Origin of the sequence: Streptococcus panodentis, from assembly GCF_017884005.1 — a bacterium.
In the GTDB taxonomy this organism is placed as follows: Bacteria; Bacillota; Bacilli; order Lactobacillales; family Streptococcaceae; genus Streptococcus; species Streptococcus panodentis.
Genome location: NZ_QFAY01000004.1, coordinates 1 through 114650, shown reverse-complemented (window position 1 = coordinate 114650; position 114650 = coordinate 1). Strand labels below are relative to the sequence as shown.

The following is a 114650-nucleotide window of genomic DNA, read 5'->3' as shown; positions in this document are numbered from 1 at the left end:
AGAGACGGCGGCGGTGTCACTTCTGCAGGTGTACCTGATGGCTATAGCCTATCTAAACAGATAGATACTTCGGGTTATATTGCTGCTTCTTATCCTTATGGTCAGTGCACTTGGTTTGTCTTTAATCGAGGCAAAGAGCTAGGGGTGTCCTTTGACCCTTATATGGGGAATGGAGGCGACTGGAAGCATAAGACAGGCTATCGAACGACCAATACACCGACGGAGCGGGCGGCACTGTGCTTCTCACCTGGTCAAGCTGGAGCAGATACTACATATGGCCATATCGCCTTTGTGGAGCAGGTTAAGTCGGATGGATCAATCCTGATTTCAGAAGCCAATGTCAAAGGGCTGGGAGTGATTTCCTATCGCACTTTTGACAAGGAAACGGCCGGTCAGTTTACTTATGTGATTGGTCATTGATGAAAGCAAGTCTAGAAAAGTGGCTTGCTTTTATTTTTTGTAAGGAGGAAAGATGAATACTGAACTGAAATTGCAAAATATCGAAAATTTGCTTGGACTTCTGGTAGAGCTTATTCAGAATCAAGCTAAGAAAGAAGGATATCATATAATCCTTACCCAAAAGGAATTGTTGACTTTGTTGGAAATTTCACCCAACACTTTAAAATCTTGGGAAAATAAGGGGTTGAGAAGGTTGGAACCGCCGATTGAAAATACCAGAACGGTTTTTTATAAATTGGATGAGGTGATTCAATTTCTGACACCTTAATTTTAGATATGTTAAAATAAATTCAACTGTGGAGGCTCCATGAAAAGAAAAATTGTGAATCACAACAATAGAAAAGTAATCAAAATCATAAAGAAAGATAATTCTATTAGCTACACTGTGCGAGGGGTTTATCTTGGCATAGATGTAAAAACTGGAAAAAAAGTTACTACATCTATTACAGCCAAGACTTTGAGGAGCTTGGATAAAAAGATTAATCAGGCTAAGCTTAATTTTGAAAGCAATGGATCTACTCTAAAAGAGAATGTAGTTATTACAACTTTTGAAGAACTTTGTGAATTTTGGTTTGCTAGCTATGTTACATGGGTGACGTCTCAAAATACAATTAATCGGGTCAGAGGATATCTGTATACTTATATTATTCCTAAATTTGGGAGTTATAAGCCTGATCAGATTAAGTCTGCTGATGTGCAATTATGGGTGAATCAGTTGGCAAAGCTGTCTCAAGAATCTATTGATTTGGGTACTTTGCAGGCACAAAAGGGATCTGCTAAAGATTTTGGAGCAGTCGCTCATAAGCTGGAGGATATTTTTGATTTTGGTATTGTAAATTTTGGATTGCAACAAAATCCAGTTACAGGTATAAAAATCCCCCCTAAGCCTAAAGCAAATAAAAATAGGGTGATGGTTTTGCATGATGATGATTTGAGAAAGTGGCTTAACTTTCTTGATACTTTGCAAAGCACTAGAGCTAATAGGCGTTTTATTGTTATTTGTAACACTCTTTTAGCTTCCGCTCTCCGTATTAATGAATTGTTAGCGTTAGAAATTGATGATTTGATTTTTGAAACTAATGAAATTAAAGTTAGTAAGACGCTCATGTGGAAACCAGGAGATAAGAAACTTGGAATTAAAGGTAAGATGATTTGTAAAAATACTCCAAAAACAGATGCTGGAAATCGTAAAGTTTCTGTTCCTTCTGACATTCTTGTAGAACTCCAGAGTTTCCATAATGAAATGAATCAATACTTTGATAAGCATGGACTCCCTCACTCAAACTTGATTTTTCCAACAATTTATGGTAATTATATGTGTGATAGAAATGAGCGGTCAACACTTAAAAGGCGATTGATGTCGCTTGGCTTGCCGGACTATGGATTTCATTTATTTCGCCATACTCATGCTTCTATGATGTTGAATGCAGGCTTGAATTGGAAAGAATTGCAAGCTAGAATGGGACATAAATCAATTTCAACTACCATGGACACTTATGCTGAATTAGCTCCTAAGAAGAAGCATGAAGCGGTCAATATTTATCTTGATAAGTTGAATGAATTACATAAAAAGTGAATGACTACATTTTTGACTACATTTTCTATTAAGAAAAAATTTGAAAGCTGAGTAATGTTACTATAGCAATGTTTCTGGCATGATTGAAATGAGTATATTTTATTATTACGGAAGTAAAATAATTAATATGACAAAAGCCCTTGAAATCACCTGATTTCAAAGGCTTTTTCTTTGCTCTTCAGCGGCATCATCGCATGGGCAGGGGGCAGAAAAGCGAACGGATTCCTCTGATTATAGCCCTTCTTTCCGCCTCAGCTCAAAAAGCTCTTCGACTGTGAGCCCAAATACCTGAGCGATTTTAAGAGCCATTTCCAGCGAGGGATTGTAGCGATTGTTTTCCAGATGCAGAATGGTCTCACGGCGCATGCCGATGCGGTCGGCCAGCTCCTGCTGGGTCATGCCCTTAGACTCGCGGACGGATTTGAGATTGGTGATAATCTTGCTTTCTTTGGCCATGTTCAGCTCTCCTTCTCAAAGACAAAGAAGGCAAATCCAAAGAGCAGGACCAGGACGCCAATGGCGATGAAGAAGAGACCGGCATTGACTGCGATGGATCCCCGAACTGCGCTGATAGCTGCAAACAGCAGCAAGGTCAGCACGCAAAGAACAAACATCAGCGTTGCCGCTTTGCCCAGATTGATGTAAAAGCGTTCATCTGCCTTTTCTTTGACCTTTTTCAAAGCGAAAAAGAGGAAAAAGAGCAGCTGGATAGCGAGGAGAGCCCCCAAGGCAATATCCTTTATCAGGGAGGGCTGGGTGCTCGGCGTCCACAGCCAGACTCCGACAGTATAGATAGAGGTTGCCGCAAGAGTCAGCAGACTATAAAATTTAGCGGTCAGGTTATAGACCTGCTTTTCCTTAACTTCTTTAATCTTTTCTGGCCACGGTTTCATGTGCAGCCAGCCCCAGACAGCTGCCAGCTGGCCCAGCCCAGCCAGACCGACAATCGCCCACTTGGCTGCCCAGCTGAGGTTGCCGGAACCAAAGAATACAGTAAAATCAATAAATAGAGCAGTGGCAATCATTGCAAGCAGACCGCCCGTTTTTTGTTTCTTTTTCATGATTGACTCCTTTCGCTATGTTAGAAATAATTCACTTCTTTATGTTATAAATATATCACCTTTCTCGGAGAAATGCAAGAGATTGCAGGCAGTCTTTTAAAAAAATTACCAAAACAGCCCCACATCCAACGGAAATCAACTTCTCCACCCATAAAGAGGCTGCCAGCCATTCCCTTGCCTGGCCCAGGGCAAAAAGAAAAAGCCTGAAAACAGCTGAGCTGCTCATTCAGGCTTGATACAATCAGAAACTGCATTTCCTTTGACCGCTTCTTCGAGGCCGGGACAAAAGTACCCAGCTTCGTATAGTCCATTCGATTGTTTGATGTTCCAGACGCAGTGGTTAGGAAGTTCTGTTGTTGACTTTAGTCAACCGGCATTTCCCCTGCACACGGGACGGCTGACTGAGTGTCATCAGAAAGAGAGTCGATAGTACTAACGGGCAGCAACGGCATTGTAGACCATCGGCTTGACGATTTTCTGGCAGCCGATACTCATCAGATAGGACAGCAGGAAAATGATAAAGACGCCAAAGCTGTAGACGGTATTGCGAGGCATCAGCAGCCTAAAAAGGAAGATAATAAAAGGATGGATGATATAAATCATGGTGGCGTATTTTTTGGCGATATTATTCAGGATAGGGATATTGATATTGCGGGAATTTCTGATGGCATAGAGGAAAATGGCACTGGACAGAAAAAGTGTGCTGGGATAGAGGTCATACTCCGTCCCGATAAAGCGGTACTCCAGCAAGATCATGCCGGCGATGCCCAGGCCCAGGCCCCATTTCTGCACTGCAGACAGCTGATAAGACAAGATGCGCTCCCGATACCGAGCGAACTGCATTCCTGCGATAAAGAAGGGGAAGCCAAGAAAGAGAAAGTTGCGGTAGTAAAATTCATTGTCCGTGCTGAATTCTATGCAGAAAGCTGCCGCCAGCAAGAGCAAGGATACCCCAAAGGTAGACAGGTGGTGAAAATGCTTATAAAAGAGGAGATAGAGCAGATAAATGTAGGAAATAGCCAGCAGATACCAAGTCGGTGTCCCGGCTGATCCGATTAATTCTTTGGGACTGTTAAAGAGGAAAAAGTCTATAAAATCAGTTGCTTTCAGCTCTGCCAGTTTCTCTGCCAAACCTTCCCTCGCCGTCAGATTGATCACATGAACCGCACCATAAAAGAGAAAACTGCCTGCGGTCAGAAGCAGCATCTGCTTAAGCCGGCTCTTTACTTTCTCCCTTGAGATATGAAAGGAGAAATAGCCCGACAGCATCATAAAGAAGGGAACGGCAAAACGGGCTACAATCTGATAAAAGTCCCCAAATTCCCCGGGCAGCAGAAAATGCAGGGTCACAATACTAAAACATGCCAAGGCCTTGACAGCATGCAGGGTCGTATTTTCAGTTTTCATCGCTGGTTTCCTCTCATTCAGCAGCATTCAAGATAGCAGCTTTGTGCCTAGTACTCATTCTGTTTTAAACTCACAGCTCCTCATCGCCTTGCTTCGGCAGGCTGTTGGAGGAGGCGGGTGGGGAAGGGCGGCGGGACAGACTCCCATGATGGCGGCGCCCTCACCCGCAAAGGGGCGTCTCTTTGATAAGGTACTGCATAGGATCCACTCTCCAGTACAGCTGAGACTTCCTGACGGCTGTTTCTACTCCAGACAGTGCTCTCAAAAGTCAGAGAGAGACCCCTAGATTTTTCTCTGTGAATCTCATAGATTGAGTCTAACTTGCTGAACATTATAGCATTTCTCTTGTTCCATTCTGAATACAGACTATTACGCTCACATTAAAAAATGCTTCATTTTATGACAGGAAAAATGAAGCAGCATTGACTGTCAGGAAATGAACAGCAGCGCCGCTGGCGGCTTCCTTCAAAAAGGGTGTTCTGCATTGCCACACTTCCTTTAATAAGCTTCGAAAAATAGCAGCAGCTCGCATTTTTCTTCTGCCTTTTGCGAATAATGTAAGTAAGAGCACAAAACGGAGAGGAGAAAAAATGAATCCGCAAGAGAAAAAGGCAGTGCGCCACCCCAACCTGTCCCCGACCATGGACATGGTTGCTAAAAAGATTTTTCATCAGGAACGGCTGACCGCAGACTTTGTCAGAAGCGTACTCAAGCTGCCGGTAAAGTCTGTCGAGATCCTGGAGGGAACGCAGATTCAGCTGGAAGAGTACGATCATCTGGGCTTTTACACTGCTGTAGATGTCCGAGCCCAGCTGGACGATGGGACACAGATTATTATCGAAGTTCAAGTGACCAAACAGCGCGCCTTTATCAATCGCCTCATGGCCTATATCGCCAATCAGATTGCCAGCAATCTGAAGCGAAACAAGCAGGATAAAGCGACGCATACACTGTATTCGGAGATGAACCCCGTCTACTGCATTGCCATTCTGGAGCAGGATTATTTTGCAGACGGGCGCGCTTTCCGCACCATTTCACTCAGGGATGATGAGACCGGAGAGCCCCTGCTTTCCGACTTCAAAGACAGCCGGAGCCGTCCGCCGATGGCATTTGCATTCTTGGAACTAAGCAAGTATAATAGAGATAAGGTAGCGGATTACAATCTGCAGAAATGGTTCGAATTCTTCCGCAATCAGCCTTTTGACATCCCGACGGACCCTGTCATCAAAGAGGCCGAGGAACTTTTGGACCAAACGCGCTGGACCAAGGAGGAGAGACAGATGTTTGATGAGAAACGCAGGCAGCAGGACCACTATGAGGCCACTATGGCCCAGATTTATTACGAGCATGAGCTGGCCATTCAGGAGGAGCGTGAGAAAGGACTGAAACTAGGTGTCCAACAGCTCGTCCTAGCCATGCTGAAAAATGGGGCCAGTCCGCAAACTATTGCCCAGCTGACCGATATTCCCGAAGAAAAAGTGAAAGAAATTGCCGAGAGGGCAGACATGTCCCAAGCTGAAATCGGGTAGATTGCTGAACAGAATGTGATTGGATGACAGTCTGCCAATCCAGACGGGCTGATGATGAGAAAGAACACAAGGAGGCCGAGACATTGCAGTGTCTCGGCCTCCTTGTGCTCTAGTATTGTCATGTTCTGTCTTTTTTATCCTAGTATACGGGTAAATCCACGGATTCTCAACCGAGGGGCTTTTCATATTGTCTCAATGACGATATTACTCCATCTCCCGCAGATAGTTCAGAGCCTCATCAAAGGTTTTGACGGGAACAATCTGCATCTTGCTCTTGATGCGGATAGCGGCGCGCAGGGCTTCATGGTAGTTGGAGCGCAGTTTCGGATTGTACTGGGCAATCTCTGGATCAATGCTGTCGTCAGGAACGAAGAAAATCTGAGCTCCTGCCTGATCAGCGGCCCGGACTTTCATTTCCACTCCGCCGATTCGGCCGACGTCACCCTTATGGTCGATAGTCCCAGTTCCGGCGATCACCTTGCCTTTGGTGATATCCTCTGCCACCAGCTGATTGTAAAGCTCCAGACTGAACATCAGTCCGCCTGAAGAACCACCGACGCCATTGCTCTTAAAGGAAGCCAAGGGATTCATCAAAACGCTGGCTACAGAGCCAAACTCAACCCCCAAACCGGGCTTGCCAGTTACTTCATCAACAATCAAGGGAGCGCTGGCCAGACCGATCACACCTCTGCGGCTGTACTCAATGCTGACGACATCGCCGACTTTGCGCTGCTCCATCTGGTCTACAATATCATAGGGGCTGCTGTAGCTTTGATTGTCAACCTTGAGAATCAAGTCGCCCTGCTGCAGCTCCTTAGCCAAAGCCGTGTCTCGGCTGACACCGTTAACATAGATGTTCTTATGAACGACTTCCACCGGCCGATTGGCCGCCCGATAAGCAACCTGCAGGGCATTGAGCTGGGAGGAGGCCATGGTGCTGTTCTCCAGCTCTTCCCGCTCTTTGTCCTTGTCAAAGTAATTTGCCGGTGCATTGATAAAACTCGGCTCCAGACTGTAGTCAGGCAGCAGGGCTAAAAGAAGGCTAAAAACTCGGGCTTCAGAAACACCGACCGCCAGCAGATAAATTTCACCGCTTTTCTGACTGCTGCCTCCTTGAATCTGGACAAAGTCTTTGGCATTCATAGCCGGACTTAAACGTTCCAATTCATAACCGGGCAGCGGGATAAAGCCGATACCGGCTAGCAGCAAAACAGCTAGTAAAATTCTTCCCATCGATTTCATAACTTTTATTCTCTCCTATTATAGTCTTTTCGTTTGCTTTTAGCAGTGAGGCGGTGGGACAGTTTCAGCCTATCGCTTAACATACAGGACGATAGGGCAGCGAGTTGCTCAAAACCTCCCGTGGAGGTTTTGAGGTGGCAGATAAAGCTTCCGTGAGGCAATCTCAAAAGTACGACAAGGCCAGCTGACAAAGTAATAAAAGAGAAACTAAATGACGATGCATACTGCATTTGCTCGATCTCCAGCCTAACTGTTTCTTTTTCGGGTTTCTCAGCTCAGGCTAGTCTGTTGGAGCCTCGCGGGCTGGGTTGCTTTGGGTGTTCAAAGAGATTTACTCTCCGAAATCAGCAACATCCCAGTCCTTCTCCATCAAGCTGTTTGCAAAAATGGTCCGTGCCGACAGGGAAAAGGTATAAAAGCCGCTGGCCAAGATCAGGGCAGGAAGCAGCAATATACCGTAAATGAGGGACTGATAGCCGCCAAAGCTTGCAGTGAGGAAGGGAACCGCTGCCATGAGCAGGAAATGATAGAGGTAGCAGCCCAGCATGGCTGCAAGCATCAGGGAAAAGCTGAGCAGCACATAGCGGCCTCTGTAACCATCCATGAGTGTGACCGACTTTTTCAGACAGCCCATGAAAGACAGGGGTCTGGATAGATTGTCAGCTGAGCTGGTATCCTGAATGATATAGGGCAGCAAAAAGAAATGCGAATCAACCAAGAAGGTAAAGAGCAGATAAAAGACCATGAAGAGAAAAGGAAAGAGAAACTGAAAAATCACAACGGATTCAGGGCTGATGGCCAGCCGATAAAAAGTGAAAAGACTGGCAACTCCGAGGCTGACTCCAATGGTCGTCCAGCCCATGTACAGGAGCAGAACCTGCACAGCACTGACGATAAAAGAATAGAGCAGACGGGTAAAAAAACCGTCCGATATGCTGTACCAGATGCCGGGCCCCAAGTAGAGTTTGACCAGATACGGGCTGCGGACCATGGTCAGGGAGAATTTATTGATATAGGCCAAACCAAAGGCGATGAGAAAGGCCAGGCAGGTCAAAATGAGAATTGACTGATAACTCCAATTGGAAATATGGAAAAAGAGAACAGCTCCCAGCAGCACCAGCGGAATGCCGATCAGCAGCAAACCGCCCAGCCAGACAAAATAGTAATCAGTCATAGAAACCCAAGCCCGCTTGAGAATCCTGAATACTTTAACTTCATTCATAATGTATCATCCTAATACTCAAAGAAAATCAACTGTTGAAAAGGGATAAGAACCAGGTCAATGTCAACGGGCGATAAATCGTCTCATTGACCTGCGAGAGTCCTGAACATCAGTCCGGGAGACTGTTGAAGCTGACGGATAAAGCAAAAGCAGTTTGTATCAGCTTGTCTTCATCAAAGAGATTGAACACAGACCAAAAGCTCCAGCGAAGCCTTTGAGCCGGTGAATGAAACTTCCGTAAAGAGTGACATCTTCGATTTTCAAAGAGTATATAATCTTTTAGTTTGCTTTTAGTCGTGAAATGGCCTGAGAGTGAGGCTGGGACAAAAGTCCTTCAGTCTCGCTTTGTTTTGGAAAAAAACTCTTGACGCGGTAGCTGATTGCTCAAAAGCTCCAGTGGAGGTTTTGAGATTATAGATAGAGCTTCCGAGAGGAAGCAACAAAAGCACTGCTTTGAGGTTGCGGATAGGACTTGCGAAGCAAGTCTCAACTTTGTTCGTCTTTTAGACTCCAAAAAGCTCCTAATCATCCTCGCGGGGCTGGGACAGAACTAAATTTTTTCAAAATTTAGTTCTGTCCCACCGCCTGTCCCACCGCCAAGCCCCTGCCCAAAAATTCAAAAGCAGGGAAGGTTCGGGGAACCTTTTCACTCCCCCGACCTGTTTCAGCCAACAAAGGAATAAAAGTTAAACTAAATGACTATAAAATTTCTAAAAGCCTTTCTATTTTTACCCATACTAATCCCCAAAATCCACAATTTCCTCGTCCTTTGCCATTAAGGCATCTGCAAAAACTGCCCGCGCAATGAGATCAAAAAGCTGAAACACAGCTGTAAAGAGCAGCGGCAGAAATTGCACCGCATTGAGTGCCTCAGCTCCCAAAAGCTTCACAAAAAGCAGCGTCAATAAGACAACAACATAATTTGCCCCAAAAACCAGCAGTTTCAGCAGAAATGACAGCCACATATAACGAACCCTGTAACCCCCAATCAGGGAGACGGACTTTCTCAGACAGCCAAAGAAAGACAGAGGAGCCAAACGATTATCTCTGGAACTGGTATCCTGCAGGATATAAAACAACAAAAAGAAGTGGGATTCAAAGAGGTAGCTGTACAGCAATTGAGACAGGACCCAGATAATCGGCCCTAGATAAGACAAGAATATGAGCAGGCCAACTATCTGTTCAAAATTCCCAAAAATTTCCTGCCAAAACAGTTCATTTGTCAAATTCTGCAAACCAGCATACAAAGCAATGACCAGAGGCAGAAAACAAAGGAAAGTATAAAGAAAGCGGGTCAGCAGGCCGTCGGAGAGACTGTACCAGACAGCCTGCCAAAAGTTCCTGCGGACTGCTTGCGGATTGCGGACCATGGTCAGGGAGAATTTATTGATATAGGGAACTATAATACTAGAGCCCACAGCCCAAATCAAGGGAATGGCAATGGTTACGCTGTCCCAGCCAGCCCGGTAGTTTGAATAAATATTAAATATAAAATCACCCAGTATACTAAGAGACCAACTGTAGCCCAGAGCAAATAAAGGCAGAAACACCACGAGCAGGCCGCCCAACCAAACGAAAAAATACCGGAGCATCAATTCCCAAGCTTTTCTAAAAACTATGTTTATTCCTATCTTTTCCATTATAAATGTCTCCTAATATAAATGTCTCCTAAAATTTGACAACAAGCTTTGCTTGACTTTATCCACAAGCTGAGGCGGGACGACAAAATCGAAGACTCCGTCTGACCGATTTTTGCCCCACTCTCTTATACAGTATCTTCCCAAAGATACATCCCTCTGTGGGTGAGGGCGCAGCCATCATGGGAGTCTGTCCCACCGCCTCCTGCGGAGTCAGAGAAAGTCCTGTGGGATTTCTCGCGACAGGATGAGCAGCTAACTGTTATCCTGTCTGCTCCCGCCTGGTTTGCTGATGATTTTCATCAAGTATAAACAGAGTGTCAGCAGGCGATCGTTGACCCAAAAAAGAGCAGAGATGCTTCTCCACTCCTTAGCCTTTTGTCTTCAAAAAATTCCGAATACGAATCGCAATCTTGCTGTGCCAAGTTTTGTCTGATGCGTATTTGACATTGATAGCAGCCATGCTCTTGCCGTTGTAAAACTGGCCGCCCGGCTTGAGATAGTGCTCACTCAGATAGCGGGCTACCGTGTCAATGCCGTCATCAAATGTTGCGAAATTTCCTGCGCTGGAAAAAGGACTGGAGTCGTAGGCCATGAAGCCAAAGAGATTGTGCTTGGCTTGGGCGATTTGGCTGCGGCCGTAGTCCGATTCGTGAATGGCCAGACCTACCAGAAAAATCGCATTCACGCCGTGGTCTTTTTCTGCTTTCTTGAAAGCTTTGCCCAATCCAGCCATAGGCGTACCCGCCAGACGGCTGTCAATAAACTCAGCTGATACCGAGCTTGCCACGGTCACATCTTCGGAAAAGACGACAGCGCCCGTTTTTTTAGCCTTGAACTGCTCAGAAACCCGAACAGCAGACGAATCCAGATTGGCCCTTTCATTGGCCGACAGTTGACTGGCCGAAAGCAGGCTTCCCGCCAAGATTGCAGCTGTGGTCAGAGCTGCAGCAATAGTTTTTTTCTTCCTAAACATTTTTCTATCCATTTCTAATACTCAAATGATGCACACCAGTCCTACATTCCTCCCCAGAAATACAGGATGACGGCCATGATGCTCATAGCTGGGCCAAAAGGCACTTCTTCTTTTAATTTAAATTTGAACTTCTTAAATATCATCGCAAGGAGAAGAATCGCTCCTGCCACAAAGAATGAGCCGTAACCGAGAATGGCGGTATGCAAAGGGCTGAACCAGCTGCCCAAAGCAGCCAGGTAAAGGATGTCCCCCATGCCAAAGGCTTCTCTCTTGTAGTAGGCCTTGGCCCCAAAATAAATGAGGGAGTAAAGGCCCGCGCCAACCAGCATAGAAAAGAGCATATCCCAGTAGGAATAATCCGTGACAAACCAGATGACCGCCAGACGGGCCAGCCAGAAAACCAGCAGCACCGTATCGGAGATATACTGGGTATCAAAGTCAATATAGCCGATAATGATACAGAGCGATACCAAGAGGCAGGCTGAGACAACCATCCAAGGGCCCTGATCCTGAAAAATCAGGTAGGAAGCCAGCCAGAGCAGACCGGTCAGAAGCTCGACAATGAGGTAACGCGGCGAAATCGGCTGCTTGCAGTTTTTGCACTTGAAGCCCTGGATGATAATCGACACAATCGGAATCAGCTCCGCTGCAGTCAGCTCATGGCCGCAGGAAGGACACATGGACCGCCCCTTGGCAATGCTCTTTTCCAGCGGCACCCGATAAATGACGACATTGAAAAAACTCCCAAAAACGACACCTAAAATAAACACTAAACTTGCAATCATCATAATCTTTTTCCCTTACTTAGATGCCAAAATGACAGTAATCTGCCCCTCCTCCAAACTCAATGAAAAGACCATATCCGTATCTGTATTGTTCTGAACAGTCAGTTCTGTCAAGCCCTCAGCGGGATTCCCGATATTGAAAAACTGTCCTCTGTAAGACACGACATTCATCCGTGAAAATGCGAGCTGCCGAATGGCATCTACAATCTGCTCAGCTCCCATACCATATACTTCTTTATCCTTATCCTTGACTGGCAGATAGCCAGATTCAGCCGTCAGATCTCCCAGCAAGTCCGAAATGGACTTGGTTTCTCCGGCCGCCAGATAGATATTCTGCAGCTTATAAAAGGCTGTCTTCATGTTTGCTTCCTGAGTCTTATTGTCAGGAAAGGCCACCTCTGTGCGTTCCAGATAATGGCTGTATTGGCCCAGCAGCTCGGCCTGGTCTTCTGCTTCTACAGACTGACTCTCAACCGGAACAGCGTCAAACTTGCCGGATTTGGCAATTTCCTCCGCTGCCTGAATGAAGGCAGCAGGCTCAATCTGATAGCCATTGCTCTTGTCAGCCACCTTAACAGCGGACTCCCCATCCATGACCAGATGATTGGTCGCAGGCTGCTGGCGCAGCAGGTTCGGATAGCCTGTCAGCACTTCTTCCAGCGGCTTGAGCCAGAAGATACGGTTAGGGTAGACAGCGATGGGCAGATTTTCACTTGTGTCAAAAAAAGGTGTAAACTTGTCCCAGACTGTCTTGGCCGAGATGTTGTCCAGACGTCTCAGCTCCTCAGCCGTAAAATAGCTGAGCCCCAAAAAACGCATATCCACAGAAAAGCTTTGGCCGGTGGACAGCTGAAAACTGGCTTTGTAGGGCAGCTCTCTGTAAACTTCTATTTCAGCCTGACTCCGGGAATGGACCTGAAGGGGGGAGCGGCCGTTGATACTCATATCGATAGCGGGATGAAAGATGAAAATGACATAAAATAAACTACCCAGCAGAAAGGCAGCGAGTGTCCCTGCTGGAAGTAGTTTTTGATATTTCGATGAAATCTTTCTTTTTCTTCTTGACATGAATTTCATCCCAGCCTTATACGACGCATTCAGCTAAGCGGATAAGGAACTTGCGGTCGATGCGGCGCAGAAAGTCAATGACATCATCGCTCACTGTATCACCGGCATAGAGAATCACACCGCCGTCTGCATTCACCAAATCTTTCTGCAGTTTTTTGCCGACCAAGAGGCGTTTTTGCTGGCTGACAAAGTCATTGGCTTCCTGCTTTTCTGCTGGTTCTTCCTCAGCGACAGGTGCTGTACTGATAGCAGTCTCTACAGCCTCATGAGACGCGGTCAAAACTTCCTCCAGAGCTGCATCCAGACTTGGAGCATCCGCTTCGAGGCTGAGCGCCTCGCCTGCCTCAGATACTTGCTCAGCTGCTTCCTGCAGCAGGTCTTCTGCCTGCGGCAGATCTGCTACGGCTGATTCAGCCACTTGAACGGCAGAAAGATCCAATTCCTCCGCTGCATGCTGCAGCTCAACAGCAGCCAAAGCCTCTGTCAGGTCAGCTGCTGCTTCTTTTTCAGCAGCAATCGGCTCGAAAACAGGCTCCTCAGGAGCTGCTGCTGTCTCTGCCGCTGCAGGCTCAGGCTGAGCCGGCGCTGCTGCCGCAAGCAGATCAGCCGCAGCCAGCCGGCCCAGCTCCGCATCTGCTTCAAAGTGCACTGCTGACTTTTTTTCGTCATTGAGGATGATGTATTCCTTCCCAATCATCAAAATGCGTGATTTCGGAATCTGAATTTCCTCGCCGGCGTCTTCAGGATTGACAACCAGATAGCCGATTTCATTCTTTTCATCGATATGGTAGTCTACCACTGTCCCTACTTTATTGCCGTCAATGGTGATAACAATTTCATCAAAGATACTGCCTTGCTTGTCATTGAGGACTTGAAGGTCTGCCTCGTCAAGGTCCTGAAAGACAGAGCTGTTTTCCACCATGACCGCAAAATCACCGATGCCTTGGATATTCTTGCTGGAAAGCAGGGCAAATGGCTGAGCTGACTGTTTTGACTTGATGACAAAGGTCAGATTGACCCCCTCATCTACAAAAACTTCATGCACTTCCCCAAGGCCCATACCTTTTTCAATCTCAATGACAACGGTCCCTGTAATCGTCTTACAACTTTTCATAATTTCCCCTAAAACCCTTCTAATTGATGTTGATCAATTTGATACGTATACTATAATATTAAATTTTCCCAATCTTGTCCAGTAACTTGAACGCTTCTTGGCGAACTTTTTGGTCCGTGCTGCCGGATAAGATCTCCTGCAGATAAGCTGCCGCTTCCTGACTTGCATCTGAAGCCACTAACTCCTGGCTTTCCAGCAGCAGAAATTGGTAGTAGACCTCCTCATGCTCTGCTTTGGGACTGGCTGCAGGCTGACTAGATTCTTCCGAACCGCCCAGTATGCCAGCGATTTCTTTCAGCAGGTCCTCTTCGCTCTCCTCCGCAGGAGCGGCCGGTGCCGCTGCAGACGGTGCTACAGGCCTTTGCACTGCGGCTTCCTCAGCTTGCAGAAGCTCTGCGATTTCTTTCAGCAAGTCTTCTTCACTCTCTTCTGAAACAGCTGTCGCTGCGGGCTCAAGCGGCTCAGACACGGCTGCGGCTGCTATTTCCGCCTCATCTGCCGGCTGGATGTCAGCTGCAGCAAAGGCCGCTGCTGCAGACTGGCTGAGCTCTGTCTCAGAGACCGCCTCGGTCAGAACAGCACTTTGCAGTCCGGCTGGCTCACTTTCAGCAGCTGCCTCTTTCAGACCTGGCTCAGGCACCATTTCCGCAGCTGAAGCTGGATCCTCAAAGACTGCCGCTTCCTCAGCAGGTCCCAGCAAATCAAGCTGGATCTGGCTGAGAATGTCTTGGTATTCCTGGATTTCAGCAGAATCTCTGCTCCAGTCTGCCTGTGCAGACAAGTCCGCAGCAGGTGAAGGCTGACTGGCTGCGCTCTCAGCAGCTGCACTGTCTGCAAAGAAGAGGGATTCCAGACTGCTCACAGGCTCTGCTGCCGCTGTATCGGCCTGAGACCGCTCTGAAGCTTCTGCAGAAACTTCTGAAGCAGCAAAGAAATCCTCTAAACTGCTGGCAGCTTCCTCTCTCGCAGGCGCTTCAAGAGACTCCTGACTTGCCAGCTCACTGGCTGCCGGCTCGCGGGAAATGACACCTGTCATTTCTGAAACACCGGCCAGCTGCGGTCTGATACCGCCATAGTCAGACTCTGCATAGGATGTCGGTCTGATTTTAGACAAAACAGCCGTTTCAAAGATCGGATCATTAATATCGGTAAAACCTTGGTCATTGAGGGAGCCGTCCACATCCGCAGAGGAAAGGAGCGAGTTGGCCACCTTGACCTTGGTTGAGCCCTTGCGCAGATGCAGCAGAGACTCTAAAAATTCATCGCTGGCGCTTTGCGGGCCGCCCTCTGACGCTGCCGGCTCCTTCCGGCCGCTCGAATCGTACTCCTCAAAGACAGGAGCTTCCGCCAAATTATCCGCAGAGTAGGGATAGTTGGGTTTATCGTGTCGTTTCATATCGCTTCGGATAGGGATTGGCTCATTGGACGAGGCCTTCTCAGCAGCTTTTGTCCGCTTAGCAGGCTTGTCCTCAAACTGCATCCCTTCACTTCTTTCCTTTCTCTTTCTGCCGGTCGGTGCCGCAGCAAAGTTCAGCTCTCTGCTGGATGCCGGTTCCGAATCCTCCATCTCCGCTTTTCTCCGTCTGCCCTTGGCATGTCTTCTGCTTCTGGCGGACAGGGTTGATTTTTTCCTAGCCGGAGACAATTCCTGAGCAAAAAGCAGGACAAAATAGAAAATGACCGCCAGTGCACAGACACCCACAAAAGCTAGGCTCGGAAGATATTGAAAGAGGAAGGGCGCACCAATCACAAAGAGCACCACCCACACTACAAGGAAGAGACGCTTCAGCAAAGAAATCTTCGTCACCAGCAAAATGCTGATCGTATGCAGTGCTATCAGTCCTGCTCCAAAAGGTAGAAAATATGTCATCTGGTCTCTGCCGCACCTCACTTTCTAATATCTTATACTCTCTCCGCTCAAAGCCACACATTCGCGCCTCAGCTGCTGCCTCGTGCGCATGCTCGTAGGCGGAGTATTGTTTTTAAATTCTATATATTTTAGTTTACTATAAATGCAAGACTTATGCTAGTCTAAAAACCAATTTTTTTTCGTTTTCTGATGTTTTTTTGCAAAAAAACGAAAATTCCCTTAAAAAAGGGAAGCGGCTTAGTTGACAACAAGATTGTCAACCGCCAGATTGTCCAGTTTCATCGTTGTTTCTGGGCTGTCGCCGCTTGGGGTTTCAAAGTAATAGCCCATGATGGTCATCGGATAGCTGAAGCCCGGAATGTCTGCCGGATTGAAGCTGACCTCGCGCCAGCCGGTCCAGCTGTTAGGACGGATGACATGCAGGTAGATCTTCTGGCCGCTGGCATTCTTGACAATCAGACCCGTTTCACCCTGCCATTTATTGGACAGATAGAGTGAGTAGCTGATATAGTCAGGCTGGCTGTTGAGGCTGACATAAGGAGCTGCAAATTCCATTTCAAACAGGGTCGAAGACTTGGTTGCCGGAATTTTGACAACATTAGAGCCCGTTCCCTCTAAGAAGTCGGTATTGTCCACAGTGACGTCATATTGGTTGCTGCTGCCGGACTGAACCAGCTTGAGCGGAGACTCAAAGCGGTAAATAGTTGATGAGTTATAGTAGGCGGACAGGCCGTTGTTCTGACTGGACTGGGTGCTCAGCTGCTCCAGATAGGAAGGAGCCAGATTATTGTTGCTGTCTGTCGTGCTGGTAGCCGCACCAAGAGTGCTGTTGCTGCCAGCCGTATCCTTGCCAGTACCATTTCCGGTGACAGACAGGCTGCTCGCCTGCCAAGTCGGAATCGCAAACGGTGACTCCCAGTTGGCAAACTCGATCGGTGTCTTGTCCACATTGCTTTCCAGCGTTACATAGCGCTCCACATCCTTGACCTGATAGAAGCGCAGCTTGATTTTACCGCTGGTCAGCTCGGGATTTCTCTGCTCTTCCGTATCGGATAAGCTTTGCTTGCCGCCCAGTTCCAGCTCGCTGGAGACAATCTTTTGCTGATTGCCGTCAATCAGCTCCAGCAATTTCAGCACCTGTGTATAAGTCCCTTCAAACTCAATATCCGCCGTCATCTGCGTGATATTGGTATTGGTGTAAGGATCGGTGCCGGTAGCTGTGCTGGCCGCCGTTGTCGTCGCCGTATTGGCATCCGAGGAGCTGCTGGAAGCCGTGTCACTGGACGAGGAGGATGTGTCTGATGAGCTAGAGCTGCTGCCGGATGAAGAGGAGGAACTGTCACTGGAGCTGCTGGAGGTTGTGCTGGCTGCCGGCGTCGCAGAAGACTGGCTGCCAGAAGAGGTCGCAGAAGCTTCATCCTGCTTCAAATCCAGCTCTGTGCTCTCGCTGTAGTTGACCGACTTAAACTTGATGCCGCTGTCCTTGACCAGCTTGTCAACAAGGAAGATAAACTCTCCCTGATTGGTCGTGCCATAGTATTTCTTGGCCTGCTCAAGGGTCTCCGAATTGAGAGCAGACAGCTGCTTCGCCAGAGATTTCTTCTGGCTGATTTTGGCATTTTTGCCGTCCAGCTCGGCCGTGATTGTCGCATGCTCTTCAGACAGCTGAGCCATCTTCGTATAAGAGTTTGACACCAGAAAGCCGCCGCCAGCAAGTACTGCCGCTCCTCCGACGACGGTCAGCAGCATTTTGTCGCGCTCATTCAAATTACTCAGGAAGCTTTTCTTTTCATTTTCTTTCTTTTTCATTTAAAATCTACATCCTTCGTCAAAATTTTAATGTTAAACTTGTATACTTCGTCCTCATGAGTAATATTGCTGATAAAAATTTGATTAAACTTATCAGACTTGCGCAGCTCTTCTTCGAACTTAGCGATAGACAGATGCTCCTGAGCCGAACCATTGATTTCGACATTGTCATAGTTAATCTTAATGTCGTCAAAGACCAGATTACGCGTGACATTTTTGTTGAGGAAGTTCATAAAGGCCTGGTTGACCCGGTGTAGCCGGCGGAAGTCGCCTTCCAGACTGCCAAAGAGGGCCTGATCGTTTTTGACTGTAGCAATCTTGCTCTCCGTCTCAGAGATAGACTTGAGCTCCTGAGCCAACTCCGGACTTTTCAGGATCTGCTCTGCCCGGTCAATCTCACTCTGATAGTGCATGCTGCTGAACTGGAAGTAGCCAATCAGCAGAATCATAATAGTAACAATGGCTGTGAAACCGGATATGGCCGCCAGCTTCAAGGGACTGGTCTTGGCCGGTGCCACATGATATTTTGAAAAGTAGTTTAAATCTCTCCTAATCATTAATTTGCTCTCCTAATCAACATGGCTGTGGCTGGAATAAACTCAGCATTAAATTCGGCTGTTCCCTCCCACAATACATTTTCATAATCCACACTGTCAATGGATACAAAATCCCGATTCATATTGGACTTCAGGATTGAAGACAGCTGCCAGCAGATGTCCTGATCACCAAAGACATAGAAACTGTCGATGGTCTGACCGGTTGATCCGCTGAAGAAGTTCTCCGTATTGAGAATATGGCTCTTGGCATCTGCCAGCCACTCATCCAGGGCCTGCTTGAGCAGACCGGTGTCCAGCTCATCTGAGGCCAGAGCTGTCAGCTTTTGCAGCAGGCTGGCATCGTCAGCATAGTGCAGAATATCGCTGTAGCCTCGGTTGAGGTAGTTGCTGGTGACAAACTTGCCCTCAGAATAAAGGTAAACCCCGATAAAGGTCTTGCTCAGATGCACCATCCCGATATTTTGCTGGGTCAGCTTCTTAGCCCGGTTATTGATGGCCTGTACCCGCTCCAGCCACTTTTCAAAGGTATTGGACTGAAGGTCAAAGACATAGGGGGTCAGCTTGAGGCTGCTGGCCAAGTTCAGATACTGCTCGACCACCCCTTTTGGCACAGCATAGACCATGAGAGAGCGGGTCTCCGTATCTCCCGGAAAAGCAAGGTCAGCGCCTGTCTCCTGCTCCTGAAACTGGATGACATAAGCTGTCGGATCGATATCCAGGTATTGCTGCAGCTCATAAGAGACCAGCCCCTCAATATCTTCATCGCTTTGGACGCTGGCTGCCACATCGACCGAACGGGCGATGATATTGGTATTGCCCAGCGCAAAGAAAGCATACTTAGCCGTGATGGAATGCTCTTCCATCAGGTCGCTGATGACATCTTTCAGTGTAATCGGGTCTACGATCTCGCTGTTGAGAACGACCCCTTCCGGCAGGCCGGCAGAAGCCATCTTGATAATCTCCAGCTCCTGGCGCTTCTGTCTGGCTACGACCAGATAGACCGCTTCGTCATTAAAGTCAATGGCCATGAGATTGCCCTTGATGGGCTTGCCAAACATGGTATAAGGCGCGTGCGCACGGACAGCCGGTACAGACACCCCGCTGCCGCTTTTCTTAGAAAAGAGCGAGCGGCGGCCGGATTTAGCCGGTGCCGCATCTCCCTCATCAATATCGGCATTCTTGCTAAAGAGCGGTTTATTGAGCTTGGTCAGAAAACTGCCCTTTGCTGCTGGCTGCACCTCATCGTCAAAGTCATCCTGCCGGTCATCAGCCTTGATCTCCACTCCCTGAATGGACAGGCGGCCCTTGCTGTTCTTTCCCTTGGACGAAAAGAGCGGTTTATTGAGCTTTCCTAAAAAGGAATCTTTTTTCACATCATCCTGCTCGTCTTCAACGTTTCTGTGCCGTTTGGACGAAAACATACTTTTTGCCATAATCTCCTAATCTCCCTTATTTTCCTAAAAACTTTTCCTCTCAGCTTGCTTTGTACTTATCTCTGAAATATTCTGCAAGCTTTTGTATATTGCTGTCGCTCAAACTTTGCGTATAGACAGCAAATTCATTGATATAAGTATTGCCGCCAAAAATGATCTGACCGTTATTGATATTGTGTGTTGTTTGGCCAACCCTTAATGCAAGCGTTTTGTTGTAAGCTGCTTGTCCATTAACAAAGACCTCAATGCCCAAAACACCATTTTTCACCGAAGTCCGCACCTGAATGGAATTATCTTTTGTGTAATCCAGCTTAATATTTTGCACAAACTCCTGACCACCGTTATTGGCTGCGGTTGTATCTACTGCCTTAACAGCAATTCTGCCATCACTTTCCAAGTTCAGGCCCCAAGTCAAGCTGTTGTCCAACTTATAGGTCAGGAGAGGACCTGTCTGCTGGCGGTTGCCAATCAAGATGGAAGTCGTATAACCGTTATTAAAATTATGATTGCTGAACTGCATGGTGTTACCGTCAAGGGCAATCAGCTGACGGGCTTGTTTAATGGTTCCGTCATAGTAATTAAGTACTGGAATAGTTCCGCCATACAGGGTGTTATTAAAGTAATCACGAACCTCTGTATTGGTGTAAGCTTGTTCGCTTGTTGGAATCCTTGTTGTACTGTTGCCGTTTTTGAGCAGGGCTAAGTCAGCATCCGTATGAAGCCGCAGATTGCCAGTCAGGGGCAGCCCCATAACCCAGATGCGCTCAGCTTCTTGATAGTTGCCGACACGACCGTATGAGTTGATTGCCCGAGCCGCAAAGGTCAGGTAACGGCCCCGCATCTCATCCGTAATCTGCCGCCCGCTGTCTTGTTTAGTTATCTGACGAAAATCATCTGGCATTGTCGGAAAAACTGTCTGAGAAACGATTCCGTCACCAAAGCTGCCAATGTTTCCAACTGGAACGATTCCTGGTTTGTCATTCCCGATACTGCGGTCACTAAGAAACCAGCCAGACTCTGTGTAAATTCTGGTCTTGCTGCTCTGTTGGTCATCTTTCAGCCCCACCTTTCCACCCGGAGTTGACTGTCCAACATAATAGTAGCGCTTGGCATTTGGTATTTCAACCTGCAGATCATTAGGAATATCCAGCGGAATCTCTTTGGCATTGGCTGCAAAGAGATGGATATTCTTGACCTTATTATCTTTATAGGACAAGGTTTGGCCTGTGACATTGACGCTTTGGCTGTTATTACCGACACGATAGGTAAAGGTCTCTACCTCTGTACCATGACCGCCGTTTTTCTTGATGTCAGCCAGCTGAGTTTCAAAAGACTCCTGAATATCAAAGTTGGTCGTGTTTTGACCCCGCTGACGGAGAATATTCTCAAAACTGCCTGCAAAGAAAGTCAAAAGGCCAGCTGTAATGACTCCTATGAGCACTAGGGAAATCAAAACCTCTACCAAGGTGAACCCCTTGTGTTTTTTTCTACCTTTCATCGCTCTTCCTTTCTACGGTCCGGATACAAACCAAAGGTCCTGCTGGATTTGCTTCTTGATATCTGAAAAGGTCTGCTGAAGAGCTGCTTCGTTAGTAGCAGATACATATTTGGTTTCCATACTTCCTTCGGCAATTTTATCCGTCAAAGCTTGACCATAAGCTATCTCAGACTGCACGCCAGAAAAACCAATCACATTGACCCGTTTAATACCAGCACCAAAAGTCTTAGATACCGCGCCAGCGTAATTTATAGATTCATTCCGTATTTCTGGGATACGAGAAGTATAGTCATATCCAAGGCGATTATAATTAAAGTTAGCTGGGACATCCGGTGAAAGTTCAAACAAAATATTATTAAAATGCTGAATTCCATTTCTCTGAATATTAAGGCCTCCAGCTTGACCTTGTTGGTTAACCAAATAAGCATTCGGCACCCCATCTGTCAATAGTACCACATACTTAAGCTGGGCACTTTGTTTCTGCAGGCTGACCATCCCATAACGTAAGCCATCACCAGGATTGGTTACCCCACCATCTGAATCCATCTTAGAGATACTCTTTTTTATAGTAGCAGCTTCTTTGTCCAGTTGAGAAAAAGCTGCTTGCCAGTATCCGCCAGTAGTTGAAAAAGTTGTCAAATTCACACTGACATTCCCGATGCTTTGCAATTCATCAATCATGATTGCAGCCTTATTCTTTAGTATGTTCATGCGACTTGGATTTTGAGTAGTAGCATTAGCTGCATTTAGAGCCCCTCTCATAGAGCCAGAAATATCAAAAACAAAAGAAACAGCAATATTCATCTGTCCTTCGATAGGATCGTTCCGATAAGCCAGAGCAATCCCTTTCTTGCCTTTTGCAACCTTAGAAAAGACCTGCTTGGTATTGAGAGCAGAAATAGCGGTATCAATAGAAAGCTTACTGTTGGTGTCAGGATAGCGCCCGGTCAGATTGTAATTGATTAGGCGATTATCTTGATAAGCCGCACCGTCGGTCTTAAACTCCAGATCCAGCTTCATATTATAGAGGGATTTGCTCCCCAGCTCACTGATATCCCAGTCCTGTTTTTGCTTATTCCAGACATAGTTGAGCACTTTCTTGCCATCAGCCGAAAGGCCGATATAACTCCAATCTTTGGTCAGCCCTTCCTTGCCGCCCTTAAACTTACTGTCATCCAGGATAAAGACCGAGGTGGCCTTGGCAACAGTTCGGTCTACATACTGCATGGAGGTCCGCATCTCAGACTGGATGCTGGCTTCCCGCTCGATCAACTCCCGACTGGAAAACATGGTGTTAAATATAATCCCGATAATGACCGCTATCATGCTCATCAGCATGATAGCCATAACCATCTCGGCTAGGGTAAACCCTTTTCGTAATTTCTTCATCTTTTCTACCTATTTTTGCTTCTGAACCGAGACCAGATGCCCCTGTTCTGAGCGGATTCCTCTGGTTGCCCAGTTGAAAATCACGACATGCTCATAGTAGTCCTCACTGCCGGGCAGCTTAGACTTGGACTTGATGGTGATATTATAATTTTCTGAGTCTCGGCTTCCTTGATCAAAAGCTCCATTCATCTCAATATCAGCTGTACCGCCATCCTTAAAGGTATGGGTGGAGGTGACAGGAGTCGTTGTCTGCGATTGGCCCTGTGCCCTTCTGCTAAACTCTGCAAGAAGCGGTGAGGTTCCTTCGTTTTCAAAGTAAGCTCCCAAGGCCAGCTGTGAGCCAGATGTCGCTACATACTTAGCCTTGAGATAGCTGTACATGCGCTGGGTCTGGACCTGACCAGTATCCACGATAGAGGCTAAAATCCCAATCATAGCCACCAGCAGCACGATAGTCACAATGACCATGGGCAGGGTCGATCCCTGTCTTTTTTTTCCTTTCATTGATAATATCTCCTAAATTTCCCTTTTGATATTGCCAAAATAGTTGTCAAAGAGTGACAACTACTTTGGCAATATCCGACTGCCCTAGCAGTCGGATAGAGAAATCATTTTTTAAAATGATTTGATGATTATGGTTAATTGTTACCACCAGCGTTATTATTTGCTGCAGCTGTTGTATTAACTCCATTAGATGACCAGTCATACTTCCATACTTTATCGTTTGTAGCATCTTTGGCACCTGATGGTTTAAAGGTAGAAGTTAATTCCGTCCCTTTGATCTCATGGGCTGCAGCGCCGTCATTCTTAGCCAAAGCATCTGCAATCTTATTTGAATCGCCTTTAGCATTTTTAGAAATGTATGGTGCCAGCTGTTCAAGCGTGATATTCTTAACATTTGATGGATCATCCTGCGCTCCGATATAAGACTGAATCGCTGATACCAGCTCACGGTGTTCAGACTGGATCCGTGAACGACGAGCATTGTCTTGGAAAGAAGTGATAGCCGGAATGGCTACAGCAGCGATAATCGCAATGATGATGATCACGACGATCAGTTCGACCAAGGTAAAACCTTTACCTTTTTTCTTCAAATCCTGACGGAATTTTTGCAATTTGTTTAACATTTGAATAGTTCTCCTATTTTCTTTTTATATTTATGTTTTTGCTGATTATCAGCTCAATTTTTGAACCTGACTAAACTAGTTGGTATTTGCACCGCCTGATGTCCAGTTGTATGACCAATGTTTGTCCTTGGTTTTATCAGTTCCTGCGCCTGAAGGATGGAAGGTTGAAGTCAAAGTCGTCCCATCAATTTTATGAGCTGTCTCATTATCATTTTTTGCGAGAGCATCCACAATTTTAGTTGAATCACCTTTGGCATTTTTAGCAATGTACGGTGCTAACTGTTCAATAGTGATGCTTGTAACGTTTCCTGGATCTTCCTGTGCCCCGATATAAGACTGAATCGCTGATACCAGCTCACGGTGCTCAGACTGAATCCGTGAACGACGAGCATTGTCTTGGAATGAAGTGATCGCCGGAATGGCTACCGCTGCGATAATCGCAATGATGATGATGACGACAATCAGCTCGACCAAAGTAAAACCTTTGCCTTTTTTCTTCAAGTCCTGACGGAATTTTTGCAATTTGTTTAACATTTATTTTCTCCTAACTCTTTTTCATAATAGCTGCTGAGCAGCCTCTTAATATCTCTCAAATGTAGGGTTTTAATACATCATTTCTTAGATGATTTGATGATTATGATTAATTGTTACCACCAGCGTTATTATTTGCTGTAGCTGTTGTATTAACCCCATTAGATGACCAGTCATACTTCCATTTTTTCTCACCTGCATCACCAGTTTTTTTGCCAGAAGGAATAAAGGTAGAAGTTAATTCCGTCCCTTTGATCTCATGGGCTGCAGCGCCGTCATTCTTAGCCAAAGCATCTGCAATCTTGTTTGAATCGCCTTTAGCATTCTTTGAAATGTATGGTGCCAGCTGTTCCAGCGTGATATTCTTAACATTTGATGGATCATCCTGCGCTCCGATATAAGACTGAATCGCTGATACCAGTTCACGGTGTTCAGACTGGATACGTGAACGGCGTGCATTGTCTTGGAATGAAGTGATAGCTGGGATAGCTACCGCTGCGATAATCGCAATGATGATGATCACGACGATCAGTTCGACCAAGGTAAAACCTTTACCTTTTTTCTTCAAGTCCTGACGGAATTTTTGCAATTTGTTTAACATTTGAATAGTTCTCCTATTTCTTTTTCATATTTTTTTAATATGTTCGCCCACAGGGGCGGTTGTTTTGTACCTTGCTGGGAGACCCTACAAACTCCCAGCTGGGGTACAGTTCCTAACATTTTATGAGCAAGGCAGACGGTCAGGTCCGCCCTGCGACCTCCTAAACTTTTCTGAAACCTTCCTACTGGTCAGCTCCAGATCCTGCATCCACAGCATGAGCCAGTTCAAACATTGGCAGCATGACAGAAGCTACGATACCTCCGATGATGACCCCCATGACGATGATCATGGCTGGCTCCAAGAGTGAAAGCAGCTGCTTGATGGCTGTTTCCAGCTCTTCTTCATAAAAGTCCGATGTTTTATTGAGCATGGACTCCAGTGAGCCGGACTCCTCACCGATCTTGACCATGGACAGCATCATCGGCGGGAAGAGGCCGGTAGCGGCGATCATCCCTGTCAGACGCTCCCCTTTCTGCAGGCCTTCATTGGCTGTTTTCAGCTTATCAATGACGACGGCATTATTGGTCGTTGCGGCCGCAGACTCGATAGCCTCGACCAGAGGAATACCGGCGCTGGTCAGAATGGCCAGCGTGCTGGCAAAGCGGGCAGTGATGATCTTCTGCATCGGCCCCTTGATGACCGGCAGCCAGAGCTTGAGCTGGTCCAGCTGGTAGCGGCCCGTCTCCGTGCTGCGGTAGCGCAGAAAGAGAAAGACCAGAAGCCCTACTACGCCGAAGAGGATATACCAGTAAGAGCGGACAAAGTTGCTGGCAGCAAGGACGATCCGCGTCGGCAGCGGCATAGCCATGCCGCTCTGCTCAAAGATCCCTGAGAAGCTGGGGATAACCACATAGAGCAGGGCCAGAACGGCAGCCACAGCCAGAAAGGCCAGGACTGCGGGGTAGATCATAGCTCCGCGGATCTGCCGGCTGGTCTTGAGCTCCTTGGTGTAGTGCTCCGACATCTTTTCCAGCACCTCGTCTAGCTTACCGGTCTTCTCACCGGCCTGGATCATGCGGATCAGGAGATCGGGATAGAGCCCTTCCTGGTCCAGCATGGCCTTGGACAGCTGATTCCCTTCTTTCAGGCTCTTACTGATGATTTTCAGACTGGCCTTGAGATTCTTGGCATCCGACTGCTGCTCCAGGATATCCACCGCATTGTTGAGGGGGATACCGGAGTTGAGCATGACGGACATCTGCTTACAGAAGAGTGAGATGTCCTTGAGCTTGATCTTCTTGCTTTGGAAGAGATTGATCTCCTTGGAGCCCATGACCTTCTCTTCAACGCTGATGGGCTTGCCTTTGAGGCGGATCCTGTTGACAGCGTCTGTCCGAGACGGTGCATCCACCTCCAGAGTGACCACACCTTGCTTATCATCTAAATATTTACAAACATACAGTGTCATGTGCTAGCTCCCTACTATTCCCAGTGCTTTTTCGACCTGAGCCCTGTCTACTGAGTAAGACAGCAGGGTTCTCTGGTCGATGACATTGCGGCGGTAGAGACTCATGAGCGAAGCATCCATGGTAATCATGCCCAGCTGCGACCCGGTTTGAATCGGCGTCAGCAGCTGGTGGGTCTTCCCTTCGCGGATCAGGTTGCGAATGGCCGGCGTCCCCAGCATGATTTCAAAGGCGGCTACCCGGCCCTTGCCGGTCGCAGTCCGCATCAGCTGCTGAGAGACGACGCCTTCCATCACGGCTGAGAGCTGGACGCGGATCTGCTCCTGCTGCTCGGCCGGAAAGACGTCGATGATCCGGTCCATGGTGTTGACAGCACCGACCGTGTGGAGGGTTGACAGGACCAAGTGACCGGTTTCTGCAGCCCGCAGGGCGATTTCGATCGTTTCCTTGTCCCGCATTTCTCCGACCAGGATGACATCCGGGTCCTGACGCAGGGCCCCTCTCAGGGCATTGCCGAAGCTCTGCGTATCTGCTCCCAGCTCACGCTGGTTGACCAAGCATTTATTATGCGTGTGCATGTACTCGATCGGGTCTTCGATGGTAATGATGTGCTCACTGCGCAGGCTGTTCATGTAGTTGATCATGGTCGCCAGCGTCGTTGACTTCCCGCTTCCTGTTGGTCCGGTGACCAATATCAAGCCCCGGCGTTTTTCGGCCAGCTTTCTGATGACCGGCGGCAGTCCCAGCGATTCCATGCTTGGAATGTCCTTGGGAATGACCCGCAGGGCAATCCCGCAGTTGTTTTTCTGCTTAAAGATATTGACCCGCAAACGGTAGCCGTTATCAACCTCGTAGGCACAGTCCACTTCGCCGACTTCCAACAGATGGGCGATCTGCTTCTCTGTCAAGATCTGCTTGGTAAAGCGAACGGTGTCCTCATTGGTCAAAATTGTATTGCTGAGCTGGGTTAACCTCCCGTGCAGGCGCATGGTGGGCTCGGCATCAACCGTAAAGTGGATATCCGACGCACCTGCTTCGATGGCCTGCTTAATTAACTCATCCAAATTCATCCTAAACTTCCCCTTCCAGACTAAAGGCAATCTTCATCGCTTCTTCAATCGTTGTAATCCCCTGTTTTGCAGTATCGATGGCTTCCTCGGCCAGATCCCGCATTCCATTTTTCTTGGCTTCTGTCCGAAGCTGAGCTGTTGTTCCACCGTCATTAATTAGTGATTTTATCTCCCTTGTCACTGCCATAATTTCGTGGATAGCTATCCGTCCATAATATCCCGTGCCGCTGCAGTAGTTGCAGCCACGCCCGCGATACATGGTGTCTCCCTTGTGAATTCCGATTGCTGCATGAGCATCTGTCTCTACAGTATATTCGGTCTTGCACTTAGGACAGATACGCTTGATCAAGCGCTGTGCGATAATGCCGACTGTCGCCGTTGAGACCAGATAAGGCTTGATGCCCATATCGACCAAACGGTTGACCGTACTGGCTGTGTCGTTGGTGTGGATAGTCGAGAGAACGACGTGCCCGGTGATAGCGGCCCGAACCGCGATACTGGCTGTCTCTTCGTCCCGAATCTCCCCCAAGAGAACGATGTCCGGGTCCTGACGCAGGATACTCCTCAGACCACTGGCGAAGGTCAGTCCGGCTTTATTATTGACCTGGACTTGGTTGACACCTTCCAATCGGTACTCAACCGGATCTTCAACCGTGATGATATTTTTTCCTACATCATTGAGCTCTCGGAGCGCTGTGTAAAGAGTGGTCGTCTTTCCGCTTCCTGTCGGACCGGTCAGGAGGATGATCCCTTCCGGTGCCTTGAGGATTTCATCGAAAATCTTTTCATTGGCTGGCGAGAAGCCCAGCTCCTCCTTACTGAGGAGAGTCGCATTCCGGTTCAAAATCCGAATAACGATTTTTTCCCCGAAGACTGTCGGCAATACGGAAACCCGCATGTCCACATCCCTGCCGTCAATGGTCGTTTCAATCCGACCATCCTGAGGAATGCGCCGCTCAGCAATGTCCAGACCGCTCATGATCTTGATCCGTGTCGCGATGGCTGAGTGGGTGTTGGCTTTCAACTGCATGTTTTCCACCAAGGTCCCGTCAACCCGGAAGCGGACACGGACGGTCTTTTCAAAGGGCTCGATATGAATATCGCTGGCCCGGGTCTTGATCGCCTGACTGATAATCGAGTCAATCAGCCGAACCACCGGAGCGTTTTTGATTTCGAGGTCTTCTTCCATGACCTCATCTTCCATACCGAAGCCTTCGATCTCAGTCGCTGCCTGCTGGGCTTCTTCTCCTTTGGAATAATACTGATCGATATACTTCTCAATATCATCCCGGAAAGTTACATAAGCTTCTACCGCCATTTTGGAGACGATTTTCACGTCGTCCAGAGCGATATAGTTGCTTGGGTCTGCCATCGCAACTATCAGTTTTGGTTCTTCTTCCTCTGCTCCATCTGAAAAAGAGATTGGAATCAATCCATGACGTTTAGCAACTTTTTCCGAAACCTTCTCGACAGCTTCCTTTTCTATCACAAACTGCGATAGATTGACATGAGGTACACGGTAGTAGTAACTCATGACTTTGAGCATATCTTCTTCTGTCACATAGCCTTTGCTGATTAGATATCTTTCTAATGGCATATTTGATTGTGGCATATCTTGAAGAATTTCTTCTTTTTGAGCTGCCGTTATCAGATGAAATTGAACCAAGATAGCAATTAAATCCATTGATTATTACTCCCATCTATGATTCTTAAAAATCATTTTGCTTTCTTAAATATGCTTTAAAGATAACAGCTTTAAAAAAATCTTCTTCGCTTAAAAATTCCTTTAAGGTTTTTTTAAGGTTCTTTCGTTAGGCTAAGAGTATAAAATTTTACAAAAAGAACAAAACTATATAGTTTATAGAAGCTTTAAGCGGTATCTGCCTGATAGTCACAAGAAAACGGCTCTTGAAGCAATCCAAGGATTGACGACGGAACGATTTTTTTATTTATCAGCCAAGGCGCAAAAAACCAATGCCAAAACATTTGCTTTCGCGCGTCCGGATACTGCTCAAAGCAGCTTCTTTTGTAAATTTCCTCATGCTTAGTGAGACAGGTTAAACCGTGTGTGTGTGAAGTTGAGTTTTCCCTGTTTCAGCCAAGCGGCCGGCACCGTAAGGTAAGTTTCTTATCTTGCGGTGTTTTTTTCGTCTTTTCAACTAGATGGACTTCTGTCAGGCCCGTCCTCAGACTATTTTGAAATCCCATCCGGCCAGCCGAAGCCAGCGGCGTGTGAAATCAAAGCAGAAAGAGAAACAGCAGCCAGAGACAGCTTCCTTGTCTATTGATCAGACTTCCTTTATCGATATGCATACAATAGTAGGAAATGTTAGGAACAAAACAAAATTTGTCATTTAAACATTTTCCTAATACAGTATATGATAAGATTGACACGATGTCAACACATTTGCCTCAAAAAAAAATGAAATTCCACAAAAAACTTAGAAGAACCAGCAAAAACACTGGGTTTTCACGATTAAAATAATTTTTTTACGGGCCTTCTTTTCCAAGAGGAGCGCAGTCAGACAGACAGGAAACCCTGCCGTCGTCATCTCCAGCTCTCAGTCCAGCAGTGTGACAGAATGCTGCGGCCTGAGCGGCTGACCGACATACCACAGGAAGGCGCTTGAAGACAGGACATCATCAGCCTTGTCCGCATACTTCCTTACTCAATAGTATATGTCAAAAAAAATGCAATGTCAATGCTTTTGCACTGATTTTTAACTAAAAAATCTCTCCAAAACTGCACATTTTTTACAAGCTGTCTATTTTCACCAATAACGCTCCCGAAGTTAGAAAAGGGCGAATTTTCAGACAGGGAGACGGCGGTTTCACTGATAGTAAAAAACATAAAAATAGGACGGAAAAAAGCAGGATTCGCTTCCTTCCGTCCTATTGTGATTGCTTCTGATACAAAAGCAGCAAGTCCGAAACCTCACTCTTTCGTTTGAACATTAGACTTGTTCGCCCCCCATGCTGAGTCCGTTCGCCTTAAGCGGTCGGCCCACAAGCAAAAGATAGAAATAGACGAAATTGGGTACTGTTGCCCCAGTCTCTGCCCTTGACCTCAGCAGCGGCTGACACTTCCCATCCACCGCCTCAAAACCTCTACTGGAGCTTTTGAGCAGCTCACTGCCCCCCAGACAGTTACACTACTAAAAGCAAACTAAAAGACTATCTATACCGAATAGATCTGAATGACTGTCTTTGTCTGCTGATAAAGAAAGATTGTCATCGCACTGGTCATATTCCGGCTTTTTTCAGCACAGGCTTTGATTATCAACCTATTTTAACATTCCACAGACTGTCTCTAAGACCTGCATCCCCTGACTCGGCCTGTGTTTAACAGCATATGGGGTTAGCCAGAGTCCATCACTCTCCGCCTAAGCAGCACTCCTCATGCTTTTCTTGGCTTTCATCGGTCTGGATGGTTGCCTTGGTGATGCCGTAGGCCTGCAGTTCTTGGCGGAGAGTGTTTTGGGTCTCTGCCAGCAGGGCAGGATTTTCCAGACAGATGTGAATCATGGCAAATTTTTCCAGACCGTCTGTCGTCCAGACATTGAGCTGGGTGACTGCTTGAACATTTTCTACCGCCAGCACCTCCCCATAGAGCCGGCTCAGGTCCACATCACTGGGCACATGATCCAGAAAAATCTTGATATTGTCCCAGCACTTCGGCAGGGCCTGACTGAGGATAAAACCAGCAATCAGGAGGGACAGCAGCGGATCCAGGAAATACCAGTCGGTGAAGCGCAGCACGATAGAGACGAGGATAACGGCCACCCATCCTAGGATGTCTTCTAGGAAGTGCAGGCTGAGAATCGACTCATTATGGCTGTGACCGTGGCTGACAACCCTGCTGGCCGCCAGATTGACCACAATCGCGACAATCCCCAGCACCAGCATGCCGTCATAATTGACCTTCTCAGGCGCAAAGACCTTGGGAACATTCTCGATGATGACCATGATGGAGCCGAAAATCAGAATCACCGAGGTCAGCAGAGCTCCCAAGAGACTGTAGCGCTTGTAGCCCAGTGTATAGTTGCCGTCTTCTTTTTTATTGGAAATCTGTTCAAAAAAGGTGGAGAGACCGATGGCCAGCGCATCTCCCGTATCATGAACAGCGTCGGCCAGCACCGCACTGGAGTTGAAGAGCAGGCCAAAGACAAACTCCAGAATGGCAAAGGAAAAATTCAACAGAAAGGCGATGGTCATATTTTTACTGGATTTCATGGCTGGCTCCTTTGTCAAATCAGGCAATGTTATAGTATAATATATTCAAAACAGAACACCTTGTTTGATTCTATTATCCAACATTTCAAGAAAGGAAACAAGAAGCAAAGGAGAGGCTTTGTCCATTACGGAACAATCCTGCTCTTTTGTCCGGAATCGCTATGGACAGACGAGTCAAAAAATCACGCACAGCCATTTACCAAGCCTTTATCAGCCTGCTCAATCAGAAAAGCTATGAAAGCATCACAGTACAGGAAATCATCGACTTGGCGGATGTCGGGCGGTCTACTTTTTACGCCCACTTTGAGACCAAGGAAGCCCTGCTGGAAGAACTCTGTCAGGATCTCTTTCAGCATACCTTTATCGAACGCCCGGAAGGCGGCGATCTCTTTGATGCCACTGCTCATATTTTCCACCATTTCCGCAAAAATCAGGACAGGATTGCAACCCTGCTCCTGTCTAAAAACTCTTACTTCACCAATCGCCTGAAGATTGAGCTGGAGCATTATCTCTTTCCCCGGATTCAGGAGCAGCTGCTGCAGACTAAGGCCCAGCTGCCCGAGAACTTTCTGAAAAACTATGTGACCTCCACCTTTGTAGAGACAGTCAGCTGGTGGCTGCAAGAGCGGCAGCCTGTGCCCGAGACCATCATCACCCGATATTTTTTGGACCTGATGGACTAGCCCTATACCATTTCTGACAGCTCTGTGGTATAATCATTCTTGCCTTATATAAGAAGAAAATCAGCTGGATCGGAGCCAGCTGCTTGGCAGTGAAACCGGCTCCTCTGAAGGCTCTGTTCCGTCATCTACAGAAGGACGCGGCTTTGATCAGATAGTCTATAAGAATCCTGACGATGACAGGATACCGCCAGGCTTCGTTCTGCTCTGGTCAACTTTGATCTTCTTTGTATCTATTTACTTTTTAGGAGATGCTATGAAAAAAAAACATTCCGCTTTTCTGCTGCCGGGCATTATGATGCTGGGCATTGCCCTGCGGACACCTTTTACCGTCCTGCCGATTGTCCTGACCGACATCGCTAAAGGACTGCAGGTCCCCGTCAATTCCTTGGGGCTTTTGACCAGTCTGCCCCTCATCATGTTTGCCCTCTGCTCGGCTTTTGCCCCGCGACTGGCTCAGAAGGTCGGACTGGAAAGGCTCTTTAGTCTGGTGCTTCTGGCACTGACACTGGGCTCGCTCATTCGGATAGTCAGCCTGCCCCTGCTCTATGCCGGCACCATTATTCTGGGCGCTGCGATTGCTATTTTAAATGTCCTGCTGCCCTCCGTCATTCAGGCCAACCAGCCTCATCGGATCGGCTTTCTGACCACTCTCTACATCACTTCCATGGGGCTCTCGATTACGCTGGCTTCAGCTGTGGCAGTCCCTATTGTCAAGGCCAGTTCTTGGCGGGGGCTGATTCTGGTACTGACCCTTGTCTGCCTGCTGGTCCTCTTGGTCTGGCTGCCCAACAGCCGGCACAACCACCGCCTGACCAGCAAGAGCCATGACAGCCAGCTGGGAGCGCTCCTGAGAAATCCCAAGGTCTGGGCGCTGATTGTCTTTGGCGGCCTGCAGTCCCTGCTCTTTTACACCGCCATGACCTGGCTGCCGACCCTGGCGCTGCAGGCCGGCCTGTCAAAGGATGCGACCGGTATGCTGGCTTCGGTCTTCTCCCTCATCAGCCTGCCCTTCTCCATGACCATTCCCAGTCTGACAGCACGCCTGTCAGCTCAAAAGCGCCGCGTCATGATTAGCCTGGTGGCTGCTTCCGGTCTGACAGGGATTGCCATGCTGCTGATCAACACGGATTCATTTGTTTACTGGCTGATTCTCAATCTGCTGATCGGCATTTCGGTCAGCGCTCTCTTCCCTTATCTCATGGTGACTTTCTCGCTCAAGACCAGCACGCCTGAACAGACGGCCCAGCTCTCCGGTCTGGCCCAGACCGGCGGCTACATTCTGGCCGCCCTAGGCCCCAGCCTGTTCGGCTTCAGCTTTGATGTCTTTCAATCCTGGACACCGGCCATCATCGTCCTCTTTGTCCTGACTATTATCATGACACTGACTCTCTTTTATATCGAGAAGTTCGAGAAAATTTTATAAATGACGAGGCTCATCCTAAAAAAACGCTTGGAAATTCCTAAGCGTTTTTCTAGTCCATAAAGAGCAAAGAGCGAAGCAGGAAGCCAGGCGCTGGCCTTTTTTCCAGCCCAATCCGATAGGCTGCGCTGCTTGCTTTCCTGCTCGCTTCAAAATTTCTCTTTTCTTCATTTGCCGGCCTTTTCCCAAGTATCCTCATCTGCCAGCAGGCTTGATTTGGAAATTTTTGACACATGGCGGTTGCCGGCGACATAAAAGCCCAGCGGCTGATCCCGCCACCTGTCTGTACAGGTGACACCGATACGAGGCCGGCTGCTGATCTGGACGGGCCGGCGATCCGCTGCCAGCTGCAGACTGGAGGCCGCTAGATTTTGCCCATCAAAGCGCTTGTCAATGCCGGCAAATCGAGTCAGCTTGCCCGGACCATTGGCCAGCAGCCGGCCGTCTGGCAGCTCCAATGCTCGGATAAGAACGGCCTCTGCCACTCCCTCTCCCTTGGTCACAAGATTAAGCATCTGATGGCCGTAAATCTGATAGACATACCAGTGCCCGGCGGGCAAATACATGGATGCATTCTTAGGGGTGCGGCGGCCGCCGGCAGAATGACAGGCGCTGTCCTCACTGCCCAAGTAAGCCTCCGTTTCGACAATGCGGCCAAGGACGGCTCCGTCTAAGAGAAGGCTCATGCCGAGAAGTGCTTTAGCCGTTGCGGCGGTGTCCTGCTGCATCAGCTGCTGAAATTCATTTGATAGCATAAAAGTATTATAGCAAAAAGAAGCAAAAGAGGACAGACAGAGCAGGATTTTCCTTGTTTGTCGGAGCGATTCAGGAAGATCTATTTTACAAAAATGTTACAGAAAAAAATCTCGCTTTCTCTCTCAAATCCTTGCAAAATATGGACAAATCCGGTTTTTTGTGTATTTTTTATATGTCATTTAGGTTAAAGCGGTATGTTATTTTTGTAACTTTCTGTTTTTTGTTTGATATGCTTGTCATAATCGTTTAATATTATACTTAGAAGGAGGGTAAAATGAAAAAATTATCTAAAATTTCTTTATTTTTATTACCACTAGTTGCACTTTTTGTTTTAGCAGGCTGCGGAAACGCTGCAAATAAAGATACAAAAGAGAGCTCAAGTTCCAGCTCAAGCTCTAGCGTATCTTCTTCATCTAAAGCCAAGACAAGCGCTTCAAGCTCTAGCAGCTCAGCCGAAGAAGGCGGAAGTGCCAGTGTCAATGTTAACGGCGGAGATGTCAGTGTTGAAGCCAATGGCGGCGACGAAAGCGGCAGCGCTTCTGTTGAAGCCAATGAGAACGGTACTGCTAATGTAGAAACTGACAGCGCCGGTGTTAATGTAAACGAAGATGGTGTCCATGTCCAAGGCGGCGGTGTTGATGTTAAGGTCGGCAGCGACGGCTCTGTCAATATCCAAACACCTTAATTGAAAAATGTGTTTCGATGATGATAATGATGAAAACCGAGCTCTACTCGGTTTTTTTGATGCTCATATTTACAAAAACTTAAAAATCATTAAAAAGACTTGCAAAAACTTATTTAAAGTGTTATACTCTTCTTAGCAAGACAAGGAGGGAAAAGCATGTACCAAGAACAGCGCCTTTCCAAGATGCTGGAGCTGCTGCAGGATAAAAAGCAGCTGGCTGCCAAGGATATGATGGACTATTTTCAGGTTTCCAAGGACACCATCCGCCGGGATTTTTCCATTCTGAGCGACCGCCGGCTGGTCCGGCGGACCCATGGCGGCATTATCCCGCTGGAGAAGAGCCAGCAGATTCCGTCCTTTAACGACCGCATCAGCCAGCTGACCCAGGAAAAAAAGGCTATTGCAGCTAAGGCCCGTGACTTTCTCAAGCCCGGCCAAGTCAGCTTTTTTGATGTTTCTACCGTGGTCCTTCATCTGGCCCAGCGCATTGAGCTGCCTATGACCATTTACTCCCACTCGCTGGACAATGCTATCATGCTCAGCTCTCAGGAGCAGGTGGATTTTCATCTCTTAGGCGGAAAATTTTATCCTAAAAACCGCTTTTACTATGCCCTCAATGAAGCGGAGCTTTTGGAGCAGATTTCCTTTGATACTGCCTTTATCGGGGCTGCCAGCATCCGTGACGGTCTGGTCAGCTTTGAGGATCCGGAAGACGCTCATCTGAAAAAGCTGGCACTGAAGCATGCCAAAACCAAGATTCTGCTGGCTGAGCAGGCAAAGCAGCACAAAGATTCTAGCTATATCTTAGGAACTATCAGCGACTTTGACTACTGGATTACCGACCAGCAGCCCAGCCCGGAAGTGGAGGAACTGCTGGCAGGTCAGGTAACCATTATCTATTAGAACCGGCACTTGATGGATAACCATTGCATTCAAGATTATATAGTTTTTTAGTTTGCTTTTAGTAGTGAGGCTGAGACAAAAGTCCTTCAGTTTCGCTTTGTTTTGGTAAAAAACTCTTGACGCGGTAGCTGATTGCTCAAAAGCTCCAGTGGAGGTTTTGAGGTTATAGATAGAGCTTCCGAGAGGAAGCAACAAAAGCACTGCTTTGAGGTTATGGATGAAACATCCGTTAGGATGTGTCAAGACTGTTCGTCTTTTAGACTCCAAAAAGCTCCTAATCATCCTCGCGGGGCTGGGACGACGAACTAAATTTTTAAAAATTTAGTTCTGTCCCGCCGCCAGCTGTACTGGGGTACGACTGATGGCGGCGGGACAGACGAGCTAACGATGTCATAAAAGATAAACTAAATGACTGTATTGTGGCCAACGCTTATCTGCAACTTTAAAGGAGGCAGCACTATGACCAAACGCACCATCCGTCTGATTATCAGCGACATTGACGGGACTATTTTGAACGACCGGCACCAAGTCGACCAGAAGCTGAAGGACATGATTCCGGCACTCAAAGAGCTGGGGATTCCTTTTGTACTGGCTTCTGCCCGGTCGCCTCTGGGCATGGAGCCTATCGCACAGGAGCTGGGGCTGGATGGCAATCCGCTGGCCTGCTACAACGGCGCCTTGGTGATTAAGGGCGACCCCCAGCGGTACAGCACCATTATCGAGCACCCGCTGGATAAGAAGGAGATTCGGACCTTTCTGGAATTAGTCAAGGCCGAATTTCCCAGCGTTTCCATCAACCTCTACTCCGGCAAGGACTGGATTGCCGACCGCTTGGACCAGTGGGTACAGATGGAAGCTGACATCACCGGTGAACAGCCCATTATCCAGAATGCCCTCTTGCCGGTGCTGGATGTCCTGCTGCCCCTTCACAAGCTGCTCTTAATTGATGAGCCGGCGGTCATTCAGCAGCTGCATGCCTACCTGCAGACACTGGACTTTCCTCATACTGCCTTCTACCTGTCCAAGGACAACTACCTGGAAGTCACAGCCAAGCATGTGTCCAAGGAGCAGGCCCTGCAGGAGATTGCCCAGTATTACCAGACTCCGCTGGAAGAGGTCATGACCATCGGTGATAATTTCAACGACATCCCCATGCTGCGGCTGGCAGGACTGGGAGTCGCCATGGGCAATGCGCCGCAAGGCGTCAAGCAGGAAGCCAATGTCCAAACCTACAGCAACAACCAGCATGGGGCAGCCGAGGCTGTGGAGAATTATGTGTTGATATAAACCAAAAAAATCTGCCGTCAAGCAGATTTTTTCTATTGGTGATAATCATAAGCAAGCCGTGGACTGCCGTCTGCCAGATAGATCCTGCCGCATGGGGCAAAGCCATAGCGCAGCACTGCAGCCTGCATGGCCTGATTGTCCGCATGGGTATCGATGCGCAGATAGGGCATCTGCTGCAGGCAAAAGTCAAAGCACTGACGGGCCAGCCCCTTAGCTTGGCCCGAGGAGGCTATTCGGTGGATGGTGCCGTAAGGTTCTGAGAAATGCCAGCTCCCATCCTCAATGACCTGATAGGCCGGGTCCTCTCCGATGATGAAGGCGAAGGTGCCAACGATGCACCCCTCCTGCTCAACAACATAGGAAGTTCCTCTGGCTATATCCTCTTCTACTATGGTCCGACTAGGATAGGAAGCGGGCCACTGGGTCGGGTTTCCCTGTTCCTTCATAAACTGCCGGGCTGCATCATAAATTGCCATAATAGCTGGGACATCTCTGGATTGAGTGGGTCGAATCATCTGCTCATCTCCTTCAAAAACTAAGAATGGCTATCCTAAAGCCGGCTGGGCCAGCTGGAACCGCCGCAGAAAGCGTCAGCAGGACTGGCAGAGAACGGATACAAGCTGGAGCAGCCGCCCTGACCTGAGGAAAATTTCCTTCTCTTCCACCGCTGGCCTTTACTTAAATTCTTCCGGTTTGCCAGTATACTGGGCCCATTCCTTGCTAAAGAATCTCTCATTGATTTGGTAGCTGGGAGCCGGCTGGGGATTGGCTACAAAAGGATCGACAGCCTTGTCAAAGGCCAGCCAGCCATTCCAGCCCATATGGATGGTATCCTGCATAAAATAAGGTTTGTCGCCGTCCTGCGAGAAGTCGGCAATGTTGCTAAAGCCCTGACTTGCCAGCTGATACTTGATTTTCGCGACTGTCCGCTCATACATGTCCGGACGCAGGCCAGTGTAGGCCGCCCACTTGGCATTCACTGGGGGAATGACAAAGATCACGTTGGTCCTGGATTTGGCAAATTGATTCAGAACCAGCTGCAGATCGCCGTATTCCGGTGACTTTTCATAGGAAATGCGCTGTTGAAAATCCTTGTATTTCCTGAGTTTGCGGGCTACGCGCAGCTCATAAAAATTGTCATCAATGCCAAAATCATTGCTCTTGGTATGCTTCTTCGCTTCTTTGATGGCAATTTTTTCCAAATCCTGATAGGAAAAAGCATCCGGCAGCTGATCGACATAGGGCAGGACCTGCCTGTCATAATTGTCATTGTTAGGAGCTGCCAGCATACTGAAAACAGCATCCTGCCGCTGGTTGAACTGGGTCATCATTTTCAGATAATCCTCCTCAAAGCTGGTCAGCTGCCTGCGGTCGCGAATCTTCTGCACGGTCTCTGCCATAGCCACTCCAGGATAGAGCTGCAAAAGGCGCCGGGCTGCATACTGGGCTGCGGCATCTCCCTGCTGCTGGCTGAGGTAGGCCGTCAGCTGATCGCTGTTGAAATACTGCTGAAAGGCAGATGCATCATAGCCAGTCTTGGTAAACCACTGGGGCGATACGACGTAGACTGCGGTCTGTCCCTCCAGCTGTGAGGACATCTGCTGCATGCCAAAGTACTGATTGAGCGAAGCTGCCCCCCGCTGGCCCAGAAAGTAAGGCCGGTAGTTACGGTCGTACTTCTCCGCCAGCACAGCCGGATGCACACTGTCAAAGCGCAGCCATTCGCTGGAGCCGAAGAAAGGCACAAAGCGCAGCTTCCTGTCAGTCAGGGCTGTCATTTTCTTGCTGCGGCTTTTGAAATTCTCCGCCGTCAGGGTCACTGCTGAGCGCTTTTCCGTCTCTGCATCATGCTTTATCTCGACCGGATAGAAAAATACCAGCAGGGCGACCAGAGCCAGTGCACAGAAAACCGGCCCCAAAATCAGCCATAACCGTTTAAGCATCACGGAGCTCCGTCACGCCTTGGACGATTTTATTAGCTGTATTCCAGTCATCGCGGCCAAACTCTGATACAGGAACGCGAATATCAAAACGGCTTTCCAGCTCTACAATCAGCTCCACCGTCCCCATGCTGTCTAAGACCCCCGCATCAAAGAGATCCTCGTCCATCATGTCAGAGACATCTTCCATAAAAAGTTCGTCGATAATTTCAATCACTTCTGCTTTTACATCCATCGTAATTTCCTCCTTCATTTTTTATTTTTTAAACCAAAGCTCATTTAAAAATCCGGAAAAGATTAGAAATGAGAGCATGACAACATTGAAAGTAATCACAATCCCCAGAGCCTGAGTCCACTTGTTATCAGGCAGGGGAGGCAGGCCCTTGGCCTTGCGCTCTTTATTGAGCGTTTTTTTCTTGCGCAGCCAGGCGTCATTGATGACCAGACCGGCACCGTGAAAGAGACCGTAAGCGATATAATACCAGGTCACTCCATGCCAGAACCCCATCAGCAGCATGTTGAGGATATAGGCTATACTGGATGTTGTATTGCGATTTTTAAAGACCTTATTGCGCATGAGCACCATGACCAGCCGCATAAAGACAAAGTCGCGGAACCAAAAGGACAGGCTCATATGCCAGCGGTTCCAGAATTCCTTCAAATCGCGTGACAGGAAAGGCTTGTCAAAATTGACCGGACTCTTGATGCCCATGAGATTGGAAATCGCCAAGGCAAACATCGAGTAGCCGGCAAAGTCAAAGAAAAGGTCCAGCCCAAAGGCATACATAAGGCCCAGAGTCCCCAGATTAAAGAAGCCGCCGGTATAGAGAGCATAGGTCTTCAGGTGGCCCAGCAGCAAATGGCCGAAGATATGAGCCAGGATAAACTTGTAGAGAAAGCCCAGCATGATATAGCGGACCGACTGCTCCAGCATATCCAGCAGCTCCTCGCGCTCCGGAATCGTTCGGTAATCTTCATTAAAGCGCTTGAAACGGTCAATAGGACCGCTCGAAAAGGTCGGCATGAAGAGCAGGAAGCGCAGGAATTCCCAAAGGCTAAAGTCAGTCAGGACCCCATCCCGCAGCTCAATCATCATACCGACTGAGCGAAAGGTCAGATAAGAAATGCCCAAAAAGCCAAAAAGCGACTGGTGACCGCTGATAGCCGGCTCTACCTTTACAAAGACAAGCGGCAGCACCGCCAGCAGCGTATGCAGGTAAAAGATCCACTTGCTGTCACGCGCTTTTCTGTAGACTTTATAAGAATAGAGCCAAAGGGTCTGCCAGACGACATAGCCCAGAAGAGCATAAATCTGCACCAGACTGGGTCCTGTCAGCATAAAGACGATAAAGGCCAGGCTGACCAGCGCTTCATAAAGCGGGAAGCGCTTCTTAAAGAAGAGGCCGACAAAGATGGGCAGCACTGCAAGAATGATATAGACAAAGTAAACTGGATTGCCGTAAGGCTCCAGATGAGGCAGCTGTTTGAGAAAATCGATCATCGCTGGTTGACCTCACTGATGAGCCCCTTGATGTCAATCTTGCCGTTGGGTGTCAAGGGCAGGGATTCGCGATAGAGAAACTTAGAAGGCATCATATAGGGCATCATAATATCCTGCAGGTCTTCCTTGATGGCCTTGGTGATGTCGATTTCCCGCTCAAACTGCGCAGCCACTCCCTCCTTTAAGATCACATAGGCCAGCAGATTCTGAACCTTGTGGTCCTTATTATAGCGGGGCACAGCTACCGCAGCCTCAATATAGTTGGATTTGTTAAGATTTTGCGACACATCTTCCAGCTCAATCCGATAGCCGTTGAACTTAATCTGAAAGTCCATGCGGCCGCCGTAGAGCAGCAGACCATCTGCAGTCATTGATCCGACATCACCGGTATGGTAGGCCGGCAGCCCTTCAAAGTCAAAGAAAGCTTCTGCTGTTTTTTCAGGATTGTTCAGATAGCCCTTGGAAACGGCCGGCCCGCAGACGATAATCTCCCCCTGCTGACCGTGAGGGACTGTTCGGCCTTCTTCGTCAATGACAAAGGTCGGTGAATCTGCCTTGGTATAGCCGATGGGCAGACGTTTACAGCCGGCCAGCATCTCATCGGTCACAGCCACTGCCGACAGAGCTACCGTCGCTTCGGTCGGACCGTAAGCATTGACAATGCGAGCCTGAGGGAAACGATCCCGCAGTTTTTTAGCAGTCTTGACGGTCAGCTCCTCACCGTCAAAGTAGAAATGCGTGAGCCCCGGCATCTTGTCACTATTGAAATCCTCCGACAGCAGAGCCATATCCGCAAAAGACGGCGTAGACGTCCAGATGGCAATGGGCAGGCTTAAAATCGTTTCAAACAGCTGCTTGAAATCTTGCGCGAGAGCACTTGGCAGAGCAAAAAGCGTTCCTCCCAGCGCCAAGGTCGGCGCCCAGTACATGACCGACAGGTCAAAGGAATAGGGGGGCTGGGCCAGCATCTGCGGCCGGGACGGCGTCGCAAACTCTTTGTCCCCAATCATCCAGTTAGTAAAGCTGAGCAGATTGTCATGGGAAATCTGCACGCCCTTGGGCTTGCCGGTCGTACCGGATGTAAAGATGATGTAGTAATTCTCATCGCCCTTGACTGGATGGGTCAGCTCATAAGCTGTCTGTCGGGCGATAGCCGAGCGGACCTGCTCGGCCCTGAGTATCGCTACTGCCGCATCAGCCAGCGGAAAGTCAGCGATGGCAATCACCAGACTGGGCTCAGCCACTTCTACAATAGCCGCGACACGCTCCAGAGCTGAATGACTGTCAATCGGAATATAAGCATGTCCCGACTTGGTCAGGGCCACAAAAGCGGCCAGCATCTCATACTCCTGACCGCCATAGACGACGACCGGAGACTTGGCCGGCAGGCCCAGTCGGTCAATCTCAGCCGCCAAGGCATCCGAATCCGCCTTGAGCTGGCCGTAAGTATGAACTTCTCCTAATATATCATAAACCGGAAAGTCCGGCTGCACCTGAGCAAAAGACTCAATGGTTTCTATCATATCATGTATTGCAGTATGTGACATCGTTCTTCTCTCTTATATTAAAATTCATTGTAAATAAAGCCGCCCTGCCCTTGGCCAAGATAACTGAAAAAATAAAGCAAGGCCAGAAAAATGAAAAAGTAAAGCAGGGTCTGCCCGATAAATTTGTAAAGAGTTTTGTGTTTTTTCATATTCATTTCATCGTTTCTGTCTCATTTAGATAGACTGACACCATTTTACCATTTTATAGAAGAGGATTTCAATTTATAACCTATGAATTCACGAAAGTTCTTGTAAAAATGAAGAAGCGTATTTGGAAAAAAGCAGGCGACGCTGACGTGGTTTGAAGAAATGTTTGAAGAGTATAAACAGCGGCTAATCATAGAAGTCTGACATTCTTTTGACACTGCTCTGTCTGCAGTCTTCCAGCCTCACTTTCGTGTTTCTGGGACTGGATAGTTTTGATGCAAACTGCATTTGCCTTATCTACAGCCTCCAACAATCCAGTGGATTGTTGGAGCGAACGGTCCCAGTATTTGAGAAATGGCCAGAAATCTAAAACAGCATCAATATTTGAAGAAAATATCCGCTCTTTTAAACCGAAAGTTCTGCTTTTTAAAAAATATATAAAAAATTTATATATTTACTTGACATTTGTTTTAAAAGAAGGTACACTACGTATATAAAGATTATATATAGAATTTTTACACAAGGAGGTGTGCATATGTATTTTCCCACATCATCTGCTCTGATTGAGTTTCTTATCTTAGCAATCCTTGAAAAAGACGACTCCTATGGCTATGAGATCAGCCAAACCATTAAGCTGATTGCCAACATCAAGGAATCAACTTTATATCCTATTTTAAAGAAGTTGGAGCAAAATGGTTTTCTGGCTACTTATTCACAGGAGTATCAAGGACGCAAAAGAAAGTATTACTCATTAACGGCTTATGGCCAAGAGCAACTGAACACTCTGAAAGATGAGTGGCAGACCTACACGACAACCATCAGCGGCATCATAGAAGGGAGCATCCGCCATGACAAGAACCGAGTATCTAGCTGAGCTAGAAAAATATCTGAAAAAACTACCGCGCAAAGACTACCAAGAGACTATGGACTACTTCGTCGAGTACTTTGACGAGGTAGGACCAGAAGGGGAAGCAGCGGCTATGGCCGACCTAGGCAGCCCCAAGGAAGCAGCCCATGAGATTATGCTGAATCTTTTGGATAAAAAGGTAGAAGAAGACAATCAAGACAGCAATACCCCAAAAAGCACGAAAAGCATCGTCCAGATTGCCATCCTGTCCATTTTGGCGGCACCTTTGGCTATTCCGCTTTTTATAGTGGCCGCAATTTTGACCTTTGTATTCTTCCTCTTAGTCTTTATCTTTGCTCTCGTCATGGCTATAGGTGCCTTTGCCTTCTTTATCTTTGGCATCAGCCTGATCTGGGACGCTCTGACACTGGGACTGACGACATCTATCCCGGCCTTCCTGTTCACTCTGGGGCTCAGTGTTCTAGCTCTGGGACTGTCTGGCATCTTCTACGCAGGCATTTCTCCGATTTCTCAGTTTGGCAGGAATGGATTTGTCAAACTAGCCCAACTGTTTGCAAAGAAAGGAGTTCGTCATGGCTAATATCAACTGGAAAAAATCTCTCTTATCTGCAGCTGTTCTAGCCTGTCTCTTTGGCGGAGCCTTGACAGCCATCGGCTCCGTTACAGGCGGTGTCAACGACTTGATTCATTCTGCCAATAGCGAGCTAAAGCTAACCAAGGAAGAAAAAAGCTTCTCTGACATTTCTTCCCTCAATATTGACCTGGCAGCCAGAAATCTCGTCATCAGTCAATCTCCTGATGACAAGGCCCATCTGACCTATTATCAAAGCGACAGCAATTATGAGATTGACGGCAAAGCGCTGGGAAAAATCACGGCAACTGATGAAAACGGCTCCTTAAACATCAAGGAAGATGGTGCAGACTCCTTCCACATAAGCACTGACATCCGCTCCTTCCACATAAGCACTGGCATCCGCTCCTTGCTCAGCTTATTTGACCAAGAATCTCAGGAGAAGCGTACCATTCAGCTGTCCCTGCCTAAGGGCACCAATCTGGAGACATTCACCGGCAATGCATTTCTGGGCGATGTGACCCTCTCCAATCTGTCGGTCAAAGACGCTGACTTCTCCCTGTCCAATGGCAGCCTGACTGTTAATGACAGCCAATTCACCTCTGGCAAAATCAGTAATTCACTAGGAGATATCACCCTTAATAACAGTCAGATTGGCTCTGGCAATCTCAGCTTGTCTTCAGGCAGCATCAGCCTGAACAACAGTCAGTTCTCCTCTGGCGAGATTAGCACCGATTTGGGCGACATCCGTGCAAACACCAGCAAAATCTCCGACAGCAGCCTGTCAGTCTCAAGCGGGTCACTGAACTCCGAACAGCTGGAGCTGGCTGGAAAAATCACTATCACCGACCAACTGGGAGATGTCAATCTGAACCTAGTGTCCGGCAGCCTGTCTCAGCTATCCTTTGATCTGAAAACAGAGCTGGGCGACATCAGCCTCCCTGATGATATACAGGTGAATTACGGTAAGAATGATGATGCGATCGGCGGCTCAGCCACCCGTAAGATTGATAACGCCGCCATTGACCTAACCGTCAACAATCAATCCGGCAGCATCAAACTCAGCGAATAACCTTTCCTACTCCTTCTATTTCGAACCCACGAAGCAGTTGAATACGGCGGGTAAGGCAAGCAAAGTTTGTGTCACGCACTCCAGTACTGTCTGCGGCCAGCTTCCTAGTTTGCTCTTTGATTTTCTTTGAGTATACGATGGATCCCCTGCAGGACTACCAGACTGAGGGCTGGATCAAGGACCTGGGCCAGGCGCGTGCGACCGCTATTGGAGGAAATCTGCCCACCTTCTCCCTCCTGCAGGGTTACGCCCTACGCCCCCCAGCCTGACAGCTATGTCCTCTTTGTCGAGGAGGAGGAGGACTATCTTGAATTTGACCGCAATTTGGCAGCCCTCCTGCAAGCCTATCCTACTCCGCAGGCCTTGCTCATCGGTCGCTTCCCCAAAGAATGCCAGATGACAGAAGACCTGCTCCTCTACATCTTGGATAAGCACCCCGTCCTCAAGACCATTCCGGTTATGTACGATCTGGACTTTGTTGCCCACACCCAGCCGCTTTTTACCATCACCATCGGAGCGCAGGTGACGGTGGATACGGACAGGATGCTGATTCAGTTGGATGAATAGCAAAACAGCCCCTCATCTCCTTCTGGAACGAGGGGCTGTTTTATATAGATACTCAAATCAAACGAGGCAACGAGCCGCTGCTTTGACATCCAGCTTTGCTTGACTTTATTCACACTTCGTCGTCCCAGCCTCGAGCTGTGCGGAGGTGGGAATCGAAGACTCCGCCTCGCCGATTTTTATACGGTTATCTTCCAAAAGATGCATCCCTCTGTGGATGAGAGCACAGCCATCATGGGATGCTGTCTCACTCTCGCCGCTCAAAATGCTCCAGCAGAGGTTTTGCGATTGCAGATAGCGCTTCTGATTGGAAGGATCTGCTTCGCTCGTCAAAGGGTATAACGGCACTTGGACTTGATTTTCGAAGAGTCTGACTGGATTACCATCCGCCGGGCCCGCCGCCCTGACCGCCGGGAGCACCACCGCCGAAACCGCCGCCGCCAGGTCCATCAGCTGTGATTTCGGTACGGGTTTCACCGTTTACAGTAATGGTGCCGCCAGTATAGGTGGCTGTTCCGTCAAAGTCAAAGGCAGAAACGGTGGAAGTGATAGCCAAATTGCCGCCCGACATGATGATATCACCGTTGGAGTCAAGGGCATCGGTATCTCCCTGACCAACTTCTACCTTGATCTCCCCGCCGGTAATCTTGATAAAGATGTCCGCTCCGCTCACGTCGCTAGCAGCATTGATACCGTCATCCGTCGCGTAGAAGTCCAGTTCTCCTCCATTAATGGTGACATTGGTTCCTTCCAAAGCCTCTGTACTATTGGAGACCTTAATAGTGCCACCGTCAATCACAGCTGTATTGCTGGCGTGGAGCCCGTCATCTCCGGCATCAATCGTGACGGTACCGGACTGGATATAGAGATTGCCCAGTGAGGTATCATTGTCATTATCAGCATGGATGGCATCCTCTGTCGCCTTGACATCAATCGTTGCATCCTTGATATTAAGGGCATTGTCTGCGGAGAGGCCGTGCTTGGCTGCATTGATAGTATAGGTGCCGCCGGTCACTCGCAGGGTGCTTTCCGACTTGATGGCCGTTTCATATTTGCCATCGACCGTCAGGCTGCCGGAGCCATTGAGAGTCAGATCCGAACTGCTGAAAACAGCCGCATCCGCGTCAGTATTGCTGTGGTTAGACGAATCAGAGATAGAGTTCTTGCTGCCATCTGCCAGAGTCAGGGTCGTTTTTCCTGCCTGTTCGACCAAAATAGCCGCATCCGTTCCGGTCATTGTGACACCATTGAGAACGATCTGCACCTGATCGCTGTCACCGGCCTTAACGACGATTTGCACATTTTCACTGCTGCCGGAGATGACATAGGTCCCAGCAGCGGAAATCGTCACAGTTGAGCCGGATACACTGACTCCGTCTCCAGTGCTTTGAGCGCTTGACCCGCTCAAGCTGATGGTTGTTGCCTTGGACGCATCATAAGAAGCATCTGAGTCTTCTGCGGCAAAGTAGTCAGCAGTGTTTGTCTTAGTCTGACTGGTACTGGCTGCGCTGGTGTTCTGACTGCTGCTGGTGCTGGCTGTTGTGCTGCTGCTTGAATTGGTGCTGCAGGCAGCCAGAGCCAGAGTGGCCAAGGCTAAAGGCACTAAGAGTTTGATTTTTTGAAATTTCGATTTTGCTTTTTTCATGTTTCTGTTCCTATCTAGTTTACTTGCTTGGGATATAATCTGCGGCCTTTTGATAGGCCACACCGTATTTGGAGAAGGAGGCTGGAGTCAGCTGATAGCGCTCCAGTATGTCACTCAGCCAGGCAGGGCAGGCCCCTGGCAGTTTGACCTCCATGATGACATGATCAGCCGGCAGGAGGGGGTCTCCGTGACGGCCGTCCAAGAGGCTCAAATCGTACGGACGGTAAGTCAGATCATGGTCAAAGGTAATCCGAACAGCCGCGTCCTCAAGACCTTTCATAGAGTAGCGGTTGTAGCAGATCAGCATCATGGGTCCAATCTCGCCGAAATGCTGGGCAAGCCAGTCGATTTCCTCACGAATCTGGCTGTCTTCCAGCTGGCTGCGGTCGCCGTCCAGATAGGCTTCTGCCGTCAGGAGATTGCTGACAATCCGGCGCTTGTAGACGATGCCGCGCATTTTTTTCTTTATTTCCAGAAAAACCTGACTGCCTTCTGTCGGATATTCTTCATAAGTGCGGAGACGCAGCTTCTCATCAAAATAAGGATTTTCCAAAGTCTCTCGGATAATCTGATAGGTCGGCGTATCATAGTAGAGATTATTGATGGTTGAGTAGGCATGCTCGTCTTCGACTAAATAGCCTTCAAATTCCTGCAATAAATCCAGCAATGTTTCCTTCCGAATAATATATTTGCTTTCAAAGCGCTGAAAATTTTTCTTGATTGTTTTTTTAGCCATGGGATTCTCCCCCTCTGTCTTTCTTAAATCTACAGTCATTTTACGGATGAAAACTTAAAAGAAAGCTAAAGAAAACTTAAAGAAAACAAAACAGGAAATTTTCCTGAACAATTAAAAAGACTTGTAAAAACAGTCTCTGCCAGGCTCTTAGTCTGTATTTTCTGTCTATCGCACCCCCGTAGTTTGCTTTTATTAGGGAGATGGTCTGGAGGTAAAAGGAAAACGAACTGACGGACTGTCCGATAAAAAAACAGAAAACCTGCACACCGTCAACACCTGCCCTTTCTATTTTAAACAAACCCGAACTGTCGGAACGCGCGAAAGATAAGCCCATATGGATTGAAAATAGAAAGAACAGGACCAGCTGGCAAACTGCTTTTCCAAGACCCGATACAGCTGAAACCATCAGCCAAAACGGGGCAAGTCTGAAAAAATCTTCTCTGCTGAGGGCCGCTGTTAAATTTTCTGCCTTTTTAAGAGTTTCTTCTGGTACGATTTTCCTAAAAATTTGATATAATAGAAGCAGGAGACAATCATTCTAACAGCAGCGAGTCAGGCAGACGCCTCATTTGCCGCAATGGGAGAGAATGTAGTAAAAAGGAGAAGGATTATGTTTGAAAGTAATAAGCGCCAGAAGACCAAGGCCATTATCGAAAATGCCATGGTCCAGCTGCTGAAGCAGGAGTCTTTTGACCACATCACCACTGTGCAGCTGGCACAGGCTGCCGGTATCAGCCGCAGCAGTTTTTATACGCACTACAAGGATAAGTACGACATGATTGAGCGCTACCAGCAGGGGCTTTTTCATCAGTTGGAGTACATTTTCAGCCACCATCAGGAAAATATCAAGACAGCTATTATTGAAGTCTTTAAATTTTTGCAGCTGGAACCGCTTCTGGCAGCTCTTTTGACGGAAAACGGCACCAAGGAAATCCAGAATTTTCTGCGCCACAAGCTTCAGGTCATGCTGGCTGAGGACCTGCAGGACCGCTTCAGCAGCCGGATTTACAGCCAGTTTGAAAAAGAATACAGCACGGTCTACCTGACCAACGCTTTTTTCGGCGTCTGTCAGATATGGATTGCCAGAGGAAAAAAAGAAAGTCCCGAACAAATAGCCGACTTTCTTTTGAAAATGATTTAAACAAATAGAGTGGGACGCCCCCCATGATGGCTGAGCCCTCACCCGCAGAGGGATGTATCTTTGGGAAGATACCGTATAAAATCAATCAGACCGAGTCTTTGATGTCGTCAGCAAGTCTTTTAGTTTGTTTTTAGGACTAGGCAACGAGCCGCAGGCTGTACTGGGGTACGGCAAGGCGACGCTGACGTGGTTTGAAGAGATTTTCAAAGAGTATAAAAGTGCCTGATGAGCTGAGCAGGGAAGATGCTGGTTGACCAAAGTCAACAGAAGCTTTCCCAGCCACTGCGTCTGGCAGTCAAACGATAGAAAAATACGAAGCTGGGTGCTGTTGTCCCAGCTTCTTTTTTTCTTGCCTGTCCTTTTTAGAGCGGCCAGCGGATACTTTTGCATCTTATACCGATTCATATCTTTATTCTCGTGTGATGGCGGACTTTAGCTTCAACAGAGCCCCGGACTGTGGGAAGTTGTGAGTAAAGGAAACGCAGTTCCCAATTTTCGTTAAGTCCAGAAGAGTGAGGCTGGGACAGGCTCCCACCGCTTTCAAGTATCAGGTCCTCCAGACTGTCAGAGCAAGCCAAGCTAACAATCGAATAAAAACAAACTAAATGACGATAAAAGACACCGGTAGGCAGCCTCAGCTTGTACTGGAATTACGGACGATACTGCCTTCGCTTAGTCCGTCCTTCCAGAGATTACAGCTTCATGGCCAGCATATTGACCGTCATACCGGCTGCCGTTCCCATAAGAGCGATGGTATCTCCTTCCTTGACCAAGCCGCGCTCCAAAGCATAGCAGAGAGCAAAAGGCACAGCGACGGAAACCATATTGCCATAGTCCTTTACCAAGTCAAGATACTGATGATCAGGAATCCCCAGACTGTGCATAATCATGGGCAGCGCCCGGCTGGCCTGATGAGGGATGATGTAGTCAAACTCTGCTGCACTGAGACCGCTCTTGGCCTTAAATTCCTCAAACATTTCCGGAATCTTCCTTGCAGACAGCAGCAGAATTTTTCTGCCGTTCATATCAAACATATAGTGGCTCTTGGTGCTGTCTGAATATTCCTTGGGGTGAAAAGAAGTCAGACCGCCGCGAATCTCTGTATCGTGCGCACCCTCAGACCAAGTCCGCTGCAGGCTGGCAATGACGCCTCTTTCTTCCTGCGTTGCTTCAAAAATCAAGGCTGCCGCACCGTCGCTGAATAATTCAAAACTCTCTTTCTGCTGAGGATTAAGACCGAGACTGCCTACCTCGCTGGAAACGATGAGGATACGCCTGTACTCACCGGCTTCCAGCAAATGCGACATCAGGCTCAGAGCAGAAATAAAGCTGGTACAGGTCGTATTGATGTCCATAGCCGGAATAGACAGCCCCTTCGCCACCAGCTCATGAATCAGAGCTGCCGTACAAGGAATGGGCTGAACCCCGACTGCACTGGCCGATACAAGACAGTCAATGTCTGCAATAGTCAGTCCGGCATGTTTCAAAGCCTTTTCAATAGCCTTCGCCGCCAAGTCCAGCTGGGTTTCTTCGCCTTCGGTCACTCGGTAACGGGTCTGATCCTTAAAAGTCACTGTGTTGCGCGGCAGCTGCGTGCCGTAGCCAACAATCTTAATATGATTTTTTACTGCTGTCATCTTCTTTCCTTTCTGTCAGGCGAGGGGCCTGACCCAAACAAGCTCCGTTTCAAATCCGGCAGATTCTTTTTAATTTGCGGCTGCGGTCCCGCTGGTAGTCCTTAAAAATCAGCTGAGGAGCAAGAAAATCCTTATCTGCCGCTAATTGCTGGAATTGCCGAGTCAGAGCAGCCTCCCTCTCCCGGCTGCGGTGTTCAATCGCAATCACCAGCTGCCGGCTGCTGAGCTGAGCGGCCTGATATTCTCCGATGCCATCCACAAAGAGCAGGCAGCGCCGGATAAAGTCCGGAAAAACCTCTACAGGCTCTCCAGCAGCATTTTCAAAGACAAAGATATCATCCGACCGGCCCTCAATCCTGTCAATCCGAGTGAAAACTGAACCGCAGGGACAGGGGTCAGGATTTTCCACTAAAATATCATTCAGCTCATAACGATAGATAGGCTGCGAGCGGCGTTTAAAATCGGTAATCAGAGGATAAAAACGGCCTTCATCCAGATAGTTCTTCTCTACAAAGACAATGTCCTCATTGAGATGAAGCTGACCGCAGGCACAGCTGCAAGCCAGAAAACCTTCTGTCGCCTGATAGATCTGATCAATCCTGTCCAGCTCAAAAGAAGCCTCCATGGCCTGCCGATCTGCCTCCTCCAAAATCTCAGCTACTGATATGACCTTCTGCGGAGCGATGTTTAACCTGCCGGACTGCCGCAGCTTGGCCAGCTCCAGCAGCATGGAAGCCGGCGCCACCAATATGCTTGGCTGATAGGTATTGAGAAGCTCCAGATGCTGCTCAGCAGCCTGAAAGGTATCAAAATACTGCAGACGGATAAGGGCCGAATGGACCGTCTGATAAAGAGCGTTATCGGCCCGCAGAAAAAAAGCAATCCTATGGCCTAAGAGTTTTCCCGGCGGCAGCATTTTAGCTAAAACAGCAGCAGCCCACATACTGCGCTCCTGCTCACTGGTGATAAAGAGGCCCCGGTGCCCCGAAGTCCCAGAGGATAAGCCGACAGCGATTTCCCCTTTCATTGGACTGAAATCACGCGTTCGTTCGCTCTCCAGAGCCAGCTCCAAAGCCTCATCCCGGTCCATTCCCACCGTATTTAGCTGATTGAAATGCCGCATCATCAGCGCCTTATCCATGCGGAAATCTGCCGGAATCCCCTGCCTGAAATAAGGAGATTTTTCCTGCAGAAAGGCCCTATAAGCTGCCAGCTGCCTGGTCTGATAAGCCTCCAGAGCCTGCCGGCTGTCAAAGCGGCGCAGCCAGCGCATCTCAATAAAAGTTTTCAGAAAAGTTCCTGCTTGCATGTAAGACTTCCTTTACCCTCTCTGTCGGATCGTGGCTGACCAGAACCTGGTGATTGTCTGCCAAAAGCCTTCGGAGCAAAGCAACACCGGCCAGATAGTCCTGCTTGCTGTCCTGCACCAAAGACGGCAAAAGACGCATCTGCTCTGTATAGGGCAGCAAGTCCACGCCCCAACACAGATCCGCAGCAATAAAAAGGTTGTACTCCGGCAGAAAGAGGCAGCCCTGACCAGCTGCGTGTCCATCTACCGAAGCCAGATAAATACTGCCATCGCCAAATAAGTCAACGGTCTTGCGGTAGAGAAAAGCGGCCTCCACCTGCTGGGGCTCCACTACCTCCAAGCGGCTGTCAAAATCTGCCGGCAGAAATTCCCTGAAAATCAAATCTTTGAGGCGCCTCTTCTGATAACGGTCAAAAACCGCCTGGGTGAGGATAAAGCGAGCTTTGGGAAAGAAGGCAGCCCCTCCGAGGTGGTCAGGATGCAGGTGTGACAGGATGATATAGGAAATATCATCAGGCACCAGTCCATTTTCCTGCAGCAGGAGATCAATCCGATCCCCGCTTTTCATAGTGACAGGCGTCGCCAAGCCATAGCACCAATATTTCAAAGAAGGCTTCTGAATAGCTGGGGAATAGCCAGTATCGTATAAAATATAGCCTTTGCTGCGGTGTTTAAGCAGAAAAACACCGGCCGGGAAGCTGATTTTTTTCTTAGGGACTCCCTTGAACATCCTCTGTAAATGGCTGCTGCAGCTGCCAGCAGCAAAATAATCAATTGTTTCGATAATTTTGGACATATTTCGCAATTCCTTCGCTGATTGTCAAGCGCGGCCGATAGCCTAAATCCCTTACAGCTGCTGAGATGTCCAGCGTTTGGCTGTAGCGCATCAAATAGTAGGTGTAAAGGGTCAGTGGAGGCTCTTTTTTAATCCGGAAAAAACGGTAGATGCTTTCAAAACTCTGTGCTAAGAAGGCCAGCAAGCCAGCCGGCAGCTTTACATAGCGTTTACGCACCTGTAAACCTTCCAAGGCTTGGTCCAGCAAATCCTTAAAGCTATGGGGCTCACCGTTGGTAATGTTGTAAACCTGCCCATGTGCTTGAGGCATTTCCAAGGCCAGACGCACCGCCAAGGCTGCATTTTCTACACAGGTCATATCCATCAGCTGCTGCCCGTTCTTGATGAGGGGGATCGCAAATTGTTGGCTCAGTCGCAGCACCCGCGGAAAAATACTGGTGTCCCCAATACCAAAGAGGCCGCGGGGACGCAGAATAACCGACGGCACCTGAGGGTATTGAGAAATGACACGCTCAGCCTGCAGTTTGCTCTTGATGTAAAAATTCAGTTCATTTTCCTTGGGCGCATCCGTTTCCTTGATATCCAGCTGATCCCGCGCCGCCGCATAAATACTGGGAGAAGAGATGTAAACCAGACGCTTGATGCCAAAATGCCTGCAGGCTTCTAAAACCCGCTTAGTTCCCAGCACATTGGCACGGTAAAACTGCTCCCAAGGACCCCAAATAGTGGAAAGAGCCCCTGCATGAACAACAGCATCAACACCCTCACAGGCGGCAAAAATATCTTCTTCCTGACTAAAGTCACCAGCAAAGAATTCCACTGAGGGTCCCTGCAGAGCCTGGCCTGCCTTCTGATTGCGGCCAAAGGCCCTTACTTCATAGCCCTGCTCGACCAGTTCTTCAATAACATATTTCCCCAAAAAGCCTGTCGCACCAGTAACAAGAACCTTCATGTCTGCTCCTTTCCTTTTATTGGCACAAATAGGCGATGGGACAGGCCCCATGATGGCTGCGCCATCGCCCGCAGAGGGAGGTGTCTTTTGTCTTTTATAAGACACCGTATAGTCTTTTAGTAGTGAAACTGCCCTCTGGGACTGTTTCAGCTAACAAAGTAATAAAAGATTAACGAAATGACGCTATCAGACTCCCTTTGACTCTTGACCCCATTATACACCATTTAGACGAAAGTGCCTGAAAAAATCTGTAAAAAAACTTTACACACTGTAACAGCCGATATAGTCTTTAGTTTGCTTTTAATAGCGTAACAGTCCGGAGGACAGTTTCAGCCTATCGCTTAAAATATAGGACGATAGGGCAGCGAGCTAACAAAGTAATAAAAAACAAACGAAATGACGATACCATCCTGTCAGAGGAGACTGCTCCCACCCTTTTGATCAATAATACGCAGCTGCCTTGCCGTGTACTCCAGACACTCCTTGACTCTCTTATCATAGTCCGCTCCGTCCTTGTCAATAAAATCCAAAGCAGACACATGGTATTGAAAGGCCAGAGGGGAGACTTCTGGCACATCCGTCATAAAAACAATAATAGCATGCGGATTGTACCTGCGAATCAGCTGAGCTACCTCAAATCCCTTATTGCGCTCTCCCTGAATATCCAAGTCCAAAAAATAGAGATGATGAGAGGTATCCCTGCCTAAAGAAGCCTCGAATTCCATGATTTTTCCTGTTGCCAGGATACGGGCAGCCACTCCTAACTCAGCCATACCCTTCCGGATAGCCGTTTCCAGACGCACCCGGTGAACCGCACTATCCTCTAAAATTGTAATTTTCATTCTTCTTCTCCTTATACTGCACATCCTGTCGCTCCAGCAGCCCTGCTGTTTCTATCAGCCTGGGACTGGCCTTCACCTGAAAAAGCAAGTGATTCTATGCGCTCTGCCCATATTTTGAAACATCATCCCCCTTGAAAAGCTCAGATAACTAGGGTAAGCTGTTTTGGCAAACTTTGGATGATGAAGCTGTAACAGCAATTTTTCATGCTCCATTTATTTCAAACCTACATGATGTTCACTCGCTTTGCTCAAAGTCTTCCATACTGATACGGTTGCTGCAAGCTTGGCTTGCCTTACCCGCCGATGCAAAAAAGGGCCGGCTGGGCTGCAATAGCAATACCGTCATCCTCTTTCTGCTGCAGATTACTGAGATGACTTGCTATAATAAATCTATTTTAGCATAATTTTTTAACATTTTGTAGTTTGAGGATGAGCATAAGGAAAGAATCAGTTCCCCTGCTCTTCAAAAACCTCTTCAAATCAGGCCGCTCCAACAGCCCGAGACTGCAAATTCAAAAGCGAGGCAAGGAGGCTGGGGCAGACTCTCATGATAACTGCACCCTCACCCACAAACAAGTCTAGTATAAGAATCAATCTTGACCTCTTTATTCTAGTATATCCTGCTGGAAAAATCTTCACTTGCCCCCAACTGTCATTTTTTCACCCTCAAATGACACTTTTAAAAATGAGGAACAGTGACAGTCCTGTTCAATGAAAATCAAAGATGACAAGAGAAAGCAATGCAGCTTCATAGAGGCTGGGCAAAAACTCTCAGTTTCAACTTTGATTTTCAAAAAAATAAGCTTTTCAAGACAAAGAAAAAAGCCCACTGTTGCAGGCTTCTTACAATATAAAGTCTTATCTTACAGCATTTTGTTGTAGAATTCAACGACAAGTGCTTCATTGATTTCTGGGTTGATTTCGTCGCGTTCTGGCAGGCGAGTCAATGAACCTTCCAGCTTTTCAGCATCGAATGATACGAAAGCTGGACGTCCCAGAGTTGCTTCAACCGCTTCAAGGATGGCAGGTACTTTCAGTGATTTTTCACGAACAGAAATCACTTGACCTGGCGTCACGCGGTAAGATGGGATATCTACGCGCTTGCCATCAACAAGGATGTGACCGTGGTTTACGAACTGACGCGCCTGACGACGGGTAGTCGCAAGACCCAGACGGTACACAACGTTATCCAAGCGGCGTTCCAAGAGAAGCATGAAGTTGAAACCAAGGATGCCTTCTTTGATCTTAGTAGCTTGCACGAACAAGTTACGGAATTGCTTTTCACCTACACCGTAAGTGAAACGAAGTTTTTGCTTTTCAGCCAACTGCAAACCGTATTCTGACAATTTGCTGCGGTTGTTTGGTCCATGCTGACCAGGTACATAGTTGCGGCGAGCCAATTCTTTACCTGTACCGGTAAGAGAAAGACCCAAACGACGGGCTTGTTTCCAAGATGGTCCTGTATAACGAGACATAAAAATGTCCTCCTCTAAATAAATGATATTTGAGGAAATAACTCTTATTCAAACCTGATTCGTGCAGGAGGTCTTCGCCCAAACAGCAAAGGTTACTCTTATAGCTGACCTTCTGTTGACGAGCTTCATTTTGAACTGCTGTTATTTCACACAAAAGCTATTGTACCACGAAAAAGGCAGAATGTAAAGAGGCAGAAAAGAAAAGTATGCGTCTCAGTTTTTGCAAAAAACCAAGCTGCCAAGCTTGATTTGATGGGTTATTCCGACCAAAAAGCCAGTTCATGGCCAGCCGGGTCTTTGAAATGAAAACGACGGCCGCCAGGAAAGTCAAACAAGGGCTGACTAATCTCTCCGCCAGCTTCCAAGACCCTTGTCATCGCCTGCTCGATATGGTCTGTATAGAGGACGATTAAAGGAGTCTGCAGCCGTGCAGAATCGACAGCCAGACCGCTGGAAACGCCGCTGTCAGCCGTATCCAGATATTCCGGCCCCCATTCCTGATACTGCCAGCCAAAAACCTGCCGATAGAAATCTCTGCCTTGACGGAACAACTCCTTGTCAGGATAAGGAAATTCTATATAATCAATCTGATTAGGAACTTTGTCCATTTGCTTCTCCTTCCAACTTTGAAAATTGTTGACACCGCCATTTTAGTATAAAAATTTTTAAAAATCAACATTCCTATCGATTCATTCTAAGAATCTATAGGCATAAAGATCAGTTGGACAGATTGAGGAGTATGCTAGTGCCAATCCAGACAGTATTTCACAGGAAAAGCAGATGTATTTTTAGATTCTGTAAGGCCGAGTGGCGCTAACAGAGATGTTAATACAGTGAGATGATTTATTCAGGCAGGTTCTAAGATTTAACCCCCAAAATCCTCAAAATTTCCTGCTTATAGGCCAGTTTCTTCAGCTCCTTGTCTTTCTGGCCAGACCAGTCCAGCTGCAGCTCCGCCACCAGCTGGCCGGGCCGGTTTTTCAGAATATAGATGCGGTCGCTGAGAGCCAGCGCCTCCTCGATACTGTGGGTGATGAGGAGGGTGGTCAGGCCCAGCCTGCGGTGAATATCCAGATACCAAGCATGCAGTTCCATCTTGGTCAGCTCATCCAGCGCGCTGAAGGCCTCATCCAGCAGGAAAAGCTTGTGGCCAAACAGATAGGTCCGCAGCAGGGCCACGCGCTGGCGCATGCCCCCGCTCAGCTCATGCGGATACTGATTCGCCACTTCATAAAGGCCAAATTCCCGCAGAATAGCCTCCGCCCGCTCAACCGCTTCTTTCTTGGCTGCCTTTTTAATCAGGAGGGGCAGCATGACATTGCCCAGAACAGTCTTATGCTCCAAAAGCAGGTCTTTTTGCAGCATATAGCTGACCCGGCCCTTGGGATTGTCCTCGCCGTCTAACATGATTCTGCCAGACTGCAGAGGCAAAATCCCGGCAATCAGATTGAAAAGTGTCGTCTTTCCCACACCGCTGGGGCCTAAAATAGCCACCACCTGACCAGTTTGGACCTCCAGACTGATATCCTTTAAAATCTGCTGCTCCTCGTAAGCATAGCTTACCTTTTCAAGTTTAATTTCTGTCATTCTTTTATAAAATCGTTGCTAAATCCTTTGTTGCTCAGGTCATTTTCGACTATTCCCTGGTCCTTGGCCCAGCTGTAAAAGGCATTCCAGCGCCCGGCCTCAAACTGCCCCCACTTGTCCTTATCAGATGCATACTGCTGGGACAGGTATTGCTGCGATTCGATGACAAAGTCCCGCTTGCTTTGCAGCTCCGGTGCATTCTTTATCAGCATATCAGCCGCTTCTTCCGGATGCTCCATGGCATACTGGTAGCCCTTTTTGATAGCCTGCAGCACCTTTTTAGCTTCCTCAGGATTCTTCTTCAGGTAATCATTGTTCGCGATAATGACTGGTGAATAGTAGTCAAATTCCTTGACATAGTCCTTCATGTAGAAAAAATTGGTCTCCATGCCCTGAGACTGAGCCATAATGCCGTCCCATCCATGGTAAATCCAGGCCGCATCAAAGAGGCCATTCTCAATCGGTGTAATGGAGTTGGAGTCATTATTAGGCACCTTTTCCACCTTTTCAAAGTCCGCACCCTGACTCTCCACCAAGGTCTTGAGCATCCCCAACTCCACGGGATCGTTCCAGGTTCCGTATTTCCTGCCGACCAAGTCCTTAGGCTCGGTAATGCCGGCAGATTTTTTAGAAATAATCCCCGAAGTATTGTGCTCGACAATAGCCGCTACAGCTGTAATCTCTGCTCCTTTGTCCAATTTCTTGGCCATAGAGTCCTGAAAATAAATACCAAAAGGCGCCTTGCCGTTGATAATCAGGTCAGACGTGCTGTCCTCAGGCGGCAGCTTAATATCCACATCAACCCCTGCATCCTTGAAATAGCCTTTTTCCTTGGCCACATACAGGCCCGTATGGTTGGTATTGGGCGACCAGTCTAAGATAAAATCAATCTTTTTATCCTTGCCGGCAGACTCTGACCCTGACTGACTCTGACTGCAAGCAGCTAAGCCTAGGATAGCTAAGGCAGCTAAGCCTGCCAGTAAGCATTGATACATTTTTTTCATTATGAACCTCTTTTCTTTTTTGTAAAATAGCTGAGCAGAGCTCCTACTTCCATTTCATCACATATTTTTCACTGACATCCACCAGCTTCATACCCAGAAGGCTGATTGCCGAGACCAAGATAATAATGGCAAACATGGTGTCGTACTGAAAGAGCTTTTTTGACTGAATCATATAGACTCCCAGTCCCTCAAAACCGCCCAGCCATTCGGAAACGACCGTTGTAACAAAGGCATAGGAGACACTGACCCGCAGGCCGGCATAAAAGTAAGACAGGGAAGCCGGGATTTTAAAATGCCAAAGCAGCTGCCAGCGATTGGCCTGCATCAGCTCAAAAAGGGTCAAAATATCCCGGTCGCAATGCCTGAAACCATCCAGAATGCTGACGATAATCGGAAACGTCACCGTCAGGATAATGAGAACAATTTTAGGCAGAATCCCATAGCCCAGCCAAAGGACCAAAATGGGCGCCAAGGCAATGGTCGGAATGGTCTGTACCACCACCATCATGGGATAAATCAAATCATTGAGCCAGAGCAGGCTGTCCATGAGCAGCGCCAGCAGACAGGCAAGAACGACCCCTAAAACCAAACCCAGCAGCGCCACTTTTAAGGTCGCCCAGCTGTGAAAGGCAAGGAGCCCCGCATCGCGGACAAAGGCCTGCAGGATTTCCAGCGGCGTCGGCAAAATAAACTTAGGCAGCAGATGCAGCAAACCCGCCAGCTGCCAAAGGACCAAAATGCCCAGCATGCCCAATAAACTAATCTGCTGCCGCAGTATATTTTTCAAGTTTTTCATCAATGGACAAAATCTCTCCGTAATTAATTTTTACATTGGCAAAGACAGTATCTGCCTGAGCCCCAGCAATCTCCACCGCCTGCTGCAAAAGGGGGAACAACTCTTCCCACTCTCCCTCCAGAACCGTCTCAAAAGGCGTTACAAGCTGTTTAACTGGCTGCTTTTGCAGAAAATCAATCACTTCCTCAATAACCGCCAAACGGTTTTCCTGAGCTCCTAAAGGCAGTATCTGTAAAGCAATACTAGCACGCATTTCCTTACCTCCTTGTACTTATTGACATTTAGTTTCGTTTTTACATTTGAAAACCTAAGATGACACTTCCTTACAGAAATTTTATCCGCCGCCTTCAAGAGCCTCTCAGACTGTTGAAGCAAGTCGAAACGGACGGCGATTGGTTTTGATTTCCGAAGAGGATGAAAGCTGATTTTCATTGAGTATCAGATGCACGGCAGCATGTCGTACTAAAAACACCCTTTCCAATCGGGAAAGGGTGCACAAAAAAGCTGACATCTTGCTGAATTCCTACGCTGGCATTACCCAGATCAGGTGCGGTCGAAGCTTACACTTCCTCTCAGACTGTACACAGACTCCCCTATTGAATTGTCTTTATGATAGCGCAATCATGGCAAAAAGTCAAGGTCAGAACTTTTATCTGAGCTTTGGAATTCTCCTTGGACGGCCAGCAGCGCTTCCAAAGACCAAATATTCTCCGCCTCGCTCTTGGCTAGGATAGTTGCAAAGCCCAAATCCGCCGCTGTCTCCAGATTGGCCTCAATATCATCAATAAAGACACATTCCTCAGCCTGGAGATGATATTTTTCTAAAAGCTCCAGATAGATCTCCCTGTCAGGCTTGACAGCCCCCACCTCAGAAGACAGGATATAACCCGACAGGAGGGGATAGATGGGCAGGAGTCCCGCTTTTTCAATGTGGTAAAAAATCTCGCAGGTAGTAGAGAGGATGTAAATTCGATAGCCCTGCTGAGACCAAGCCTCAATCTTCTTCTGCAGATCCTGATAAACAGCTACCACCTCATACCAGTGATAAAAGATATTTTGGACGGCAGAGGCTAGCTCCGGCGGAAGCAAAGCAGAGGCTGTCCGGCTGGCCTCCTCCAGACTCAGCTCCCCGCTGTCGGTCCTGGCCCAAAGCCCCGAATCAAAGACTGCTTCCCTGACTCTTTCACGGTCCTCCTCATCTGCCGCAAAATAAGTCAAAATTTTGGCAGGATTCCACTCAATCAGCACATTTCCTAAATCAAACACCAAATTTTTAATCATGGCTGCCTCCCGTCTTTTTCCTCAATCTTCTTAGTCTGTACCTGTCTTCATTAGTCATGTTCGGATTTCAAAGCGATAGGCTGAAACTGTCACCCAGACAGTTTCGCTACTAAAAGCAAACCAAAAGACTATAAGAGACGATTTTGTCCTCTGTTTCTCACTATTCAAGGAAAGCAAAAGTAAGAGTAAGCATTCGTTTCCGATTAAGTCTATTATAGCATTTTCAGAGCAAACCTGTTCGGAAATGAATGGCACTTCTCTCTTGCTTTCCTTGAGCAGTGATACTCGTTCTACTATAACCCCATATGTCCTTAATTCTCCCGGACTGTCAGTGCAAGAAGACGCTGCTATGGTTTAAAGGGAGGTTCGAAGAGTCTGACATGCCGGCCGCTTAAGGCAAACTGATTCAAGGCAACGTTTCTGAACAAATCTACTGCAAAAAAAGAGAGGGGCGATTCATTTCCGAACGCTGGTAAGAAAAAATCCCAGAAAAAGAAATTCTGGAATTTTTTTAGTCTTCGTCAAAATAACGGATTAAATTTTTCTCCGTTAAAATGTCAGAATAAGTGTAGGACTCCACATAGGAGTTGCTGATTTCACCCGGCTGGCCGCCGTCATTGGAATACTCAACGATAAACAAAGACGGATAAACCTCAATCAGCCGGCCTTGCTTGCTTTTCTGCCGTTTACGGCCGTTTTCTAAGGTCATCTCAACAACCTGCCCCTCATGGGCTTTGATGTCCTCTTTGATTTTTTTCATCTTTGCTACATCTGTAAATGCATCACTCATCTTTATCCTTCCTCTCTTTTAGAAATACTTGAAAACTTATTGTACTCTTTCTGGAAAATCAGCTCCACCGTACCACGCGCACCGCTCCGGTTCTTCTCAATAATCACTTCCACCTTATTATTGGGAATGCCTTCTTCCTCCTCACCGGCCCGGTCATAGTAATCATCTCGGTAGAGAAAGGCGACAATATCCGCATCCTGCTCAATGGATCCCGACTCCCGAATATCTGACAGCACCGGCCGCTTGTCCTGCCGCTGCTCCACACCCCGCGACAGCTGACTGAGGGCAATCACTGGGACTTTCAGCTCCTTGGCCAAAATTTTCAGCTGACGGGAAATTTCCGAAACCTCCTGCTGGCGGTTTTCCCGGCCGGTACCAGTGATGAGCTGCAGATAGTCAATCAAAACCAGCCCCAGATTTCCGGTCTCCTGAGCCAGCTTGCGGGCCCGCGAACGAATCTCCGTAATCCGAATCCCCGGCGTATCATCAATGTAAATGCTGGCATTGGCCAGATTGGCCGTTGCAATCGTGTATTTCTGCCATTCTTCATCCGTCAGCTGACCCGTACGGATAGAGTGAGAGTTAATCACCCCTTCCGAAGCCAGCATCCGGTCTACCAAGCTCTCCGCTCCCATTTCCAGAGAGAAGATGGCAACGGTTTTATCCAGTTTGGTCCCGATATTTTGGGCGATATTGAGGGCAAAAGCTGTCTTTCCGACAGCCGGACGGGCCGCCAAAATAATCAGCTCTTCCTCATGAAGCCCCGTCGTCATCTTATCTAGTTCCCGGTAGCCGGTCGCAATTCCCGTAATATCCGATGTCTGCTGGGAACGCGCCTCCAGATTGCCAAAGTTCAGATTTAAAATATCCCGGATATTCTTAAACCCGCTGCGGTTAGCTGTTTCACTGACATCAATCAGAGCCTTCTCCGCACCTGCAATGATCTCTTCAGACAGCCGGTCACCATCATAAGCCTGGTTGATTGACTCAGTCAGACGTGAAATCAGACGGCGCAGAATAGCCTTCTCCGCAACGATTTTGGCATAGTATTCCGCATTGGCAGAGGTCGGTACAGAATTCACAACCTCAACCAAGTAGCTGAGGCCGCCGATATTCTGCAAATCGCTCTGGCTGTCCAAAATATTGCGGACCGTTGTCGCATCGATGGCATCCCCTCGATCAGCCAAATCAATCATGGCCTTAAAAATCAGACGGTTGGCATACTTAAAAAAGTCCGCCGGTTCGATATACTCACGAACAAAGACTAGCTTGCTTTCATCAATGAAAATAGCCCCCAAAACAGACTGTTCTGCCAAAATATCCTGAGGCTGGGCTCGCAGTTCATCAATCTCTGCCATAGATCGTTCCTTCCTTCACAGTCAGCCTCAGCCTTCCTTGACCCGCAAGTTAATAACACCGCTCACATCCTGATAAATCTTTACAGGGACATCAATTAAACCAAGCGAGCGAATCGGTGAATCCAGCTTGATATTGCGTTTGTCAATCTTAATCCCAAATTGCTTTTGCAGCTCTTCAGAAATCTTCTTGCTGGTGATAGAACCGAAGGTCCGGCCGTCTGGTCCGACTTTTTCTGTAAATTCGACCAGCGTTGCTTCTGCTTCCAGCTTAGCCTGAATGATTTTAGCTTCGGCCACCAGTTCAGCATGCGCCTTTTCTTCGGATTTCTGCTTGCCTCGCAGCTCACCGACCGCCTGCGCTGTAGCTTCCTTGGCCAGTTTCTTCTTAATCAGGAAATTCTGGGCATAGCCAGTCGGTACTTCCTTGATTTCTCCTTTTTTGCCCTTGCCTTTAACATCTGCTAAAAAAATGACTTTCATGTTTTTTTCTCCTCATCTATCATTACTTCATCTTTGATGACTTGGTCCATAATTTCCTGATTCAGCGTCTGAACAACCTCAGCAACCGAATGCCCTTCAATCTGAGCCGCTGCTAAGTTAAAGTGACCGCCTCCGCCTAGTTTTTCCATAATCCGCTGCACATTAATCTTGCTGCGGCTGCGCGCTGAAATGGACACATAGCCCTTGGTGTTTCGGCTGACCACAAATGTTGCTTCAATCCCCGACATGGACAGCATGGTATCTGCTGCCTTGCTGATAACAACCGTGTCGTAGGTATTTTCCTCAGGCCCCGCTGCCACAATGACATTAGGCAGAATCTTCCTGCCGTTTAAAATCAGCTCATTGACGGCTCGGTATTCTTCAAAATTGGTCGCTGAAATATCCTGAATCACCACGCTGTCGCTGCCGCGGGTCCGCAGATAGCTGGCTACATCAAAGGTCCGGCTGGTCACGCGGGCCGAGAAGCCCTTGGTGTCCAGCATAATTCCCGCCATAAGAATGCTGGCCTGCATTTTGCTGAGGCGGTTTTTCTTAGAATTCTGGAACTGAATCAGCTCCGTTACCAATTCGCTGGCACTGCTGGCGCCGCTTTCGATATAGGCAATAACCGCATTTCCCGGAAAATCCTCATCCCGGCGATGGTGGTCAACAACTATGGTCTGACTGAACTGATCAAAGAATTCTTTGGATAGGGTCAGAGCCGTCTTAGAATGATCCACCATGATCAGAAGCGAGCGGCTGGTCACCATACTGGCTGCTGTCTGCAGGGGCAGTAAGTAATCAGCACCTTCCGACTCCAGCTTATGAACGGCCCGCTCAATATCCGCCGCCATCTGTGCAGGATCATAGACGACATAAGCCTGATCAATTATATTGCTGGCAAAGAGTTGCATGCCCAGCGAAGCTCCCAATGCATCCATATCCAGATTTCTATGGCCGACCACAAAGACCTGATCAACACTTTTAATCTTATCAGAAATAGCCGTCATCATAGCCCGGGTTCGGGTGCGCGTGCGTTTGACCGATGCAGCTGTTCCCCCGCCAAAATAGACTGGATTCTTTGCTTCATCGTTTTCTCTGACAACGGCTTGGTCGCCGCCGCGTACTTCAGCTAGGTTGAGATTGAGAAGGGCCGTTTTCCCGATTTCGTCATGATTGCCGTCACCATAGGAAAAGCCCATGCTGAGCGTCAGGGGCAGCTCACGGTTTTGTGCCTCTTTCCGGAATTGATCGATAATCGAAAACTTATTTTCCATGAGCTGGTCCAAAACCGTATAGTCCGTAAAGAGATAGAAGCGATCCATGCCGACCCGGCGGTAAAACATCCGAAACTGCTCTGCAAATTCAGCCACAAAATTAGCCACAAAACTGTTGATATGGCTGATGTCCGTATCTGATACCACATCTTCCAGATCATCGTAGTTATCCACCGAGATGATGCCGATGACCGGCCGCGTAGTCACCAGACCGACCGTTGCCTCGTATTCATTGGACGCATCAAAAAAGTAAAAGACACCCGAAGCCTGATCCAAATAAACAGAGTATTTCTTGTCACCGACAGTCGCATAATGGCCAGTATCTGAATAAGCTGTCTGCATGATATTCTGCAGTAAGTCAGCATCAAAATCTCCATCTTCCGTTGTGAAAATAAGCTCTGCATAAGGATTAAACCATTCTACATCTCCGTTTTCCTCGCTGATCTTGATCACACCGACCGGCATCTTATCCAGCAGAGAAGCCAGACTCCCTTCTGCCTGATGATTGACATAATGGATCTGCTCAATCTCATCCAGCTCAGACACTCTCTGCTGCTGGATAAAAAACAGAACCAGAAGGGCGAGCACAACAAAGAGAGCTGCCAGCATGGCAAAACTATCACCGAACAGGCGCAGACAGATAACCAATATTATAAAAGAAATGACGCCCGCCATCAGTAAATGAATAGGGGCAAAACGAAATTTTTTCATCATAGACCTCTTATTCCGCCATTTTACCATAAATCCCAGAAAAAAGCGAATTCCTCCTACTCTGAAAACGACCTCGCAAACCCTGTCACTTCTATGGCTGCATCCGCTGCTGATTTTTAAAAAAAGCCAGCCTGAATCCCCTACTTCCACTACCGCAAATACTTTACAGTTTTGTAAAAAGAAAGCAAACATATAAATATAAATAAAAGCCAAATTCGCTTAACAATAGGATTCAGTACCTTGTTAAAACTTATAATAACTTTACAAACCTGTAAACAAAGAAAAAGGTCAGGAATGTCCCTTCCTGTACCTTCTCACTTTGCAATGCTCATTGCTTTTTGGAAATGCTCCTCGTCCTGCCTTCTAAGTAAACCATAAGAATAGAAATATCAGCCGGATTGACACCAGAGATTCGGCTTGCCTGGCCAATGGTTTCTGGATTGATTTTCTTAAACTTCTGACGGGCTTCTGTCGCAATGGAATCAATGTCATCCCAGTCAATATTGGCGGGAATCCGTTTTTCTTCCATTCGCTTCATCTTATCCACCTGATCCAGAGCCTTAGAGATGTACCCTTCATACTTGATTTCCGTCTCTATCAGCTCAATGACTTTCTCATCCAAATCCTCTGCTGCTGGACCGACAAAAGCAACTACATCCTGATAGGAAACTTCCGGCCGGCGCAGGAATTCCTTGGCCGTCACCGCATCTGTCAGAGGCTTAAAGCCAAGTGCTTCCACTTTAGCATTGGTTTCCTTGATTGGTTTCAGCTTGATTGTATCCAATCGTTTCATCTCATTGTCAAATTGATTTTTCTTCACTTCAAAACGGTTCCAGCGCTCGTCATCTACCAAGCCAATGGCCCGTCCCATCTCTGTCAGACGCATATCTGCATTATCATGACGGAGAATCAGGCGGTACTCAGCCCGACTGGTCAAGAGACGGTAAGGCTCAACTGTTCCCTTGGTCACCAAATCATCAATCATAACGCCGATATAGCCGTCGCTGCGCTTGAGAATGAGCTCTGGCTTGCCTTGAATTTTCAAAGCCGCGTTAATTCCTGCGATAATTCCCTGACCAGCTGCTTCTTCATATCCTGAAGTACCATTGGTCTGCCCAGCTGTGAAAAGGCCGGAAATCTTCTTGGTTTCCAAAGTTGCCCGCAGCTGATGAGGCAGAACCATGTCATACTCAATGGCATAGCCGGTTCGCATCATCTCCGCCTTTTCCAACCCCTTAATCGAATGAACCAAGTCCTTCTGCACATCTTCCGGCAGGCTGGTTGACAGCCCCTGTACATAGACTTCCTCTGTATTGCGGCCTTCTGGCTCCAAGAAAAGCTGATGGCGCTCCTTATCGGCAAAGCGGACAATCTTATCCTCAATAGACGGGCAGTAGCGCGGCCCCACACCCTTGACAACACCTGTAAACATAGGAGCCCGATGAAGATTATTCTGGATAATCTCATGGCTTTCCGCATTGGTGTAAGTCAGCCAGCAAGGAACCTGATCTTTAAGGTAATCTTCATCCCGAGAAGTATAGGAAAAATGATTGGCTTTTTCATCGCCTGGCTGAATTTCTGTCACATCATAATTGATTGACGATGCCTTTACACGAGGCGGTGTCCCGGTCTTGAAACGCCCGATTTCAAGGCCTAAATCACGTAAATTATCTGCCAAGGCAATCGAAGCCAGACTGTGGTTGGGACCAGAAGAATATTTGAGGTCTCCGATGATAATTTCACCCCGCAGAGCCGTACCCGTTGTGACAATGACAGCCTGAGCAGCATATTTCTGATGTGTTGCGGTCTTAACCCCAACCACCTGACCGTCCTCTACCAAAATTTCATCAATCATGGTTTGGCGCAGGGTCAGATTTTCCTGATTTTCAACTGTCTTGCGCATTTCTTTGGAGTAAAGTTCCTTGTCAGCCTGAGCCCGCAGAGCGCGAACCGCCGGTCCCTTGCCTGTATTGAGCATCTTCATCTGAATATAAGTCTTGTCAATATTCTTAGCCATTTCGCCGCCCAGAGCATCCACCTCCCGAACAACAATTCCCTTGGCAGAACCGCCGATAGATGGATTGCAGGGCATAAAGGCCAGCATCTCAATATTAATGGTCGCAAGCAGCACCTTGCAGCCCATGCGGCTGGCAGCCAAGGATGCTTCCACTCCCGCATGACCGGCACCAATGACGATAATATCATAATGTTCAGTAAACTTGTGTGTCATATTCTTTCCTTATAGTATTCCATTTTCTTCACCAAAAAAGGCCAAGTCACGAGAAGTGCAGGACAAAAAGCCTGCAGCATCCATGAGCTTTGACCATCATAGGTATTGCTAAATCTATTCTAGCAGATTGAGAGAAATTGTCAATCTAAATGTACTGTAACAGCTTCTCATCTTTATAGGCCCTGTCAATCAATCCGCCACCCAAGCATTCTTGACCATCATAGAAGACGACTGCCTGTCCAGGCGTCACAGCCCGCTGCGGCTGCTCAAAGTTTACAGTAGCCTTGTCACCCTTGACAATTACTGTCACCTTAGAATCCGGCTGACGGTAGCGAAATTTAGCCGTGCATTCCATTGTAAACTCTTCTGGCATTTCTCTTGTAAAATGCACCTGACTGGCGTCAAGGCTGGTTGACATCAGGTTGTCATGGTAAAAACCTTGGCCGACATAGAGAATATTCTGACTTAAATCTTTACCAACCACAAACCAAGGCTCGTTGTCACCGCCATGCTGGCCCCCGATACCAAGACCGCCCCGCTGCCCTATCGTATAATACATCAGTCCAGCGTGCTGGCCCATATCTCGGCCATCTAAGGTCATCATCCTTCCAGTTTGTGCTGGCAAATACTGGCCGAGGAATTCCTTGAAATTTTTCTCTCCAATAAAGCAGATGCCTGTCGAATCTTTCTTTTTAGCTGTTGCCAGACCGGCTTTCTCAGCAATAGCCCGCACTTCCGGCTTCTCCAAATGTCCCAATGGAAACATCGTTTTTTGCAGCTGCTCCTGTGACAGCTGACTGAGAAAGTAAGTCTGGTCTTTATTCTCGTCACGGCCCCGCAGCATGTGAACAGTCCCGTCCTCATCCCGCTTGACCTGAGCATAGTGGCCTGTAGCCACATAGTCAGCACCCAAAGTCATGGCATAGTCAAGGAATGCTTTAAACTTTATCTCCTTATTGCACATCACGTCTGGATTAGGGGTGCGTCCAGCCCGGTATTCTGCCAAAAAGTATTCAAAAACGCGATTCCAATACTCTTTTTCAAAGTTGACAGAGTAGTAAGGAATGCCAATCTGATCTGCAACAGCTGCTACATCTTTGTAGTCTTCGGTCGCCGTGCAGACACCAAATTCGTCTGTGTCGTCCCAGTTTTTCATGAAGATGCCAATCACATCATACCCCTGCTCCTTTAAGAGCAGAGCGGTTACTGATGAATCCACACCGCCACTCATGCCGACAACGACACGGGTTTTAGAGTTATCACTCATTGTGTTCTCCCATCTTTTCGTTATGTCACGATTGAAGGTCGTGCTGTGCTTTCAACGATTGAAGGTCGCTTGAGCAAGGTCTATTATAGCACGAAAAAATATGAAGAACAAACAAAGACAATCCAGCCCCTGTCCTACTCAATGAAAATTGAAATCAAAGCAGGCAGTCAGACGCAAGAAACTGCCCCGCTATCAAATCGAAGCTGACAATGTATGGATTTAAAAGATAAAAACTGCAGCAGTCTTTCTTTGGCAGAGGTCGCTGCCCTCAATCAACTGTCAATATAATTTACAGGACTGTCAAACAAAAAGAGGCTGAGACAAAAGTCTTTCAGTCTCGCTTTGTTTTGGTAAAAAACTTTTGGCGCGGTAGCTGATTGGACTTTTTGTTCGTCTTTTAGACTCCAAAAAGCTCCTAATCATCCTCGCGGGGCTGGGACGACGAACTAAATTTTTAAAAATTTAGTTCTGTCCCACCGCCTCCTTTTCTTTAATACCAGCCGTTTGCCAGCCAGAAATCCTTGGCAGCAGTCCATGATCCATAACGATTGACCACATATTCATTTGCTGCCTTTTCTTGATTTGCTTCAGATAAATCACCGTTCAAATAAGTAATCGTCAGCTGATAACGCCCATAGTATTGACCATTCTGTGCTGTATAGCTTCCGCCGGATTCCTTTTGGGCAATCCATTCTTTGGCTTCGGCATCTTGGGCATTCAAACCAGAACTCGCATCTGCTGCACTGCTTCCCATCTCAGAGGCCGCTGTTGCTGTCGGAGTTTCTGCTGCAGGGGCTGCTGCTGTTTCAGCCGAGTCAAGCTCCAAGACCTGCCCAACTGCAATCAAATTGATATCGCTGAGTTTATTCTTAGCAGCAATAGCATCAACAGTCGTATGGTGACTGCTGGCAATAGCCGAAAGAGTATCACCGGACTTTACAGTGTAGCTGTCTGCACTGACAGCATTCGGCAGCAGAAAGGCCGCGCCAGCTGCCAAACTAAACAGCCCGCCCTTTATCAGTTTCTTCTTTTTTAAATGTGCATTCATGATTGAATTCTCCTTTTCTGTGATGTTTCTATCTTAAGCTTTCATCATTACAGATTTTTATTGCTTGGGTTAAATACATTACAGCAGTGTGTAGGAGAGAATAAGAAGGACATGTATTTACTTGTTTTAAGCCTGCTTTAAGTAAATGAGGCAAAGAACAGCTTGATTGTCTAAAACATGTGATGTTCTCTTGAAAGCGATGATACAGAAGCAGCAGCAGCTGTGGTCAAGCTAAATTTAGCTTTTCTAAACTTAGGAGGCAAAGGAAAGACCCTCGGTCTTTTCCTTTAGCAATGATAGGGCGGACTTAGTTGCTTATAGGCCGGCCGCTTAAGGCCAACTGACTCAACATACGGTTTCCGAATAAGTCTAATCAAAAAAGCTTTAACCCTTGTGCTTCCCATATCATACTTTTTCTAACTTAAAAATCAGCAGAAAGCCCTTAACTTTGTTATAATAAACTAAGAAGATAAGATGAAGGAGTTGCTATGAGTTCATTAAGATTTCAATCCGTTTTTGACATTATCGGACCAGTGATGATTGGACCGTCAAGCAGTCACACAGCCGGTGCTGTTCGTATTGGGAAAATTGTTTCCTCCATTTTTAATGATGAGCCGACTGAAGTTGAATTTCAGCTGTTTAATTCTTTCGCCAAGACTTACCGGGGACATGGGACTGACTTAGCACTGGTGGCCGGCATTCTGGGTATGGATACAGACGACCCTGATATCCCCAATAGTCTGGAAATTGCCCACAAGCGCGGTATCAAGATTGTCTGGACCATTCAAAAAGACAGCAATGCCCCACATCCGAATACAACCAAGATTACCGTCAAAAATGACCGCAAAACCATCAGTGTAACTGGAGTTTCTATCGGCGGAGGCAATATCCAAGTAACCGAGCTTAACGGCTTTTCTGTTTCTCTCAGCATGAATACGCCCACTATTATCATTGTCCATCAGGATGTACCGGGAATGATTGCCCATGTGACCGAGGCCCTTTCCCGCTACGATATTAACATCGCTCAGATGAATGTCACTCGGGAACAAGCAGGGGAAAAAGCTATTATGATTATTGAGGTTGACAGCCGCAACTGCGAAGAGGCTATCAAAGAAATTCAAAACATTCCACACCTGCATAATGTCAATTTCTTTAAATAAGAGGAGCGCATATGTTTTATTCCATCAAAGAATTAGTAGAACAGGCCGATTTAGATTTTCAGGGCAATGTTGCCGAGCTGATGATTGCTACTGAATATGAGCTGACCGGCAGAGAAAGAGACGAAGTTCTGAGACTGATGACGCGAAATCTGGAAGTCATGAAAGCCTCCGTCCTACTCGGCCTGGATGAAAGTAAATCGCGCAGCGGACTGACCGGTGGCGACGCTGCTAAATTGCATCGCTATATCCAATCAGGAAAATCGCTGTCAGACTATACCATTCTGACTGCTGCTAAAAACGCCATTGCCGTCAATGAGCATAATGCTAAAATGGGGCTGGTCTGTGCCACCCCTACCGCAGGAAGTGCCGGCTGTCTGCCAGCTGTCCTCACCTCAGCCATTGAAAAGTTAGATCTGGATGAGAGTCAACAGCTCGATTTCTTACTATCCGCCGGAGCCTTTGGACTCGTCATCGCCAACAACGCTTCCATTTCGGGAGCAGAAGGCGGCTGTCAGGCTGAAGTCGGTTCAGCTTCTGCCATGAGCGCAGCAGCCTTAGTGCTGGCCGCCGGAGGCAGTCCTTACCAAGCCAGCCAGGCCATCTGTTTTGTTATTAAAAACATGCTGGGGCTGATTTGCGACCCAGTTGCCGGTTTGGTCGAAGTTCCCTGTGTCAAGCGCAATGCTATGGGGGCCAGTTATGCTTTTGTGGCTGCAGATATGGCATTGGCAGGAATCGAATCAAAAATTCCCGTTGACGAAGTCGTTGACGCTATGTACCAAGTCGGGTCAAGTCTGCCAACCGCCTTTCGTGAAACAGCTGAAGGAGGACTGGCAACTACGCCGACAGGACGGCGTTTGTCAAAAGAAATTTTCGGCGAATAAGGTTGACAGATTTGTCAAGAAGATTTACAGCATAGTAAACAAGGAGAAAGCATGGTGCATTTCAAATACATTTTTTTTGATCTTGATGGTACACTGGTTGACAGTTCACAGGGAATCAAGGAATCTTTTCATTACGCCTTTAAAAAGCTTAATCAGGAAACACCAGATGACAAGATTTTGAGAAGTTTTATGGGTCCTCCTTTGGAAGTCAGCTTTGCTTCTGTTCTTAAAGCTGACCAAGTAGCCGCAGCCATTCATCATTACCGCAGCTTTTACAAAGAAAAAGGAATCTATGGCGTCCGCCTTTATGAGGGAATTCCAGAATTGCTGAGCCGCTTAAACGAAGCTGGCTGCCAAATTTTTGTAACAACCAGTAAAAATGAACCAACTGCTCATGACTTGCTCTCCAATCTCGGTATCGACCGGCAGTTTGAGCAGATATTTGGCGCTCTGCCTGATTCATTCCACAAAGCAGATGTTCTGCGCCGAGCACTGAAAACAATCAAAGCTGCGCCTGAAGAGGCGGTCATTGTCGGTGACACAAAATTTGACATCATCGGCGGCAAGGAAGTTGATCTCTCAACGGTGGGGGTCCTATGGGGCTTTGGCAGTCAGACAGAACTCATTGAGTATGGTGCGGACAAGCTGGTTGACAGTCCTCAAGAGCTTCTATCAATTCTGGTCCAAACATGACAGTATGTCAGACTCCCGTACACATAAAAGGAACTGCTCTGCGGCAGTTCCTCTTTTTTATCTTAGTAGCCCCAAGCTGAAAGTCCTTGAGCATTGTAGGCACTGTAAGCTGACTGAATTTGATCGTCAACTGTGGCAGTTGATCCCCAGCCTGGCATCGTTTGGAAAAGGCCGCTGGCACCTGAAGCGTTGTAAGCATCAACCTGTCCATTGGATTCACGAGCAATAATGGCTTCCCAAGTTGAGGCTGGCACACCGGTCAATTCTGCCATACGTGATGCTGCGTAGGAACCGGTCGCTCCTGCAGTATTTCCGTTGCTGAGTACGACTCCTGAAGAAGCTGCGGCTGAAGGATCTGCGGCCGGTGCTGCATAATTTGTACTTGGAGTTGCAGCAGTGGTGGCAGATTCTACGGCTGTTTGAGTCGCCTGTGCACCATTTCCGAGTTCTAAGATTTGTCCAACACGAATAATATTTGGATCAGCAATCTTGTTGATTTCTACTAATTTTTCAAGAGTCGTATCTTTTTCATTAGCGATAGCTGATAAAGTATCACCTTCCTTAACAGTGTAGGTCTCTGCATTGACAACCGCGCCTGTGGCAAATAAAGCTGTTGCAGCAACTGCCCCTGTTAAAGTCCATTTTGTTGTTTTTTTGTTCATTAAAAAATCTTTCTCCTTTCGGTGATAATACTATCTTACAGATAATTTATTACCAAATCATTACAATGCAAAGACAAAGATTACAATAAGATTGAATTTAAACACAAAAAACGTATTTTAGGGGCATTTTCTACTAAATATATTTTTTAACACATAAAAGGAGGGAATCTTAACTTATACTATTCTTTAAAAACATCTTTTTCCTAATTATTTTTTAGGAAATAAAGCAAAATTCCTAAAATAAGCAAAGTTAAAAGAGCAAGATTATCTATCATTTTCCAAGACAGCTGCCGATAGCGGCTTCTGCCCTCCCCACCATTATAACCGCGCGCCTCCATAGCGATAGCCAAGGCATCTGCGCGTTTAAAACTGGAAGCAAAAAGAGGAATGAGGATAGGAATAATAGATTTCACCTTCTGCAGAATACTTCCTTCCCCAAAATCAACACCGCGCGCCCGCTGAGCGTTCATAATCCTAGTCGTATCATCCATCAAAGTCGGAACAAACCGCAGACTCATCGACAGCATCAGGCCGATTTCATGCACCGGAACCTTGAAGACTGTCAAAGGCTTTAATAAGGACTCAACAGCATCAGACAGACTCAAAGGCGTTGTTGTCAGGGTCAAGAGAGTTGAGAAACAGATAATCAGAACAAAGCGGCTGAAGATAATACCAGCCTGAGCCAGGCCGGCTTCTGTAATGCTGATCCACCCCCACTGGAAGAGGGTTTTTCCGCCTGAAGTCAGAAAGAGCTGAAACAAGGTCGTAAAGGCAATGATAAAAATCATGGACTGAATACCCTTGAGGAAAAAACTCAAGGGAACCTTAGACAGAAACAGCAAACTGAAGACAAAAACAAAAAGAAGCAGATTGGTCAGCAGATTATTGGCCCAGAAAATGAGCAGAATAAAGAAAAACAAGGCCACCAGCTTGCTTCGGGGATCCAACCGATGAATCAGCGAATTTCCCGGAATATAACGGCCTAAAATCAGTTTATCCATACAGCATCTCCTTGAATTCTTCAATGGTAATGGGGTAATGAGGGAAACTCATCCCTTTATTGGCCAATTCTTGGGCGAATTTGGTAATCTTAGGAACTCCCAGCTGAATCTCCTCCATAAAATCCACATCCTGAAAAACCTGAGCAGGAGAGCCGCTTTTGACAAGCCGTCCCTTATCCAGAACATAGACCGTATCTGCAAAATTGGCCACATCATCCATCAGATGAGTCACCAACACAATGGTCATGCCTGACCGGTGCAGTTCTCTAAAAATGGCCATCAGTTCTTTGCGTCCAGCAGGATCCAGCCCCGCCGTCGGCTCGTCCAGCACCAATATATTCGGCTCCATAGCCAATATCCCTGCAATGGCAACCCGCCGCATCTGACCGCCGGACAGCTCAAAAGGGCTGCGCTCAAATAAATCTTCAGAAATACCGACCAATTTCAGCTTCTCACGCGCCAAAGCTTCCGCATCTTCCCTAGAAACACCAAAATTCTGCGGACCAAAGGCCACATCTTTTAAAACAGTCTCATCAAAAACCTGGCTTTCAGCAAACTGGAAAACCAGGCCAACTTTTTTGCGGACCTGTTTGATATCCTTGTTGACAGATTTAGCGGTAATCGTGACATCATCTATCTGCACACTGCCCTGACTGGGCACCAGCAGGCCATTTAAAAGCTGGAGAATGGTTGATTTGCCGCTGCCTGTATGGCCGATAAGAGCCGTGTAAGAGCCGTCTTTGATGTCTAAATCAACTTCAAAAAGTGCTGGACTTTCAAAAGGAGTTCCAGCCTGATAAGTATAACTGACCTGATTTAAAGCAATGCCCATAGCTGTTCCTGCAATTCTTTTTCTGTTAAATAGCCGTCCGGCAGCGCAAAGCCGGACTGACTTAAAGCGGACTTAACCTGATTGACAAAAGGCTGATCCAAGCCCAAATCTTCTAAATCAGGCCGTGAGAAAAGCTCTCTGGGAGCAGCACTGGACTCCACCCGGCCTTTTTTCAGGACCAGCACGCGGTCACTCAGAGCGATTTCATCCAAATCATGGGTAATCGAAATCACAGTCAGGCGATTGCTGTCCTTGATTGTTTTCACCGTTTGAATCAGCTCCAGACGGCCTTCCGGATCCAGCATGCTGGTCGCTTCATCCAAAATGATAATGTCCGGTCTCAGAGCCACAACCCCGGCAATAGCAACCCGCTGTTTCTGTCCGCCAGACAGCCGGGCCGGCTCTCTGTTCTTAAAATCCTGCATGCCGACAAGCTCCAGAGCTTCCTGAACCCGTTCAGCCATGACAGCGTAGTCTAATCCTTGATTCTCCAAACCAAAGGCTACATCATCTTCCACAGTTGCACCGACAAACTGATTGTCAGGATTTTGAAAAACCATGCCGATATGACGTCGTTTCTCCCAGACATTCTCAGCAGTCAGCTGTTCTCCGGCAATTTTAATCTCGCCGCTTTCAGCTTCTAACAGTCCGTCAAGCAGGCGGACAGTGGTTGATTTGCCGCTGCCGTTATGCCCAACGATAGACAGCCATTCCCCTTGTTTGACCTGAAAGGTGAGATCGTCTAAGATGTAATCCTCAGAATCACGGTCATACTTATATTTGAGTTTGTTTACTTCAATAATATTTTCCATGTTATTTAAAGGTATCTTTAAAGAGATAGGCGCTTCCTTTGAAATAGTCATAGCCAGAATAAATGGTAAAGATTAAGGCTGTGTATAAAAGAATCTGACCCAAAAGCGTCCAATGCAGCAGGAGAAAAATAATGGCAAACATCTGAGTGAAAGTCTTGATCTTGCCCGGCATGGCAGCAGCCAGAACGGTACCGCCGGTCTCTACCAGCAAAAGGCGCAGTCCGGTCACAGCCAATTCCCGGCAGATGATAACTGCCACTATCCAGGCAGGAGCCATTTTCAGCTCAATCAGCATGATAAAAGCCGACATAACCAGCAGTTTATCAGCCATTGGATCAGCAAATTTGCCAAAATTTGTCACTACCTGCCACTTGCGGGCCAGATACCCATCCAGATAGTCAGTGACACTGGCAAAAGCAAAAATAAGAGCAGCTATGAGGTGGGCAGTCAGAGAATGCCCCAAAGTCAGGACGAGAATAAAAACCGGAATTAAGGCAATCCGTACAAGGGTTAGGGCATTGGGAATATTTTCTTTTTTCATCATTTTTCCTTTATAAATCACTGCTGAACAGTGAGAGTAATCGTAGCACTGTCACTGCTTACAGCTGATGTATCCAATTTTTGATCGCCTACAGTAATAGAGACCCCGTCCACTGAACCCAAAGTGATGGTTGTCTTGCTGCCGGCTGACAGAGTGACGGACTGACTTGGATTTTCAGGTGACAGAGTCGTTCCTTGGGCCAAGTCTGAGTCAGAGACGCTGATCCAGCTGCTGGTGTCAGCGACAGAGAAAGTCACTTTGACAGTCTGTCCGCCGCCGCTGTAGCTGGCAGTCAGAGCATCCCCGCCGCCGCTGACTTCTAGCTTGCCAGCCGAAGAAACTGCTGCATCAGAACTGGATGAGACAGAAAAACTCTGGCTGCCGGAAGCAGCAGCACTTGATTCAGAAACCACACTGTAACTGTCTGCTGTCTGGAAATTCAAATCGTTCGTCTGGACATATTTCCATATATAATAAGACACAAAAATAATAATGGATAAAGCAAGCAGGAGGAAATAAAAGAGGGGCACAAAGGAACTTTTGCGCTTGTTTTTTCGGCTTCTGAAAGCTTGGTCATCCGTCAATTCCACTTCGTCATAAACAATCATTTCACCAGCTTCATAAGCTTCCAGAATAATGGACTCGTCCAAATCCACAGCCCAGGCGTACTTGCGCAGAAAAGAGCGGGCATAGAAAGGACTGGGCAGCAAATCGTAGTTATTGTGCTCAATGGCCTCCAGCAACTCTGCCTGTATATCCGTCTTTTTTGACAAATCTTCCAAGGTCAGACCCTGATTGGTCCGGGCTAATTTTAAAACTTCTCCTATTGACTTTTTTCTCATACTTACAATCCTTCTCTCTATTCTTCACTATTTTAACAAAATTTTAAAAGAATACTGGAATTATTTTGGAAAAATAGTAAAATCTGTCATATCACACTGGTCAATAAAACGATGGCCCAGCTTAATAACATCATTCAAACTGATGTCCTGTAAAATCTTAGGCAAATCAAACAGATTTTCTCCTGTCAGCTGCGGCTCATACTGAGTAGCAATATAGTCAAGTGAATTCAAACCATGCAGAAAATCACCGAACATCTCACTTTTAATGGTATCCAGATGCTCTTCCGTAACGTCCGGATCAGCGGCGAAATTCTTAATGGCCAAGCGAAACTGATGCGAGAGGCCGACCGGTTCCTGCGTATCCATGGTCAGCATGACAAAATGGAAATCCCTCTCCACTTCTACTTCCAAGGTCAGAGAATTATCCATCTTTCCGGTTTCATACAGAGCCTGAAAACGCTTGGAAGTCCAGCCGAACATCATGGCAAAGAGCAGTTTTAAAGTGATTTTATAACGATAAAGTTCCCTCTCATCAACAACATCCCGGCCCCGAATGCCGATTGCTAATTTTGGACTGGCCACCTCCATGCGGTCGGTATCGGTAGACACCACCGGATGCAGTTCCACAGGCGCTTTTTCAACCAGACTGCCTGCTGCAGGATTCAGCTGTTTCTGCTCTGCCAAGATTTGGGAGAAAGTTTCCTCCAGATCAAAATTCCCGATGACAAAGAGACTTCTGTTTGACGGCTGGTAGAAAGCCGAAAAATTTTCCTGCAGCTGCTCAGCACTAATCTCTTTGATAGACTCTCTGGTCCCGGCAATATCCTCTGCCAAAGGAGTCTGAGGATAGAGATTTCTTAAAGCTCCAAAAAAGAGACGGTAATCTGGGTCATCCTGATACATCTCAATTTCCTGCTCAATGATTCCCTGCTCCCGCAATACAGATGCTGGCCTGAAATAAGCCTGACTGACCAGTTTCTGCAGCAAGCTTAAATTCTCAGCAACATGGTCCGTCGTAGAAAAAAGATAGCTGGTCCGGGTAAAGCTGGTAAAAGCATTGCTTTCTGCCCCAAACTTGGTAAATTCCTGCAGTAAATCCTCTCCGTTTTCACCTTCAAACAGCTTGTGTTCTAAAAAATGAGCAATTCCTGGCGGATAAGAGACCAGCTGATTTGTTTCACGTGAAACAAAACGGGTGTCTACCGATCCGAAATGGGCTGTCATAATACCATAGGTTTCATTAAAATCTCTTTTTGGCAGCAAAAATACCTGTAAACCATTAGGCAGCACTGCCTGATAGATACTTTCTCCAACTGCCGAATAATTGATTTTTTTCAGACCTGAATCTTGCATTATTTTCCTTCCATAAAATAAATCGCCTGTAATTTTAATTGATTGGCTGCCCGGACAATATCCTCTTTTTCAACAGCTGCTACCCCCTCCAGCCAAGCTTCCAGCGAAAGGTATTGCCTGCCTAAAACCGAGGACAGATAGGTCCTTTCCAGCAGTGTATTCTGTCGATCCTGAGCCAGAAGCATAGAGTTTTTCAGCATTTTCTTGGTTTGGATAATCTCATCTTCTGTAAAATAGCCCCGCTTCAAATCACTAATCTGCCGATGAATCAAAGAGATTGCCTTCGTCCGGCTGCTGCGGTCAATTCCAGCATAGATACGCAGCAAACCGGAGAAAATATCAAAGTTGCTGGCAATCGTATAGGCTAGGCTTTCTTTTTCACGGACATTGACAAAAAGCTTAGAATGAGCAAAACCGCCCAAGAGGCCGTTTAGGACAAGCAAGGGGAGGTGATCGCTGTCACCGTACTGTGCAGAAAAATGATAGCCCAGTTCAATGATGGACTGATGGACATCCTTCTGCTCCAATCCCTCCCTTAACACATTTGAATATTCCTGCTGGTAGGCCAGCTGCAAATCCTGTCTGCGCGCTCCAAACTGAAATTCCTGAATTTTTTCACGGACAGCTACTTCATTGAAGTCACCGATAAAGAAAAAATCAATCTGATCCTGCCGCAGCATCTTCTGGAAAGCAGCAAAGCTGCTCTCAGCTGTTTCTCGCTTTACCAACTCAACAGTTGCTGCACGGGGAAGCCGCATTGCCGGTGCATCATAAAAAAGATTGCTCAGTTCCCGATGGGCATGGTAGAAATGATTTTCAATTTCTGCTTCTAAATCCGTCAAAACATTTTTCTTTTCAATCTCAAAAGCAGCTTCCTCAAAAGCTTCTTGGGTGGCCAAAGGTGAAAATAAAGTAGCCTTTAAAAAATCCAGCATCTGTTCTGTCAGAACATTCTTGCGGCTCAAAAACTTATCGCGGACAAAGGAAAGATGAATATCCAGATAATGAATCAAACCGCGTTTTGAAAGGCTGGTTGAATAATTAGCACCATAAAGATTGGCCAGCCGCTCCCGAAAAGCCTGTGAAGTCGGATACAGGGCATTGGAAGTCTCCAGCATACTGGCCGTTAAAACCCGGCCGGCTACCGTCTCCTCAGACAGAGGAGCTGAAAATCGAACTTTTATTTTATTGGTTTTGAATTTTTCTGATTGAATAAAATGAAGCTGAACGCCTTTTGTGATTTCCATTGAACTCCTCATTTTGAATAATATAGACTTCTATTATACCACGAAATGATTTTAAATGGTTTGTCACAGCAGGTTTTTTAAGATTAAAACGTTTTCGGATTTCTGTCTGTTCCTAGGTGCAGTTGAAGACCGCACTCATTGAAAATCCAGTTGAGCAACACAAAGAAACAGGCACTCTGACAGCTGATACTCAAAGAAAATCAAAGATGACAAGGGATAAGGGTAGGGCCAATGAGCGATAATACTCTTCGAAAATCTCTTCAAAACCACCTCAGCCTCGCCAGAGGCTGGGACTGACTCCCATGATGGCTGCTTCATCACTCACAAAGGGATGTGTTTCTTGGAAGATAGCGTATAAAAGACAATATGTAAAGACCCCCAGTTGAGAATTCGTGGATTTACCTGTACACTAGAATAAAAAAACAATCAACTTCTAACAGGAATTATCACACTCAATTGGAGGCCTATATGTTTCATTTTACCACACTTTTTATCGGAATGGATGTCCACAAAGAAAGTTTTTCACTCTGCTGTTACGATAGGATGGCCAATCAATTCAAACATGAAGCCAAAATAAAGTCCCACCGCCTCTTTTTGCCGCCAAATATGATATAATGACAGGGATTGAGGTGAAATATGGAATATACATTATTTGATGATTACATTACATTGCAGGCCTTGCTGAAAGAGCTAGGCATCATCCAAAGCGGCGGCGCTGCCAAAGTCTTTCTGTCAGACAATAAGGTCTTTTTTAATGGCCAATTAGAGAGCAGACGCGGGAAAAAAATCCGGATTGCTGACACGGTTGCTATCCCAGATCAAGGAATTGAAATTGCTGTAGTCGCTCCAAACCAAACAGAAAGGCTGGAGCACGAGAAAGAACTGGCCGAGAAAAAACGAGTAGCCGAGCTTGTCAAATCAATGAACAAAGAAGTCAAAAAAACAAAAACTGCAGCTGCAAATCAAAGCAGAAAAAACAAACGGGCGGATAAAAAATCTCCTGTTCGTTTTCCTGGGACATAAAGATGCGGCTGCAATCACTTAAAATCAAGCAATTCCGCAACTATCAGACTGCAGAAATTGACTGCAATCCTGGCTTGAATGTCTTTTTAGGCCAAAATGCTCAGGGAAAAACCAACGTCTTAGAAGCTATTTATTTTCTGGCTTTGACACGCAGCCATCGCACCCGGTCTGATAAAGATCTGATTCATTTCAATCAAGACGGACTGCATGTATCTGGCATATTGGAAAAAAGAACTAGTAAAGTTCCGCTTGACATCGAGTTGACAACAAAAGGGCGCATTACTAAAATCAACCATCTGAAACAAGCTAAGCTATCTGATTATATAGGGACCATGAACGTTGTCCTCTTTGCACCAGAAGATTTACAGCTGATTAAAGGTTCACCTGCTCTGCGCCGTAAGTTCATTGATATTGAACTAGGACAGATCAAACCGATTTATCTGGCGGATCTTTCAAACTATAACCATGTTCTCAAACAGCGCAATGCCTACCTTAAAGCCAATGAAAAAGTGGATGAAACCTTCCTTTCTGTCTTGGATGAACAGCTGATTGACTATGGCTGCAGAGTCATGCAGCACCGCCATGAATTTTTGGAAAAACTGGAAAAATTTGCCCAAGAGCAGCATTGGGAGATTTCCCAGCATCTCGAAAAACTGACCATCAACTATCTGTCATCCATTCCTTTACAGGAAGTTGACAGCCTAGAAACTGCATTTCGCTTATCATTGGAAAAAAGCCGTAAACGAGATCTTTTCAAAAAGAACACAGGGGTCGGACCTCATCGGGACGACATTGCTTTCTTCATCAATGAAATGGATGCGAACTTCGGCAGTCAGGGCCAGCACCGCAGTGTTGTCCTTTCTCTTAAGCTGGCTGAAATCAAATTAATCGAAAGCATAACACAGGAAACGCCGATTCTGCTGCTTGACGATGTTATGAGTGAGCTTGACAACAATCGTCAACTAAAGCTGCTGGAAACTATTTCACAGAATATTCAGACCTTTATTACTACAACGAGTCTGGAGCACCTTAAGAATCTGCCAGAAGATATTAAAATCTTTAAGATTAAGCAAGGAGTTATTCACTCATCGCAGCCAGAAAAAGATGACTGAATGCCGCTCAGTCTGCATGGCAGTTTTTCAAGGCGAGGCGATGGGACAGACTCCCATGATGGCTGCGCCCTCACCCACAGAGGGATGGATCTTTTAGAAGATACTGTATAAGACTCCTTAGTTTTCCATTTGTTTCTTAAATGATAGAGGCCCCTTTTTCCTTCATGCGAATACAATGGTTAGAGTCTGTATGTGCTTTTATAGTCATCTAGTTTATCTTTTTCCATCTTAGCACGGTTTGCTCTAACAGTCCTTCTGGACAGTTAGAGCTGCGCGGAGCTGGGGTGAAAAGGTTTGGGGAAGTTTCTCAGCCTGAGCCTAAAAGCAAACTAAAAGGCTGGATTAGCTATTCAAAACAGGAACAAACTGTAAATTTAACGTAAATATTGTTTACAACATTCTGTAAAAGAGATACCGAAAAACCTTATTATTCAGGCTTTTATAATGTAAACCACTGTCAATTATAATGTAAAAAAAAGTCGGAAGCCTGTTTTAAACAGGCTTCCGACTTTTTCTTATTGGACAGAATAGTTAGGCGCTTCATTGGTAATCTGCACATCATGCGGATGGCTCTCTTTGAGTCCTGCACCGCTCATTTCAATAAACTGAGCATTTTCATGCAGTTCCTGAAGATTGCCGGCTCCGACATAGCCCATACCTGAACGAATGCCGCCCAGCATTTGAAAAACAATGTCTGCTGCAGCGCCTTTATAAGCCACCCGGCCTTCAATCCCTTCAGGGACAAGCTTATTGGCTTCATTAACAGCTCCTTGGAAATAGCGGTCGCTGGACCCTTTTTTCATAGCTGCGATAGAGCCCATTCCGCGGTAAGTTTTAAATTTGCGGCCTTGGAAAATTTCAGTTTCACCAGGAGCTTCATCTGTTCCAGCAAACATAGAACCTAACATGACAGCATGGCCGCCGGCAGCCAGTGCCTTGACGATATCGCCGGAATATTGAATACCACCGTCAGCAATAATCGTTTTGCCGTATTCACGCGCAACACTGGCGGCGTCATAAATCGCTGTGATCTGCGGCACTCCAACACCGGCAATCACACGAGTTGTACAGATAGAGCCTGGACCAATTCCCACTTTAACAACATCAACACCGGCTTCATAAAGCGCACGCGCTCCTTCAGCAGTAGCGATATTGCCGGCAATCAGAGTACGATTTGGGAAATGCGCCCGAATTTCAGCAATCTTACGAAGAACCCCAGCAGAATGGCCATGGGCTGTGTCAATCACAATGGCATCTGCTCCAGCTTCAAAAAGAGCTTCTGCCCGCTCAAAGGTGTCCGATGTCACACCGACAGCTCCTGCTACCAAGAGACGGCCAAATTCATCCTTAGCCGCATTTGGAAATTCAATCACTTTTTCAATATCTTTAATCGTGATTAAACCAGATAAGCGGCCATCTTCATCAACCAAAGGAAGCTTTTCAATCCGGTGTTCCTGCAGAATGCGCTCAGCAGTTTCCAAGTCCGTTCCAACCGGTGCCGTCACCAGATTTTTGCTGGTCATATGATTCGAAATTGGTTGGTTAAAATCAGAGATAAAGCGCATGTCGCGGTTGGTAAGAATCCCTACCAACTTGCGGTTTTCCAATGTTTCAACAACTGGTACGCCGCTGATACGATAGCGGCCCATCAGTTCGTCAGCTTCTGCAATACTGTGCTCAGGAGTCAGGAAGAATGGATCGATAATCACACCGTTCTCAGAGCGTTTTACCTTGCGGACTTCATCTGCCTGCTGCTCAATAGACATATTTTTGTGGATGACCCCAAGACCGCCGGCCCGGGCAATAGCAATAGCCATTTGGCTTTCCGTCACGGTATCCATGGCGGCAGTGATAATTGGGATATTTAAAATCAGATTCTCAGCCAGTTTGGTGCTTAAGTCAGCATCATTGGGCAGCACATGGCTTTCAGCCGGAATCAGCAATACATCATCAAAGGTAAAACCTTTTTTTAAAAACTTAGTGTCCCAGTTAGACATCCACGGTTCCTCATTTCTTTTCTTATTGAGCAGGGCTCGTTTTTTAGTTGTTAATATCATACCATTCTATAGGAAATTGTCAATCATTATTGCATAAAAAATAAAAACCACCATTTTTATCATTAAAAAACGATGGTTTCTCCAACTTTTTAATCTGAACATTCGTTATTTGAAATACTGAATTCCCATAGCAGACTTAACTTCATCAAGGGTCTGTCCGGCTGCTTGCCGAGCTTTTTGACAGCCTTGCTGCAACATCCTGTAAACCTCCCCCATATCCTTGGAAAATTCAATCCGGCGTTCACGAATCGGCCCCAATTCTCTCTCTAAAATTTCCAGCAGATAGCGTTTGGTTTTGACATCTCCCAAACCGCCGCGCTGATAATGTTCTTTCATGGATGAAATTTCAGCAGCATCTTCCGGCCGCCCAAAGACATCCAAATAGTGAAAGACCATATTGCCTTCAATCTTTCCAGGATCCTCTACTCTGATATGGTCCGGATCCGTATACATGCTCATCACCTTCTTTTGAAGAGTATCCATATCATCAGCCAGATAAATCCCATTATTCAGGGATTTGGACATTTTGGCATTGCCGTCAAGACCGGGCAGCCGTCCTGCAGCTTCATTCTCCGGATAAATGCCTTCCGGTTCTACCAAAACATCAGTATGATAAGTGTTATTAAAAGAACGTACAATTTCACGGGTTTGCTCAATCATAGGTTTTTGATCGTAGCCGACTGGTACATAGTTTGCTTTAAATGCTGTAATATCAGCTGCCTGAGAAATAGGATAAACCAAAAATCCGGTCGGCAGACTTTCACCAAACCCTTTCTGAGCAATTTCTGTCTTGACAGTCGGATTGCGCTCCAAACGTGCCAAGGATACCAGATTCATATAATACATTGACAGCTCAGCCAATTCAGGAATCTGACTCTGAATAAAAATAGTTACTTTCTCTGGGTCTAATCCGGCTGCCAAATAATCCAAAGCGACATTTCCAATAGACTCAACAATCGTCTGCGGATCCTTGGCATGATCTGTCAAAGCCTGTTGGTCAGCCAAAAAGACAAACATATCATACTTGCCTTGGTCCTGCAAAAGCACGCGGTTGCGCAAACTTCCTACATAGTGGCCGATGTGCAGCTTCCCTGTCGGACGGTCTCCTGTTAAAATAATCGGTTTAGTCATCGATCTCTCCTCAATTCGTACTGAACTCATTATATCATTTTCGGCGAAAATGAGAAAGAAGAGAATAAGAAAAAGCCATCAGGAACCAGAAAAGTAAACTTGCTTGCTTTATTCTTTACAGTTTTACGATAAATTGTAAAGAATATTTACAGTAAATATCTGTAAACTTCTTGTAAATTCATAATTTACACAGTATTTTTCTAAAACCTTGATTGCAAAAAATATAGGCTATTATCTCAGAATTATTTGAAAAAAGTTGTAATTTCTAGTAAAATGTAGAAGATTACATATATAGGAGAAAAACATTGCTTACAGTATCAGATGTGTCACTGCGATTCAGTGATCGAAAATTATTTGATGATGTTAACATCAAGTTTACAGAAGGGAATACCTACGGATTAATTGGTGCCAATGGTGCTGGGAAATCCACCTTTTTAAAAATCCTGGCTGGTGATATTGAGCCGACAACCGGTCATATTGCACTAGGACCTGATGAGCGCCTGTCTGTTCTTCGCCAAAATCATTTTGACTACGAGGAAGAACGGGCCATCGATGTAGTCATCATGGGAAATGAGCATCTTTACAATATAATGAAAGAAAAAGATGCAATCTATATGAAACCTGATTTCTCTGACGCTGATGGAGTCCGTGCTGCAGAACTTGAGGGAGAATTTGCTGAGCTGGGCGGATGGGAAGCAGAAAGCGAAGCTTCTCAGCTGCTGCAAAACCTTAATATTCCAGAAGACCTCCACTATCAAAATATGAGCGAGCTGTCCAATGGGGACAAGGTGAAAGTGCTGCTTGCCAAAGCTCTCTTTGGCAAGCCCGATGTCTTGCTGCTGGACGAGCCGACCAATGGACTGGATATCCAGTCTATCACTTGGCTGGAAGATTTTCTTATTGACTTTGACAATACGGTCATCGTCGTATCCCATGACCGCCACTTTTTGAATAAGGTCTGCACCCATATGGCAGACCTAGACTTCGGAAAAATTAAGCTCTATGTCGGTAATTATGATTTTTGGAAAGAATCCAGTGAATTAGCTGCCAAGCTTTTGGCCGACCGCAATGCCAAAGCTGAAGAAAAAATCAAACAGCTGCAAGAATTTGTCGCCCGCTTCTCTGCCAATGCTTCCAAGTCCAAGCAGGCAACATCGCGTAAAAAGATGCTTGACAAGATTGAACTGGAAGAAATTGTTCCCTCCAGCCGGAAATATCCTTTCATCAGCTTTAAAGCTGAGCGGGAAATGGGAAATGATCTCTTGACAGTTGAAAATCTCTCTGTCAAGATTGATGGCGAAACCATTCTTGACAATATCAATTTCATTTTGCGTCCTGGTGACAAGACAGCCTTGATTGGGCAAAATGACATTCAGACAACAGCCCTCATTCGAGCTTTGATGGGAGAAATTGACTATCAAGGTACTGTCAAGTGGGGTGTAACGACCAGTCAATCTTATCTACCTAAAGACAACTCGCGTGATTTTGCCAGCGGGGAATCCATCCTTGACTGGCTCCGTCAATTTGCCAGCAAGGAAGAAGATGACAATACCTTCCTTCGCGGCTTTTTGGGACGGATGCTGTTTTCTGGTGATGAGGTTAACAAGTCTGTCAATGTTTTGTCAGGAGGAGAAAAAGTTCGGGTTATGCTGTCCAAGCTGATGCTGCTGAAATCCAATGTTTTAGTATTGGATGATCCAACCAATCACTTGGATTTGGAATCAATCTCCAGCTTAAATGACGGTCTGAAAAATTTTAAAGAATCGATTATTTTTGCCAGCCATGACCATGAGTTTATCCAAACTCTGGCCAATCATATTATTGTCCTTTCCAAAAATGGGGTTATTGACCGGATTGATGAAACATATGATGAATTCTTGGAAAATCAAGAGGTTCAGGAAAAAGTTAAAGAACTTTGGAAAGATTGACTATCTTGTCAATGAAGTTTACAAATCTTTACAGAGGCATGAAACAAAGTTTCTGCCTCTTTGTGCATAGGAAATATGAATAAAATCGAACACTATTTGAAGAAAAACTGGGCCTATCTTTCTTCCTTTATCCTTCCGTTTCTGCTGATGTTTTTAATTTATCTGTTTTACGGAATCTATTGGAACAGTGATACCTCGCCCTTGCTCGGAGATGGATTTCATCAGTATGTCATTTTTGACACAGCACTGAGAAATATTCTTCATGGAACGGACAGCCTTTTTTATACCTTTAACAGCGGCTTAGGTCAAAATTTTTATGCCTTATCCAGTTATTATTTAGGCAGTTTTCTGTCACCGCTGACTTATTTTTTCGATTTAAAATCAATGCCGGATGCTGTCTATTTATTTACATTGGTAAAATTCGGTTTAATCGGATTGTCAACTTTTATCAGCATTAAGGGAATGTTCAAAAAAATTCCTGATTGTCTCATTCTTATCCTGTCAACATCCTTTGCTTTGATGAGTTTCTCAGTCAGTCAGCTTGAGATAAAAACCTGGCTGGATGTCTTTATTTTGGCACCGCTGATTCTGCTTGGTTTAGACCGTTTGATAAAGAAAAAAGGACGCATATTATACTTTACAACATTGTCAATTCTCTTTATTCAGAATTATTATTTTGGATATATGATGGCTCTGTTTTTGATTTTTTGGTATCTGGTTCAAATCACTTGGGACTTTAAAATGAGAATTCGGACTCTGCTTGACTTTGCTGTCGTTTCTCTCCTAGCGGGTCTGACCAGTTTGATTATGATTCTGCCAACTTACTTAGACCTGAGCACTCATGGAGAAACCTTAACGGCTATCAATTCCATATTTACAGAAGACAGCTGGTATCTGGATGTTTTTGCAAAAAATCTTATTGGCTCCTTTGATACAACCAAGTATGGTTCCATCCCTATGATTTATACAGGGCTATTGCCGCTGCTCTTTGCCATCCTGTTTTTCACTCTCAGATCCATTCAGTTTCACGTGAAACTTTCTTATTTCATTTTGCTGGCTCTTCTAGTAGCCAGTTTCCGTCTTCAGTATCTGGATTTGCTCTGGCAGGGCATGCACGCGCCGAATATGTTTCTTCACCGCTATTCCTGGCTCTTTTCTTTAGTCCTTATTTTCATGGCTGCAGAGAGCTTAAACCGGCTGAAAGAGCTGAATTGGAAGCACCTGCTCCTTAGCTTTGCACTCTTAATAACTGGTTTTGCTGCTGTTTTTTTCACCCGCAGCCACTACGAGTTTTTAAAAGCCGAAAACTATATTTTGACAATCGAATTTCTTTTGGCCTATATGCTAATTGTATTTCCTTTTGTCAAATCCTATATCAGCAAAAAAATTTTCATGCTGTCCCTGCTGTTCTTTGCTGCTTTTGAACTAGCCCTCAATTCTTACTATCAAGTCGGCGGTATCGCTAAGGAATGGGCCTTTGCTGCTCGTTCTTCCTATGCACAAAATCTTGAAGAAATTGACAAGCTTGTAACATATACAAAAACAGAAAACAATCATTTTTTCCGTTCTGAAAAGCTGGAACCCCAGACTGGAAATGACAGTATGAAATATAATTACAATGGAATCTCGCAATTCTCATCTGTCAGAAATACCCAGGCCAGTTCTGCACTGGACAAATTAGGATTTAAATCGGCAGGCACCAATCTTAATCTGCGATATGAAAACAACAGCATCTTGATGGACAGTATTTTTGGTATAAAGTACAATATCTCCCAGACAGATCCTGATAAATTTGGCTTTACTCCTGTCAAAACAGAAAAAGAGATGACTCTCTATAAAAATGATGCTGCATTGGGATTGGCTTTCCTGACAAATGATATTTACAGAGATATCAAGTTTACAAACCTGACACTTGACAACCAAACTGAATTTCTTAATCAGCTAACAGGCTTTCATTATAACTATTATAAACGGCTTACTGCTGCTGCAGAAAATGGCGGCAGCAGAACAATCGGAAAAAGAGTAACAGCCGAAGTTGACACAAAAAATAACAGCAGCTTTGCAAGCATGACTTATCTGCTGACTGTTCCGGCAAACAGTCAAGTTTATGTCAATGTACCTGGGATTGACTTTTCAAATGACAACCAGACAGACATTGACATTACTGTCAATGATCTGACAAGCCGCTATCCAACCAATAATGTTTTTCCTTTTTTCAATGTTGGTTATTTCAGTCAGGAACAAACTATTGCTGTCCGTCTGACCTTCCCAGATAATGCTACTGTATCTTTTGATGAACCTGAATTTTTTGCAGTAGATACAAAACAGTATTTGGATGTCATTAGCAAACTGAAGGAGCAGCCCGTTGCCGTTCAAACGCAGGCCAATACTGTCACAGCTGACTATGATGCCGACAGGGACAGTTCGCTTTTCTTCACCATTCCTTACGATAAGGGCTGGTCTGCCAGCTTGAACGGCAAAGCAGTTGCCCTCAAACGGGCTCAAAACGGCTTTATGAAAATCGATGTAAAGGCAGGAAAAGGCAAAGTAAAACTGATTTTCATTCCAAACGGACTGAAAGAGGGAGCAGCGGCCAGCATAGCAGGCATTTTGCTGTTCTTTGCGTATGACTGGATCAGAAATAAACAATTTCAGAAAAACAAAAGTTCATCCTAAAATTTTTAGGTAATACTTTTTAATTTGATGCTTAAAGAAAATCAAAAACAGACTAGGAGTGGGACAGTCTCCCATGATGACTGTGTCCTCACCCACTCTTTTGGAAAATATCGTCATTTAGTTTTTCTTTTATTCCGTCGTTAACTCGCCTTAAAAGTCCTTCAGCCTCGCTTTGTTTTGGTAAAAAAACTCTTGACGCGGTAGCTGATTGCTCAAAGCAGTGCTTTGAGCAGCTGACACTTCCTAGCGGAAGCTTTATCCGCTACCTCAAAACCTCCACTGGAGGTTTTTGACACTTCCTAACGGAAGCTTTATCTGCCACCTCAAAACCTCCACTGGAGGTTTTTGACACTTCCTAACGGAAGCTTTATCTGCCACCTTAAAACCTCCACTGGAGGTTTTGAGCAGCTCGCTGCCCTATCGTCCTCTATTTTAAGCGATAGGCTGAAACTGTCCCCCGAACAGTTTCACTACTACAAGCAAGCTAAAAAACTATACCATATAAAATTGCTATGACGACGTCTTCAATTTTGTCGCCCCGTCTGAGTTTGTGAATAAGATCAAGCAACAGCAACGCTTGATGTCAAAACAGCGGCTTGTAAGAGCTGACGGTTCAACGAATGAGAAACGGCTCAGCAGTGCTTTATTGGCACTAAAGCGCCTAATGAACTGTGCAAGGGGAAATTCTGGCTGACCAAAGTCAACTCAACAGAATCTCTCCCAACCACTGCATCTTGTACATCAAACATAAAATAGACAAAGCTAGATACTGTTGTCCCCATCTCGTCATCTTCGGTTTTCTTTGGGAAGTACATCAACGGTTTATTTTGATTTTTCAAGAATAAATAAAAAAAAAAAACACCCAGAAGTGCTGCTATCATAGCCTTTCTAGGTGTTTTTGTTAACTGAAAAAAGACTGAAGAGAAAGCCTGATACAGAACTCTCTTCAGTCTTGTCTTGCTAGCTCCGCCAGTAGGACTCGAACCTACGACATCATGATTAACAGTCATGCGCTACTACCAACTGAGCTATGGCGGATTAGATAGTCCGTACGGGATTCGAACCCGTGTTACCGCCGTGAAAAGGCGGTGTCTTAACCCCTTGACCAACGGACCTCATATGTCCTTTTTTGAACATATTCCATTATATCAGCTTTTCTTCCTTTGTCAACTCTTTTTATCCTTCTTTTTTAAAATCTCCTTCAAGTATTTCACTTTCATCCGCGTAATCGGGCAGCGATGATTTTCATAAAAGATGATTTCTCTGTTTTTCTTGTCATAATCAACAATATTTCCAATATTTACTAAGTAGGACTTATGAGGTGAAAAGAATCGCTGCGACTCCCGGTCTTTCTCCTGAATATCTGTAATCGTTCCATAAAATTCCTTAATGAAATTCTTTCCAACGATTCTTAGCTTGTGAGAACTTCCAGAAGTCTCAATATAAAAAATATCATTGTAGGGCATACGTACATCATTACCGCGATAGCTGTAATCAAAATAATCTACCATATTGGTATTTTCAATCAAGGTGCTCTTTGTATACAGAATCGTTTCTTTAATTCTGGTTTTAAAAGCTTCGTCATTAATATCCTTATCAATAAAATCCAATGCCGAAACCTTGTATTTAAAAGTCATGGTAGCAAACTCAGACTTTGATGTGACAAAAACAATGATAGCATAGGGATTATGATGGCGGATAAACTGAGCTACTTCGAGACCTTTGGTTTCCTCGCCTTTGATATCAATATCCAGAAAATAAAGCTGATTGATGTCATCCTGCTCAATATATTCTTTAAATTCTTTAATTTTGCCGGTTATCTTGGCCTGAATATCGATTCCCAGCTCCTGGGCAATTTCTGCCAAAGTCGTTTCAATTCGCACCTGATGGGCTATAGTATCCTCTAAAACCAATATTCTCATAGCTGCTCCTTTCTCCTGATTGTTAAAATCTGCGTAAAATCATGAGTATCAATCTCAGTATCCAGTGTGATAAATTCATAGCTATCAAGAATATTTTTCATATTGCTCAAGCCCAGTCCTCTCTTTTCACCTTTGGTTGAAAAACCTGGCTGATAGATTTCCTCCAAATCCAATTCTCCTGTCTTACGGGAATTTTTGACAACAAAAATAATCTTGCTGTCCAGTTGAACGAGGGAAACATGAACAAATTTATCATAACTTTCAATAGCACTTTCGATAGCATTATTTAAGAGAATACTGGCAATTCTGACAATATCCAGCAGTCTGATAGGCAGCCGGTCAACAGCATCTTTCACTTCAAAAGTCAAATCAATGCTGTGCTCACGTGCTTTAAAGAAGGTCTCAGCCATCACACTCTTCAGTGCAGAATCTCCGACATTATTCAAATCAAAAATAGTATATTTATCCGAACGCAAATTCAAATTAGCATCAAGCAGCACTTCCTGATAGATACGGTCAATTTCCTCTATATCGCCGGTTTGAATAGCCATCCGCATACTGGTCAGCATACCGGCGTAATCATGACGAAATCCTTTGATTTCATTATAAAGAGCGACAATTTCATCTGTGTACTTTTGCAGCTGCAGCTGTTCCAGCTCTCTCTGTCTGATCTGTTCTTCTTTTTCATATTTTTCACGGCTTTCCTTAAAAATAAGCATAGTGGATAAAAAAGTTAAGAAACAGATTGTAGCTACCATACCGCTGAAACTGTTGAAGTATTTTATATGGCTCAGCCAATGGGAAATATTGAGCACCAGATAGTTGCCTGCATAAACACTGCTGGTAAGAAGAACCTGAGATTTAAAATTACTGTCTTTTAAATAGATTATTCGAAAATCAAACAGGCTTATCAGCTTGACCATAAAGATTAGGGCTGTCACATGAACAATCGTTAGGAATAAACCAAAATGATGGGCAACAAAATCATCCTGCAAAACGGAGGACACAATAACTGCAAAAAATGTATTGGAAGCATTGACAGCCAAATATAAAAAGAAAGCCAAAAAAATGGATAAGTATTTTTTGACATTCTCTACCTTAGAGAAATACCAGTAAAGGAAGAGAGGATGGAACAGCACTACAATATAAGTGGGGATTTGGCTGGAAAAAGAAAATACCGAACCTGCAAAAGCAATAATGAAGGGGATAACAATTTCAAATCCTAAGCATACCGCAGCCAAGATGAAAGGATACTTCACTTTGCAAATCTCTTTTGCAGTGAACAAAAAAGCTGCTACATTAATGAAAGGATAGACAATCATCCAAAAAATACTGAGTGACATAAAACCTCCTCTGCCTTTTATTTCCTAATTTCTTCCAAAAAACCACTCCCAAGGATTTGAAGGGAACCTTAAAGAATACAGGAAAATATTCTTGCGGATTTCAGTTTCAGCTGAAAAGAGGCTTATTTGCATGGTCATTACAAACTCCTTAATATTTTTTTCTGTAAGCTGCCTTACAATATCTTATTATAGAATTTTCTAGCAAAAGCCGTAGTTTTTTCTCTGAAATGTCTGTTTTTACCCCTGAAATGACATTATATCAAAAAAATAAACAGAAAAAAACACGAACTACTTAAAAATACTTCGTGCTTTTATGGCATGATCCCAGCAGGATTCGAACCTGCGGCCGTTCGCTTAGAAGGCGAATGCTCTATCCAGCTGAGCTATGGGACCGGTATATCTCATTCTAACAGAAAAAAGACCGACCGTCAAGATTCACTTGTGATAGGGGCTGCCCTGCTGAATCATAAATGAACGGTAGATTTGCTCAATCAAAACTAGCCGCATCAACTGATGCGGAAGGGTCAGTTTCCCAAAACTCATCAACAGATTGGCTCGCTGTTTGACTGCAGGCGCCAGCCCCAGACTTCCGCCAATAATAAAGGAAATGTCAGAAAAACCACGAACAGTAATATCCTTCATGATGCTGCTGAATTCTTCTGAGGAAAACTGCCGACCTTCAATCGCCAAAACAATAACAAAATCACGCTCGGCAATCTTGGACAGGATCCTGCTGCCTTCTCTGTTCATCACCTGCTGTTTTTCCGACTCGCTGGCTCTGTCAGGGGTTTTCTCATCAGGCAGCTCCAGCACTTCCGTCTTACAGAAACGGCTCAGCCGTTTCAGATATTCAGACATTCCGTCTTTTAAGTATTTTTCTTTCAGCTTTCCAACAGTTACCAGTTTTATTTTCATTCTTCTATTCTATCATATTCACACAGACTTCACATCTTATTAACAAGTAAAATTTTATAAATCCTTCTGCCAATCTGTCTATTTTCTAATCAATATCAACATTTTTTCTAAGTTTTCCACAAGATGTGGAAAACTTGTGAAATTTAAGTTATAATTAAGTTTAGCTATCTATAATTTCATCAATTGTAATCCAATGTAATCAAAGGAGGAAAATATGAAAGACTCTTCAAATATCTCCAAAAAAGTTCTCTTATTTTTGGCAGTGCTTATTGTTGGTTTTATCGGAGGAAGTTTAGGAAATTATGTCACTTCGCTCATCAATACTCAGCTGTCTTCTGCTGCTGGCGGTTCTCATTCCAGTACGACAGTAAAAACTTCTTATAAAAATTCGACAGACACTTCCGAAGCTGTCAAGAAAATTCAAAATGCAGTTGTCTCTGTGATTACCTATGCAGATTCATCCAGCGGTATCCTTAACAGTGAGGATGATTCAAATGAGTCTCAGATTGCCAGTGAGGGATCTGGTGTCATTTATAAAAAAGAAGGCAAAAATGCTTATCTGGTAACCAATACCCACGTACTCAGCGGCTCCACCAATGTGGATATTCTGTTGGCTGATGGCAGCAAGGTTCCCGGAGAAGTAGTGGGTTCAGATGTTTATTCTGATATTTCCGTTGTAAAAATCAGTTCTGACAAAGTTACGGATGTTGCTGAATTTGGCGATTCTAGCTCGCTGACTGTCGGTGAAGCAGCTATTGCAATCGGAAGCCCACTGGGAACAGAGTATGCCAACTCTGTTACTCAGGGCATTATTTCCAGCTTGGGAAGAAATGTGACACTTCAGTCTGAAAACGGCGAAAATATTTCAACAACTGCTCTGCAGACTGATGCCGCTATCAATCCAGGGAATTCCGGCGGACCGCTGATTAATATCCAGGGACAGGTAATCGGTATTACTTCAAGCAAGATTTCCACAAATGGTCAGACTTCTGTCGAAGGAATGGGCTTTGCAATTCCTTCCAACGATGTGGTCAATATCATCAATCAACTGGAAAAAGACGGCCGAGTTACCCGTCCTGCTCTGGGGATTCAAATGATGGATCTGGCCAATCTGACTACAGCAGACTTATCCAAACTTAACCTGCCTGATAAAGTAAAGGCTGGTATTCTGGTACGCTCTGTTCAGCAAGGGATGCCGGCTGATGGCAAGCTGCAAAAGAATGATGTCATTACCAAAGTGGATGATACCGATGTAGAATCCACCAGTGATTTACAGTCTGCTTTATACAAACATACTATCGGAGATGAGATCAAAGTCAGCTACTACCGAAACGGCAAAGAAGAAACTACAACCATTAAGCTGACAAAATCAACTCAGGAACTGAGTTCTAACTAAGAGTCTGGCTTCATAGGCAGCTTCGCTGAGATTGACGGCAACAGGGAGCAGGATCTGGCAAAGCCGGCTTTGTGCACTTATCTTTTACAGAATTGTCAACACATCTTTACACGATCGTAAAGGTGTGTTATTCTATATACAAATGGAAAATTTTCAATATATCCCACTAACAGACATCCGGACGAATCCCTATCAGCCGCGAAAAGAATTCTCACAGGAAAAAATCAAGGAACTGGCGGATTCAATCAAAGAAAACGGCATCATCCAGCCTATTATTTTGCGTAAATCTTCCTTATTTGGTTATGAAATTCTGGCCGGTGAACGGCGTTTTCGGGCGGCCAAACTGCTGGATTGGCCCACTATACCAGCTATTATCAAGGAATTATCAGACGATGAGATGCTGCGGCAGGCTATCATTGAAAATCTGCAGCGGGAAGATTTGAATCCAGTGGAAGAAGCAGAATCTTATCAAAGCTTAGTGGACAGAGGCATGACCCATGATGAAATTGCTAAGATTATGGGAAAATCCCGTCCCTATATCAGCAATATTGTGCGCTTGCTGCATGTATCAAAACCTGTTCTTGAAGCTGTCAAGGAAGAAAGAATCTCTCAAGGACATGCCCGCCTGCTCATTCCCTTGAAAGAAGAAGAACAGCTGCTCTGGCTGAAACGTATCTGTCAGGAGGAGTTATCTGTTCGAGCAGTTGAGCTGCTGCTGCAAAAGAAAAAGAAAGCCAAGCAAAAAAAAACTAAGGAAATTTTTACGGAAGCTGAAGAAGAGAAGCTGAAAAAAATCTTCGGACTGGACATCCGCATTCAGCTAAAAAACGCCAGCCAAGGAAAGATTATTATCCCTTTTGAAAACGAAGAAGAATACCAAAGAATTATGAACAGCTTTAAATAGAGCTGTTATTTTCTTTTTTGGGAATAACAGATTTTTCCACCGACAAACAGGGAGAGAATCCTTTTAAAATAAGGAAGCTCCGCTTAATTCACAGTTTGTGGAAAACTAAAGTCAACAGTGTTAATTATTTTCCACAACTTGTGGAAAACTGGAGTCAATTATGTTAAAATAAATCTTATATGAATCAGACAATTAAAAGCAAAGGGGGAAAATTATGACCAAAGAGCAAGATTTCTGGAATCGTATTTTGGAATTGGCGGCAGCGCAGCTGAAACAGACAACTTATGATTTTTTTGTAGCCGAAGCTCAGCTGATTAAAGTGGAAAACAAGCAAGCTGTTATCTTTCTTGACAGTCCTGTTAAACAGCTCTTTTGGGAACAGAATTTGGTCGGCGTAATCCTCACAGCCGGTTTTGAAATTTTCAATGATCAAATTGCCTGTAAGTACATTTTTGAAGACGAAAGACAAGAAGAACTGCCTGCCAAAGCTGCTGCAGCTTCCGAAAACAGCACTGTTAAGCCCAGTCTGCCGGCTATTGAAACGGGCTTAAAATCCAAATATACCTTTGATAATTTTGTCCAGGGAGACGGCAATATCTGGGCCAAAGCTGCTGCCTTGGCAGTTTCTGAAAATTTGGCCACGACCTACAATCCTCTTTTCATCTACGGAGGGCCTGGTCTCGGCAAGACGCACCTGCTCAATGCTATCGGCAATCAGATTCTGGAAAATATTCCTGATGCGCGTGTCAAGTATATCCCGGCTGAGACCTTTATCAATGATTTTCTGGAACACCTCCGTCTGGGCGATATGGATAACTTCAAAAAGCTTTACCGCAGCCTGGATTTGCTCTTGATTGATGATATTCAGTCTTTGGGCGGAAAAAAAGTATCAACTCAAGAAGAATTTTTCCATACTTTTAATGCTTTACATGGAGAAAACAAGCAAATTGTCTTAACAAGCGACCGAAGCCCTGATTACTTAGACAATCTTGAAGAAAGATTGGTCACGCGCTTCAAATGGGGCCTGACTCAAAACATCACACCGCCGGATTTTGAAACTCGGATTGCCATTTTGCGCAATAAGGTAGAGGATTTAGAGTATATCTTCCCTAATGATACGCTGGAATATCTGGCAGGCCAGTTTGACTCCAATGTCCGCGATTTGGAAGGCGCCCTCAATGATATCAGTCTTATTGCCAGAGTCCGCAGCCTGAAAGAAATCACGATTGATATCGCAGCCGAAGCCATCCGAGCCCGCAAACAGGATTCCAGTCAGGTGACAGTCATTCCTATCGATAAGATTCAGACTGAAGTTGGCAATTTCTACGGTGTCAGTGTCAAAGAAATGAAGGGCAGCCGCCGAGTGCAGAATATTGTTTTGGCCAGACAGGTCGCTATGTACCTGACCCGCGAGCTGACAGACAACAGCCTGCCTAAAATCGGCCGTGAATTTGGCGGAAAAGACCATACCACAGTCATCCATGCACACGGAAAAATCAAAACTATGCTGGAAACTGACGATAATCTGCGTCTGGAAATCGAGAGCATCAAAAACAAGATAAAATAAGCTTGTGGAAAAAAAGAGAAAAGTTTTATGACTTATCCACACTTTGTGAACAAGTCCAATGACCTGTCCATGATAAGAGCAGAAGCTTTTTCCACAGAATCCACACAACCTACTATTACTATTAATCTTATAATCTTAAATAAATAAAGGAGTCCTGATGATTCATTTTTCTATTAATACAAATTTATTCTTACAAGCTTTGAATACAACCAAGCGAGCTATCAGTCACAAAAATGCAATCCCTATTCTGTCAACAGTCAAAATTGATGTTACCAAAGAAGGCATTACCCTTATTGGTTCAAATGGGCAGATTTCCATTGAAAATTTTATTTCTACTCAAAACGAAGATGCCGGTCTCTTAATCAATTCCTCAGGCTCTATTCTTTTGGAAGCTGCTTTCTTTATCAATGTTGTTTCCAGTCTGCCGGATGTTGTTCTTGATGTGAAAGAGATTGAGCAGAAACAAATTGTTTTGACCAGCGGCAAATCAGAAATTACCCTCAAGGGGAAAGATGCAGATCAGTATCCGCGCATTCAGGAAATTGCAGCCAATAATCCCTTGGTGCTGGAAACAAAGGTTCTCAAGCAGTTGATTAATGAAACAGCATTTGCAGCCAGCACACAGGAGAGCCGTCCCATTTTGACAGGTGTACATTTTGTTTTGACGGATCATCAGTCTCTGAAAACAGTGGCGACAGATTCTCATCGAATGAGCCAGAAGAAGATTGTTCTGGAAAAAACTGGGGATAACTTCGACGTGGTCATTCCCAGCCGCTCTCTGCGCGAATTTGCAGCTGTTTTTACCGATGATATTGAAACAGTAGAGGTTTTCTTTGCCAATCATCAAATTCTTTTCAGAAGCGATCATATCAGCTTTTATACCCGTCTTTTGGAAGGGAACTATCCGGATACCGACCGCTTGATACCGACTGACTTTTCAAGCGTGGTGACCTTTGATACAGACATCCTCCGCTATGCTATGGAGCGGGCTCGTCTTTTATCCAATGCTACTCAGAATGGAACAGTGAAGCTGGAAATCATGGAGGGAGTGGTCAGAGCCCATGTCAATTCACCAGAAGTCGGCCGGGTCAATGAAGAAATTGATACAGAGAGCGTCTCCGGAACAGATTTAACTATCAGCTTTAACCCAACTTATCTGATAGAGGCTTTAAAAGCTATTGACAGTGAGAAAGTGACCATTAGCTTTATTTCTTCTGTCCGACCTTTCACTCTGGTGCCGGATGATGAAGCAGACAGTTTTATTCAGCTGATTACTCCAGTCAGAACCAATTAAAAAATAGAAGAAAAGGCTGTTTTTCAGTCTTTTTCTACTTTCTGAATAAGAATAGCCGGAACAGGCAGGTTCGAAAGTGAGACGGAATCCCAGATTGCTGTGCTGTCATCCATGGAGTGATGGATCTTTTGCAAAAAGTCTAAGAAGGTATTGCTTGGGTTTTAGAAGACTATACTTTTGGAAATATGATATAATACAGGCATGATCTACTTACTCGTCAATCCTCATTCGGGAGATAAAAGCGGGCTGACAAAAGCCAGGCGTCTGCAGGAGACTTATGCAGACTTGGAGATAAACATTTATGTAACTCAGCAAAAGGACGATGAATGGAAGCAGTTGGAAAGAATTTTACAAAACTATCAAGCTTCTAAGGATCGGCTGCTGGTCATCGGGGGAGATGGAACTCTGTCAAAGGTTCTCAGTTACTGGCCGAAAGAGGAGCCTTTAGCCTATCTGCCGGCCGGGTCAGCAAATGATTTCATCAAAGGATTTGGCGGCTTGCCAGCAGAGAAGGTTTTAGAGGCTATGAATACCAACAGAACCAGAACAATCCATGTCTTTAAATCTAAGAATTATTTGATTTTAAACAGTCTGGGAATCGGATTTGACGCACGCGTTATCAACTACTCTGAGCATTCTGCCTTGAAATCGTTCTTCAACCGTCTTCATCTCGGGAAATTCATCTATTTAGTTTTTGGAATCCGCTCAGTTTTCAGCAAAAAAAGCGCCTCAATTAGCTTGACGGATGCAGAGGGACGGCAGGTGAAGTTCAAAAATCCCTTTCTTTTTGTATTAGCCAATACAGCCTATTTTGGCGGCGGAGTGATGATCTGGCCGCAGGCTTCAGTGGAGACAGAGCATTTGGACTTGGTGTATCTGCAGAAAAGAAATCTCTATTATCACATCAGCGGCCTGCTGGCCTTGCTGTTTCGACAGCATGATTCCAGTAAAAAACTGCAGCATAAGGTTTACACTGCTGTAAAGCTGAAATGTTCTGAGCCCACCTTGGCTCAGATAGATGGAGAAAGTGTGCTGCTGCAAGAGGAGACTTTTATCTGTCAAGTACGCAAAATCTATGCTTAAGGTTCTTTCTTTTTTATAAACTATCGTTAGTAACTCGCCTAACTTCAACAGTCTGAGACGATAGACTCGAAAGCGAAGAAAGATTCAGGCGGCAGGACAGACTTATCAGCCGTAATCTCCAGTATTGCTGACACGTCCCTGTCTGGTTTGCATTCTCATAGTTTGAGCATAAGGAGGAAAAAATGTATCAAATTGGAACTTTTGTTGAAATGAAAAAGCCCCATGCCTGTACGATTAAGTCAACTGGCAAAAAGGCCAACCGATGGGAAATTACCCGTCTGGGTGCTGATATTAAGATTCGCTGCAGCAATTGCCAGCATGTTGTTATGATGAGCCGCTATGATTTTGAAAGAAAAATGAAAAAGGTTATTGACTAAGGTGCTGCTTGGAGCAAATAGATGAAATGGCCAAGTCCTGCCTAATCCGTAATTCCGGTCATGCTGTTCTTTCTTTACAGAAGCTTCCGCTTTCAGTTTAGAATCTCTGCCAAATATGTTATACTATTCCTTGGAAAGATGGACTGACAGAAAGGAGCAGACAGCGATGACAGATTTTTCAGCAGAAAATATTAATCAGGCTTTGTTGGAGCTTGAAAATAAGCTGGATGGAGAAGCAAGGACTCATTTTTCTTCCCTGCCGCCCAGCCACAAAAAAGAATGGCTTCGTTATATCAGTGAGGCCAAAAAAGACGAAACCAAACTTCGTCGATTGGAGAAAATGAAGGCAGACTTGCTGCGACGATAATAGCAGATAGGAACCTGCTCCTCAGGACACGAGAAATCTTGAGGGACTTTTTCGGACTTCTTCCGATAGAGAGCAGCAAAAAAAGATTTGGAAAAAAATCCAAATCTTTTTTAGGTTATTCCAAATTTTCAAATTTGCCGTCTTTAACTTCGCTGTAACCTGTATTTTTTAACAATTTTTGGGTTTCTTTGTAGCTGATATAGTCAGCCTCTTGATTACCGGAAGTCTCAATCAAATTTTTGCTTTGCAGTTCTTTGATATTAGCCTTGCTGAAATCAATAGACAATTTTTCCTGAGCATAATCATTTTTATATTCAACTTTGTAAGAAACTCCCTTAATGCCTTTTAACAAGTTTGCATAAGAGTCTGTTTGCTCTTTGACATCTTCTTTGGTCATGCCGGAAGACTCATAGTAAACAATATTAGTGGTTTCGTTGGTTGTTACCTTGTCTCCCTGATAGGTGACGGTAATTCTGCTGTCACGCATGCTTGTCTTGTCAATGTATTGGAAATAGCCTTTTTTAGTGCTGCTGCCGCAGGCTGCCAAGAGGAAGAGGGAAAAAACTGCAACAAAAGAAAGAAAAAGTGTTTTTATAGCATTCTTTTTCATGATGTGCTCCTTTAATAAAATCTTAATTTTATTATACCATATTGACTATTGAAGTTATTTTACATTTCTGTAAAGAAAGGAGGAATTTTTAGAGAAAATCCGCTGTTTCCTAAAGGCTTTTATGGTATAATGGTTTGGATTGAAAAGATGAAAGGAAGAGCTACATGGCTTTAACAGCAGGAATTGTCGGTTTACCCAATGTCGGGAAATCAACCTTATTTAATGCAATTACGAAAGCAGGAGCAGAAGCTGCCAATTATCCCTTTGCGACGATTGATCCCAATGTCGGACGGGTAGAAGTACCGGATGCGCGTCTGGATACATTAACAGAATTGATTAAACCACAGAAAAAAGTCCCAACTACCTTTGAATTTACGGATATTGCCGGGATTGTCAAAGGGGCTTCCAAAGGCGAAGGATTGGGAAATAAATTTTTGGCAAATATTCGTGAAGTAGACGCCATTGTCCATGTAGTCCGGGCTTTTGATGATGAAAATGTCATGCGTGAGCAAGGCCGTGAGTCGGCCTTTGTAGATCCCATGGCCGATATCGAAACCATCAATCTGGAACTCATCTTAGCTGATTTGGAAAGTATCAATAAACGCTATGCACGGGTAGAGAAAATGGCCCGTACCCAGAAAGATAAAGATTCAGTCGCTGAATTTAATGTACTGCAGAAAATCAAGCCGGTTTTAGAGGATGGTCTGTCAGCGCGGACTGTTGACTTTACAGAGGAAGAAGAAAAAGTTGTCAAAGGACTCTTTTTACTGACAACCAAGCCTGTTCTTTATGTAGCGAATGTTAGTGAAGAAGAAGTAGCAGATCCTGACAGTATCGGATATGTCCAGCAGATTCGTGATTTTGCAGCTACAGAAAAGGCTGAGGTGGTCGTCATTTCAGCGCGTGCAGAAGAGGAAATTTCTGAGCTTGATGAGGAAGATAAGCAGGAATTTCTTGAAGCAATCGGCTTGACAGAATCAGGCGTAGACAAGCTGACACGAGCGGCTTATCATCTCTTGGGGCTTGGCACCTACTTTACAGCTGGTGAAAAAGAGGTTCGAGCTTGGACTTTTAAGCGCGGCATGAAAGCGCCGCAGGCAGCCGGCATTATCCATTCAGATTTTGAAAAAGGCTTTATTCGGGCTGTTACCATGTCTTATGACGATTTGGTGCATTATGGCAGTGAAAAAGCGGTCAAAGAAGCTGGCCGTTTGCGTGAAGAAGGGAAAGAATATATCGTACAGGACGGCGATATTATGGAATTTAGATTTAATGTGTAAAGAAGTGTAAACTCAATAATAGCAAGGTTGGAATTTTTTCCAGCCCTTTTGGCTTTTGTAAAGGAGAAATATGACGAAGTTAATTGTTGGTCTAGGCAATCCGGGAGAGAAATATGCTGAAACAAAACATAATGTTGGTTTCATGCTGATTGACAAGATTTGTAAAGAACTTGACTTGAAATTTACAAGGGACAGCATTTTCCAAGCAGATATAGCCTCAGCATTCTTGAAGGGCGAAAAGATTTATTTTGTCAAACCCATCACTTTTATGAATGAAAGCGGCAAGGCGGTTCAGGCCTTGTTAGCTTATTATGGTCTGGAAATAGGTGATTTAGTGGTCATTTACGATGATTTAGATATGGAAGTCGGCAAAATCCGTCTGCGCTCCAAAGGTTCGGCTGGCGGTCATAATGGGATAAAATCAATTATCAGGCATTTGGGGAGCCAAGAGTTTAAACGCATTAAAATCGGAATTGGCCGACCCAAGGCAGGAATGACAGTCATCCATCATGTTTTAGGGAAATTTGAAAAGGATGATTATATCACGATTCTCAACACAATAGATAAGGTTGACAACGCTGTAAATCATTATTTACAGACTGGTAATTTTGAACAGACAATGCAGCAGTATAATGGGTAAGACAATGGACTTGATTGATTTTTTTAGTCAAAACAAACAAATTTCAGATTGGAAGAGAAATCTGCATAAAATCAGCAGGCAGCTGGTACTGGGTTTGTCCTCTACTACCAAGGCAGTCACGATAGCTTCTAGCTTAGAGGAGCAGGATAAACTATTGGTTCTGACTTCCAATCAGAATGAGGGAGAGCGTCTGGCAAGCGACCTCATGTCCTTATTAGGAGAAGACTTGGTTTATACCTTTTTGGCAGACGACACCCCTATAGCGGAATTTGTTTTTGCATCTCAAGAAAAGACCTTTGCACGTTTGGAAGCTTTACATTTTTTGCTGGACAGTGAAAAAAAGGGAATCCTCATCAGCAATGTCTCAGCCAGCCGTCTTTTCTTACCCAATCCAAAAGTTTTCAAAGAAGCCAGTTTAAAACTAAGTCTTGGGCAGGAATACGAACTTGACAAGCTTGTCAAGTCACTGTCAAATTCAGGTTATAAAAAAGTTTCCCAGGTTCTTAGTCAGGGGGAGTACAGTCTGAGGGGAGATATTTTAGATATTTTTGAACCTTCCAGTCAAGCTCCTTACCGCTTGGAATTCTTCGGCGATGAAATTGATAGTATTCGGGTCTTCAATCCGGAAAATCAAACTTCTTTGAAGAATATGCAAAGTGTTGTGATTGAGCCGGTCAGTGACATCCTTCTCTTCAAGGACGATTATCTCCGAGGACAGCAAAATCTGGAGAAAACACTAGAAAAGGCTGTTGATCCAGCTTTGAAATCCTACTTTGAAGAAATCTTAGTCAGTGCCAAAGAGCAGGTTCATCATGCTGATATCCGAAAATTTCTGTCTTATTTTTATGAGAAAGAATGGACCATTCTGGACTACCTGCCTGTAAACACGCCCATTTTCTTTGATGATTTTCAAAAAATCATGGACCAGCATGCTCAGTTTGAATTAGAATCAGCAAAAATATTGACAGAAGATTTACAAAACAGTAAAGCAATGTCCAATCAGCTTTATTTTGCAGGCAACTACCAGGAGTATCGAACCTACAAACCGGCGACCTTCTTCTCCAATTTTCATAAAGGTTTGGGAAATCTGAAATTTGATGCTCTGTATCAGTTCAATCAGTATCCTATGCAGGAGTTTTTCAGTCAGTTTCCTTTATTAAAGGAAGAAATCAATCGTTATAAAAAATCAAACTATACTGTTATTTTGCAGGCTAATTCTGCTGCGGGTTTACAGAATTTACAAAAAAATTTACAGGAATATGGTATTCAGCTGGATTATCTGAAAGAAGATGAGATACATAGACAAGCTGTTCAGCTGATAGAAGGCAGCCTGAGTCAGGGATTTAATTTTGTTGATGAAAAAATTATCTTCATTACTGAACATGAGATTATCCATAAGAAAGTGAAGCGAAAGATTCGGCGGCAGCATATTTCCAATGCAGAACGGCTGAAAGATTATAATGAACTGGAAAAAGGGGATTATGTCGTTCACAATGTCCACGGAATTGGCCGCTATCTGGGAATTGAGACCATTGAAGTTTCTGGTGTCCACCGCGACTATGTCACGATTCAATATCAAAATGCTGACAGAGTGTCCATTCCGGTTGATCAAATCAATCTGCTGTCCAAATATGTGGCCAGCGACGGCAAAACTCCTAAAGTCAATAAATTAAATGATGGGCATTTCCAGAAAACCAAGCAAAAAGTGCAGCATCAGGTGGAAGATATTGCGGATGATTTAATCAAGCTCTATGCAGAGCGAAGTCAGCTGCAGGGATTCTCCTTTTCTCCTGATGACCAGCATCAAGAGGAGTTCGACAATGATTTTCCTTATGTGGAGACAGAAGACCAGCTGAGGAGTATTGAAGAAGTCAAAAAAGATATGGAAAGCAGCCGGCCTATGGATCGTCTTTTGGTCGGTGATGTTGGATTTGGCAAGACGGAGGTGGCGATGCGGGCTGCTTTCAAGGCTGTCAATGATCACAAGCAGGTAGCGATACTGGTTCCGACTACTGTTTTGGCCCAGCAGCATTACACTAACTTCAGAGAACGTTTCAATGATTTTGCCGTCCATGTAGATGTTCTCAGCCGTTTCAGGAGCAAGGCAGAACAGAAAGAGACGTTGGAAAAGCTTCAAAAGGGTCAGGTAGATATTATCATTGGAACCCATCGTTTGCTCTCCAAAGATGTTGAATTTGCTGATTTGGGCCTGATTGTCATTGATGAGGAACAGCGTTTTGGGGTTAAGCACAAGGAAAAACTGAAGGAGCTAAAAAAGAAAGTTGATGTTCTGACCTTGACAGCAACACCGATTCCGCGAACCCTCCACATGTCTATGCTGGGGATTCGAGACTTATCTGTTATCGAGACACCGCCAACCAATCGCTATCCTGTTCAAACCTATGTTTTGGAAACCAATCCAACGGTTATCCGAGAGGCTGTGCTGCGGGAAATAGATCGGGGCGGACAGGTTTACTACCTTTACAATAAGATTGACACGATTGAGCAGAAAGTGTCAGAACTGAGGGAATTGATTCCGGAAGCTTCTATAGGCTATGTTCATGGTCAGATGAGTGAGATTCGTCTGGAAAACACCCTGTTCGACTTTGTCAATGGTCAGTATGATCTACTAGTCACGACCACTATTATTGAAACGGGAGTCGATATTCCCAATGCCAATACCCTTTTTATTGAAAATGCCGACCATATGGGGCTGTCCACCTTGTATCAGCTTCGGGGACGGGTTGGCCGCAGCAACCGCATTGCTTACGCTTATCTCATGTATCGGCCCGATAAGATTTTAACAGAGGTTTCTGAAAAGCGTTTGGAAGCTATCAAAGGTTTTACAGAATTGGGGTCTGGTTTTAAAATTGCCATGCGGGATCTATCCATCCGCGGAGCTGGGAACATCTTGGGAAGTATGCAGTCTGGCTTTATTGATTCTGTTGGTTTTGAAATGTACTCCCAGCTCTTGCAGGAAGCTATTGCCAAAAAACAAGGAAAGGAAAAGAAGCGTCAGAAGAGCAATGCTGAAATCAATCTGCAGATTGATGCCTATCTTCCTAGTGATTATATTGCAGATGAACGTCAGAAAATTGAAATTTACAAACGGATCCGTGAGATTGACAGCCGTGTAAACTACGAAACATTGCAGGACGAACTGATGGACCGCTTTGGAGAATACCCAGATGTAGTGGCTTATTTGCTGGAGATCGGTCTGACAAAGTCCTATCTGGACCGTTCTTTTGTTCAGCTGGTTGAACGCAGACAGCAGTCTTTGATTGTCCGCTTTGAAAAAATCTCTCAGCAGCTTTACCTGACTCAGGATTATTTTGAAGCCTTATCAGCCACTCAGCTCAAAGCAAGAATTGGCGAGCAGCAGGGCCTGATTGAAGTGATTTTTGATGTAAACCGCAAAAAAGACTATGAGATCCTGGAAGGGCTCCTTCGTTTCGGTGAAAAATTGCTGGAAATTAAGCAGCGAAAAGCAGAATAAAGGTTACAATTCGGTAAAGTTTGGCTTTTTCCGCTGTATTTTTCTCAAAACGTGATAGAATATTAAGAGAAATTGAGGTAGATGATGAGATTAGATAAATATTTGAAAGTGTCGCGCCTTATCAAACGGCGGCCGGTAGCCAAAGAAGTGGCTGACAAGGGACGGATTAAAGTCAATGGAGTCTTGGCTAAAAGCTCGACTGATTTAAAAATCAATGATTTGGTTGAAATTCGTTTTGGTACGAAGCTTCTGACAGTCAAGGTGCTAGAAATGAAGGACAGCACTAAAAAAGAAGATGCCCTTAAAATGTATGAAATCATCAGTGAAACAAGGATAGAAGAAGATGCCTAAAAATATTGTTCAGCTGAATAATCGTTTTATTCAGGATGAGAATCAGCGCCGCAGATATATTGATGAAGAACGCCGCAAACGCAATCGTTTTATGGGATGGGTATTGATTTTGGTCATTCTTCTCTTTATTTTGCCAACCTATAATTTATACCAGAGTTATCAAACCTTGCTGGAACGTCGTGTGCAGTATACAAAATTGCAAAAGAAGTACCAGGAGCTGAGTGAGGAAAAAATCTATCAGTCTGACATTGCCAGCAAGCTCAAGGATGACAGCTATGCAGCTAAATATGCCCGTGCCAAATACTCTTTTTCTAAAGATGGTGAGTATATTTACACGATTCCCGATTTGCTGCCGCAGTAAGAAGCGTTATGGAAGATTTAATCAAAAAAATTGAGCAGTTTTTATCTTTTTCGGATGAAAAATTAGAAGAACTGTCTGAAAAGAATCAAGCTTTAAAACTAGAAGAAAATCCAAAGGAAAGGGGCGGTCATGCGTAAGTTGCTTTTGCTGATATTCTTACTGCCAGCTTTATTTAGCAGTATCAGAGTTATCAGTACTGAGAATGATTTTATCTTAAATGAAGAAGAAAAATACCATTTTACCAGCACTGCTTACGGACGGTATTATGACAGTATCCCGGCCAACCCTAATGTTTATAAAGAAACACCGACTTTTACAGATGCTTCTTTAAGCAAGACTGCCGGGAAATTGCTTCCCGACCAACCTTTTCAGCTGACAGAATTTCATGTCAATGAAGAAGGCACTCCGGTTTTTAAATTAAAAAACGGCCAGTTTGTCCCTGCTGATAAGAATGCTATTTATGAAGACACTGTTCAGTCGCAGCAGGAAGTCAGTCAGGAAATGTGGCTGGAACCGAATGCCGCTGTTTATGATAAAATTCCTGTCAACGGTGCCAAAAAAATTGCCAGCAAACTGCCAGCTTATAGCAAGGTTAAAGTTCTTCAGCGGGCGCAGACAGCCAAAGGAGAATTCGCTCAGTTAGAAGACCAGAGCTGGATTTCTGTGGATTTTCTATCAGAAACGGATAACCGTATGGATAAGGTTCAGGAAATCCTGAGCAGTAAATACAACAAAGCAGATTACTCTATTTATGTTAAACAGCTGGAAACAGGCAAAGAAGCTGGGATAAATCCTGACTTGCAGATGTATTCGGCCAGTGTTACGAAGCTTCCCTATCTTTATTATGTTCAGGAAGAGCTGAAGAGCGAAAAACTTTCTATGGACCAAAAGCTGAAATATATTGCCGCTGTGAATGATTTTGCCGGTGCCTATGAGCCTGAAGGAAGCGGCAGCATTGCGAAGTCGGCTGATGACAAGGAGTATTCTGTTCAGGACTTAATCAGCCGGGTTGCTAGGGAATCGGATAACGTAGCGCATAATATTTTAGCTTATTATGCAACGAATCAGTCTGATAAGGAATTTCAGCAGACTGTTGAGAGTATCGCCGGCAAAAAGTGGGATGTGGAAAATAGGCAGGCTTCTGCACGAATGGCCGGCCGCGTCATGGAAGCTGTTTATGAGCAGAATGGCATGATTATCGAAGCGCTGTCACAGACCAATTATGACAATCAGAGAATTTCTAAGAATATTGATGCCAAAGTTGCCCACAAAATCGGTGATGCCTACGATTTCAAGCATGATGTGGCTGTTGTTTATACAGATTCACCTTTTGTGATTGCTGTTTTGACGAATCATTCAGACTATGACACAATCTCCCGCATTGCTGATGATGTTTATGGAGTTCTTAAATGATGCAAAAAGAATTTCTGAAAGAATTTCAGAAAAAAGAATACTTCAAGAATCATCAAAGGGTTCTTTTGGCAGTTTCCGGCGGTCTTGATTCTATGACACTGCTTCATCTCCTGTATCAGTATCAGCGGGAACTGGATATTGAGCTGGTCATTGCCCATGTCAATCACCGGCAGCGGCCGGAGTCAGATGATGAAGAAAAAGAGCTGTCAGAAATTGCCCAAAAGCTTGGTGTAAAGATTTTTACATCAAGTTTTTCAGGTATGTTTTCAGAAGCCAGAGGCCGGCAGTTTCGCTATCAATTTTTTGCTGAGGTCATGAAAGCTCAAGGCTGTACTGCTTTGGTTACAGCCCACCATGCAGATGATCAGGCAGAGACGATCTTTATGAGGTTGCTGCGCGGTTCCCGTCTCCGTCATCTGACAGGTATTCAGGAAGTGCAGGATTTTGCAGGCGGTCAGCTGATTCGGCCTCTGCTGCATGTTCACAAGAAGGATTTCCCCCCTGTCCATCATTTTCAGGACAGCAGCAATCTCCAAAATGATTATTTGAGAAATCGTATCCGCAATCTCTATTTGCCGGCTTTGGAAAAGGAAAATCCCCAATTTCTGCAAGCTTTGCTGGATATGGGGCAGGAAGTAGGACATCTGCAGGCTGCTCTGGCTTATTTCACGAAAGAGATGGATATAACCGATATGGCGGTGTTTCATCAGCAGATTTTTCCAGTGCAGGTTTTTCTGCTGCAGGATTATCTTGCGCAGTTTCCGGATTTAACATTAAGCAAGCAGCAGTTTGAAGAAGTGCTGCAGATATTAAGGACGAAAGCCAATTATCTTCATCCTTTAAAGACAGGGTATGAATTAGTAAAAGACTACAGCCATTTTCAAATCCGAAAAATCAGTCGGAAGCCCGATTTAAAAAAGGATTCAATTCTGTTAGAATGTGATAATCTTATTCAATTTGGAGACTATCGGTTTTCATTCGGTCTTCCTTTGCAGGGAGCAGATACGGAGCAGGTTTCTGTAGCAGCCCATGCCCCTGTCACTCTGCGATACAGGCAGTCGGGAGATGTACTGCTTTTGAACGGCTGTCATAAAAAAGTCCGCCGTCTCTTTATAGAGCGAAAACTGTCCTTGGAGGAGCGGGAATCGGCTGTTATTGTAGAGCAGAACCAGCAGATTCTGGCCATTCCAAATATTGCTGTCAGTGATTTGAGTAAGGGCTTAAAAAATGATATAATGGGTACTGTACTTTACATTCAGAAATTAGATAGGTAAAATGATGCTAGAACAAGATATAAAAAAAGTATTGGTTTCTCATGAAGAAATTACTGCTGCTGCTGAAAAACTTGGTCAGCAGTTAACGAAGGACTATCAAGAAAAAAATCCGATTTTTGTTGGAATTTTAAAAGGCTCTGTTCCTTTTATGGCAGAGCTGATTAAGCATATTGATACCCATATTGAGCTGGATTTCATGCTGGTGTCCAGCTATCATGGCGGAACAGCCAGCAGCGGTGTCATTAACATTATTAAAGATATCAACCAAGATATTGCAGGGCGTGATGTTCTGTTTATTGAGGATATTATTGATACCGGCCAGACTTTAAAAAATCTTCGTGATTTGTTTAAGGAAAGAAAAGCAGCCTCTGTCAAAATCGCAACTCTTTTGGATAAGCCAGAAGGCCGTGTTGTAGAGATTGATGCAGATTATACCTGTTTTACTATCCCAAATGAATTTGTCGTAGGCTATGGACTGGATTACGATGAAAAATATCGCAATCTTCCATATGTCGGTATTCTAAAAGAAGAAGTTTATACAAAATAAAGGTTTACTATTATAGATGAAAAATAAGCAAAACAATGGATTGATAAAAAATCCCTTTCTATATATTCTGATTATTGTGGTTTTGGTCACAGGATTTCAGTATTTCTTTTCAGGGAATTCTGCAGGGCGCAGCCAGCAAATTAATTATACAGAATTGGTGAATGAAATTACCAATAACAATGTAAAGGAGATGAGCTACCAGCCAAACGGCAGCGTCATTGAAATTGCAGGTACTTATAAGACTGCCAAAGAATCAAAAGACACCTCAGGCATTCAGTTCTTCACACCGGCAGCTTCTATGGTAGAGCGGTTTACCAGTGTTATTCTGCCGTCAGATATTACAGTTTCCGATTTGCAAAAGCTGGCTTCTGAGCATAAGACAGAAATCACCATCAGGCGTGAAAGTTCAAGTGGTATGTGGATTACCATTTTGACTTCCGTTGTTCCTTTTGTGGTTGTTATCTTCTTTTTTATGTCCATGATGAATCAAGGCGGCAGCGGTGGCGCCCGCGGTGCTATGAACTTCGGCCGCAACAAGGCGCGTGCAGCTAATAAAGAAGATATCAAGGTTCGTTTCTCTGATGTAGCAGGAGCGGAAGAAGAAAAGCAGGAACTGGTAGAAGTGGTTGAGTTCTTGAAAGATCCCAAGCGTTATACTAAACTTGGTGCTCGGATTCCGGCTGGTGTTCTCCTTGAAGGCCCTCCGGGAACCGGTAAAACCCTTCTGGCTAAGGCAGTGGCTGGCGAAGCCGGTGTTCCCTTCTTCAGTATTTCGGGCTCTGATTTCGTTGAAATGTTTGTCGGTGTCGGTGCCAGCCGGGTGCGTTCTCTCTTTGAAGATGCTAAAAAAGCAGCTCCGGCTATCATTTTCATTGATGAAATTGATGCGGTCGGCCGTCAGCGCGGTGTTGGTCTTGGCGGTGGAAATGATGAGCGTGAACAGACCCTCAACCAGCTCTTGATTGAGATGGATGGTTTTGAAGGCAATGAAGGCATCATTGTGATAGCAGCTACCAACCGCTCTGATGTATTAGACCCTGCTTTGCTGCGTCCAGGCCGTTTCGATAGAAAAGTTTTGGTTGGCCGTCCGGATGTCAAAGGGCGTGAGGCTATTCTCCGCGTCCATGCTAAAAATAAACCGCTGGCTAAAAATGTTGATTTGAAATTGGTTGCACAGCAGACACCAGGCTTTGTCGGTGCTGATTTGGAAAATGTCCTTAATGAAGCTGCCTTAGTTGCGGCCCGCCGCAATAAAAAGGTGATTGATGCAGATGATATTGATGAAGCAGAAGACCGCGTTATTGCAGGACCGTCCAAGAAAGATCGGGCTATTTCAGAGCATGAGCGCCAAATGGTCGCTTATCACGAGGCTGGGCATACTATCGTTGGCTTGGTGTTATCCAATGCGCGCGTGGTTCATAAGGTGACGATTGTTCCCCGTGGCCGTGCCGGCGGGTACATGATTGCCCTGCCGAAAGAAGATCAAATGCTTTTGTCCAAAGAGGATATGAAAGAGCAATTGGCTGGTCTTATGGGCGGCCGTGTAGCAGAGGAAATTATTTTCAATGTGCAGACTACTGGAGCTTCCAATGACTTTGAACAGGCTACTCAGATGGCTCGCAGCATGGTGACTGAATACGGGATGAGCGAGAAGCTGGGTCCTGTGCAGTACGAAGGAAATCATGCTATGTTTGGAGCAGCCAGTCCGCAAAAATCAATTTCAGAGCAGACTGCTTATGAAATTGATGAAGAAGTCAGGGAATTGCTGAATGAAGCTCGCAACAAGGCGGCAGATATTATCCAGTCCAACCGCGAAACCCATAAGCTGATTGCAGAAGCTCTTCTTAAATACGAGACGCTGGACAGCCATCAAATTAAATCTCTCTATGAAACAGGAAAAATGCCTGAAGAAGCAGAGGAAGATTTGAAGAAAGAAGCACATGCTCTTTCTTATGATGAAATCAAGTCTAAAATGGATGAAAAAGAATCAGAATAAAAAAGTTGGAGAATTTTCCAACTTTTTTATCATTTTCATAAAATAATGATTGACAAAGGAAGAAAAGCTGATATAATGGAATATGTTCAAAAAAGGACATATGAGGTCCGTTGGTCAAGGGGTTAAGACACCGCCTTTTCACGGCGGTAACACGGGTTCGAATCCCGTACGGACTATCTAATCCGCCATAGCTCAGTTGGTAGTAGCGCATGACTGTTAATCATGATGTCGTAGGTTCGAGTCCTACTGGCGGAGCTAGCAAGACAAGACTGAAGAGAGTTCTGTATCAGGCCTTCTCTTCAGTCTTTTTTCAGTTAACAAAAACACCTAGAAAGGCTATGATAGCAACCTTTCCAGGTGTTTTCTTATTTACCGTCATTTAGTTTATCTGTTATTACTTTTTTAGCTCGTACTGCGTCTTGCAATCAAACGATAGAAATAGATGAAATTAGGTACAGTTGTCCCAGCTCCGGATTGCAGATAAGGCAAGCAAAGCTTGCATCAGCCGCAAAGCCAGTACAGCTGACATTACCTTGCGGAAGCTCCATTCGCTGCCCTATTTATACAGAGGCTGTGACAAAAGTCCTTCAGTTTCGCTTTGTTTTAGTAAAAAATTCTTGACGCGGTAGCTGATTGCTCAAAGCAGTCTGCTAGATTGTTTGAGCTAGCAGATAAAGAAAACGAAGCTTTCGTCAGCTCTCTGAGAGGCGCACAAAAAGACTTTTTTTAGCAATGAGGCGGCGAAGTCGATGGCTGTGGACCGAACACATTAAATGAATTGTTAAAAATAGAGTAGTTTTTCGGACAATCCTGATATTTTCTCCCTCAAATGACTGAAAAATTGCCTGAACTGACCTAAAATGGCAGATGAGGGGCAGAAGAGGATTGAAAACAGTCTTTTGAGAGACAGACCTCCATTCAGACAGATCTTTTCGTTATACTGTTCTTAACAATTAATTGAGGAGGCCCTATGGACTTTAAAGAAACCTATGATAAAGTTAAGTGGATTGTCTGGAAATGCCAAAAAAACTATTATGTGCATCTATGGGAGAAGAGCGACTGGGAGCAGGAAGGCATGTTGGTACTATATGAATTGCTGCAGCAGGAAGCTGGGATTGAAGAAGATGAGAGCAAACTCTACCGTTACTTTAAAACCAAATTCCGAAACCATATCCATGATATCATCCGCAAACAGGAAAGCCAGAAACGCAGACTGGACCGGCAGCCCTATGAGGAAGTGAGCGACATCAGTCATCGGCTCCAGTCTAAAGAGCTTTTTCTGGATGAATTAGTAGCATTCCGAGAAGCTATCGGTCATTATAAAGAAACACTGGATGCTCAAGGGCAGGAAAACTATCAGCGGCTGCTGGGGAATGAGCGTTTTAAAGGCCGCAGAGCCATGCTTCGAGATTTAGAAGAGCACCTGCAGGACTTTCGGAACAGCACAATCCTATAAGAGCTGAGGCTGAGAAAAAAGTCCTTCAGTCTCGCTTTGTTTTGGTAAAAAACTCTTGACGCGGCAGCCGATTGCTCAAAAGCTCCAATGGAGGTTTTGAGGTTATAGATAGAGCTTCTGGGAGGAAGCAACAAAAGCACTGCTTTGAGGTTGCGGATAGGACTTGCGAAGCAAGTCTCAACTTTGTTCGTCTTTTAG

Annotated in this window: 105 protein-coding genes, 5 tRNA genes and 1 pseudogene (1 of these 111 running past the window's edge); 41 read left to right on the top strand and 70 right to left on the bottom strand. The window is 45.6% G+C overall.

The window, feature by feature from the left end:
- The 3 genes in view from DHL47_RS02970 to DHL47_RS02960 are tightly spaced (at most 52 nt apart) and all read left to right on the top strand, a layout consistent with a single transcriptional unit that may run on beyond the window.
- On the top strand, positions 1-420 hold the final stretch of the coding sequence (locus tag DHL47_RS02970; protein ID WP_209550839.1) for a CHAP domain-containing protein. Its footprint begins 687 nt before the window's first position; the window shows 420 of its 1107 coding nt (coding positions 688-1107); its start codon lies off the left edge, out of view; the stop codon is at positions 418-420.
- A gap of 52 nt (positions 421-472) precedes the next feature.
- A complete protein-coding gene (locus DHL47_RS02965) occupies positions 473-727 on the top strand; it encodes a MerR family transcriptional regulator (protein ID WP_209550838.1) in 255 nt (84 codons plus the stop codon).
- Between the two features lie 39 nt (positions 728-766).
- A complete protein-coding gene (locus tag DHL47_RS02960; protein ID WP_209550837.1) occupies positions 767-2035 on the top strand; it encodes a tyrosine-type recombinase/integrase in 1269 nt (422 codons plus the stop codon).
- Positions 2036-2266: 231 nt separating this feature from the next.
- Here DHL47_RS02960 and DHL47_RS02955 read toward each other — a convergent pair whose 3' ends face one another.
- The 3 genes from DHL47_RS02955 to DHL47_RS02945 all read right to left on the bottom strand — a co-directional run bounded on the left by DHL47_RS02955 (position 2267) and on the right by DHL47_RS02945 (position 4503).
- The gene (locus DHL47_RS02955) at positions 2267-2491 is read right to left on the bottom strand and encodes a helix-turn-helix transcriptional regulator (protein ID WP_209550836.1); all 225 of its coding nucleotides are present in this window, start codon (positions 2489-2491) and stop codon (positions 2267-2269) included.
- 2 nt (positions 2492-2493) lie between these two features.
- The gene (locus tag DHL47_RS02950) at positions 2494-3096 is read right to left on the bottom strand and encodes a DUF3796 domain-containing protein (RefSeq protein WP_209550835.1); all 603 of its coding nucleotides are present in this window, start codon (positions 3094-3096) and stop codon (positions 2494-2496) included.
- 432 nt (positions 3097-3528) lie between these two features.
- A complete protein-coding gene (locus tag DHL47_RS02945) occupies positions 3529-4503 on the bottom strand; it encodes an acyltransferase family protein (RefSeq protein ID WP_128835101.1) in 975 nt (324 codons plus the stop codon).
- Positions 4504-5093: 590 nt separating this feature from the next.
- On the opposite strand from DHL47_RS02945, the gene DHL47_RS02940 reads away from it, so the two are divergent.
- Positions 5094-6032 carry an Rpn family recombination-promoting nuclease/putative transposase gene (locus tag DHL47_RS02940; protein WP_209550834.1) on the top strand — a complete coding sequence of 313 codons (939 nt, stop codon included), beginning with the start codon at positions 5094-5096 and terminating at the stop codon, positions 6030-6032.
- Between the two features lie 204 nt (positions 6033-6236).
- On the opposite strand, the gene DHL47_RS02935 is transcribed toward DHL47_RS02940, so the two are convergent.
- From DHL47_RS02935 to DHL47_RS02835, 21 genes are all read right to left on the bottom strand, one after another.
- Positions 6237-7274, bottom strand: coding sequence for a SepM family pheromone-processing serine protease (locus tag DHL47_RS02935; protein ID WP_128835103.1), 1038 nt, complete (start codon positions 7272-7274; stop codon positions 6237-6239).
- Positions 7275-7605: 331 nt separating this feature from the next.
- Entirely contained in the window at positions 7606-8496 is an 891-nt protein-coding gene (locus tag DHL47_RS02930) for a hypothetical protein (protein WP_209550833.1), read from the bottom strand.
- A gap of 737 nt (positions 8497-9233) precedes the next feature.
- Positions 9234-10136: a hypothetical protein gene (locus tag DHL47_RS02925; RefSeq protein WP_209550832.1), complete on the bottom strand. Its 903-nt coding sequence runs from the start codon at positions 10134-10136 to the stop codon at positions 9234-9236.
- Positions 10137-10503: 367 nt separating this feature from the next.
- Positions 10504-11109 carry a glucosaminidase domain-containing protein gene (locus DHL47_RS02920; RefSeq protein WP_209550831.1) on the bottom strand — a complete coding sequence of 202 codons (606 nt, stop codon included), beginning with the start codon at positions 11107-11109 and terminating at the stop codon, positions 10504-10506.
- 41 nt (positions 11110-11150) lie between these two features.
- Positions 11151-11897, bottom strand: a complete 747-nt coding sequence (locus tag DHL47_RS02915) for a prepilin peptidase (protein WP_338060078.1) — start codon at positions 11895-11897, stop codon at positions 11151-11153.
- A gap of 12 nt (positions 11898-11909) precedes the next feature.
- Positions 11910-12971: a VanW family protein gene (locus DHL47_RS02910; protein ID WP_128835109.1), complete on the bottom strand. Its 1062-nt coding sequence runs from the start codon at positions 12969-12971 to the stop codon at positions 11910-11912.
- Between the two features lie 7 nt (positions 12972-12978).
- Positions 12979-14076: a PRC-barrel domain-containing protein gene (locus DHL47_RS02905; RefSeq protein ID WP_209550830.1), complete on the bottom strand. Its 1098-nt coding sequence runs from the start codon at positions 14074-14076 to the stop codon at positions 12979-12981.
- A 58-nt stretch (positions 14077-14134) separates the two neighbouring features.
- On the bottom strand, positions 14135-15946 hold the full coding sequence (locus tag DHL47_RS02900; protein ID WP_209550829.1) for an SSA_2305 family type IV pilus system protein: 1812 nt from the start codon (positions 15944-15946) through the stop codon (positions 14135-14137).
- A 237-nt stretch (positions 15947-16183) separates the two neighbouring features.
- Positions 16184-17755, bottom strand: coding sequence for a hypothetical protein (locus DHL47_RS02895; RefSeq protein ID WP_209550828.1), 1572 nt, complete (start codon positions 17753-17755; stop codon positions 16184-16186).
- Entirely contained in the window at positions 17752-18309 is a 558-nt protein-coding gene (locus DHL47_RS02890; protein WP_209550861.1) for a PilN domain-containing protein, read from the bottom strand. Before DHL47_RS02890 ends, DHL47_RS02895 begins: the two co-directional genes overlap by 4 nt.
- A 2-nt stretch (positions 18310-18311) precedes the next feature.
- Positions 18312-19745, bottom strand: coding sequence for a type IV pilus biogenesis protein PilM (gene pilM, locus DHL47_RS02885; protein ID WP_209550827.1), 1434 nt, complete (start codon positions 19743-19745; stop codon positions 18312-18314).
- A 40-nt stretch (positions 19746-19785) separates the two neighbouring features.
- A complete protein-coding gene (locus DHL47_RS02880; RefSeq protein WP_209550826.1) occupies positions 19786-21243 on the bottom strand; it encodes a type II secretion system protein in 1458 nt (485 codons plus the stop codon).
- A 12-nt stretch (positions 21244-21255) separates the two neighbouring features.
- Complete coding sequence (locus DHL47_RS02875; protein WP_209550825.1) at positions 21256-22632, bottom strand: VWA domain-containing protein; 1377 nt, start codon at positions 22630-22632, stop codon at positions 21256-21258.
- A gap of 9 nt (positions 22633-22641) precedes the next feature.
- The gene (locus tag DHL47_RS02870) at positions 22642-23136 is read right to left on the bottom strand and encodes a hypothetical protein (protein ID WP_209550824.1); all 495 of its coding nucleotides are present in this window, start codon (positions 23134-23136) and stop codon (positions 22642-22644) included.
- A 134-nt stretch (positions 23137-23270) separates the two neighbouring features.
- Positions 23271-23759 carry a prepilin-type N-terminal cleavage/methylation domain-containing protein gene (locus tag DHL47_RS02865; RefSeq protein ID WP_209550823.1) on the bottom strand — a complete coding sequence of 163 codons (489 nt, stop codon included), beginning with the start codon at positions 23757-23759 and terminating at the stop codon, positions 23271-23273.
- A gap of 75 nt (positions 23760-23834) precedes the next feature.
- Positions 23835-24293, bottom strand: a complete 459-nt coding sequence (locus DHL47_RS02860; RefSeq protein ID WP_209550822.1) for a prepilin-type N-terminal cleavage/methylation domain-containing protein — start codon at positions 24291-24293, stop codon at positions 23835-23837.
- Positions 24294-24399: 106 nt separating this feature from the next.
- Positions 24400-24891 carry a prepilin-type N-terminal cleavage/methylation domain-containing protein gene (locus DHL47_RS02855; protein ID WP_209550821.1) on the bottom strand — a complete coding sequence of 164 codons (492 nt, stop codon included), beginning with the start codon at positions 24889-24891 and terminating at the stop codon, positions 24400-24402.
- Positions 24892-25072: 181 nt separating this feature from the next.
- A complete protein-coding gene (locus tag DHL47_RS02850) occupies positions 25073-26299 on the bottom strand; it encodes a type II secretion system F family protein (protein WP_209550820.1) in 1227 nt (408 codons plus the stop codon).
- 3 nt (positions 26300-26302) lie between these two features.
- On the bottom strand, positions 26303-27367 hold the full coding sequence (locus DHL47_RS02845) for a type IV pilus twitching motility protein PilT (RefSeq protein WP_128835129.1): 1065 nt from the start codon (positions 27365-27367) through the stop codon (positions 26303-26305).
- A 1-nt stretch (position 27368) separates the two neighbouring features.
- Complete coding sequence (locus DHL47_RS02840) at positions 27369-29051, bottom strand: GspE/PulE family protein (protein WP_128835131.1); 1683 nt, start codon at positions 29049-29051, stop codon at positions 27369-27371.
- A gap of 1688 nt (positions 29052-30739) precedes the next feature.
- The gene (locus DHL47_RS02835) at positions 30740-31600 is read right to left on the bottom strand and encodes a cation diffusion facilitator family transporter (protein ID WP_209550819.1); all 861 of its coding nucleotides are present in this window, start codon (positions 31598-31600) and stop codon (positions 30740-30742) included.
- Positions 31601-31761: 161 nt separating this feature from the next.
- Here DHL47_RS02835 and DHL47_RS02830 point away from each other — a divergent pair, with 161 nt between their 5' ends.
- Together DHL47_RS02830 and DHL47_RS02825 are read left to right on the top strand one after the other, a co-directional pair.
- Positions 31762-32283, top strand: a complete 522-nt coding sequence (locus DHL47_RS02830; RefSeq protein ID WP_209550818.1) for a TetR/AcrR family transcriptional regulator — start codon at positions 31762-31764, stop codon at positions 32281-32283.
- Positions 32284-32536: 253 nt separating this feature from the next.
- Positions 32537-33706, top strand: coding sequence for a CynX/NimT family MFS transporter (locus tag DHL47_RS02825; RefSeq protein WP_209550817.1), 1170 nt, complete (start codon positions 32537-32539; stop codon positions 33704-33706).
- Positions 33707-33870: 164 nt separating this feature from the next.
- Here DHL47_RS02825 and DHL47_RS02820 read toward each other — a convergent pair whose 3' ends face one another.
- Entirely contained in the window at positions 33871-34458 is a 588-nt protein-coding gene (locus DHL47_RS02820; RefSeq protein ID WP_209550816.1) for a DNA-3-methyladenine glycosylase, read from the bottom strand.
- Between the two features lie 275 nt (positions 34459-34733).
- Between DHL47_RS02820 and DHL47_RS02815 the strand changes: the two genes are divergently transcribed.
- From DHL47_RS02815 to DHL47_RS02805, 3 genes are all read left to right on the top strand, one after another.
- Entirely contained in the window at positions 34734-35144 is a 411-nt protein-coding gene (locus DHL47_RS02815) for a hypothetical protein (protein WP_128835145.1), read from the top strand.
- A gap of 156 nt (positions 35145-35300) precedes the next feature.
- Complete coding sequence (locus DHL47_RS02810; protein WP_209550815.1) at positions 35301-36047, top strand: DeoR/GlpR family DNA-binding transcription regulator; 747 nt, start codon at positions 35301-35303, stop codon at positions 36045-36047.
- A gap of 459 nt (positions 36048-36506) precedes the next feature.
- Positions 36507-37334, top strand: coding sequence for a Cof-type HAD-IIB family hydrolase (locus DHL47_RS02805; protein WP_128835149.1), 828 nt, complete (start codon positions 36507-36509; stop codon positions 37332-37334).
- 32 nt (positions 37335-37366) lie between these two features.
- Here DHL47_RS02805 and DHL47_RS02800 read toward each other — a convergent pair whose 3' ends face one another.
- The 6 genes from DHL47_RS02800 to DHL47_RS02775 all read right to left on the bottom strand — a co-directional run bounded on the left by DHL47_RS02800 (position 37367) and on the right by DHL47_RS02775 (position 42471).
- The gene (locus DHL47_RS02800) at positions 37367-37849 is read right to left on the bottom strand and encodes a GNAT family N-acetyltransferase (RefSeq protein WP_128835151.1); all 483 of its coding nucleotides are present in this window, start codon (positions 37847-37849) and stop codon (positions 37367-37369) included.
- Positions 37850-38008: 159 nt separating this feature from the next.
- Positions 38009-39277, bottom strand: a complete 1269-nt coding sequence (gene dltD / locus DHL47_RS02795; protein ID WP_209550814.1) for a D-alanyl-lipoteichoic acid biosynthesis protein DltD — start codon at positions 39275-39277, stop codon at positions 38009-38011.
- Entirely contained in the window at positions 39270-39509 is a 240-nt protein-coding gene (dltC, locus tag DHL47_RS02790; protein ID WP_128835155.1) for a D-alanine--poly(phosphoribitol) ligase subunit DltC, read from the bottom strand. The genes dltD and dltC overlap by 8 nt, the downstream gene beginning before the upstream one ends.
- Before the next feature lie 21 nt (positions 39510-39530).
- Complete coding sequence (gene dltB / locus DHL47_RS02785; protein ID WP_128835156.1) at positions 39531-40775, bottom strand: D-alanyl-lipoteichoic acid biosynthesis protein DltB; 1245 nt, start codon at positions 40773-40775, stop codon at positions 39531-39533.
- Positions 40772-42322 (bottom strand): D-alanine--poly(phosphoribitol) ligase subunit DltA, encoded by a 1551-nt coding sequence (gene dltA / locus DHL47_RS02780; protein ID WP_209550813.1) that lies wholly within the window; start codon positions 42320-42322, stop codon positions 40772-40774. The genes dltB and dltA overlap by 4 nt, the downstream gene beginning before the upstream one ends.
- Before the next feature lie 17 nt (positions 42323-42339).
- Positions 42340-42471: a teichoic acid D-Ala incorporation-associated protein DltX gene (locus tag DHL47_RS02775; protein WP_128835160.1), complete on the bottom strand. Its 132-nt coding sequence runs from the start codon at positions 42469-42471 to the stop codon at positions 42340-42342.
- A gap of 533 nt (positions 42472-43004) precedes the next feature.
- Here DHL47_RS02775 and DHL47_RS02770 point away from each other — a divergent pair.
- The 4 genes and pseudogenes from DHL47_RS02770 to DHL47_RS02755 all read left to right on the top strand — a co-directional run.
- Complete coding sequence (locus DHL47_RS02770; protein WP_128835162.1) at positions 43005-43343, top strand: PadR family transcriptional regulator; 339 nt, start codon at positions 43005-43007, stop codon at positions 43341-43343.
- Complete coding sequence (locus DHL47_RS02765; RefSeq protein ID WP_209550812.1) at positions 43318-43917, top strand: DUF1700 domain-containing protein; 600 nt, start codon at positions 43318-43320, stop codon at positions 43915-43917. Before DHL47_RS02770 ends, DHL47_RS02765 begins: the two co-directional genes overlap by 26 nt.
- Positions 43910-44980, top strand: coding sequence for a DUF4097 family beta strand repeat-containing protein (locus DHL47_RS02760; RefSeq protein WP_209550811.1), 1071 nt, complete (start codon positions 43910-43912; stop codon positions 44978-44980). The genes DHL47_RS02765 and DHL47_RS02760 overlap by 8 nt, the downstream gene beginning before the upstream one ends.
- A gap of 185 nt (positions 44981-45165) precedes the next feature.
- A pseudogene (locus DHL47_RS02755) lies at positions 45166-45547 on the top strand (S66 peptidase family protein); the annotation flags it as partial.
- A 376-nt stretch (positions 45548-45923) separates the two neighbouring features.
- Here the strand turns inward: DHL47_RS02755 and DHL47_RS02750 are convergent.
- On the bottom strand, positions 45924-47189 hold the full coding sequence (locus DHL47_RS02750) for a carbohydrate-binding domain-containing protein (protein WP_209550809.1): 1266 nt from the start codon (positions 47187-47189) through the stop codon (positions 45924-45926).
- Positions 47190-47208: 19 nt separating this feature from the next.
- The gene (locus tag DHL47_RS02745; protein WP_128835174.1) at positions 47209-47925 is read right to left on the bottom strand and encodes a polyphosphate polymerase domain-containing protein; all 717 of its coding nucleotides are present in this window, start codon (positions 47923-47925) and stop codon (positions 47209-47211) included.
- A 610-nt stretch (positions 47926-48535) separates the two neighbouring features.
- Here DHL47_RS02745 and DHL47_RS02740 point away from each other — a divergent pair.
- Positions 48536-49066 carry a TetR/AcrR family transcriptional regulator gene (locus DHL47_RS02740; protein ID WP_128835176.1) on the top strand — a complete coding sequence of 177 codons (531 nt, stop codon included), beginning with the start codon at positions 48536-48538 and terminating at the stop codon, positions 49064-49066.
- 692 nt (positions 49067-49758) lie between these two features.
- Here DHL47_RS02740 and DHL47_RS02735 read toward each other — a convergent pair.
- The 19 genes from DHL47_RS02735 to apf form a co-directional block, all read right to left on the bottom strand.
- Entirely contained in the window at positions 49759-50703 is a 945-nt protein-coding gene (locus tag DHL47_RS02735) for a 3-oxoacyl-[acyl-carrier-protein] synthase III C-terminal domain-containing protein (RefSeq protein WP_209550808.1), read from the bottom strand.
- A 49-nt stretch (positions 50704-50752) separates the two neighbouring features.
- A complete protein-coding gene (locus DHL47_RS02730; protein ID WP_209550807.1) occupies positions 50753-52012 on the bottom strand; it encodes a F390 synthetase-related protein in 1260 nt (419 codons plus the stop codon).
- On the bottom strand, positions 51978-52808 hold the full coding sequence (locus tag DHL47_RS02725; RefSeq protein WP_128835184.1) for an MBL fold metallo-hydrolase: 831 nt from the start codon (positions 52806-52808) through the stop codon (positions 51978-51980). Before DHL47_RS02725 ends, DHL47_RS02730 begins: the two co-directional genes overlap by 35 nt.
- Positions 52783-53811: an NAD-dependent epimerase/dehydratase family protein gene (locus tag DHL47_RS02720; protein ID WP_420853826.1), complete on the bottom strand. Its 1029-nt coding sequence runs from the start codon at positions 53809-53811 to the stop codon at positions 52783-52785. The genes DHL47_RS02725 and DHL47_RS02720 overlap by 26 nt, the downstream gene beginning before the upstream one ends.
- A gap of 362 nt (positions 53812-54173) precedes the next feature.
- The gene (locus tag DHL47_RS02715; protein WP_164828347.1) at positions 54174-54602 is read right to left on the bottom strand and encodes a response regulator; all 429 of its coding nucleotides are present in this window, start codon (positions 54600-54602) and stop codon (positions 54174-54176) included.
- A gap of 863 nt (positions 54603-55465) precedes the next feature.
- A complete protein-coding gene (rpsD, locus tag DHL47_RS02710) occupies positions 55466-56077 on the bottom strand; it encodes a 30S ribosomal protein S4 (protein ID WP_008810013.1) in 612 nt (203 codons plus the stop codon).
- A 257-nt stretch (positions 56078-56334) separates the two neighbouring features.
- Positions 56335-56685 carry a VOC family protein gene (locus tag DHL47_RS02705; RefSeq protein WP_128835190.1) on the bottom strand — a complete coding sequence of 117 codons (351 nt, stop codon included), beginning with the start codon at positions 56683-56685 and terminating at the stop codon, positions 56335-56337.
- A gap of 250 nt (positions 56686-56935) precedes the next feature.
- Positions 56936-57664, bottom strand: coding sequence for an ABC transporter ATP-binding protein (locus DHL47_RS02700; RefSeq protein ID WP_209550805.1), 729 nt, complete (start codon positions 57662-57664; stop codon positions 56936-56938).
- Positions 57661-58668 carry an ABC transporter substrate-binding protein gene (locus DHL47_RS02695; protein WP_164828348.1) on the bottom strand — a complete coding sequence of 336 codons (1008 nt, stop codon included), beginning with the start codon at positions 58666-58668 and terminating at the stop codon, positions 57661-57663. The genes DHL47_RS02700 and DHL47_RS02695 overlap by 4 nt, the downstream gene beginning before the upstream one ends.
- A 43-nt stretch (positions 58669-58711) precedes the next feature.
- Positions 58712-59464: an ABC transporter permease gene (locus tag DHL47_RS02690; protein WP_128835196.1), complete on the bottom strand. Its 753-nt coding sequence runs from the start codon at positions 59462-59464 to the stop codon at positions 58712-58714.
- Positions 59427-59717, bottom strand: a complete 291-nt coding sequence (locus tag DHL47_RS02685) for a thiamine-binding protein (RefSeq protein WP_128835198.1) — start codon at positions 59715-59717, stop codon at positions 59427-59429. The genes DHL47_RS02690 and DHL47_RS02685 overlap by 38 nt, the downstream gene beginning before the upstream one ends.
- Positions 59718-60085: 368 nt before the next feature.
- A complete protein-coding gene (locus DHL47_RS02680) occupies positions 60086-60745 on the bottom strand; it encodes an HAD family hydrolase (protein ID WP_209550804.1) in 660 nt (219 codons plus the stop codon).
- A 511-nt stretch (positions 60746-61256) separates the two neighbouring features.
- On the bottom strand, positions 61257-61535 hold the full coding sequence (locus tag DHL47_RS02675; protein WP_128835202.1) for a Veg family protein: 279 nt from the start codon (positions 61533-61535) through the stop codon (positions 61257-61259).
- A 2-nt stretch (positions 61536-61537) separates the two neighbouring features.
- Positions 61538-62893, bottom strand: coding sequence for a replicative DNA helicase (gene dnaB, locus DHL47_RS02670; protein WP_128835204.1), 1356 nt, complete (start codon positions 62891-62893; stop codon positions 61538-61540).
- A 27-nt stretch (positions 62894-62920) separates the two neighbouring features.
- Complete coding sequence (rplI, locus tag DHL47_RS02665; protein ID WP_128835206.1) at positions 62921-63373, bottom strand: 50S ribosomal protein L9; 453 nt, start codon at positions 63371-63373, stop codon at positions 62921-62923.
- Positions 63370-65361, bottom strand: a complete 1992-nt coding sequence (locus DHL47_RS02660) for a GGDEF domain-containing protein (RefSeq protein WP_476756100.1) — start codon at positions 65359-65361, stop codon at positions 63370-63372. The genes rplI and DHL47_RS02660 overlap by 4 nt, the downstream gene beginning before the upstream one ends.
- 328 nt (positions 65362-65689) lie before the next feature.
- On the bottom strand, positions 65690-67591 hold the full coding sequence (gene mnmG, locus DHL47_RS02655; RefSeq protein ID WP_209550802.1) for a tRNA uridine-5-carboxymethylaminomethyl(34) synthesis enzyme MnmG: 1902 nt from the start codon (positions 67589-67591) through the stop codon (positions 65690-65692).
- A 145-nt stretch (positions 67592-67736) separates the two neighbouring features.
- Entirely contained in the window at positions 67737-68882 is a 1146-nt protein-coding gene (gene mnmA / locus DHL47_RS02650; RefSeq protein ID WP_277592697.1) for a tRNA 2-thiouridine(34) synthase MnmA, read from the bottom strand.
- 466 nt (positions 68883-69348) lie between these two features.
- Complete coding sequence (gene apf, locus DHL47_RS02645) at positions 69349-69906, bottom strand: aggregation-promoting factor (RefSeq protein WP_128835214.1); 558 nt, start codon at positions 69904-69906, stop codon at positions 69349-69351.
- A 488-nt stretch (positions 69907-70394) separates the two neighbouring features.
- On the opposite strand from apf, the gene sdaAB reads away from it, so the two are divergent.
- The 3 genes from sdaAB to DHL47_RS02630 are packed head-to-tail and all read left to right on the top strand — an operon-like array spanning position 70395 to position 72643.
- Positions 70395-71066, top strand: coding sequence for an L-serine ammonia-lyase, iron-sulfur-dependent subunit beta (sdaAB, locus tag DHL47_RS02640; protein ID WP_128835216.1), 672 nt, complete (start codon positions 70395-70397; stop codon positions 71064-71066).
- Positions 71067-71077: 11 nt separating this feature from the next.
- A complete protein-coding gene (sdaAA, locus tag DHL47_RS02635; protein ID WP_209550801.1) occupies positions 71078-71950 on the top strand; it encodes an L-serine ammonia-lyase, iron-sulfur-dependent, subunit alpha in 873 nt (290 codons plus the stop codon).
- A gap of 51 nt (positions 71951-72001) precedes the next feature.
- Entirely contained in the window at positions 72002-72643 is a 642-nt protein-coding gene (locus tag DHL47_RS02630) for an HAD hydrolase-like protein (RefSeq protein ID WP_209550800.1), read from the top strand.
- Positions 72644-72705: 62 nt separating this feature from the next.
- Here DHL47_RS02630 and DHL47_RS02625 read toward each other — a convergent pair whose 3' ends face one another.
- The 8 genes from DHL47_RS02625 to yfmF form a co-directional block, all read right to left on the bottom strand.
- Entirely contained in the window at positions 72706-73305 is a 600-nt protein-coding gene (locus tag DHL47_RS02625; RefSeq protein ID WP_128835220.1) for a LysM peptidoglycan-binding domain-containing protein, read from the bottom strand.
- Between the two features lie 203 nt (positions 73306-73508).
- Positions 73509-74306: an energy-coupling factor transporter transmembrane component T family protein gene (locus DHL47_RS02620; RefSeq protein WP_128835222.1), complete on the bottom strand. Its 798-nt coding sequence runs from the start codon at positions 74304-74306 to the stop codon at positions 73509-73511.
- Positions 74299-75138 carry an energy-coupling factor ABC transporter ATP-binding protein gene (locus DHL47_RS02615; protein WP_128835224.1) on the bottom strand — a complete coding sequence of 280 codons (840 nt, stop codon included), beginning with the start codon at positions 75136-75138 and terminating at the stop codon, positions 74299-74301. The genes DHL47_RS02620 and DHL47_RS02615 overlap by 8 nt, the downstream gene beginning before the upstream one ends.
- Positions 75123-75950, bottom strand: coding sequence for an energy-coupling factor ABC transporter ATP-binding protein (locus tag DHL47_RS02610; protein WP_164828349.1), 828 nt, complete (start codon positions 75948-75950; stop codon positions 75123-75125). Before DHL47_RS02610 ends, DHL47_RS02615 begins: the two co-directional genes overlap by 16 nt.
- Position 75951: 1 nt before the next feature.
- Entirely contained in the window at positions 75952-76491 is a 540-nt protein-coding gene (gene pgsA / locus DHL47_RS02605) for a CDP-diacylglycerol--glycerol-3-phosphate 3-phosphatidyltransferase (protein WP_128835378.1), read from the bottom strand.
- A gap of 17 nt (positions 76492-76508) precedes the next feature.
- Positions 76509-77333 (bottom strand): cytoskeleton protein RodZ, encoded by an 825-nt coding sequence (gene rodZ / locus DHL47_RS02600; protein WP_209550799.1) that lies wholly within the window; start codon positions 77331-77333, stop codon positions 76509-76511.
- 60 nt (positions 77334-77393) lie between these two features.
- Positions 77394-78686, bottom strand: coding sequence for an EF-P 5-aminopentanol modification-associated protein YfmH (gene yfmH, locus DHL47_RS02595; protein ID WP_209550798.1), 1293 nt, complete (start codon positions 78684-78686; stop codon positions 77394-77396).
- The gene (gene yfmF, locus DHL47_RS02590; protein WP_338060077.1) at positions 78686-79933 is read right to left on the bottom strand and encodes an EF-P 5-aminopentanol modification-associated protein YfmF; all 1248 of its coding nucleotides are present in this window, start codon (positions 79931-79933) and stop codon (positions 78686-78688) included. Before yfmF ends, yfmH begins: the two co-directional genes overlap by 1 nt.
- Before the next feature lie 636 nt (positions 79934-80569).
- Here yfmF and yaaA point away from each other — a divergent pair.
- Entirely contained in the window at positions 80570-80956 is a 387-nt protein-coding gene (yaaA, locus tag DHL47_RS02585) for a S4 domain-containing protein YaaA (RefSeq protein ID WP_209550796.1), read from the top strand.
- 2 nt (positions 80957-80958) lie between these two features.
- Complete coding sequence (gene recF / locus DHL47_RS02580; protein WP_128835237.1) at positions 80959-82068, top strand: DNA replication/repair protein RecF; 1110 nt, start codon at positions 80959-80961, stop codon at positions 82066-82068.
- Between the two features lie 515 nt (positions 82069-82583).
- Here recF and guaB read toward each other — a convergent pair.
- Together guaB and trpS are read right to left on the bottom strand one after the other, a co-directional pair.
- Complete coding sequence (guaB, locus tag DHL47_RS02575; RefSeq protein ID WP_209550795.1) at positions 82584-84065, bottom strand: IMP dehydrogenase; 1482 nt, start codon at positions 84063-84065, stop codon at positions 82584-82586.
- 165 nt (positions 84066-84230) lie between these two features.
- Positions 84231-85256, bottom strand: a complete 1026-nt coding sequence (gene trpS, locus DHL47_RS02570; RefSeq protein ID WP_209550794.1) for a tryptophan--tRNA ligase — start codon at positions 85254-85256, stop codon at positions 84231-84233.
- Between the two features lie 305 nt (positions 85257-85561).
- Between trpS and DHL47_RS02565 the strand changes: the two genes are divergently transcribed.
- Together DHL47_RS02565 and DHL47_RS02560 are read left to right on the top strand one after the other, a co-directional pair.
- Entirely contained in the window at positions 85562-87184 is a 1623-nt protein-coding gene (locus DHL47_RS02565) for an ATP-binding cassette domain-containing protein (protein ID WP_209550793.1), read from the top strand.
- Positions 87185-87259: 75 nt separating this feature from the next.
- The gene (locus tag DHL47_RS02560) at positions 87260-89860 is read left to right on the top strand and encodes a YfhO family protein (protein ID WP_209550792.1); all 2601 of its coding nucleotides are present in this window, start codon (positions 87260-87262) and stop codon (positions 89858-89860) included.
- A 632-nt stretch (positions 89861-90492) separates the two neighbouring features.
- On the opposite strand, the gene DHL47_RS02555 is transcribed toward DHL47_RS02560, so the two are convergent.
- From DHL47_RS02555 to rlmH, 7 genes are all read right to left on the bottom strand, one after another.
- Complete coding sequence (locus DHL47_RS02555; RefSeq protein WP_209550791.1) at positions 90493-90741, bottom strand: hypothetical protein; 249 nt, start codon at positions 90739-90741, stop codon at positions 90493-90495.
- A gap of 83 nt (positions 90742-90824) precedes the next feature.
- Positions 90825-90898: transfer RNA gene (locus DHL47_RS02550), tRNA-Asn, on the bottom strand.
- 5 nt (positions 90899-90903) lie between these two features.
- Positions 90904-90975: transfer RNA gene (locus tag DHL47_RS02545), tRNA-Glu, on the bottom strand.
- A 51-nt stretch (positions 90976-91026) separates the two neighbouring features.
- Positions 91027-91782 carry a competence system response regulator transcription factor ComE gene (gene comE / locus DHL47_RS02540; protein ID WP_209550790.1) on the bottom strand — a complete coding sequence of 252 codons (756 nt, stop codon included), beginning with the start codon at positions 91780-91782 and terminating at the stop codon, positions 91027-91029.
- Positions 91779-93125, bottom strand: a complete 1347-nt coding sequence (gene comD, locus DHL47_RS02535) for a competence system sensor histidine kinase ComD (protein ID WP_128835245.1) — start codon at positions 93123-93125, stop codon at positions 91779-91781. The genes comE and comD overlap by 4 nt, the downstream gene beginning before the upstream one ends.
- Positions 93126-93444: 319 nt before the next feature.
- Positions 93445-93518 (bottom strand) — tRNA-Arg (locus tag DHL47_RS02530).
- Positions 93519-93560: 42 nt separating this feature from the next.
- Positions 93561-94040, bottom strand: coding sequence for a 23S rRNA (pseudouridine(1915)-N(3))-methyltransferase RlmH (gene rlmH, locus DHL47_RS02525; protein ID WP_128835247.1), 480 nt, complete (start codon positions 94038-94040; stop codon positions 93561-93563).
- A 214-nt stretch (positions 94041-94254) separates the two neighbouring features.
- Here rlmH and htrA point away from each other — a divergent pair, with 214 nt between their 5' ends.
- The 7 genes from htrA (at position 94255) to DHL47_RS02490 (ending at position 101028) form a co-directional block, all read left to right on the top strand.
- Positions 94255-95436, top strand: a complete 1182-nt coding sequence (htrA, locus tag DHL47_RS02520) for a serine protease HtrA (protein ID WP_128835249.1) — start codon at positions 94255-94257, stop codon at positions 95434-95436.
- Between the two features lie 142 nt (positions 95437-95578).
- Complete coding sequence (locus DHL47_RS02515) at positions 95579-96340, top strand: ParB/RepB/Spo0J family partition protein (RefSeq protein ID WP_164828352.1); 762 nt, start codon at positions 95579-95581, stop codon at positions 96338-96340.
- Between the two features lie 214 nt (positions 96341-96554).
- Positions 96555-97907 carry a chromosomal replication initiator protein DnaA gene (dnaA, locus tag DHL47_RS02510; protein WP_128835254.1) on the top strand — a complete coding sequence of 451 codons (1353 nt, stop codon included), beginning with the start codon at positions 96555-96557 and terminating at the stop codon, positions 97905-97907.
- A 157-nt stretch (positions 97908-98064) separates the two neighbouring features.
- The gene (dnaN, locus tag DHL47_RS02505; protein ID WP_128835256.1) at positions 98065-99201 is read left to right on the top strand and encodes a DNA polymerase III subunit beta; all 1137 of its coding nucleotides are present in this window, start codon (positions 98065-98067) and stop codon (positions 99199-99201) included.
- A gap of 201 nt (positions 99202-99402) precedes the next feature.
- Positions 99403-100284 (top strand): diacylglycerol/lipid kinase family protein, encoded by an 882-nt coding sequence (locus tag DHL47_RS02500; protein WP_209550789.1) that lies wholly within the window; start codon positions 99403-99405, stop codon positions 100282-100284.
- 182 nt (positions 100285-100466) lie between these two features.
- Complete coding sequence (locus DHL47_RS02495) at positions 100467-100661, top strand: DUF951 domain-containing protein (RefSeq protein ID WP_209550788.1); 195 nt, start codon at positions 100467-100469, stop codon at positions 100659-100661.
- A 166-nt stretch (positions 100662-100827) separates the two neighbouring features.
- Complete coding sequence (locus DHL47_RS02490) at positions 100828-101028, top strand: YdeI/OmpD-associated family protein (protein WP_209550787.1); 201 nt, start codon at positions 100828-100830, stop codon at positions 101026-101028.
- A gap of 115 nt (positions 101029-101143) precedes the next feature.
- Here DHL47_RS02490 and DHL47_RS02485 read toward each other — a convergent pair whose 3' ends face one another.
- Complete coding sequence (locus tag DHL47_RS02485; protein ID WP_128835264.1) at positions 101144-101638, bottom strand: DUF1307 domain-containing protein; 495 nt, start codon at positions 101636-101638, stop codon at positions 101144-101146.
- Between the two features lie 164 nt (positions 101639-101802).
- Between DHL47_RS02485 and ychF the strand changes: the two genes are divergently transcribed.
- The 13 genes from ychF (at position 101803) to DHL47_RS02425 (ending at position 114452) form a co-directional block, all read left to right on the top strand.
- Entirely contained in the window at positions 101803-102918 is a 1116-nt protein-coding gene (ychF, locus tag DHL47_RS02480; RefSeq protein WP_128835266.1) for a redox-regulated ATPase YchF, read from the top strand.
- Between the two features lie 70 nt (positions 102919-102988).
- On the top strand, positions 102989-103558 hold the full coding sequence (gene pth / locus DHL47_RS02475; protein WP_128835268.1) for an aminoacyl-tRNA hydrolase: 570 nt from the start codon (positions 102989-102991) through the stop codon (positions 103556-103558).
- The gene (mfd, locus tag DHL47_RS02470) at positions 103551-107054 is read left to right on the top strand and encodes a transcription-repair coupling factor (protein WP_209550786.1); all 3504 of its coding nucleotides are present in this window, start codon (positions 103551-103553) and stop codon (positions 107052-107054) included. Before pth ends, mfd begins: the two co-directional genes overlap by 8 nt.
- Before the next feature lie 84 nt (positions 107055-107138).
- A complete protein-coding gene (locus DHL47_RS02465; protein WP_128835380.1) occupies positions 107139-107405 on the top strand; it encodes an RNA-binding S4 domain-containing protein in 267 nt (88 codons plus the stop codon).
- Complete coding sequence (locus DHL47_RS02460) at positions 107398-107766, top strand: septum formation initiator family protein (RefSeq protein WP_128835272.1); 369 nt, start codon at positions 107398-107400, stop codon at positions 107764-107766. Before DHL47_RS02465 ends, DHL47_RS02460 begins: the two co-directional genes overlap by 8 nt.
- Before the next feature lie 8 nt (positions 107767-107774).
- Complete coding sequence (locus DHL47_RS13510) at positions 107775-107903, top strand: SP_0009 family protein (protein ID WP_275945955.1); 129 nt, start codon at positions 107775-107777, stop codon at positions 107901-107903.
- Positions 107896-109179: a serine hydrolase gene (locus tag DHL47_RS02455; RefSeq protein ID WP_209550785.1), complete on the top strand. Its 1284-nt coding sequence runs from the start codon at positions 107896-107898 to the stop codon at positions 109177-109179. The genes DHL47_RS13510 and DHL47_RS02455 overlap by 8 nt, the downstream gene beginning before the upstream one ends.
- A complete protein-coding gene (gene tilS / locus DHL47_RS02450) occupies positions 109176-110453 on the top strand; it encodes a tRNA lysidine(34) synthetase TilS (RefSeq protein ID WP_209550784.1) in 1278 nt (425 codons plus the stop codon). The genes DHL47_RS02455 and tilS overlap by 4 nt, the downstream gene beginning before the upstream one ends.
- A gap of 4 nt (positions 110454-110457) precedes the next feature.
- Positions 110458-111000, top strand: a complete 543-nt coding sequence (gene hpt, locus DHL47_RS02445; protein WP_128835382.1) for a hypoxanthine phosphoribosyltransferase — start codon at positions 110458-110460, stop codon at positions 110998-111000.
- Positions 111001-111016: 16 nt separating this feature from the next.
- Positions 111017-112996, top strand: a complete 1980-nt coding sequence (ftsH, locus tag DHL47_RS02440) for an ATP-dependent zinc metalloprotease FtsH (RefSeq protein WP_209550783.1) — start codon at positions 111017-111019, stop codon at positions 112994-112996.
- 104 nt (positions 112997-113100) lie between these two features.
- Positions 113101-113172, top strand: a tRNA-Glu gene (locus DHL47_RS02435).
- 5 nt (positions 113173-113177) lie between these two features.
- A tRNA-Asn gene (locus tag DHL47_RS02430) sits at positions 113178-113251 on the top strand.
- Between the two features lie 715 nt (positions 113252-113966).
- Positions 113967-114452, top strand: a complete 486-nt coding sequence (locus tag DHL47_RS02425) for a sigma-70 RNA polymerase sigma factor region 4 domain-containing protein (protein ID WP_128835281.1) — start codon at positions 113967-113969, stop codon at positions 114450-114452.
- Positions 114453-114650: the final 198 nt, after the last annotated feature.

What these genes read in the sequence shown, in the direction of transcription:
- DHL47_RS02965 (WP_209550838.1), top strand. Translation starts at nt 473, where the DNA reads ATGAATACTGAACTGAAATTGCAAAATATCGAAAATTTGCTTGGACTT.
- DHL47_RS02960 (WP_209550837.1), top strand. Translation starts at nt 767, where the DNA reads ATGAAAAGAAAAATTGTGAATCACAACAATAGAAAAGTAATCAAAATC.
- DHL47_RS02955 (WP_209550836.1), bottom strand. Translation starts at nt 2,491, where the DNA reads ATGGCCAAAGAAAGCAAGATTATCACCAATCTCAAATCCGTCCGCGAG.
- DHL47_RS02950 (WP_209550835.1), bottom strand. Translation starts at nt 3,096, where the DNA reads ATGAAAAAGAAACAAAAAACGGGCGGTCTGCTTGCAATGATTGCCACT.
- DHL47_RS02945 (WP_128835101.1), bottom strand. Translation starts at nt 4,503, where the DNA reads ATGAAAACTGAAAATACGACCCTGCATGCTGTCAAGGCCTTGGCATGT.
- DHL47_RS02940 (WP_209550834.1), top strand. Translation starts at nt 5,094, where the DNA reads ATGAATCCGCAAGAGAAAAAGGCAGTGCGCCACCCCAACCTGTCCCCG.
- DHL47_RS02935 (WP_128835103.1), bottom strand. Translation starts at nt 7,274, where the DNA reads ATGAAATCGATGGGAAGAATTTTACTAGCTGTTTTGCTGCTAGCCGGT.
- DHL47_RS02930 (WP_209550833.1), bottom strand. Translation starts at nt 8,496, where the DNA reads ATGAATGAAGTTAAAGTATTCAGGATTCTCAAGCGGGCTTGGGTTTCT.
- DHL47_RS02925 (WP_209550832.1), bottom strand. Translation starts at nt 10,136, where the DNA reads ATGGAAAAGATAGGAATAAACATAGTTTTTAGAAAAGCTTGGGAATTG.
- DHL47_RS02920 (WP_209550831.1), bottom strand. Translation starts at nt 11,109, where the DNA reads ATGTTTAGGAAGAAAAAAACTATTGCTGCAGCTCTGACCACAGCTGCA.
- DHL47_RS02915 (WP_338060078.1), bottom strand. Translation starts at nt 11,897, where the DNA reads ATGATGATTGCAAGTTTAGTGTTTATTTTAGGTGTCGTTTTTGGGAGT.
- DHL47_RS02910 (WP_128835109.1), bottom strand. Translation starts at nt 12,971, where the DNA reads ATGAAATTCATGTCAAGAAGAAAAAGAAAGATTTCATCGAAATATCAA.
- DHL47_RS02905 (WP_209550830.1), bottom strand. Translation starts at nt 14,076, where the DNA reads ATGAAAAGTTGTAAGACGATTACAGGGACCGTTGTCATTGAGATTGAA.
- DHL47_RS02900 (WP_209550829.1), bottom strand. Translation starts at nt 15,946, where the DNA reads ATGACATATTTTCTACCTTTTGGAGCAGGACTGATAGCACTGCATACG.
- DHL47_RS02895 (WP_209550828.1), bottom strand. Translation starts at nt 17,755, where the DNA reads ATGAAAAAGAAAGAAAATGAAAAGAAAAGCTTCCTGAGTAATTTGAAT.
- pilM (WP_209550827.1), bottom strand. Translation starts at nt 19,745, where the DNA reads ATGGCAAAAAGTATGTTTTCGTCCAAACGGCACAGAAACGTTGAAGAC.
- DHL47_RS02880 (WP_209550826.1), bottom strand. Translation starts at nt 21,243, where the DNA reads ATGAAAGGTAGAAAAAAACACAAGGGGTTCACCTTGGTAGAGGTTTTG.
- DHL47_RS02875 (WP_209550825.1), bottom strand. Translation starts at nt 22,632, where the DNA reads ATGAAGAAATTACGAAAAGGGTTTACCCTAGCCGAGATGGTTATGGCT.
- DHL47_RS02870 (WP_209550824.1), bottom strand. Translation starts at nt 23,136, where the DNA reads ATGAAAGGAAAAAAAAGACAGGGATCGACCCTGCCCATGGTCATTGTG.
- DHL47_RS02865 (WP_209550823.1), bottom strand. Translation starts at nt 23,759, where the DNA reads ATGTTAAACAAATTGCAAAAATTCCGTCAGGATTTGAAGAAAAAAGGT.
- DHL47_RS02860 (WP_209550822.1), bottom strand. Translation starts at nt 24,293, where the DNA reads ATGTTAAACAAATTGCAAAAATTCCGTCAGGACTTGAAGAAAAAAGGC.
- DHL47_RS02855 (WP_209550821.1), bottom strand. Translation starts at nt 24,891, where the DNA reads ATGTTAAACAAATTGCAAAAATTCCGTCAGGACTTGAAGAAAAAAGGT.
- DHL47_RS02850 (WP_209550820.1), bottom strand. Translation starts at nt 26,299, where the DNA reads ATGACACTGTATGTTTGTAAATATTTAGATGATAAGCAAGGTGTGGTC.
- DHL47_RS02845 (WP_128835129.1), bottom strand. Translation starts at nt 27,367, where the DNA reads ATGAATTTGGATGAGTTAATTAAGCAGGCCATCGAAGCAGGTGCGTCG.
- DHL47_RS02840 (WP_128835131.1), bottom strand. Translation starts at nt 29,051, where the DNA reads ATGGATTTAATTGCTATCTTGGTTCAATTTCATCTGATAACGGCAGCT.
- DHL47_RS02835 (WP_209550819.1), bottom strand. Translation starts at nt 31,600, where the DNA reads ATGAAATCCAGTAAAAATATGACCATCGCCTTTCTGTTGAATTTTTCC.
- DHL47_RS02830 (WP_209550818.1), top strand. Translation starts at nt 31,762, where the DNA reads ATGGACAGACGAGTCAAAAAATCACGCACAGCCATTTACCAAGCCTTT.
- DHL47_RS02825 (WP_209550817.1), top strand. Translation starts at nt 32,537, where the DNA reads ATGAAAAAAAAACATTCCGCTTTTCTGCTGCCGGGCATTATGATGCTG.
- DHL47_RS02820 (WP_209550816.1), bottom strand. Translation starts at nt 34,458, where the DNA reads ATGCTATCAAATGAATTTCAGCAGCTGATGCAGCAGGACACCGCCGCA.
- DHL47_RS02815 (WP_128835145.1), top strand. Translation starts at nt 34,734, where the DNA reads ATGAAAAAATTATCTAAAATTTCTTTATTTTTATTACCACTAGTTGCA.
- DHL47_RS02810 (WP_209550815.1), top strand. Translation starts at nt 35,301, where the DNA reads ATGTACCAAGAACAGCGCCTTTCCAAGATGCTGGAGCTGCTGCAGGAT.
- DHL47_RS02805 (WP_128835149.1), top strand. Translation starts at nt 36,507, where the DNA reads ATGACCAAACGCACCATCCGTCTGATTATCAGCGACATTGACGGGACT.
- DHL47_RS02800 (WP_128835151.1), bottom strand. Translation starts at nt 37,849, where the DNA reads ATGATTCGACCCACTCAATCCAGAGATGTCCCAGCTATTATGGCAATT.
- dltD (WP_209550814.1), bottom strand. Translation starts at nt 39,277, where the DNA reads ATGCTTAAACGGTTATGGCTGATTTTGGGGCCGGTTTTCTGTGCACTG.
- dltC (WP_128835155.1), bottom strand. Translation starts at nt 39,509, where the DNA reads ATGGATGTAAAAGCAGAAGTGATTGAAATTATCGACGAACTTTTTATG.
- dltB (WP_128835156.1), bottom strand. Translation starts at nt 40,775, where the DNA reads ATGATCGATTTTCTCAAACAGCTGCCTCATCTGGAGCCTTACGGCAAT.
- dltA (WP_209550813.1), bottom strand. Translation starts at nt 42,322, where the DNA reads ATGTCACATACTGCAATACATGATATGATAGAAACCATTGAGTCTTTT.
- DHL47_RS02775 (WP_128835160.1), bottom strand. Translation starts at nt 42,471, where the DNA reads ATGAAAAAACACAAAACTCTTTACAAATTTATCGGGCAGACCCTGCTT.
- DHL47_RS02770 (WP_128835162.1), top strand. Translation starts at nt 43,005, where the DNA reads ATGTATTTTCCCACATCATCTGCTCTGATTGAGTTTCTTATCTTAGCA.
- DHL47_RS02765 (WP_209550812.1), top strand. Translation starts at nt 43,318, where the DNA reads ATGACAAGAACCGAGTATCTAGCTGAGCTAGAAAAATATCTGAAAAAA.
- DHL47_RS02760 (WP_209550811.1), top strand. Translation starts at nt 43,910, where the DNA reads ATGGCTAATATCAACTGGAAAAAATCTCTCTTATCTGCAGCTGTTCTA.
- DHL47_RS02750 (WP_209550809.1), bottom strand. Translation starts at nt 47,189, where the DNA reads ATGAAAAAAGCAAAATCGAAATTTCAAAAAATCAAACTCTTAGTGCCT.
- DHL47_RS02745 (WP_128835174.1), bottom strand. Translation starts at nt 47,925, where the DNA reads ATGGCTAAAAAAACAATCAAGAAAAATTTTCAGCGCTTTGAAAGCAAA.
- DHL47_RS02740 (WP_128835176.1), top strand. Translation starts at nt 48,536, where the DNA reads ATGTTTGAAAGTAATAAGCGCCAGAAGACCAAGGCCATTATCGAAAAT.
- DHL47_RS02735 (WP_209550808.1), bottom strand. Translation starts at nt 50,703, where the DNA reads ATGACAGCAGTAAAAAATCATATTAAGATTGTTGGCTACGGCACGCAG.
- DHL47_RS02730 (WP_209550807.1), bottom strand. Translation starts at nt 52,012, where the DNA reads ATGCAAGCAGGAACTTTTCTGAAAACTTTTATTGAGATGCGCTGGCTG.
- DHL47_RS02725 (WP_128835184.1), bottom strand. Translation starts at nt 52,808, where the DNA reads ATGTCCAAAATTATCGAAACAATTGATTATTTTGCTGCTGGCAGCTGC.
- DHL47_RS02720 (WP_420853826.1), bottom strand. Translation starts at nt 53,811, where the DNA reads ATGGGGCCTGTCCCATCGCCTATTTGTGCCAATAAAAGGAAAGGAGCA.
- DHL47_RS02715 (WP_164828347.1), bottom strand. Translation starts at nt 54,602, where the DNA reads ATGAAAATTACAATTTTAGAGGATAGTGCGGTTCACCGGGTGCGTCTG.
- rpsD (WP_008810013.1), bottom strand. Translation starts at nt 56,077, where the DNA reads ATGTCTCGTTATACAGGACCATCTTGGAAACAAGCCCGTCGTTTGGGT.
- DHL47_RS02705 (WP_128835190.1), bottom strand. Translation starts at nt 56,685, where the DNA reads ATGGACAAAGTTCCTAATCAGATTGATTATATAGAATTTCCTTATCCT.
- DHL47_RS02700 (WP_209550805.1), bottom strand. Translation starts at nt 57,664, where the DNA reads ATGACAGAAATTAAACTTGAAAAGGTAAGCTATGCTTACGAGGAGCAG.
- DHL47_RS02695 (WP_164828348.1), bottom strand. Translation starts at nt 58,668, where the DNA reads ATGAAAAAAATGTATCAATGCTTACTGGCAGGCTTAGCTGCCTTAGCT.
- DHL47_RS02690 (WP_128835196.1), bottom strand. Translation starts at nt 59,464, where the DNA reads ATGAAAAACTTGAAAAATATACTGCGGCAGCAGATTAGTTTATTGGGC.
- DHL47_RS02685 (WP_128835198.1), bottom strand. Translation starts at nt 59,717, where the DNA reads ATGCGTGCTAGTATTGCTTTACAGATACTGCCTTTAGGAGCTCAGGAA.
- DHL47_RS02680 (WP_209550804.1), bottom strand. Translation starts at nt 60,745, where the DNA reads ATGATTAAAAATTTGGTGTTTGATTTAGGAAATGTGCTGATTGAGTGG.
- DHL47_RS02675 (WP_128835202.1), bottom strand. Translation starts at nt 61,535, where the DNA reads ATGAGTGATGCATTTACAGATGTAGCAAAGATGAAAAAAATCAAAGAG.
- dnaB (WP_128835204.1), bottom strand. Translation starts at nt 62,893, where the DNA reads ATGGCAGAGATTGATGAACTGCGAGCCCAGCCTCAGGATATTTTGGCA.
- rplI (WP_128835206.1), bottom strand. Translation starts at nt 63,373, where the DNA reads ATGAAAGTCATTTTTTTAGCAGATGTTAAAGGCAAGGGCAAAAAAGGA.
- DHL47_RS02660 (WP_476756100.1), bottom strand. Translation starts at nt 65,361, where the DNA reads ATGAAAAAATTTCGTTTTGCCCCTATTCATTTACTGATGGCGGGCGTC.
- mnmG (WP_209550802.1), bottom strand. Translation starts at nt 67,591, where the DNA reads ATGACACACAAGTTTACTGAACATTATGATATTATCGTCATTGGTGCC.
- apf (WP_128835214.1), bottom strand. Translation starts at nt 69,906, where the DNA reads ATGAATGCACATTTAAAAAAGAAGAAACTGATAAAGGGCGGGCTGTTT.
- sdaAB (WP_128835216.1), top strand. Translation starts at nt 70,395, where the DNA reads ATGAGTTCATTAAGATTTCAATCCGTTTTTGACATTATCGGACCAGTG.
- sdaAA (WP_209550801.1), top strand. Translation starts at nt 71,078, where the DNA reads ATGTTTTATTCCATCAAAGAATTAGTAGAACAGGCCGATTTAGATTTT.
- DHL47_RS02630 (WP_209550800.1), top strand. Translation starts at nt 72,002, where the DNA reads ATGGTGCATTTCAAATACATTTTTTTTGATCTTGATGGTACACTGGTT.
- DHL47_RS02625 (WP_128835220.1), bottom strand. Translation starts at nt 73,305, where the DNA reads ATGAACAAAAAAACAACAAAATGGACTTTAACAGGGGCAGTTGCTGCA.
- DHL47_RS02620 (WP_128835222.1), bottom strand. Translation starts at nt 74,306, where the DNA reads ATGGATAAACTGATTTTAGGCCGTTATATTCCGGGAAATTCGCTGATT.
- DHL47_RS02615 (WP_128835224.1), bottom strand. Translation starts at nt 75,138, where the DNA reads ATGGGCATTGCTTTAAATCAGGTCAGTTATACTTATCAGGCTGGAACT.
- DHL47_RS02610 (WP_164828349.1), bottom strand. Translation starts at nt 75,950, where the DNA reads ATGGAAAATATTATTGAAGTAAACAAACTCAAATATAAGTATGACCGT.
- pgsA (WP_128835378.1), bottom strand. Translation starts at nt 76,491, where the DNA reads ATGAAAAAAGAAAATATTCCCAATGCCCTAACCCTTGTACGGATTGCC.
- rodZ (WP_209550799.1), bottom strand. Translation starts at nt 77,333, where the DNA reads ATGAGAAAAAAGTCAATAGGAGAAGTTTTAAAATTAGCCCGGACCAAT.
- yfmH (WP_209550798.1), bottom strand. Translation starts at nt 78,686, where the DNA reads ATGCAAGATTCAGGTCTGAAAAAAATCAATTATTCGGCAGTTGGAGAA.
- yfmF (WP_338060077.1), bottom strand. Translation starts at nt 79,933, where the DNA reads ATGGAAATCACAAAAGGCGTTCAGCTTCATTTTATTCAATCAGAAAAA.
- yaaA (WP_209550796.1), top strand. Translation starts at nt 80,570, where the DNA reads ATGGAATATACATTATTTGATGATTACATTACATTGCAGGCCTTGCTG.
- recF (WP_128835237.1), top strand. Translation starts at nt 80,959, where the DNA reads ATGCGGCTGCAATCACTTAAAATCAAGCAATTCCGCAACTATCAGACT.
- guaB (WP_209550795.1), bottom strand. Translation starts at nt 84,065, where the DNA reads ATGTCTAACTGGGACACTAAGTTTTTAAAAAAAGGTTTTACCTTTGAT.
- trpS (WP_209550794.1), bottom strand. Translation starts at nt 85,256, where the DNA reads ATGACTAAACCGATTATTTTAACAGGAGACCGTCCGACAGGGAAGCTG.
- DHL47_RS02560 (WP_209550792.1), top strand. Translation starts at nt 87,260, where the DNA reads ATGAATAAAATCGAACACTATTTGAAGAAAAACTGGGCCTATCTTTCT.
- DHL47_RS02555 (WP_209550791.1), bottom strand. Translation starts at nt 90,741, where the DNA reads ATGATAGCAGCACTTCTGGGTGTTTTTTTTTTTTATTTATTCTTGAAA.
- comE (WP_209550790.1), bottom strand. Translation starts at nt 91,782, where the DNA reads ATGAGAATATTGGTTTTAGAGGATACTATAGCCCATCAGGTGCGAATT.
- comD (WP_128835245.1), bottom strand. Translation starts at nt 93,125, where the DNA reads ATGTCACTCAGTATTTTTTGGATGATTGTCTATCCTTTCATTAATGTA.
- rlmH (WP_128835247.1), bottom strand. Translation starts at nt 94,040, where the DNA reads ATGAAAATAAAACTGGTAACTGTTGGAAAGCTGAAAGAAAAATACTTA.
- htrA (WP_128835249.1), top strand. Translation starts at nt 94,255, where the DNA reads ATGAAAGACTCTTCAAATATCTCCAAAAAAGTTCTCTTATTTTTGGCA.
- DHL47_RS02515 (WP_164828352.1), top strand. Translation starts at nt 95,579, where the DNA reads ATGGAAAATTTTCAATATATCCCACTAACAGACATCCGGACGAATCCC.
- dnaA (WP_128835254.1), top strand. Translation starts at nt 96,555, where the DNA reads ATGACCAAAGAGCAAGATTTCTGGAATCGTATTTTGGAATTGGCGGCA.
- dnaN (WP_128835256.1), top strand. Translation starts at nt 98,065, where the DNA reads ATGATTCATTTTTCTATTAATACAAATTTATTCTTACAAGCTTTGAAT.
- DHL47_RS02500 (WP_209550789.1), top strand. Translation starts at nt 99,403, where the DNA reads ATGATCTACTTACTCGTCAATCCTCATTCGGGAGATAAAAGCGGGCTG.
- DHL47_RS02495 (WP_209550788.1), top strand. Translation starts at nt 100,467, where the DNA reads ATGTATCAAATTGGAACTTTTGTTGAAATGAAAAAGCCCCATGCCTGT.
- DHL47_RS02490 (WP_209550787.1), top strand. Translation starts at nt 100,828, where the DNA reads ATGACAGATTTTTCAGCAGAAAATATTAATCAGGCTTTGTTGGAGCTT.
- DHL47_RS02485 (WP_128835264.1), bottom strand. Translation starts at nt 101,638, where the DNA reads ATGAAAAAGAATGCTATAAAAACACTTTTTCTTTCTTTTGTTGCAGTT.
- ychF (WP_128835266.1), top strand. Translation starts at nt 101,803, where the DNA reads ATGGCTTTAACAGCAGGAATTGTCGGTTTACCCAATGTCGGGAAATCA.
- pth (WP_128835268.1), top strand. Translation starts at nt 102,989, where the DNA reads ATGACGAAGTTAATTGTTGGTCTAGGCAATCCGGGAGAGAAATATGCT.
- mfd (WP_209550786.1), top strand. Translation starts at nt 103,551, where the DNA reads ATGGGTAAGACAATGGACTTGATTGATTTTTTTAGTCAAAACAAACAA.
- DHL47_RS02465 (WP_128835380.1), top strand. Translation starts at nt 107,139, where the DNA reads ATGAGATTAGATAAATATTTGAAAGTGTCGCGCCTTATCAAACGGCGG.
- DHL47_RS02460 (WP_128835272.1), top strand. Translation starts at nt 107,398, where the DNA reads ATGCCTAAAAATATTGTTCAGCTGAATAATCGTTTTATTCAGGATGAG.
- DHL47_RS13510 (WP_275945955.1), top strand. Translation starts at nt 107,775, where the DNA reads ATGGAAGATTTAATCAAAAAAATTGAGCAGTTTTTATCTTTTTCGGAT.
- DHL47_RS02455 (WP_209550785.1), top strand. Translation starts at nt 107,896, where the DNA reads ATGCGTAAGTTGCTTTTGCTGATATTCTTACTGCCAGCTTTATTTAGC.
- tilS (WP_209550784.1), top strand. Translation starts at nt 109,176, where the DNA reads ATGATGCAAAAAGAATTTCTGAAAGAATTTCAGAAAAAAGAATACTTC.
- hpt (WP_128835382.1), top strand. Translation starts at nt 110,458, where the DNA reads ATGCTAGAACAAGATATAAAAAAAGTATTGGTTTCTCATGAAGAAATT.
- ftsH (WP_209550783.1), top strand. Translation starts at nt 111,017, where the DNA reads ATGAAAAATAAGCAAAACAATGGATTGATAAAAAATCCCTTTCTATAT.
- DHL47_RS02425 (WP_128835281.1), top strand. Translation starts at nt 113,967, where the DNA reads ATGGACTTTAAAGAAACCTATGATAAAGTTAAGTGGATTGTCTGGAAA.